This window comes from Shinella sp. S4-D37 (genome assembly GCF_040812195.1).
In the GTDB taxonomy this organism is placed as follows: domain Bacteria; phylum Pseudomonadota; class Alphaproteobacteria; order Rhizobiales; family Rhizobiaceae; genus Shinella.
In genome coordinates this window covers 3,225,153-3,334,994 of the sequence record NZ_JBFNXL010000005.1, presented here as the reverse complement: position 1 = coordinate 3,334,994, position 109,842 = coordinate 3,225,153, and the positions used below count along the sequence as shown (strand labels likewise).

Sequence of the window (109,842 nt, the reverse complement as noted above, 5' to 3'; positions counted from 1 at the left end):
CAAAGTCTAATTAACTTTTAGCGTTTACTTTCCTACCCGAAGGTGAGGTGGGTCAGGCCCTCTTGCCACCCTACCGTTTTCTGGAGTGTGACGTGAAGATACGCGGCAAAATCTATCTCATTGTGGGCGTGATGGGCCTCATCTCCGTCCTCATCGGCGGCATTGCCGTGCATGTGGTTTCCGAATTCAGCGACAAGCTCCGCCAGTACGAGAACGCGGCCGACCGCGCTTTCCTCGGCGAACACCTGAACCGCCAGGTCACCGCCGTCGTCATGGAAGCCCGCGGCATCTACGCCTCCAAGGACATGGAGGGCGCCGGGAAGTTTGCCGAGGGCATCGCCAAGGAACTTGACGGCATCGACAAGACGCTGGACGAATGGCGCCCGATCGTGCCGGAGGCGCAGAAGGCGGCCTTCGAGGCCGTCGTGGCGCGCGCCGCCGAATTCCGTACTTTCCGCGCGGAAACGGCCCGCCTCGGCACCACCGTCTCCATCGACGCGGCCAACGAGCAGGGCAACAACGAGGGCAACCGCGCGAACCGCAAGGCCTTCCAGAAGGAAATCGACGCCGTCGTCCAGACCGACACCGAGAATCTCACCGCGATCAAGGCCGATATCGCCGCCTTCGAGACCCTCATGCTGACGCTCGTGCTCGGCACGGTCGGCGCCGGCCTCGTGCTCGGCGGCGGCGTCGCCTTCTACATCGCGACCAACGAGCTCAGCCGCCCGGTCCAGAAGGTGACAGAGACGATGAACCGCCTTGCCGGCGGCGATCTCGACACGGAAGTGCCCTATGCCGGCCGCAAGGACGAGATCGGCGAAATGGCTGCCGCGGTCGCCATCTTCCGCCAGAACGCCATCACCGTGCGCGACCTCAACGCCCAGGAGGAGATTCTGCGCGAGAAGAGCGCCGACCTGCAGTCCTCCATCGCGACCGTCGTGCATGCCGCTGCTGCGGGCGATTTCTCCTCGCGCATCACCAAGGACTACCAGAACGACGATCTCAACCGCTTCGCCCACAGCGTCAACGCGCTGGTGGCCGGCGTGGAAGAGGGCATTGCCGAAACCCGCCGCGTTATCGGCGCGCTTGCCGAGGGCGACCTGACGCAGACCATGGACGGCGCCTTCCGCGGCGCCTTCGCCGAATTGCAGCAGAACGTCAACGCGACGCTCGCCACCCTCCAGCGCACCATGCGCGAGGTGCGCGCCTCGACGGATGCGATCAACGCCAATTCCGGCGAACTGCGCACGGCCTCCGACGATCTTTCCAAGCGCACCGAGCAGCAGGCCGCCGCGCTGGAGGAAACCTCCGCCGCCCTCGAGGAGATCACCGCCGCCGTCAAGAACTCGACGGAGCGGGCGAACGAGGCGACCTCCATGGTCGGCGAGGCGACGCAGAGCGCCAAGCAGTCGGGTGACATCGTGCGCAATGCGATCGGCGCGATGAGCCGCATCGAGCAGGCCTCGAACGAGATCAGCCAGATCATCTCGGTCATCGACGAGATCGCCTTCCAGACCAACCTCCTGGCGCTGAATGCCGGCGTCGAGGCCGCGCGCGCCGGCGAGGCGGGCAAGGGCTTCGCCGTCGTCGCGCAGGAAGTGCGCGAGCTTGCCCAGCGCGCCGCCAGCGCCGCCAAGGACATCAAGGGCCTTATCACCAAGTCGGGCGATGAAGTCTCCGTCGGCGTCAAATACGTGCAGGAGACCGGTTCGGCCCTCTCCGACATCGAAAGCCGCGTCGTCACCATCAACGACCGCATCCACGCGATCGCCACGGCGGCCCGCGAGCAGGCGACGGGCCTCCAGGAGATCAGCACGGCCATCAACCAGATGGACCAGGTCACCCAGCACAATGCCGCGATGGTCGAGGAGACCTCGGCCGCCACGCACAAGCTGAAGGGCGAGGCCGACAGCCTGGCCGACCTCGTCGCCCGCTTCCGCACCGGCGATGCCGTGCAGCGGGTGGCGGCCGTGCGCGCGGAGACCCGTCCGGTCGAATCGCCCGCCCGCCGCATGATCGGCAATGTCGCCCGTGCCTTCGGCGGTAATCGCGCCGCCGCGAGCGCCGCCGTCGCCCAGGAGAGCTGGGAAGAGTTCTGATGCCCGCCGCTCCCCGTCTTCGGGGATGCTGCGGCATTTCGTAGCCGGATTCCGGCCTTCGGCGCGGCGATCGCAGGATCGCCGCGTTTTTGCCGCCTGGGCGCCGGCGTTGGAAAATTTGCCGCAATCTCCTATGATTGGCTGAAATACGTCGCCGACCCTTGGTCGCGATGCGTTTGCCGCGAGGCGGCCTGCCGGGGAGTTGAGACATGGTGGACAGAGACGGGACGCCGTCCTTGACCGAGACGCCGGTGCCGGCGGTCGGCTTCCTGTCCGGCCTGTCGGGGCGGCTCCTCCTGGTCACGGCCATCTTCGTCCTGATCGCCGAGGTGCTGATCTTCGTGCCGTCGGTCGCCAACATGCGCCTGCAATGGCTGCGCGACCGCCTGAACACGGCCGCTGCCGCCAGCATCGTCATCGAGGGCCTGCCGGACCACGAACTGCCGCGCCCCGTGCAGGAGGAGACGCTGATGGCGACCGGCACCAAGGCGATCATCCTGAAGCGGGAGGACGCCTCGCGCATGGTCGCGGCCGTCGACATGCCGCCGAGCATCGACGCGCAATACGACCTTTCCGACGTCTCGACGCTCACCGCCGTCTACGATGCCTTCGACACGCTGATGTTCGGCGGCGAACGCGTCATCCGCGTCTTCGGCCCGGTCGGCGAGACGAGCACGCGCATCGAGCTCCTGCTCGACGAGCGGGCCCTGCGCCGCGCCATGCTCGGCTACGCCCGCAATGTCTTCATCCTGTCCATGATCATCTCCGTGGTCACGGCGAGCCCCATCTTCTTCGCGCTCAACCGCCTGCTGATCCGCCCGATCCGGCGCATGACCGCGAACATCCAGCAATTCGCCGCCGATCCCTCGAACCCGGCGCGCGTGCTGGAGCCCTCCGGTGGGCGCGACGAAATCGCCGTCGCCGGCATCCATCTTGCGGCCATGCAGCAGACGCTGCAGCGCACGCTGAAGGAGCAGAAGAACCTCGCCGATCTCGGTCTTGCCGTCTCGAAGATCAACCACGACATGCGCAACATCCTCTCCTCGGCCCAACTGATGTCCGACCGCCTGTCGGATGTCGACGACCCCGTGGTCAAGCGCGTCGCGCCGAAGCTCCTGCGCAGCATCGACCGGGCGGTGGGCTATACCAACGAGGTGCTCTCCTACGGCCGCATGCGCGAGCCGGAGCCGCGCCGCCGCTTCGTGGCGCTGCGCCCGCTGGTGCAGGAGGTCTCGGAAGTGCTGGCGCTCGATTCGCGCGGCGATATCGACTTCGTGGCGCAGGTCGAGCCGGGCCTTAAGGTCGATGCCGACAGCGAGCAGCTCTTCCGCGTCATCCACAACCTGTGCCGCAACGCGGTCGAGGCGCTGTCGCAGGACAGCGGCGCGGAGCGGCGCATGGTGCTCGTCACGGGCCTTCGCACCGGCAGCGTCGTGTCCATCGCCATAGACGACAACGGCCCCGGCATGCCCGCCAAGGCGCGCGAGAACCTCTTCGCCGCCTTCCGCGGCTCCGTGCGCTCCGGCGGCACCGGCCTCGGCCTTGCCATTGCCCGCGAGCTTGTGCTCGCCCATGGCGGCACGATCGCGCTGGTGGAGAAGCCGACGCCCGGCACGCTGTTCCGCATCGAGCTGCCGGACCGCCCCGTCCCCCTCGATGCCTTCCGCCACCGCGCCTCCTAATCCGGGGCTCTGCCGTTCCCTGTGTGACGGCGCGATGAAAAAAGTGGATTATTTCTGCGAAAGACGCTTGCAATAGGCCGGAGGACCCTTTAGAGAACCGCCTCGCAGCCGGGCAATACGCCCGCCACTGCCAGCGCACCCGTAGCTCAGCTGGATAGAGCACCAGACTACGAATCTGGGGGTCAGGAGTTCGAATCTCTTCGGGTGCGCCATTCTTTTCCCATTTCCAAAAGATGCCCTGCCGGCCCTCCTGCGGTCGTATATCGCCGTGCTCGGCTCTCGCCCGGCATTGCTGTTCGCGTGACCGATATGCCACGCAGGGACTTTCCGTGGCGGTCCTTGTCTTCGGGCTCTCTTCAAAACCGCCCGCCGCTCGGCTAAGCAGGGATGAGCGGTGCGAGGCATGCACCGGCGAAACCAGAAAGCGGAGGAAGCGGGGCATGACGAACCGCGAAAGGCCGCGCGTATTGCGTCGCGTGATATTCGCCGGGCTGCTGGCGCTGGCAAGTTGCGCCGGGCGGCCGGAAGGCGTGCTCGTGCCGAGCGGCGAGACACCGGCGGGCGTGTCCACGGTCGATCTCCTGGTCGCCACCACCCGCGCGCCCTCGCGGCAGCCGGGCGTCCTGTTTTCCGGCGAGCGCGGCTCCGAACTCGTGATGCGCGACATCAAGGTCTCCATTCCGCCGGAGGACAAGCGCAAGGTCGGCCAGGTGCAATGGCCGGAAAAGCTGCCGGCCGATCCGATGAAGGATTTTTCGACCGTCAGCGTGACGCCGGTCGACAGCGCGCGGAAGGGGCGGGCCTGGCTCGACGGCCACCTGCCGAAGAGCCGGCGCGTGTTGGTCTTCGTCCACGGCTTCAACAACCGCTATGAGGACGCCGTCTACCGCTTCACCCAGATCGTGCACGATTCGAAGACCGATGCGGCGCCCGTGATCTTCACCTGGCCCTCGCGCGCCAGCATCTTCGATTATTCCTACGACAAGGAAAGCACCAACTATTCGCGCGATGCGCTGGAGGAGTTGCTGCGCGCGGCGGTCGATACGCCGGAGGTCGGCGAGATCACCATCATGGCCCATTCCATGGGCACCTGGCTTGCGGTGGAGACGCTGCGCCAGATGGCGATCCGCGACGGGCGCGTGCCGAAGAAGATCCAGCAGGTCATCCTCGCCTCGCCCGACCTTGACGTCGACGTCTTCGGCCAGCAACTGCGCGCCATCGGCCAGGATCGGCCGCAGTTCACGCTCTTCGTCTCGCAGGACGACCGGGCCCTGACGCTGTCGCGCCGCATTTCCGGCAATGTCGACCGGCTCGGCCAGATCGATCCCTCGCAGGAGCCCTATCGCAGCATGCTGGAGAAGCAGGGCATCATCGTGCTCGACCTGACGGCGCTGAAATCCGGCGACAGCCTAAACCACGGGAAATTCGCGGAAAGCCCGGAGGTGGTGCGGCTCATCGGCAACCGGCTGATCGCCGGCCAGACCGTCACGGATTCCGAGGTCGGCCTCGGCGACCGGCTCGGCGCGGTGGCGCTCGGCACCGCCCAGACGGTCGGCAGCGTCGCCAGCATCGCGGTCTCCACGCCCATCGCCGTCTTCGACCCGGTGACGCGCAAGAACTATAACGACCACTGGTTGCGCTTCGGCCAATCCGTCGAGGACACCGCGGTGACCGCGACCGGCCAGTAAAATGAAAAGGCGGCCCCCGCGGGAGCCGCCCTTCCTTCGCAAGTCCCGCGAGGATCAGCGGACCCAGATGACCTCACGGGTATTGCGGTCGACCAGAACGGGGCGCTGGTCGACATAGAGGTAGCCGTAGCTGGGGCTTTCCGGCACCTCGACGATCTGCACGGTGTCGGGGATCAGGGCGCCGGCCTCGACCGGACCTTCCAGCACGACGGGCTCCAGCGGATGGCGCTCGACATAGGTGATCGTCGTTTCCGGAATGTCGGCGGAGATGCTGGCCGTCGTTTCGATCTCCGGTGCGTAGATCACCTGGCGGCTGTCTGTGCGCACGATCACCGGGCGATTGTCGACATAGACATAGGCGAGGTCCGGATGATCGGGGATCGGCGTCAGCGCGACGGTGTCGTCGAAGCGCGTGTCGGCGGTCACCTGGCCTTCCAGGATGACGGGCGGTGTCGGGTTCTCCATCACATAGACGCGGGCATCGTCCGGTACGGCAGCTTCCGCGCCGATCGCCACGCCCACCGCGCCGCCGACGATGGCACCGACCGGACCGCCGACGACGGCGCCGGCGGCAGCGCCTGCCGCGCCGCCGGCCGCACCGCCGAGGACTTCCTTGTCGCCGTCATCCGCATGGGCCGCGGTGGCGCCGATGAGGGCCAGGGCGGCGCCGGCCATGAGAAACTTACGCATGTCATTCTCCTTCGAATATGGGTTTCCCACCCCTTCGACGGAAAGAACGTCACGTCCCTTCTTCGGTTCCCCTCTGGGCGCAGCGGCGCATCACGATGTGTAACGCGCATTAACCTGGGTTTCCCGATCCGGTTTCAGGCGATTTCGGCATCGCGCCGGCATTTCGGGGCGCGCGGACCTGCCGCATGAAAAGCTGTTGGAATGCCCTTCAATCTGATATATCAGGAGGGAGGGAAGCCATGCCTGGCCGAGACGGAGCAGATCGACATGAGATGGAAGCGCACGATCCAGTTGCTGGATGTTCATTGCGAAGGCGAGATCGGCAAGGTGGCGATCGGCGGCGTGCCGAAGATTCCCGGCAACACGATCGCCGAGCAACTCAACCACATCAACACGGTCGATGACAGCCTGCGCCGCTTCCTGTGCCTGGAGCCGCGCGCGGCGGCGACGGGTTCGGTGAACCTCCTCGTCCCCGCCAAGCGGCCGGAAGCCGACGCCGGCTTCATCATCCTGCAGGCCGATCAGGCGCATGCCTCCTCGGGCTCCAACTCGATCTGCGTCACCACGGCTTTGCTCGAATCCGGCATCGTGGAGATGAAGGAGCCGGAGACCGTGGTCGTGCTCGACACGGCCGCCGGCCTCGTCAAGGCGACGGCGACATGCCGCGACGGGCGCTGCGAGAAGGTCAAGCTCACCATGGTGCCGTCTTTCGTCCAGGAGCTGGACGTCGAGATCGACACGCCGCACTGGGGCCGCGTGCGCTTCGACATCTCCTATGGCGGCATTTTCTATGCGCTCGTCGATGTCGACCAGATCGGCACGAAGATCGAGAAGGGCAATGCCCGCGCGCTGGTCGATGCCGGCATGGCGCTGAAGGACCTCATCAACAAGGCGATGACGGTCGTGCATCCGGAAATCCCGGAGATCAACGGCGTCGCCTATGTCATGTTCCGCGATCGCGATCCGGACGGCCTGGTGCGTACCGCCACGACCATGTGGCCCGGCCGTGTCGACCGTTCGCCCTGCGGCACCGGCAATTCCGCCAACCTCGCCACGCTGCATGCCCGCGGCCTCGCCAAGGTGGGCGACACGTTCCGCTCGCGCTCGATCATCGGGTCGGAGTTCGAGGTGGGCCTGGCGGCCGAAACGGTCGTTGCCGGCCGCCCGGCGATCATCCCCACCATCACCGGCCGCGGCTGGACCTTCGGCCTGCATCAGATCGCGCTCGATCCGACCGATCCGCTGGCGAACGGCTTTGCCATGACGGACACCTGGGGTCCGCAGGCCGGCGAGATCGTCTGATCCCGCCCGTCACTTCGCGGCGTAGTGTTTCTCGATGGCGCCGAGAGTGATCGGGTCGATCTCGGCATTCTCGGCGCCGGCGATCAGCTTGCGCTCGGCGAGCACCTGCTTGATGGCGATGCGCGCGTCCGCGCTGAGCTGCTCCGGTGTGTTGCGCAGGATGACTTCGAGGTCGATGTCGCGCATCTCGAAGGCGGCGACGAGGCTGTTCACCGCCTGCTCGACATTCCTGACGATACCTTTGCCGCTCTGCTGCATCAGGCCGAATTTCAGCGTGCCGTAGCTGTCGCCGCGCTCGGCGGCGGCCTTGAAATAGCCGGCGGCGGCGGCAAGATCCTGCGAGATGCCTTCGCCGGATTCCAGCATCAGGCCGAGATTGATCATGGCGTCGACCACGCCGCCCTCGGCGGCCAGGCGATAGAAGGCCGCGGCGCGCGCATTGTCTTCCGCGATCAGGCTGCCGTCGTCGAGGAGCACGCCGAGATTGAAGGCCGCGGTCTCGTCGCCGCTCGCCGCCGCCTTGTCGAACCAGCGGGCGGCCGCCTCGCCGTCGATTTCCGTGCCGATGCCGTCGCGATAGGCGACGCCGAGATTGTAGGCGCCGAGCATGTCGCCCATCTCGGCGGCTCTCCTGTAGTGGTTGAACTCGGCGACCGCATCGCCGCGCTTGCCCAGCATCGCGCCGTAATTGACCATCGCCACGGTGTGGCCGAGCGCGGCCGCCTCCGCATAGAGCTTCATGGCGTCGAGGTCCTGGCCGGCGCGCTCCAGCGCCCGGCCGAGCTGGAAGGCCATGCGCGCGCCGCCGCCGGCATTGTAGGCTTCGCGGCAAGCCGAGAGCGCCGGGCCGATCCGGATGTCCTCGCGAGCGACCGGCGTGAAGGCCATGTTGCGCGTCATGTCGTATCGGCTGCCCGCCGCGGCGTCGCACTGGGCTTCGATGGTGTCGGCCGATGCGCCGCCGGCGACGCCGGACAGGAGGACCGCGAAGAAAAGGGCGCGGCCAGCCGTCTTCATTCCATTGGATCGCATGAACATGATCCGTCTCCCTTCGTTGATGGCTGCACCATAGAGGGCTGGCGGACAAAGGCTGTTTCCGCGGGAACAGAAGGCTTGAGGGGAGCGGAGCATAAGGGATGCAGCTGAGGTGCGTTTGCCGTGCCTTCGTATAATTCCCGCAAGGAACTCGGCGGATTTGCCCGGGAAATTGCGTATAGAGTAGAGGAGAGCGTTCTTGCAGCCGAGGGGCGCAGGGATGCTCAGGGTCAATTCCATTCCGCCGGGTTCGGCCGCGCGTGAAAGGTACGTCAATGCGAACGCTCAACGTTTTTCGTCCGGTCCGTTTCACCCGCCGGCTTTTCATGGCCGGAGGGGCGCTCGCTCTGACCGGCATCGGCATCCGCGCCACCCAGGCGAACGCGGTGATCGGCAAGGCGGTGGAGATCACCGGCGAAGTCAGCCGCAAGCAGGCGAACCTCCTGGAAGGGCTGAAGGCCGGCGCGAGCCTGATGGACCATGATTTCGTCACGACGGGCCGGGAGAGTTTTGCCGCGCTGGAACTCGGCGAGGACACGACGCTCCTCCTCGGCGCCGACACGGAATTGCTGATCGACACCTTCATCGCCGGGCAGGGCGGCACGATCGAGCTCGGCACGGGGCAGATGATCTTCGACCGGCCGGAAGGCCTTACCAAGATCGACCTCACCGTGCGCACCGCCTTCGGCATGATCGGCGTGCGCGGCACGAAGTTCTTCGCCGGTCCCAGCCGCGGTCCCTTCGCCGTCTTCGTCGAGCACGGCTTCGTCGAGGTCTCCGGCGGCGGCTTCACGAAACAGGTCGGCCCCGGCCAGGGCGTGGAGATCGCTGCGCCGGGCGCCGCGCCGGGCGAGGTCACGCAGTGGGGCGAGGCCCGCATCCGCGAGGCCTATGCGAGCGCCGGCGCCCGCTGAGCGCTTGTGGCATCTAGTCCAGCGTGAACAGCGCCATCGTGCCGAAGCCGCGGATCTCGTGTTTGCCGATGGCGCGCAGCGGCCGGCTGGCTTCCTCGGCTGCGCGCGGGCCGACGCAGATCTGCGTTCCGAGGAACTTGTTGGCGTCCTGCAGCCGTGCGGCAAGGTTCACCGCGTCGCCATGGGCGGTATAGTCGAGCTTGCCGCCCACGCCGACCTCGCCCAGCACCGCCATCCCCGTCTCGACGCCGATGCGGGTCCGGCCGAATTCCTTTTCGAGGAAGAGCGGCCGGCGGCGCATCTCCTCCGTCAGCGCGCGGATCTCGTCCGCGCAGGCGAGCGCCTTGTCCACATGCCGGTCGAGATTTTCGGGCGCGTTGAAGAGCGCATGCACGGCATCGCCCACCACCTTGTCGACCATGCCGCCATGGTGCGCAACGAGCGCGTTCACCTCGGTGAAGTAGATGTCGAGCAACTTGACGAGGTCGTGCGGGCCGATCTTCTGCGCCAGCGTCGAAAAGCCCTCGATATCCGTGAAGAGCGCCGTCACCTGCCGCTCCTCGCCGGCCACGCGGCCGAGGTCGGGATTGTCGATGTAGCGCGAGACGACCGATTGCGGCAGGTACTGCGAGAAGCGCTGCCGGGCGGTCGCCTCGGCCCGGCGCACATGGGCGAATTGCAGGAGGCCCGTCACGAGCGCCGCCGTCGCCACGATGAGCGCCACGCCGACCGCATCGGATAGCAGCGCCGTGCGCGCATAGAGCAGCATCGAGGCGCCGAAGCCGAGGCCGACGAGCGCAAGCCCCGAGAGCGCCGCAAAGAGCGGCCGCAGCCGCGCCGCCGCAAGGGCTGCCGCCGCGCCGGCGATGAAGGCGAAGCCCGCCTCGACGGGCAGCAGCCCCACGTCGCGCATCGGGATATGGTCGGTGAGGATGGCGTTGGCGATATCCGCATGGATCTGCACGGACGGTTCGAGCGGCATGGAGGCGCTGGTCCTGAGGCCGCCGAGATTGGGCAGGCTGCTGCCGATCAGGACGACCTTGCCGGCGATCCTTTCCGCCGGCACCGCACCGGCCACCACGTCGCCTGCCGAGACGGTACGCGCGCGGATCGCGTTCGCGTCGCTCGCCACGAAGCGCATGCTGCCGTCCTCGTCGAGCCGCAGGACGCGGGCGTCGTGGCGCAGCCAGGCCGGATCCCCGCCGAGCACCGGCGTGCGCGCGCCAGCCGCCAGCCGCGCCGCCTCCACGCCGAGCGCCGGATAGGCGGCATTGCCGACGATGGCATAGGCTTGCACGCGCCGCACCACGGCATCCTCGTCGCCGACGAGGAAGGCCGCGGCGGCCGCCGCCGAGTGGTCCTGCAGGAAGGCGCAGGAGCTTTCCGTTCCGTCGATGAACCAGAGGTCGGGCACGGCGACCGGCCGTTGCAGCGCGAGCGCCGGCACGGGATGGGGCGCACCGTCGGACGCCTCGCCGATCAGGAAGCCGAGGATCGTCGGCGCCTTGGCGATGGCGCGGGCGAGCGCCGCATTCGCCGGCTCCTCCGGCGCGCAATCGGTGCTGAAGATGAAGTCGAAGGCGATGGCGGTGGGCCTTGCGGCGGCGAGCCGGTCGATCAGCGCTGCCGTCTCGGCCCGTGTCCAGTCCCGGTTCGGCGCGGCGAGGAACGCCTTGCGGTCGATGTCGACAACCACGATCCGGTCGCTTCCGGCAACGGGAACGCCCTGCGTCAGCGCGTCGAAGTAGAATTCGCGCTGGCGCTCCAGCGCCGTCTCGCCGAGCGAAAACAGCGTGAGCGCGCCGGCAAGGCTTGCGGCAAGGCCGGCGAGGAGGGGGCGGTATCGCTTGGCGATCATGACCGGCCGGTCCCGGCAGCGTCAGTCGTCATCCGGCTCGGCGAAGGTTTGCAGCCGACCGATATGGCAATGGATGATGCCGTCGTTGCGGCGGATGGCGCCGGCCTCCTGCAGCGCGAGGATCGAGCGGTTGATCTTCGGCCGGCTGGCGCCGACGATACTGGCGATCTCCGTCTGGCTGAGCGAAAGCTGGAGATTGGCGCTTTCCGGCAGTTCCTCGCCATGGATGTTGCGCAGCGTGGCGAGAAAGAAGCGCGCGACGCGGGCGTCGAGATCGTAGAGCGCGATCGTCTCCAGTTGCTCCGTCGTCTCGCGCAGCTTGGTGCAGAGATAGTGGATGATCGCCTGCGCCGCCGTCGGGTTGCGCAGGAGGATTTCCAGGAAGTCGCGCTTGGAGATGATATAGCCTTCCGTCGCGACGACGGCGGTGGCGTCCGCCGAGCGCGGCTGGCCGTCGAGGATCGCCATCTCGCCGAGCACCGAGCCCGGTTCCAGCTGGCGCAGCGACAGTTCCTTGCCCTGCGGCGTGATGAGCGAAAGCTTGATCCGGCCGGTAACGAGCACGATGAGATAGGTTCCCTCGTCGCCGCGCTGGAAGATCACGGTGCCGGCCGACCACTTGCGATAGGTGGCGATGCCGGCGATCTCGCCGAGCGTTTCCTTGCTGAATCCTTCGAAAATCGGAAAGGACCGCCAGAACGCGGCGCTTTTGTTGATCTCGCTCATACCCGGATTCCCCCGACCGCGCTGACGCAACACGGAACGCGCCGCCTTGTCGAAATCTTCGCCCAGCCGATGGGCGCTTGCAACAGAAAAGAACGGAGAGTTCCGGGCCGGTCCCCGGGGGTACGGTTACTGGCAGATGCGCACGCGTTTGGTGATGGTCTTGCCATGCGGGTCTTCCGAGCGAATGCGCTTGGTGATGCAGGTCTGCTGATAGTGTCCATAGTAGCCTTCTCCATGGGAGGAACCGGCATGGCCGGACGCGGTGGAGACGAGAGAGGCGGCGGCGATGGCGAGGGCGATAAGGTGGGGGCGCATGGGGGCTCCGGAAGGAGAAAGGCGGGGACTGACGACCCCCTTGTCGCATGGCGGGCCGCGCCCTTCTGTTTCGCCGGGAACAGGCATCGTTCACAAAAAGAGAACGACGTGTCCTCTGACTGCCCGGCTAGTTTGACGAATGAAAGCTGATATCTCTTCCTCAACGCAAACGCCAAGCCTCAGGAGCTTCAAATGCAACAGAACGTCGTCGTCCTCGTCGGGCGCATTCTTCTCGCCCTCATGTTCATCACCGCCGGCTATCCCAAGCTGATCGATCCTTCGGGCACCGCGGGCATGATTGCCGGTGCCGGCCTGCCGGCCGCAACCGCACTCGCCTATCTCGCCGGCCTTCTCGAACTCGTCGCGGGCCTTTTCGTGCTGGTCGGCTTCCAGACGCGCATCGCCGCCTATCTGCTCGCCGTCTTCAGTGTGTTTACGGCTCTGGTGTTCCATAGCGGCACGATCGCCATCGAAGGCTTCCCGGACGGCGCGAACGGCCTGCTCACCGTCTTCAACGGCCTGATGATGTGGAAGAACATCACGATCGCCGGCGGCTTCCTCGTGCTCGCCGCCTTCGGCCCGGGCGCCTATTCGATCGACGCCCGCTCCGGCGCCGGCAAGACCGTCGCCGCCTGAACGGAACAGTCCGATCCTCCAGAAGCCCTTCCCGGTCTCCGGGGAGGGTTTTTTGCCGTCCGGTGCCGGTGAAAAGCCCCGAGCCGCTGGAAAGCCGCGGCTCTTGCTGCTATGCGCACGGGCAGACAGCCTTGCGGGAGATGCCGATGTTTTCCAATTCCTTTCCGGACCGAGACGTGATGGCGGAGCTGATGGCCCGCATGCTGTGGGAGATCAAGGCCGTGCATTTCCGGCCGGAAGAGCCCTACAAGCTCGCCTCCGGCATGGCCTCGCCGGTCTATATGGACTGCCGCAAGCTGCTTTCCTATCCGCGCATCCGCTCGGCGATCATGGATTTCGCCGCCGCGACCATCACCCGCGCGGCCGGCTTCGAGCGTTTCGACGTGATCGCCGGCGGCGAGACGGCCGGCATTCCCTTCGCGGCCCTTCTCGCCGACCGCCTCGCTTTGCCGATGGTCTATGTCCGCAAGAAGCCGAAGGGCCACGGCCGCAACGCCCAGATCGAAGGCGTGATGCCGGAAGGCGCGCGCGTGCTCGTCATCGAGGACCTGGTGACGGTCGGCGGCTCCATGTTCACCTTCATCGATGCGATCCGCGCCGCCGGCGGCGTGGTCGATCACGGCATGTCGCTGTTCTACTACGGCATCTTCCAGGAGGCCGAGGCCCGCTATGCCAATGGCGGCGTCACGCTGCACCACATCGCCACCTGGCGGGACGTGCTCGCGGTCGCCCGGGCGGAAAAGCTCTTCGACGAGGCGACGCTCGCCTCCGTCGCCGCGTTCTTCGATGCGCCGCTCGCCTGGTCGGCGGCCCATGGCGGCGTTGCGGAACTGCCGACGTCGTAAAAGCCTCTGGCGCTTTTCAGCGGGATCGTTTAAATCGATTGAAAATCTCTTGGGAGGGCCGATATGATCCTGTGTTGTGGTGAAGCGCTGATCGACATGCTGCCGCGGACGACGACGCTGGGCGAGGATGCCTATGCGCCCTATGCCGGCGGGGCGATCTTCAACACGGCGATCGCGCTCGGCCGGCTCGGCGTGCCGGCGGCTTTCTTCACCGGCCTTTCCGACGACATGATGGGCGACATCCTGCGCAGGACGCTCGCCGAGAGCGGTGTCGACTACAGCTATTGCGCGACGCTCTCGCGCCCGACGACGGTCGCCTTCGTCAAGCTTGTCGACGGCCACGCGACCTACGCCTTCTATGACGAGGGCACGGCCGGCCGCATGATCACCGAGGCCGATCTTCCGGCGCTCGGCGAGGATTGCGAGGCCCTGCATTTCGGCGCCATCAGCCTCATCCCAGAGCCCTGCGGTTCCACCTACGAGGCGCTGCTGCGGCGCGAGCACGAAAAGCGGGTCATCTCGCTCGACCCCAATATCCGCCCCGGCTTCATCAAGGACAAGGATGCCCATATGGGCCGCATCCGCCGGATGGCCGCCATGGCGGATATCGTGAAGTTCTCCGACGAGGACCTCGCCTGGTTCGGGCTCGAGGGCGACGAGGATGCGCTGGCCCGCCACTGGCTGCACCAGGGCGCAAAGCTCGTGGTCGTGACGCGCGGCGCGCAGGGCGCGGTCGGCTATACCGCGAACCGGAAGGTCATGGTGCCGAGCGAGCGGGTGACGGTGATCGATACTGTCGGCGCCGGGGATACGTTCGATGCCGGCGTGCTCGCCGCGCTGAAGATGCAGAACCTCCTGACCAAGCAGCAGGTGGCGAACCTTTCCGAGGACCAGATCGCCAAGGTGCTGGCGCTCGGCGCCAAGGCGGCGGCCGTCACCGTCTCGCGCGCCGGGGCGAACCCGCCCTGGGCGAGGGAAATCGGCCTCTAGCCTTCATTCGCCTGTCATCGCGGCATGGTCAAAGAGGCCATGCTCGACCACACCGCCCCGGATCCCATCGCCCTCGCCCGTTCCGATAGCGGACGGCGTCCCGTCATCCTCGTCGTCACGGATGCCTGGCGACCCCAACTGAACGGTGTCGTGCACACGCTTGAGGAGCTTGCCCGCTCCATGGCCGAGGAGGGCATCGACGTCGTCTTCCTGACGCCGCAGGGATTCACCACCGTGCCGCTGCCGTCCTATCCGGAGATCCGGCTGGCGATCACCTCCAGGCGCCGCGTGCGCGCCGAGATCGAGAAGGTCGCGCCCGATTATATCCACATCGCCACGGAGGGACCGCTCGGCATGGCCGCGCGCGCGGCCTGCCTCGAGCGCCGGCTGCCCTTCACCACGGCCTATCACACGCGCTTTCCCGAATTCATCAGCGCGCGCCTGCCCATTCCCGAAAGCGTCAGCTACTGGTGGCTGCGGCGTTTCCACAATGCCGGCGACGGCATGATGGTGGCGACCACGTCGCTCGCCGCCGAAATGGCCGCCCGCGGCTTCGTGCGCATCAAGCGCTGGTCGCGCGGGGTGGATACGAAACTGTTCGACCCGGCCAGGCGCCGCGATCTCGGCCTGCCGCGGCCGATCTTCCTCAATGTCGGCCGCGTGGCGGTGGAGAAGAACCTGCCCGCCTTCCTCAGCCTCGACCTGCCGGGCAGCAAGGTCGTGGTCGGCGACGGGCCGGACCTGCCAGCGCTGCGCCAGCGCTACCCGGACGTGCATTTCCTCGGCCGCAAGACCGGCGAGGAACTGGCATCCATCTACGCCTCGGCCGACGTCTTCGTCTTCCCGAGCCGCACCGACACGTTCGGCAATGTCATGCTGGAGGCGTTGGCGAGCGGCGTTCCCGTCGCCGCCTTCCCGGTCATCGCGCCGCGCGACGTTCTGGGCGAAGGCGGCGCGCTTTCGGACGATCTCCGGGCGGCGGCGCTCGCCGCCCTCGATATCCCGAAGGACGTCGCCCGCGGCCGCGCCATGACCTATAGCTGGCGCGCCTGCGCCCGCGAGTTCCTCGGCAATCTTGCGCGCGTGCCGCGCGATGCGTTCGCGGCACGCCGCCTCAGCTTGCGTTCCTAGTTTACCTTTTTGAGAAGCGCGGCGACGAGGCCGGCGGTCGAGGAATCGTGGCCGGCGGCGCTCTCCTTGCCTTCCACGACCGGCAGCAGGCCCGTTGCCAGTTCCTTGCCGAGTTCCACGCCCCACTGGTCGAAGGAATTGATGTTGAACAGGGCGCCCTCGACGAAGACGCGGTGTTCGTAGAGGGCGATCAGCCGGCCGAGCGCGAAGGGCGTCAGGCTGTCGTGCACCATGGTGATCGACGGGCGGTTGCCGTCGAAGACGCGGTGCGGCGCGATCCTGTCCGCCTTGGCCTCATCCATGCCCTTCGAAGTCAGCTGCGCCCTGGCCTCCGCCAGCGTGCGGCCCTTCATCAATGCTTCCGACTGGGCGAGGCAATTGGCGATCAGGAGCTGGTGCTGGTGGCGCAGGTCCTTCTCGTGACCGTTCGCCGCGATCATGAATTCGGCCGGGATGATCGCCGTGCCCTGGTGGATGAGCTGGTAGAAGGCGTGCTGGCCGTTGGTGCCGGGCTCGCCCCAGACGACGGGGCCGGTCTGGCCGTCGACGGGCGTCGAATCCATCGTCACCGACTTGCCGTTCGATTCCATGTCGAGCTGCTGGAGATAGGCCGGAAAGCGCGACAGGCGCTGGTCATAGGGCAGGATGGCCCGCGAGGCGTAGTTCAGCACATTGCGGTGGTAGTAGCCGATGAGGCCGAGCAGCATCGGGATGTTTTCCCGGATCGGCGCCTCGCGGAAATGATTGTCGATGGCATGGCCGCCGGCGAGGAATTCGGCAAAATTCTGCCTGCCGATGGCGATCATCAGCGGAAGGCCGATGGCCGACCAGATCGAGTAGCGCCCGCCGACCCAGTCCCAGAAGCCGAAGACGCGTTCCGCCCCGATGCCGAAGGCCGAGACCTTGTCGAGCGCGGTGGAGACCGCGCAGAAATGGTGGCCGACGGCCTTTTCGCCCAGCGCATCGGCGATGAACCTGCGGGCCGTGGCGGCGTTGGTCATGGTCTCGATCGTCGTGAAGGTCTTGGAGGCGACGATGAACAGCGTCGTCTCCGCCTCCAGCAGCTTCAGCGTGTCGGCGATATGCGCGCCGTCGATATTGGAGACGAAGTGCAGCCTGGGGCCATCATGGAAGGGGGCGAGCGCCAGCGTCGCCATGACGGGGCCGAGGTCGGAGCCGCCGATGCCGATATTGACGACGTCGGTGATCTTCCGGCCCGTCGCGCCGGTGAGTTGACCGGTCCGGATGCCGTCCGCGAAGGCGCCCATGGCGTCGAGCACGGCGTTGACGTCGGGCATGACGTCCTTGCCGTCGACGAGGACGGGCGTATTGGCGCGGTTGCGCAGCGCGGTGTGCAGCACGGCGCGCTCTTCCGTGATGTTGATGATTTCGCCGGAGAACATGGCGTCGCGCTTCTTTTCGACGCCGGCGTCCTTCGCCAGCGCCTCCAGCCCGTCCAGCACGGCCTCGTTCACCGCGCATTTGGAATAGTCGAAGAGGAAGTCGCCAAGCGCGAGGCTGTAGCGGGAGAACCGCTGCGGGTCGGCCGCGAAGGCGGCGCGGATGTCTGTGGCGTTGGTGTCGCGGACGATGGATTTCAGCTTTTCGACAAGCGCGTTCATCGGCGTGGTCCCTGGCTTTTGACGATGCCGCTAGCTAGTCGCTTTGGCATGTCCAAATCAAGGCCGCAAACGCGACTTGGCCGAAAAAATTAAATCGGTTTAACTTGGGTTCCCGCAGGCCCGCAGATCCTTGCGCAATATCTTGCCGACATTGGATTTCGGCAGTTCCGTGCGGAATTCGATGAATTTCGGCCGCTTGTAGTTGGTGAGGTTCGCCGCGCAATGGGCCTTCACGTCGGCCTCCGTCAGCGCCGGATCCCTCTTGACGACGAAGAGCTTCACGGCCTCGCCGGAATGGCCGTCCGGCACGCCGACGGCGGCGCATTCCAGGATGCCGGCGAGCGACATGGCCACCTCCTCAACCTCGTTGGGGAAGACGTTGAAGCCGGAGACGAGGATCATGTCCTTCTTGCGGTCGACGATCTTGGTGAAGCCTTCCGGCGTCATGAAGCCGATGTCGCCGGAACGGAAGAAACCGTCCGGCGTCATTGCCTTCGCCGTCTCGTCCGGCCGCTGCCAGTAGCCGGCCATGACCTGCGGGCCGCGGATGCAGATCTCGCCGACCTCCCCCAGCCCCAGCGTCCTGCCGTCGTCGTCGCGGATCTCGATATCGGTCGAGGGGAGCGGCAGGCCGATCGTGCCGGTGAATTCCGGCCTGTCGAAGCGGTTGGCGGTCGCCACCGGCGAGGTTTCCGAGAGGCCGTAGCCCTCGGTGATCGCGCAGCCCGTCATCGCCTGCCAGCGCTCTGCCACCGGCCGCTGCACCGCCATGCCGCCGCCGAGCGTCAGCATCAGCTCGGAAAGGTCCGCCTTCGAGAAATCCGGATTGTTCATCAGCGCGTTGAACAGTGTGTTGAGGCCGGGGAAGATGTGGACGCGCACCTTCGCCAGTTCCTTGATGAAGGCCGGGATATCGCGGGGATTGGCGATCAGCACGTTGTGGCCGCCGAGCGCGATGCCCATCAGCCCGTTCACCGTCAGCGCGAAGATATGATAGAGCGGCAGCGCGCAGACGAAGACGAGCTGCTCCGGCCGCTTCCTGAGGCGGAAGGTCGGCTCGATCCACAGCTTGATCTGCTCCATGTTGGAGAGCAGGTTGGAATGGGTCAGCGTCGCGCCCTTGGAGACGCCCGTCGTGCCGCCGGTATATTGCAGGAAAGCGGTATCGCCGGGCGCGATGTCGACCGGCCGGATGCGGCCACGCGCGCCGTCCGCCATCACCCGGGTGAACGGCACATGACCGGGCAGCGACCAGGCCGGCACCAGCTTCTTCACCCGGCGCACGACGAAGTTGACGATCAGCCCCTTCAGCCCCAGCATGTCGCCCATCGTGGTGACGACGACATGCTCGACCGCCGTGCGCGTGACGACCTGCGCCACGGTGGTCGCGAAATTTTCCAGCACGAACAGCGCCTTGGCGCCGGCATCCTTCAGCTGGTGCTCTAGTTCCCGCGGCGTGTAGAGCGGGTTGACGTTCACCACGACAAGGCCGGCGCGCAAGATGCCGAAGATGATGACCGGGTTCTGCAGGACATTCGGCATCATCACGGCGACGCGGTCGCCCTTCTCCAGCCCGCGCGCCTGAAGCCAGACGGCGATCTTCGCCGAAGCTGCCTCGAAATCCCGGAAGGTCAGCGTCTTGCCCATGCTGGTGAAGGCCGGGCGATCGGCATATTGCGCGCAGCAGCTTTCGACGAGTGCGCCGATCGAGGCGTGGGCGAGCGGTGCGATCTGCCCCGCCATGCCTTCCGGATAGGAGGCCAGCCAGAACCGGCCGGAGGGCTGGGCGGAAGGGGCTTCGATCGTGGCGCTCATGCGTCTCCTCCTCGTTGTGCGCAGGGTATCATCCCGTCCGCCGGCGCCGAACGGTCCTCCAACCATTCGTAGGGACAAGATGATGCTTTTGAAAGGCGCCATCAAGACCGATTGCTATATTACATTGACGTAAACGTTAATAACTCGGCGGTTCCCCGGCGCTTTTCATGGTTCCGCCGCGCCTGCGGCGTCTCAGCGCGCCTTCGCCGAAAAAACCACGTATATGTTTAACATTCGTGCGATACACATTATCTGGATTACCCGGCCCCCGCATGGGCCTCATGGGAGTGGACGCGTTTGCTGCATCAGGACCACCGCAGAAGTGAGCCCCGGTTTCTCGGCGTGGCGCGCGCGAGCAGCGCGGCGCTCATCTCGCCGATTTCGGCGGCGCGCTGGCTCCTCGTGCTCATCGTCTTCGCCGGCATCTATTTCTTCCACGGCTTCGTCGTGCCGGTGCTCGCCGCGCTGGTCATCGCCTTTGCGAGCTGGCCGCTCTATTCGCGCCTGCTCGCCCAGGTGAACGGCAACCGCACGCTCGCCGCCTCCATCGCCATCCTGATGATCCTCGCCTTCATCATCGGGCCGATCATGATCGCCTCGACCTATGCCTTCCACGAGATTCGCGACTGGATCGGCTGGGCCGTCGAGACGAACACGACCGGCGCGCCGACGCCGGACTGGATCGGCGCGCTGCCCGTCGTCGGCGGCTGGCTCGACATGCAGTGGACGCGCTTCCTCGACCATCCCGGCGCGATCGGCGAGCTGACGCAGATCGTCAGCGGCGCCAATATCGGCAATATCTACCGGGTGGCGCTGGCCGCCGGCGGCAAGGCCTTCGGCCTGCTGCTCGCCATGCTGTTCATGCTGATCGCCCTCTTCTTCATCTACCGCGACGGCCAGTCCTTCGCCGGCCAGGTGGACCGGCTCGGCGAGCGCATCCTGCCGATGCGCTGGGAGCGCATTTCCCGCATCGTGCCGGCGACGATCAGCTCTACCGTAACGGGCATGACGCTGATCGCCATCGGCGAGGGCATCGTGCTCGGCATCGCCTATTGGGTCGCCGGCGTGCCCTCGGCGGTCACGCTCGGCGTTTTGACCGGCATCATGGCGCTCTTCCCCGGCGGCGCGCCGCTCTCCTTCACGCTGGTCTCGATCTATCTCGTCTCCAGCGGCTCGCCGGTCGCGGGCCTCGCGCTCCTCACCTGGGGGTCGGTCGAGCTCTTCATCGTCGACAAGACGCTGCGTCCGCGCCTCGTCGGCGGCCCGATCAAGCTGCCGTTCCTGCCCACCTTCTTCGGCCTCATCGGCGGCGTGAAGACCATGGGCTTCCTCGGCCTCTTCATCGGCCCCGTCCTCATGGCGTTGCTCGTCGCCATCTGGCGGGAATGGATCCGCGAGGTCGACGCCACCGAGCCGCCCTCGACGATCATCCTCGATCCGTCGTCCGAGGCCGCCCAGAGGGTCGACCCGGAGCGCCATGCCGGCTGACCGGAAAGGGGTCGTGCGGGCTCATCTTTCCTCGCGCTGTCCCGCGCCGATATGGTAGCCTTGCGGCATGAACACGCTTTCCGGCGAGACATTCTTCAGCACGCTTCCCGTCTTCGTCGATTTCGCCGGCGTCGCGGACGGCCACAACTACCATGCGCTGCCGGCCGACTGGGCGCTGGCGACCGCGGATATCGTCGATTCCTCCGGGGCGATCGAGACGGGCCGCTACAAGGCCGTCAACATGGCCGGCGCCAGCGTCATCTCGGCCGTGCTGAACGCGCTCGGCAACACCGACCTTCCCTTCGTCTTCGGCGGTGACGGCGCCATTGTCGCCGTGCCGCCGTCCGGTGCGGAAAGGGTGCGCGATGCCCTTTCGGCGGTGCAGGGCTGGGTCGGCAGGGAGCTCGGGCTGACGCTGCGCGTCGCACTCGTCCCCGTTGCCGAGGTCATCGCCGCCGGGCTGGAGGTCCGCGTCGCGCGGTTCCAGGTCACCCCCGATGTGTCCTATGCGATGTTCGCCGGCGGCGGATCGAGCTGGGCCGAGGCGCGCATGAAGGAAGGTCGCTTTGCCGTGCCGCCGGCATTGCCGGACGCCCATCCCGACCTGACGGGCCTCTCCTGCCGATGGAACCCGATCCGCTCCCGCCATGGCGACATCGTCTCGATCATCGCGCTCCCCGCAGGGCGGGGCAATACGGACGCTTTCGAGGACCTCGTCCTCGAGATCATCGCGCTGGCCGGCGGCGAGGAGCGGGAGGGGCATCCCATCGCGTCGGAAGGGCCGCAGCTCGGCCTGTCGGGCGCCGGCCTGTCGGTGGAGACGAAGGCGGCAGCCAAGGGACGGCGCCTCAGGCATTGGTTCGTCATCCTGGGCCAGCACGTCCTGACCTCCGGTCTCTACCGTCTCGGCCTGACCCTCGGCCGTTTCGACCCGAAAATATACCGGCAGGACGTCGCCCGGAACACGGATTTCCGCAAGTTCGACGATGGCCTGAAGATGACCGTCGACATGGACCCGACACGGTCTCGGCAGATCGAGGCCCGGCTGGAGCAGGCCGCAAGCGCCGGTATCTGCCATTTCGGCCTTCACCGGCAGGATTCGGCGCTGATGACCTGCATCGTGCCGACGGCGCTGCGGCGCAACCACATGCACTTCATCGACGGCGCCGCCGGCGGCTACGCCATGGCCGCCACCCGCCTGAAGAAGCAGATGTCGAGCGCGTCTGGCGCGCCCTGAAACGGTGGTTCATGGATTTTGGAGAAGAATGGTGCCGCTTAGGTGACTCGAACACCTGACCCCATCATTACGAATGATGTGCTCTACCGACTGAGCTAAAGCGGCCCTTGCCGGGTCCCGATGCGTATCGGGGCCGGAATGGGTGCGCTGATAACCGCAATGGGAAGAGATTTCAAGCGGGGAGTTTCAACTTCCGCATTTTTCCCGCGCAAGGCTGCGAAATAAAGGGTCAGGCGGGGAGGAGGCGGGCTCTGGCCGCGCGGTATTCGCATTCCAGCCGCGTGACGAGGTCTTCGACGGGGGCGATCGCCTTCACCGCGCCGATTCCCTGGCCGCAGCCCCAGATGTCCTTCCAGGCCTTCGCCCCGGTTTCCGCCTTTTCGAAATCCATCTTGGAGGGGTCGGCCTCCGGCAGGCGGTCGGGGTCGAGGCCGGCGGCGGCGATCGAGGGCTTCAGATAGTTGCCGTGGATGCCGGTGAAGAAGTTGGAATAGACGATGTCGGCGCTCGTGCCGTCGACGATCGCCTGCTTGTAGGCATCGCCGGCGCGCGCCTCGTGCGTCGCGATGAAGGGCGAGCCGATATAGGCCATGTCGGCGCCCATCGCCTCGGCCGCGAGGATGGCGCCGCCCGTCGCGATCGCGCCGGAAAGCAGGAGCGGCCCGTCGAACCATTCGCGGATCTCCTGCACCAGCGCGAAGGGCGAGAGCGTGCCGGCATGGCCGCCCGCCCCGGCGGCCACCGCGATCAGCCCGTCCGCGCCCTTGCGGATCGCCGATTGGGCGTGGCGGTTGTTGATCACGTCATGCAGCACGATGCCGCCATAGGAGTGGATCGCAGCGTTCACCTCCGGCACCGCGCCGAGCGAGGAGATGACCACCGGCACCCGGTATTTCACGCACATCGCCAGGTCCTGCTCCAGCCGGGTGTTGGAGCGGTGGACGATCTGGTTGACGGCGAAGGGCGCGGCAGGGCGATCCGGGTTCCGTGCGTCGTGCGCGGAAAGGCCCTCGGTGATTTCCGCCAGCCATTCGTCGAGCTGCGATTGCGGGCGCGCATTCAGCGCGGGAAAGGCGCCGATGACACCGGCCTTGCATTGTGCAAGGGTCAGCGCCGGATGCGAGACGATGAAGAGCGGCGCGCCGACGACGGGCAGGCGAAGCTTGTGCTTGAGGATCGCGGGCAGGGCCATGGCGAGGTTCCTGTATCTTGACGTTTACGGAAACGTCAAAACCATAGCAGGGGTATGCCGCTCTGAAAAGGGGCGCGGCCGAACCTTGCCTGCGGCGGCCGGCCCGGCGAAGGCGGGCATGCGCGCGAGGCGGGCGTGGGCCGCCGGCATCCCGTGCCGCCCTCGCTTTTCCCCGGCGAAGGACAGGCAGTTTCGGCAGGGAGGCTTGCGCAAATTCCCGGCAAACGTTACGCAAAAGCTAACGAAAGCCGGAAAGTAGGGCTCTTTCCACAGGTGTATCTTCGCCGCGTGTTGGCGGTTCCCGCAGAAGGGTCGGATGTGAGCGGACTGGAAACGGCAATCAGAAACGCGCTGGCGCGCTCCGAACGCGCCAATGCCGAGGTTCGGGCGCGCATCTACCAGTCGGCGCGCAACGCGCTCGAGGCGGGCCTGCGCAAGCAGGAAATCAGCGATCCCGAGACGATCGCCGCCCAGCGCCATCGGCTGGAAGCGACCATTCACCAGATCGAGGCGGAAGAGCGCGCCGGGCATGTCGTCCCCCAAAGCCGCGAGGTTCGGGTGGACCCGGCCGTCGAGGCGCGGGCCGAGCCGGCGCTCGACGCCGAGCCGCGTGTCGAGACGGAGCGGCACGTGGAGGCCGAACGGCCGGCGACCGGCGATATCGGCGCCATAAGGCCCGAGCGCGCCGACGGTTTCGGCAAGGGCGGCAAGCCGGCGGCGGGCGCCGCGCAACCCGCGGATTTCCGGCCAGAGCGGGCCGCCAAGCCGCGCAGGCGCCGCGGCCGGCTGTTCTCCTTCCTTCTGGTGGTCGCCACGCTGATCGCCGCCTGCGGGGCGCTGGCCTGGTGGGTGCGGACGAGCGGCCTCCTTGAGGAGTTGCGGAATGGGGCGGGCAGGTCCACGCCGTCCGCGACGGTTTCGGGCGAGGATTTTTCCGGCGAGGACCCGATCAAGCGTGCGCTCGACACGCAGAGCCGCTTCACCGCCGACTGGCGGGCCGTCTTCGCGCCGGCCGACACGGCGAAGCTCTCGGCGGGACCGGCCGGGCGCTTCGAGGCGGTGAGCACCAACGAGGGCCCGGCAGTGCGCGTCACCTCCAGCAATCCCGAGCGCGACGGCGCAGTCGAGATCGCGGTGTCGCCCGAGGTCCTCGGCGAAATGGGCGGCAAGACCTCGACGATCTCCATGGCGCTGCAGGCGGTCGGCGACAAGCCGGTGCAGGTGACCGTCGAATGCGATTTCGGGTCGATGGGCGGCTGCGGGCGCCATCGCTTCACGGTGTCGGCGCGCACCGACATCCTGTTCCAGGTGGAGTTCGGCGGCTCGCTCTCGCCGAGCGAGCCGGGCCATCTCCTGCTCAACAGCGACATCACCGGCGGGGATGCGAGCGTGAACCTCTATGCCGTCCGCATCCTGCCGGGCGAGTGAGCCGGCCGCTGCCTATTTGACGAAGCCGGGCCCCGCGCCGACGATCTTCCTATCGATCTCGCCGATCGCCTTCTCGTCCTTGCCCTCGTAGTCGAGCGTTGTAAGGATGTGGCGGATGAGGTTGAGGCGGGCGCGGCGCTTGTCGTTGCCGCGCACCACGGTCCAGGGTGCCTGGTCCGTGTGGGTCTCCTCCAGCATGCGGTCGCGCTTCTCGGTATAGTCGTCCCATTTCTTCAGCGCGGCGATATCCATCGGCGAGAGCTTCCAGATCTTGAGCGGGTCGTGCCGCCGGTCGTGGAAGCGCTTGAGCTGCATTTCCCGGCCGATATTGAGCCAGAACTTGAAGAGCTGGATACCCTCCGAGACGATCATCTTCTCGAAGCGAGGCGTCGCCTTGAGGAATTTGTCGTATTGCTCGGGCGTGCAGAAGCCCATGACCGGCTCGACGCCGGCGCGGTTGTACCAGGAGCGGTCGAACAGCACGAACTCGCCCGCGGTGGGGAAGGTCGCGACATAGCGCTGGAAATACCATTGGCCGCGCTCGGTTTCGGTCGGCTTGGTCAGTGCGACGATGCGGGCAGAGCGCGGGTTCATGTTGGACATGGTGGCGTGGATCGCGCCGCCCTTGCCGGCGGCATCCCGGCCCTCGAAGACCGCCATGATGCGCTTGCCGGTCTTCTGCTGCCAGAACTGCACCTTGACCAGCTCGATCTGGAGTTCTTCGAGCGTGTCGTCGTATTCGTCGTCGTCGAGCTTCTTCTCATAAGGGTAGTCGTCGGAGCCGAAGGCCTTCTTGTCGATCCAGTCGGGAAGCTTCGGGTCGTCGACATCGAAGACCCGTGTCTTGCCGTCGATATCCAGTTCCACGGCCCGGCTTTCGGCATTTTCCGCCATCGTCCACTCCTTCAAAATCAGGGCGCGGCGCCTGCCGCCGTGCGGAAGGTGGCCACAACCGGATTGCGAATTCAAGCGTGCCGTGAAAAACATGTCATGAAGCCGCGCTATCCATTGAGAATCGATGGAGGTCGCGGAGGACAGGATGCTTGCGAGGGAATGGGTGGCGGTGACGGATCAGCGGACGGGTCTCGGCTGGCTGGCGGCGCAACTGTGGGGCGAGCGGGTGCTGATCGCCTCGGCGGTCTTCGTCGGCTTCATGATGTGGCTGGCGGGCCTGCATCTCGGCTGGGTGTCCTTCGCCGTCCTGCTGCTCGTCATCGCCGGCCTCCTGCGCACGGAGCGGCGCATGGCCGAGTCCGGCGGCAGGACCATGGCGTCGGCCGCCGTTCCTGTGCCGGATATCCAGCCCGCCCCCCCGCCCGCCGACGACCTGTCCGCCATCGCCGCGGTCCTGGGCGCGCTCGATGCGCCCGCCCTCCTCATTTCCGGCCTAGAGACGATCAAGCTGCAGAACCGTGCGGCCGAGGCGATCTTCGGCGCCATCCCGGGGGGCAGCGACCTTGCCGGCCGCATCCGCGCGCCCGGCATCCTCGACATGGTGCGCGATGCGATCGCCAGCGGCCAGCCGCGCGAGACGGAGCACGCCGAGCGCCTGCCCTCGGAGACCGTCTATGTCGTGCGCATCGCCCCGCTTGCGGAAAAGACGAGCGAACCCTTCTGGCTGCTGACCTTCCGCGACGTGTCCCAGGCGCGCCGCATCGATCGCATGCGCTCCGATTTCGTCGCCAATGCCAGCCATGAGCTGCGCACGCCGCTCGCCTCGCTGCGCGGCTTCATCGAAACCCTGCAGGGGCCGGCCAGGAACGATGTGAAGGCGCACGAGCGCTTCCTCGCCATCATGCACGAGCAGGCGACCCGCATGAGCCGCCTCGTCGACGACCTGCTCTCTCTCTCCCGCCTCGAACTGCGCTCCAATCTCACGCCGGACCAGACCGTCGATCTCGTGCCGCTGCTCGGCCATGTGCGCGACAGCCTGCAGCCGCTCGCCGCCGATCTCGGCGTGGACATCGTGCTCGACGTGCCCAGGCACCCAGTCACCGTTCCCGGCGAGCGGGACGAGTTGGTCGAGGTCCTCGAAAACCTCATCGAGAACGCCTGCAAATACGGCCAGGAGGGCAAGCGCGTGGACGTGATGCTCTCCGGCGGCGGAGACGCCCCCGTCGAGCTCTCCGTCACCGACTACGGCCCGGGCATTCCGCCGGAACATGTGCCGCGCATCACCGAGCGTTTCTACCGGGTCAACGTGGAAGCGAGCCGGTCCAAGAAGGGCACAGGCCTGGGGCTGGCCATCGTCAAGCACATCCTCACCCGCCACCGGGCGCGCCTCGTGGTGAAGTCCGAGATGGGCAAGGGCACGGTCTTTACCGTCAAATTCTGACACGAAAGGCGGCGCGTCCGTCGCGATGTTAAAAATAGACAAGCAATTCCAATTGCTTGTCGTGTCACAAATGTTTCGTCAAACTGACATAAAAGAGAGGGCGATCGGGGTTTAGAGAAGGGCCGCCGGTCAACGGCAGACAGCGCGAAACAGCGCACCCCACATGTCCTCTTCGGGAGAACCCAGATGAAATCTCTTAAGCTTACTGTTGCGGCGCTTGTTGCCTCCGCCGCATTCGCGGGCGTTGCCGTTGCGCGCGACCAGGTCCAGATCGCCGGCTCCTCCACCGTTCTTCCCTACGCCAAGATCGTCGCCGAGACGTTCGGCGAGACCTTCCCCGACTTCAAGACCCCGATCGTCGAATCCGGCGGCTCCTCGGGCGGCCTGAAGGAATTCTGCAAGGGCATCGGCCCGAACACCATCGACATCGCCAACTCCTCGCGCCCGATCAAGGACAGCGAAGTGGAAGCCTGCAAGGCTGCCGGCGTGACCGAGATCCAGGAAGTCAAGATCGGCTATGACGGCATCGTGTTCGCGACCGACGCCGGCAATGCGGACCTGAAGCTCGAGCCGAAGGACCTCTACCAGGCGCTCGCCGCCGAAGTCGTCGTAGACGGCAAGCTCGTCGCCAACCCCTACAAGAAGTGGTCGGAAGTCAACAAGGACCTGCCGGACGTCGAGATCGCCGCCTATATCCCGGGCGAAAAGCACGGCACGCGCGAAGTCTTCGAAGAGAAGATCCTCGCTCACGGCTGCAAGGACTCGGGCGCCCAGGACGTCATCAAGGCTGCCGTCGCCGACGAGAAGGAGCAGTTTTCCAAGTGCGTAGCCGTTCGCAAGGACGGCCTGGCCGTCGACATCGACGGTGACTACACCGAGACGCTGGCCCGCATCGCCGCCAACAAGTCCGGTATCGGCGTGTTCGGCCTTTCCTTCTATGAAAACAACGCCGACAAGCTGAAGGTTGCAACCGTCAACGGCATCGTTCCCTCGACCGAGACGATCGCTTCCGGCGAATACCCGGTTTCCCGCCCGCTGTTCTTCTACGTCAAGAAGGCGCATCTCGGCGTCATCCCGGGCCTGAAGGAATATGTCGAGTTCTTCACGAGCGACGACATGATCGGCCCCGACAGCCCGCTGGCCGAATACGGCCTCGTCGCGGCTCCCGATGCCGAGCGCGAAGAGATCCGCAAGACCTTCGTCGACGGCAAGATCATGTAATGAACGTCGGCCGGCACGGCATTCCGCAGGAATGCCGTGCCGGCCGCTCCCTTTGGGCTGTTTCGCCCACGTCATGTTCTTCGACCGGGAATGGGGCGCCTTGTCGAACGGTCGGAGCGGGCACTCGGCACGCTCAGGGCGGATGATCTCGCCGGGAGAATTTTCTCAATGAGTATTTCCCTTCTACTGCTTGTCGTCGCCGTCATCGGCGTGGCGGGCTATCTAGCCGGGAGCTGGCGCGCCAACGCGCTTGCCGGCGGCAAGCTTTCCAGTCTTCATTCCCGGCCGGGCTATTACGGTTCCTTCGTCGCCATCTGGTCGGTGCTGCCGGCCATCGCGATCGTGCTGGTCTGGATCACCGCAAGCCCGATCTATATCAGCTCGGCGGTCCGCGGGGGCTTTCCCGACGAGGTGAAGGCCGAGCCGCAGGCGACGCAGAACCTCAACTACAACATGATCGGCGCCATCGCGCGCGGCTTCAAGCTGCTCTCGGCGGAAGAGCGCGACGCGCTGTTCAAGGATGGCGCCGCCGCCCGTGAGGTGCTGGGCAGCAAGGGCGTGCCGCTCGCCGCCGCCCCGACGCCCTACATGCTGACGGCCGCCGAAGACCTCAACCGCAGGACGACGGCGAGCAACATGTTCGTGTCGATCCTCGCCGTGGTCGCCGCGCTTGCCGGCGGTGTCTTCGCCTATCGGTCGATCGTGCCGAAGTTCCGCGCCCGCAATCGTGTCGAAGGCGTCATGCTGGTCGGCCTCATCGTCGCCTCGTCCATCGCCATCCTCACCACCATCGGCATCGTCGCCTCGATGGCGACGGAAGCGATCAGCTTCTTCAACATGGTCCCGGCCTGGGAGTTCTTCTTCGGCACGACCTGGGACCCGCGCTTCGCCGCCGCCGGCGCGACGGATTCGTCCGGCCAGTTCGGCCTGATCCCGCTGCTCGCCGGCACGCTCTATATCGGCTTCGTCGCCATGCTGGTCGCCGTGCCGGTCGGCCTCTTCGCCGCCATCTACATGTCGGAATATGCCTCGCGCCACGTCCGCTCGGTCGCAAAGCCGCTGCTCGAAGTGCTCGCCGGCATCCCGACCATCGTCTATGGCTTCTTCGCCCTGGTGACGGTCGGCCCGTTCCTGCGCGACATCTCCGCCCAGCTGAGTGGCCTCGTCACCGGCAATTATTCCAGCTTCATCCAGGCGCAGAGCGTCCTGACCGCCGGCTTCGTCATGGGCATCATGCTGATCCCCTACGTCTCCTCGCTGTCGGACGACATCATCACCGCCGTGCCGCGGGCGCTGCGTGACGGTTCGCTCGGCCTCGGCGCCACCCGTTCGGAGACGATCAAGCGCGTCATCCTGCCGGCGGCCCTGCCGGGCATCGTCGGCGCGCTGCTGATGACGGCGTCCCGCGCCGTCGGCGAAACCATGATCGTGGTGCTGGCGGCCGGCGTCGCCGCCCGCATGCAGCTCAATCCCTTCGAACCGATGACGACGGTGACGGTCAAGATCGTCAACCAGCTGACGGGCGACCTCGAGTTCACCTCGCCCCAGACGCTGGTGGCCTTCGCGCTCGGCATCACGCTCTTCGTCATCACGCTTTGCCTCAACATCTACGCCCTCTACATCGTGCGCAAATACCGGGAGCAGTACGAATGAGCCAGGTCACCACGAGCCCCTCGATGGCCGCCCTCGGCGTCGCCGCCAAGCCGGAACGCCGCGATATCGGCCTCGGCCGCCGCTACGCAGCCGAACGCCGCTTCCGCCTCTATGGCATGGCCGCCATCGGTTTCGGCCTCCTCTTCCTGTTCCTCCTGCTGTTCTCGGTCTTCTCCAAGGGCTATACCGCGTTTCAGCAGTCGATGATCACCATTCCGGTCGAGTTCTCCGAACAGGTCATCGACAAGAACAACGAACGCGCCACCAATCCGCAGAAGCTGGTCTCCGCCAACTATCCGGTCGTGGCCCGCAATGCGCTTGCCAAGGTTCTCGGCGTTGCCGAAGACGACCGCGCCGGCCTGAAGGCGGTCAACGGCATGATCTCGGACAGCGTCCGCGTGCAGTTCCGCGACCTCGTCACCGCCGATCCGTCGATCATCGGCACGACGCGCTCCGTCACCTTCCTCGCGCACGGCGACCTCGATTCCGCCTTCAAGGGCCAGATCGACCTCACCGTGCCGGAGACCAACCGCAAGATCTCCGACACCCAGGTCGGCTGGATGAACACGCTCGTCGAAAGCGGCGCGCTCGCCAAGCATTTCAACACCGGTCTCTTCACGAACGGCGCGTCGAGCCGTCCGGAAGCCGCCGGCGTGGGCGTCGCGGCCATCGGCTCGCTCTACATGATGCTGATCGTGCTCGTGCTCTCGCTGCCGATCGGCGTTGCCGCCTCGATCTACCTGGAGGAATTCGCCCCGAAGAACCGCTTCACGGACCTCATCGAGGTGAACATCAACAACCTCGCTGCCGTGCCGTCCATCGTCTACGGTCTCCTCGGCCTCGCCGTCTTCGTCAACTTCGCGGGCTTCCCGCGCTCGGCGGCCCTCGTCGGCGGCCTGGTGCTGACCCTCATGACGTTGCCGACGATCATCATCGCGACCCGCGCCGCACTGAACGCCGTGCCGCCGTCGATCCGCTCGGCCGCTCTCGGCCTTGGCGCATCGAAGATGCAGACGGTGTTCCACCATGTCCTGCCGCTCGCCATGCCGGGCATCCTGACGGGCACGATCATCGGTCTTGCGCATGCGTTGGGCGAAACCGCGCCGCTGCTCCTCATCGGCATGGTCGCCTTCGTCGCCGACATGCCGGCAACGCCGATGGACCCGGCAACGGCCCTGCCGGTGCAGATCTACATGTGGGCGAACGAGGCCGAGCGCGCCTTCGTGGAGCGCACCTCCGGAGCCATCATCGTGCTCCTCATCTTCCTCATCCTCATGAATGTCGGCGCCATCCTGTTGCGCCGCCGTTTCGAACGGCGCTGGTAGAAGGATCGATCCTATGAACATGATGTCAGAAGCAGCAGTCGAGAAAGCGCTGGACAAGAAAATGAACGACATTTCCTACAAGATGATCGGCAAGGACGTGTCGGTCTACTACGGCGACAAGCGCGCCCTCTACGACGTCAACCTGAACGTCCGTGAAAACACCGTGACGGCGCTCATCGGCCCGTCCGGCTGCGGCAAGTCGACGTTCCTGCGCACGCTGAACCGCATGAACGACACGATCGACGGCTGCCGCGTCACCGGCCGCATCACGCTCGACACGGACGATATCTACGATCCGGCGATCGACGTCGTGGAGCTGCGCGCCCGTGTCGGCATGGTCTTCCAGAAGCCGAACCCGTTCCCCAAGTCGATCTACGAGAACGTCGCCTACGGCCCGCGCATCCACGGCCTTGCCAAGACCAAGGCCGAGATGGACGCCATCGTCGAGCAGAGCCTGCAGAAGGCGGGTCTGTGGAACGAGGTGAAGGACCGCCTGCAGGAAGGCGGCACCGGCCTTTCCGGCGGCCAGCAGCAGCGCCTGTGCATCGCCCGCGCCGTGGCGGTCAGCCCGGAAGTCATCCTGATGGACGAGCCCTGCTCGGCGCTCGACCCGATCGCCACCGCCAAGGTCGAGGAGCTGATCCACGAGCTGCGCGCCAACTTCACCATCGTCATCGTGACGCACTCGATGCAGCAGGCGGCCCGCGTTTCGCAGCGCACCGCCATGTTCCACCTCGGCAACCTCGTGGAGGAGAACGACACCGACAAGATGTTCACCAACCCGGACGACCAGCGCACGCAGGACTACATCATGGGCCGCTTCGGCTGACGCCCCGTCTTACCTGAACCCGAGCGCATCAAGGACAAAGCCATGTCATCGACCCATATCGTCTCCATCTACGACGAAGAACTGAAGTACCTCTCCCGCCGCATCTCCGAAATGGGCGGCACCGCCGAGCAGATGGTCGCCGATTCCGTCCGCGCCCTCGTCACGACGGATGCGGCGCTGGCCCAGAAGGTCATCTCCGAGGACGTCATCCTCGACACGGCCGAACGCCAGATCAACGACAAGGCGATCGTCACCATCGCCAAGCGCCAGCCGATGGCCGCGGACCTGCGCGAGATCATGGGCGCGATCCGCATCGCCGCCGAGCTGGAGCGTGTCGGCGACCTCGGCAAGAACACCGCCAAGCGCGTCATCGCCGTGCAGAGCTCGGGCATGCCCCGCAAGCTCACCCGCGGCCTGGAGCATCTTGCCGAACTGGCGCTGATGCAGCTGAAGGAAGTGCTCGACGTCTACGCCACCCGCTCGATCGAGAAGGCGAAAGCCATCCGCGAGCGTGACGATGAGATCGACGCGATCTACACCTCGCTGTTCCGCGAACTCCTGACCTATATGATGGAAGACCCGCGTAACATCACGCCCTGCACGCATCTCCTGTTCTGCGCCAAGAACATCGAGCGTATCGGCGACCACGCGACCAACATCGCCGAAACCATCTACTACATGGCGACCGGCTCGCAGCCGGAGGGCGAGCGTCCGAAGGACGACACCTCGACCTCCGTTGTCGCGGCCGGCGTTGCCGACGCGTCCGAGTAAACAGAGTAGGGTTCAGCTTCATGGTGCCCAGAATTGCCGTCGTGGAAGACGAGGAGGCGCTTAGCGTCCTCCTCCGCTACAATCTGGAAGCGGAAGGTTTCGAGGTCGATACGATCCTCTCCGGTGACGAGGCCGAGATGCGCCTGCAGGAGCGCATGCCGGACCTCCTCATCCTCGACTGGATGCTTCCGGGCGTCTCCGGCATCGAACTGTGCCGGCGCCTGCGCCAGCGCCCGGAAACCGAGCGCCTGCCGATCATCATGCTGACGGCGCGCGGCGAGGAGAGCGAGCGGGTGCGCGGCCTTGCCACCGGCGCGGACGACTATGTCGTAAAGCCCTTCTCGACGCCGGAACTCGTCGCCCGCGTCAGGGCGATGCTGCGCCGGGCCAAGCCCGAGGTGGTTTCGACCGTGCTGCGCTGCGGCGATATCGAACTCGACCGCGAGACCCATCGGGTCCATCGCCGCACCCGCGAGGTCCGCCTCGGTCCGACGGAGTTCCGCCTGCTGGAGTTCCTGATGACTTCGCCTGGCCGCGTCTTCTCGCGCTCGCAGCTTCTCGACGGCGTCTGGGGGCACGACATCTATGTCGACGAGCGCACCGTCGACGTGCATGTCGGGCGCCTGCGCAAGGCGCTCAACTTCGCCAACATGCAGGACGTCATCCGTACGGTCCGCGGCGCCGGTTATTCGCTGGAAGCCTGAGCGAACGGGATTCCTCCCAAGGACGGAAATGGGCCCTCAGGGGCCTGTTTGCGTTCCGGGGTGCCGTCCGCCCCTCATCCCGCGTCCCAAACGAAAACAGGCCCTTCCGGGCCCGCATCGCATGTTCTGCCGTGGAAAACCTACCGCATCCGGCGGCGTTCGGCCGAGGGCTGGTAGGCGAGGCGCTGGTGGTAGGTGCAGTAGGGCGAGTTGTCCGGGGACTCGTTGCCGCAGAAATGGAAGTCGTCGTTGAGCGGGTCGCCGATCGGCCACTTGCAGGTGCGCTCGGTGAGTTGGGTCAGCTCCAGCCGCCGCGACATCGGCACGACCACGTTGTTGCCGTTGGCCGGAACCGGAAGGGTTTCGACCTGGGCTTCGAAATCGACGTCGATCTCTTCCTTGGCAATGGTGTTGCCGGTGGGACGGACGACGGCGCGGGCGGCGACGGGGCGGGCTGCGAAGGTCGACGGGCGCGGCGTCGCCGGGGCCGGACGCTTCGGGCGGGCCGCGGCCTGGGTGCCGCCGGCCTTGGCGCGGCCGGGCAGGTTCAGCCGGTGCACCTTGCCGATGACGGCGTTGCGGCTGACGCCGCCGAGCTGCGCCGCGATCTGGCTCGCGCTCAGGCCCTCGCTCCAGAGCTTCTTGAGTTTCTCAACGCGCTCGTCTGTCCAGTTCATGTTTTCGTCTCCGCTCGGCGCCCAGGATGCGGGAATCCCTCGTCGTGCTCCGGACGGGTCCGGAACCTGAGCGCCCTAACTCTCTTGCTGACTAGTTCCGCCGCATGCAGTCTAGTAATTGGTCCTTAACCTAGAGACCGGGGGACTCTGTGACAAGAGTCGCTGGAATCCGGGCGAATCGATTTCGGAGTTTTCCCCAACTTGCTGGTCGGGTGTGACTCGATAGAGACACCTTCCGTGCGCGCCGTGAATCCTCACCTTGCGGGATGTTCAGCGCCATTTCGGCCGCGATTTTGTTGACATCCCGGTACGAAATGCCGATAGTGCGGCATGCCGCCGAAAGGCGGCTTTTGGTTTTTCTAAAGGCTGGAAAAGTCAAGCCGCATTCCTGTTTTTCCGCATCTCTTTTCGGAGGATCCGCGCATGGCCGATGTCGCGCCGCTCTATGAAACCTACATGCGTGCGCCGCTCAGGTTCACGCGCGGGGAGGGCGTGTGGCTGATCGCCGAAGATGGCGAGCGATATCTCGATTTTGCCGCCGGCGTCGCCGTCAATTCGCTGGGCCATGCGCATCCCCATCTCGTCGCCGCGCTGAAGGACCAGGCCGACAAGGTCTGGCACCTGTCGAACCTCTACGAGGTCCCGGGCCAGGAAAGCCTCGGCCGCCGGCTGACGGAGGCCACCTTCGCCGACAAGGTGTTCTTCACCAATTCGGGCGCCGAGGCGCTGGAATGCGCGATCAAGACGGCCCGGCGCTACCATTTCGCCAAGGGCCATCCCGGCAAGTTCCATATCATCACCTTCGAAGGCGCCTTCCACGGCCGCACGATCGCGACGATCGCCGCCGGCGGACAGGAGAAGTATATCGAGGGCTTCGGTCCCAAGGCGCCGGGTTTCCTCAAGGTTCCCTTCGGCGATATCGCGGCCGTCAAGGATGCGATCACCGAGGAGACGGCCGGCATCCTGATCGAGCCGGTGCAGGGCGAGGGCGGGCTGCGCCCGGTCTCGAAGGAGTTCATGCAGGAGTTGCGCCAGCTCTGCGACGAATACGGCCTGCTGCTCATCCTGGACGAGGTGCAGACCGGCGTCGGCCGCACGGGGCGCCTCTTCGCCCATGAGCTGGCGGGGGTCGCGCCCGACATCATGGCGATCGCCAAGGGCATCGGCGGCGGCTTCCCGCTCGGCGTCTGCCTTGCCACGAACGAGGCGGCGGCCGGCATGGTCGCCGGCACGCACGGCTCCACCTATGGCGGCAATCCGCTCGCCATGGCCGTCGGCAACGCCGTGCTCGACGTGGTGCTGGAGGAGGGGTTCCTTCAACATGTGCGCGACGTCGCGCTCGTCTTCCGCCAGGGCCTTGCCGCGCTGAAGGATCGCTTCCCCGACGTCATCGAGGACGTGCGCGGCGAGGGCCTGATGCTCGGCATCAAGGCGAAGATCCCGGTCGCCGACCTCTTGAAGGGCGTGCGGGCGGAAAACCTGCTCGCCGTGCCGGCAGGCGACAACGTGCTGCGGCTGCTGCCGCCGCTGACCGTGACCGCGGAAGAGGCGCGCGAGGGACTTGCCCGCATCGAGCGCGCGGCGGAAAAACTCACGGCCGCCAAGGCCGCGTAAGCAGCGAACGGACAGACAGGACACATCATGGCCAAGCATTTTCTCGACCTTTCCGCCGTTTCGGAAAGCGATCTGCGCGTCATCATGGACGATGCGCACACGCGCAAGGCCGCCAGCAAGGCCGGCACCGAAGCCAAGCCCCTCGCCGGCAAGATGCTCGCGATGATCTTCGAGAAGCCCTCCACCCGAACCCGCGTCTCCTTCGACGTCGGCATGCGCCAGCTCGGCGGCGAGACGCTGTTCCTGTCGGGCACGGAAATGCAGCTCGGCCGCGCCGAGACGATCGGCGACACGGCCAAGGTGCTGTCGCGCTACGTCGATGCAATCATGATCCGCACGACGGACCATGCCCGCCTGCTGGAGCTTGCCGAGCACGCCACCGTGCCCGTCATCAACGCGCTGACGGATCTCACCCATCCCTGCCAGATCATGGCAGACGTCATGACCTTCGAGGAGCATCGCGGCTCCGCGAAGGGCAAGTCCTTCGCCTGGACGGGCGACGGCAACAACGTGCTGCATTCCTTCGTGGAAGGCTCCGCCCGCTTTGGCTACACGATGAAGATGGCCGTGCCGATGGGCTCCGAGCCCGACGACAAGATCCTGAACTGGGCGCGCGACAATGGCGGCAACATCCTGCTCGGGCATGATGCGGACAGCGTCGTCGACGGCGTCGATCTCGTCGTCACCGACACCTGGGTCTCGATGAACCAGGAGCATCGCGCGCGCGGCCACAACATCTTCCAGCCCTACCAGGTCAACAAGCAGCTGATGGCGCGCGCCGACAAGGATGCGCTCTTCATGCACTGCCTGCCCGCCCACCGCGGCGAGGAAGTGACCGACGAGGTGATCGACGGCCCGCAGTCCGTGGTCTTCGACGAGGCGGAAAACCGCCTTCACGCACAGAAGTCGATCCTCGCCTGGTGCTTCGGCGTCGTCTGATGACGATCTTGAAAAGCGTCGCCGGCGACACGATCTAGGGGCCACCACGGAGCGCCGCCAGGCGCTTTCTCTGGTGCATGCCCGCCCGGTATGGAATGATCAGCAAGGGCGAGCGCGATATCACGATAGACGCCTGTCGGACGCAGGCCGGGCCGATGGCCCCGGCGGCGCCGAAGCGTGCAAGGAGCGGAATGATGATGGCGGAAAATGCCTTGAAACTCGGCGAACCCGGCTTTGCCGGCGATGATCAGGTGCTGCCGTTCCAGGTGGAAGGCCTCGACGTGCGCGGACGCGCCGTCCAGCTCGGCCCGATGCTCGACGGCATTCTCGGCCGGCACGATTATCCCGCGCCCGTCGCGCGGCTGCTCGCCGAGGCGATCACGCTCACCGTGCTGCTCGGCACCTCGCTGAAGTTCGAGGGCAAGCTGATCGTCCAGACCAAGGGCGACGGCCCCGTCGACCTGCTGGTGGCCGATTTCGCCGCCCCGGAAAACGTGCGCGCCTATGCCCGCTTCGACCAGGAAGCGCTCGACGCGGCGGTCGCGGCCGGCGCGACGGAGCCGCACGAGCTTCTGGGCAAGGGCATCCTCGCCTTCACCATCGACCAGGGCGCGTATACCCAGCGCTACCAGGGCATCGTGCCACTCGACGGCCATACGCTGGAAGAGATCGCCGGCGTCTATTTCCGCCAGTCGGAGCAGATCCCGACCAAGGTGCGCCTCGGTGTCGCCGAACTCTACGACCGCGATGCGGCCGGCAAGGCGCGCCATCGCTGGCGGGCGGGCGGCATGGTCGCGCAGTTCCTGCCGCAGGCGCCCGAGCGCATGCGCCAGGCCGATCTTCCGGGCGGCGACGGCGAGGAAGCCGGCCACAAGATCGACGACGACGACAACTGGGCCGAGGCGAAGGCCATGGTCGAGACGATCGACGCCGACGAGCTGACGGATCCCAATGTCGGCACCGAGCGGCTTCTCTTCCGCCTCTTCCACGAGCGGGGCGTGCGCGTCTACCAGCCGCAGCAGGTCTTCGACCGCTGCTCCTGCTCGCGCGAGAAGCTGAAGGGCGTCCTCGCCGGCCTCAGCGCCGAGGAGATCGCGCATACGGCCGACGAGACGGGCGAGATCGCGGTCACCTGCGAATTCTGCTCGACGACCTACCGCTTCGAGACGGCGGAAGTCCTGCCGCAGTAAAGGGCGTCCTCCCTCAGTTCAGCGTGCGCGCTTGCCCGGGCGTGTCCAGCGAGAAGGCCGGGATGGCGACGTCGAAGGCCTCGCCGTTCTCCGCCTCCATGCGGTAGCGGCCGAACATGATGCCCGAGGGCGTTTCGAGCGGGCAGCCGGAGGAATATTCGTAGGTATCGCCGGGGCGCAGAACGGGTTGCTCGCCGATGACGCCCGGGCCGTTCACCTCGTCGACCTGGCCGTTCTGGTCGGTGATGTGCCAGTAGCGCGTCATCAGGCGCACGGCGACATCGGAATGGTTCGCGATGACCACCCGGTATCCCCACACGTAGCGGCTGTCGTCGGGATCGGACTGATCGGCCAGATAATACGGCTCTACGGTCACTTCGATGTCGCGGGTCAGCGCACGATACATGGGCAAGCCTTGAACTGATTAGCTTCTGCTATTGTACACGAATGTGGTTTCGTCAAGGATAAGCAAAGAAAGCACCGGCCTGATCGGCCGGTGCTTCCGTATTTGTCCGTCGGTGGGGCGAAAGGGTCAGGACTTGACCCTGGAAAGCGCCCGCGCGAAATCCTCGATGAGGTCCTCGCCGTCCTCGATGCCGGCCGAAAGGCGCACCGTGCCGGCCGAAATCCCGAGCTCTGCGCGCGCCTCGTCCGTCAGGTTCTTGTGCGTCGTCGTCGCCGGATGGGTGATGAGGCTCTTGGCGTCGCCGAGATTGTTGGAGATCTTCACCACTTCCAGCGCGTCCTGCAGCGCGAAGGCCGCATCCTTGCCGCCCTTCAGCTCGAAGCAGACCAGCGTCGAGCCGCCCGTCATCTGCTTGGCGATGATGTCGGCCTGCGGATGGTCCTTGCGGCCCGGATAGATCACGCGGGCGACCTCCTTCCGCTCGGCGAGGAAGTCGCCGATGCGGCTCGCATTCTCCGTCTGCTGCCTGACGCGCAACGGAAGCGTCTCGATGCCCTTCAGCAGCGTCCAGGCGTTGAACGGCGACATGGCCGGCCCCGTGTGGCGGAAATAGTCGTGCAGGTTCTCGTCGATCCACTGCTTGTCCGAAAGCACCACGCCGCCGAGGCAGCGGCCCTGGCCGTCGATATGCTTGGTGGCCGAATAGACGACGACATGGGCGCCAAGCTCCAGCGGCTTCTGGAAGAGCGGGGTCGCAAAGACGTTGTCGACGACGACCTTGGCGCCGATCTGGTTGGCGAGCTTGGCAACGCCCGCGATGTCGATGACCTCCAGCGTCGGGTTGGTCGGGCTTTCGAGGAAGAACACCTTGGTGTTCTTCTGGATCGCCTTCTCCCAGTTGGAAAGGTCGCGGCCGTCGATCAGCGTGCATTCGATGCCGTACTTCGGCGCGAGCGTCTCGACCACCCAGCGGCAGGAGCCGAAGAGCGCGCGGGCGGCGACGATATGGTCGCCGGCCTTCAGCTGGCAGAGGATCGCGGCGGCGACGGCGGCCATGCCGGAAGCGGTGGCGCGTGCATCCTCGGCGCCTTCCAGCATGCACATGCGCTTTTCGAACATGTCGTTGGTCGGGCTGCCGTAGCGGGCGTAGATGAAGCCGTCCGTCTCGCCCTTGAAGCGGGCCTCGGCGGCGGCCGAGGTGTCGTAGACGAAGCCCTGCGTGAGGAAGATTGCTTCTGCGGTTTCGCCGTGCTGGGAGCGGGTCGTTCCGCCGTGGACGAGTTGGGTGGCCGGGCGCCAGGACTTGCTCATGTGATCGTCGCCTTCAAACAAAAAAACCGGCCGCAAAAGCAGGCCGGTTTTGAACCCGGCCTTTTTAGCTACTTGTTTTACGTGGCTGCAAGCCGGCCGGCCAAATCACCACGGGATAATCTGCTAATACTGTGCGACCGCGCTTGCGTCAATTGGCGGCATTTGGTTTTGTGCGGGCTTTCCGGGTATTGTTACGAAATGTGGGCACCGGTTTTCGGAAGAATCGATGCGAAAAGCGGACGGCCGGACCTCCGGCCCGATGCGCTGACGGGACGGTATGGCGATGGGTGGTTCTGCAACACGCAGCACGGGCATTCTGGCGGACAACGCCATTCGTGGCTTGTTCGATGCCGGCAGGCTGAAGAGCGAGGCCGCGCTCGACGACGACCAGGTCCAGCCGGCAAGCCTCGACCTGCGGCTCGGGGCGAAGGCCTTCCGCGTGCGGGCGAGTTTCCTTCCGGGGCCTGCCCATCTCGTCGCCGACAAGCTCGACCGCCTGCAACTGCACGTCATCGACCTCTCGCAGGGCGCGGTGCTGGAGACGGGCTGCGTCTACATCGTGCCGCTGATGGAAAGCCTCGACCTGCCGGCGGAACTGGCGGCGTCGGCCAATCCGAAAAGCTCCACCGGTCGCCTCGATATCTTCACCCGCGTCATCACCGACCGCGCGCAGGAATTCGACAAGATTCCGGCCGGCTATTGCGGCCCCCTCTATCTCGAAATCTCGCCGCGCACCTTCCCGATCGTCGTGCGCCGCGGCTCGCGCCTGTCGCAGATCCGTTTCCGCAGGGGCAATGCCCTGCTCGGCGAAAGCGAACTGCTCGCCCTCCACGGCACGGACACGCTCGTCGCCAGCGAGACGCCGAACGTCTCGGGCGGCGGCATCGCGCTTTCCATCGACCTCAAGGGCACCGGCCCGGACGGGCTCATCGGCTATCGCGGCAAGCACCACACCGCCGTCGTCGATGTCGACCGCAAGAACCAGCACGATATCTTCGATTTCTGGGAGCCGCTGTTCAGCCGGGGCCGCAACGAACTGATCCTCGATCCCGACGAGTTCTACATCCTCGTCTCGCGCGAGGCCGTGCACGTCCCGCCGCTCTATGCCGCCGAGATGACGCCCTTCGATCCGCTCGTCGGCGAGTTCCGCGTACACTATGCCGGCTTCTTCGATCCCGGCTTCGGCCACGCGCCCGCCGGCGGCTCCGGCAGCCGCGCCGTCCTCGAGGTGCGCAGCCACGAAGTGCCCTTCATCCTCGAGCACGCCCAGATCGTCGGCCGCCTCGTCTACGAGCACATGCTCGGCGCGCCCGAGGGCCTCTACGGCTCCGGCCTCGGCTCCAACTACCAGGCACAGGGACTGAAGCTGTCGAAGCATTTCCGCGCCGGCTAGGCCTTTCCGGTAAATCGCTGCGGCCTTTGCCGGAAAGGCTCCGGAGGTTCTAGAGGATGAAGTCGCCCTTGACGAAGACGAGGGCGTCGTCGAAGCGGATGGAGAAATCCGCCTTGCCGTCTCCGTTCAGGTCGCCGAAGACGAGAGTAGCGCCGCCCTTGGCTTCGAAGCGCAACTCGCCCGCCTTCTTGTGGAAGGCCTCGGTGCCGATGAAGGCGAAGGCCTGGTCGCCGCCGGATTTCGTGCTGGCGTCGATGGCCTTCAGGTCGATCCGGTCGCCGTCTTTCCGGGAGAAGTCGAGGATCGTGTCGCGCCCCGAGGCGGCGACGGTCGAATCCTCGATCGATTTGAAGACGAAGCTGTCGGCGCCGGTGCCGCCCTTGAGCCTGTCGGACCCACCGCCGCCCGCCAGCTTGTCCTTGCCCGCGCCGCCGTAGAGCCAGTCGCCGCCGGCCCGTCCGTCGATCCTGTCATTGCCGCCGAGCCCGTGGATCGTGTCGGAAAGCTTCGAACCGCGCAGGGCATCGGCCTTCTGCGAGGGTTTGATATAGGCCGGGTCGCCGTCATGGGTTCCCACCAGCCGGTCGAGATCCCGGTCGGGCGAAGCGAAGGGAATGAAGCCGTCTTCCAGCGCCAGCGCGTTGAAATCGGCGACCCGCTTGTCGCCGTTGACATAGTCGACGACGAAGACCGGCTTGCCCTTGTCGAGGAAGTCCCGCTTGAGGGTCGCGATGGTCTCCTCGTCCGGATCGAGCCGGTTGTTCTCGTCCTTGTCGCCGCGATAGTAGAGGTCTTCCACCGCGATGCCGCCGATGGCGTCGAGATAGGCCTTCCTGCGCACGGTGTCGGAGCCGAGATCGTCGAGGATCCAGGCGCCGTTCTGCGGGATCACGAAGAAATCCGGATTGGTCTCGCGCGCGTGGTCCGTCAGCGCGACGATGAAATCCACCATGCGCTGTGCCGCCTGCTTGACGGTTTTCGGGTCGCCCGCCTCGCGGTCTTTCGCCGAGACCTCCGCGCCCCAGAAATAGTAGCCGTCGACGATATCGAGATAGGCCGCATCGAAGCCGGCCTTGACGATGGCATCGACTTCGCCGGCCTTCTTGTCGTTGAAGATGATCTTCTGCCAGTCGGAATCCCAGTAACGGACCTTGCGGCTTTCCGGCCAGTCCGGATTGACCGGGCCCAGCCAGTCCGGCGCCTTGCCGGTCAGCTTGCCCGTCGCGATGCCCGTGGTCGTCCAGTCGTCGTGCCAGTAGTCGCGGAAATCCGAGGCCTCGCCGATCGAGGTATAGGAGACGACGACGGAGCGCCCGCCCATGCCGTCCTTCATGCGGGCGATCTCGCCGGCGGAAAACCGCCCGGCCACGGTCCCGTCGCGCGATACTTCGATCACCAGCAGGTCGTGCGTTGCCGAGGCGAGCAGCGACGGGTCGAGGCCACCGCCCTTCAGCCCTTGCAGTTCGTAGCCCCAATTGTCGACGGAGACGGCTCCGGTGGAGGTCTTGAATTTGATCATCGTGCCCTGTCTTGTCGGTATGGTCGCCGGCCGCATCCTAAAGCACGCCGCGTAGAAGTGTGCAGCGGTTTCGTGACAGCGGCATGGGAAAAATCAAAGGCCGAAAGCGCCGGGCGCGCGACCCTGAAAGATCGCGCCACGCTTTCGCAGCGCTCGCTTGACATGCCCGGCGAACTGTTGAATGACTGCGCCGTCGCGCTGCCTTGCGGGTATGATGTAATGGTAGCCTGTCAGCTTCCCAAGCTGAACGCGCGGGTTCGATTCCCGCTACCCGCTCCAATCTCCAGGATTATCCGGCTTGCGTTCCCGCCTGCGGCGGCGCCGGCCGATGGGCCGTCTTGTTCCAGAAGAAGGGGTTGTGGCGCAGTTCGCCCACGGCGCGCCAGGCGGCGACCGATAGCAGCAGCCAGTAGACGGGCGTCATCATCCAGTGCCGGCCGATGGCCGCCTGCTCGCGCTCGGTCATGCCGCCGCGCCCGAGCGCGATGAAGATGGCATAGCTGCCGAAGATGTTGACCATGTCGATGACGAAGAGGGTGAATTCGAGCGGCCCGACCAGGTAGGCGGACTGGAAGAACAACGACCAGGTGACGAGGCCGAGATAGGCGACGATCAGCGGGTGGGCGAGCGAGGAGAGGATGAGCCCGCCGATCAGCACCTGGAAGACGAGGCTGGGCCAGAGGCCCATTTCCGAGACGAGGCGCGAGGGATGGCGCATCAGCACGAGCCAGGTCTGCAGCCAGCCCTTGAACCAGCGGGTGCGCTGGCCCAGCCAGGCGCCGCGCCCGACGGGCGCTTCCTCGTAGGTCGGCCGGGTGAGCGTGCCGCAGCGATAGCCGAGCCGGTAGAGCCGCAGCCCGAGATCGGCATCCTCCGTGACATTGTAGGGATCCCATCCGCCCGCCTGCTGGAGAACGCGCGTGCGAAAATGCGGCCTTATGTAGCAAACGCACCAAGCTGCTCGGCCGACCGGAAAGGTTGGAGAAATGATTGAGAGACTAGGTGGTTGGCTGGCGAAAGCAGCCGTCGTCAGCGCCGTTGTGTTTACTGCATGTGGAGTTTTCAACGGCGACGCCCTTGCGGGCCAACTCGACGCAAAACTCTGTGCGATGCCTCTTTGTGTCGGGAAAGACGTCGTCGTAATCGACGTATCCGAAGAGGGTTATAGGAAGCCTCTCCTTGTCGAACTCATCGAGGCCAGTCCTATCCATCAAATGGGAGACGTCGTACGATGTTCTCCCCGCTCCGATTGTCGAGGTTCCGTGCGTCGCCGTTTCGGACATGACAAAGGCGAAGTTGTCGGGGAGCAGCCCGAGGTGATGGTCAATCGCCCACACGAGATTTCGCGTGGGGCTTTGCCCGGTGTTGATCCAGTTGACAAAAGAGCGGATAGCAGCCCGTTCGCCGGAGCGCTGCTCGTAACTCGTTTTGATGTCATCGATTTCGACATAGGCTCGGACCTGCGCCTCGCCAATCTCGCGAGTGACTTTGACGGCGGAATGGGCGCCTTGATTGGCCCGGTGAGTCAGGTAGAGAGTGAGGAAAAGCAAGGCAGTACCAATGCCGACGAAAGCCGTAGACCAATAAGCGTATGCAGCCATCGCTTGTGTAGCGGCATTGATTTCCTTCGTCGCCGCGTTCATGCCTTCTTGGGCGACAAGGTCTCTTTTTTCGCGTTCACGAGCTTCGGCCTCATGCCTCTCGCGGGCCTTGGTGGCGGCCTCTTTCTCGACAACGTCAACCCCGATCGTAAAAGGAAGCTTATAGGCTTGATCGCTTTCTTGGTCTGCTTCCCTATTGGTTTGATCGGAATGTTGTTGTGCCTGCCCTAAATAGGGAGAGACAATCAGTCCAAACGCAACGACGATGATCCAATAGCCTCTAGACATTGTAATAAAAACGCCGCTGTGAATTTGCCCCTGGAAAGCTTATTCCGCACGTTCACCTCTTTCTCGTCAATGCCAATCGCGGCCAACCTCTCAACAAGTTGTGCGTAAGTAACTCCCTTACGTTTCAACTCAGCCTTGAGAAGGTTGGCCGCTTTCATTTCCCAGTCAGTTTTCTCGATCATGTATCACCCGTGATGCTTACGTATCGCATATGATGATATAAGCACTTGCAATGCGTCGGTCAACGTACTATAAACGTTACATAGGTAACGGAAACAGTACGTCATGGCGCAGCATTTTCTCCTCTCGGCAGCAGCCCGCACCCGCACCCTCTCCCTCAAGGAAGTCTACAAGGGCGGCGAAGACAAGGCTTATGAGACGTTCCGCAAGCTGCGCTGGTCGCAGACGGACGGCGAGCCGGTTTGCCCGAAGTGCGGCTGCCTCGACCATTACGAAATCAGCACCCGCCGCAAGTTCAAGTGCGCTGCCTGCCATGCGCAGTTTTCGGTCACGTCCGGCACCATCTTTGCCAGCCGCAAGCTTGGCTTTTGCGACCTGCTCGCAGCCATCTGCCTTTTCGCAAATGCCGTGAAGGGCGTTTCGGCCCTGCAATTCTCCCGCGATCTGGACGTCCAGTACAAGACGGCATGGGTTCTCGCTCACAAGCTTCGCGAGGCTATGGCGCTCGAAACCGTCAATGAAGTTCTGGACGGTGAAGTTGAAATCGATGGCGCGTACTTCGGTGGTCACGTTCGCCCCGAGAACCGTAAGGAAGACCGCAAGGACCGCCGCCTCAAGGCAAACCAGTCAGACCGTCGCCGCGTTGTAATCGCTCTCCGCGAACGTCAGGGGCGCACCCTTGCCTTCGTCCGCAGGGCGGAAGCCGAAGGCGTGGAAATCGCCCGCGAGCGCGTTGTCGCCGATGCCATGATGTTTGCTGATGAGGCAACACATTGGGATGCGCTGGACATGGAATTTGAAACTGGCCGCATCAACCACAGCGAAATCTACAGCGAGCGCAACGGCAAGCACACCAATTGGGTAGAGAGCTACTTCTCGCGCCTTCGTCGCATGGTTGGCGGCCAACATCACCACGTATCGGCCAAGTACCTTTACCAGTACGCAAACCATGCCGCATGGATGGAAGACCATCGCGAACGCTCAAATGGCGGCAACGCCTTCGCCATCGTTGGCGGCGCTCTCAAACACCCCGTTAGCCGGAACTGGAAGGGCTATTGGCAGCGGGCGGCTGCGTAAGCCGCCGCTCCCAACTCAAGTTCCCCTTAGCGTCTACTGCGCTCCGCACATATCCTTCGGCCTTCATCTGGCGTAGCGCCTTGCTCACGCGCTTGGTAAGATCGGACAGATAGTTGCGGTCCCTCGCATCCTCACCTCTCATGGTGACGATCTCGCGAGCGATGTCACGGCTGGACAGCGGCCCGTCCGCGTGCCGCAGTTCGCCCATGATGGCCTTGGACAGTTCTCCTCTACCAAAGATAACTTCCCGCTTCTGGCGCGGCATGGCGGCGTCCAGATCGCCAGAGTAGCCAAGCACGCTCAACGTGCGATCCACCGCACCTATGTCATTCTTGATCTCGGCAAGCCTGTCTCGGATGCGCTCCGCTTCGTTAAAAAGCTCCGCGCGCTTCTTCAGCAGGCCAGTGATTGTGTGATCGAAGGTTTCCGTGCGGGCTTGTCTCATGTCGACATTATAGAAACTCCCTTGCCGCTATTCGCTCGGAATGTTGGTGCGCTTGCTACATAAGGCCGCGAAAATGGTTGGACGTGCCGCCGAGCGGCATGGGCAGGCGCGCGGCGGCAAGGCGCGGCAGCAGCACGCGGAAGAGCCCGGCATATTCGAGTGCGAACAGCGCGCTCAGCCAGCTTTCCCCGGCATTGGTGACGACGAGCGGCGCCTGGAGGCAGGCGACGTCCGGCGGCCCGGCCTCGAAGGTGCGCCAGGCCTCTTCGAGCTGCATGGGATCGACGCGATCCTCGGCGTCGTAGATGACGAGGTAGTCGCCGCGCGCCGCGCCGAGCGCATAGGTGAGCGCCTTCGGCTTGGTGCGCGGCCGGCCGGGCGGCACCGCGACGATCTCGTATTGCCGGCCGAGGCGGGTGAGGGCGAGCGCATCGAGCGTTTCCTGGTCGTCCGCCTCGCAGATCAGCTTGATGTCGAGGCGGGCGGGCGGCCATTCGATGCGGTTGAGGGTGTCGATGAGTTGCGGCACCACCTCCGCTTCCCGGTAGAGCGCGACGAAGATGGAATAGGTCGGCCGCGGCCGGGCCGGCGGCGACGGCGGCCGGCGCTCCCGCCGGTATTTGGCGATGAGGGCGGCCAGGCGGATCAGGACGGTGCCGAGGAAGAGCAGGCTCAGCACGATATGCAATGCCAGCGTGGCCAGCACGGGGGCGAGGGCGGCGAGCACGAGGAGGAGGGTGACGGTGACGCCGGTATAAAAACCCTGCCGCCCGCGCAGCGTGATGCGGGCGCTCGCCTCCGGCATGGTGGCGTGGAGGTCGTCCACCGTATCGCGCAGCCGCCGATACTGGCCGGCCTGCCAGAGCGCGGTCCTCAGGGCGGAGGGCGTGGTCGCCGCCATCATGGTGCGCAGGGCCGGCGAATGCGCCAGCCGCTCGCCGAGATAGGCGAGCCGCTCGGCACTCGGCACGATCGCCGTCGTCGGCGCACGCGAGGCATGGCGCAAGCGCACCACGGTCGGATCGATGAGCTGGGTATCGGCACCGGGAAGGTCTTCGACCTCGGCCGGATCCAGCCGGTCGAGGAAGGGGATGTCGAGGATCTCGGCCAGCGCTTCATAGTAGATCTGTTCCGAGACCGAGCCGCTTGCCAGAAGTTCCGTTTCCAGCGACGTGCCGTGCTGGCTGGCGCGCACCAGCATCGTCGAGATGAGGGGCTTGGGCAGGCCGAGGCGCCGGAAGAGCCGGGCTTCCGTCATCAGCCGGGAGGGCACGGTGTCGTCGGGTAAGGGCGCCAGCGGCGCCGGCAGGACGCCGATTGCGGTGGCGAAACCGATATCGTCGGGATATTCTGCCAGTCGCATGCAGCCCCGCAGCCGCGCAGGCGGCTACGCCCCCTTTAAACCCCAGGTTGATTGTAATGCGGCAGAAAAAAATTGCACCCCTGAGAATCTACGGGCTCCTTGCCTGCTGCCTTCTGCTGGCGGCGGTGCGGCCCCAGGATGCCGTGGCGCAGGAGCCCGCCTCGGTGGACCTGCCAATCCTGTTCGATACGCGCGAACGCATCGCGCGGCCGGATCTGTCCGGCATCGTGCGGCTGCGCTTCCTGACTACGGTGGATTTCCCGCCGTTCAACTTCATCGACCAGACCGGCAAGCTTGCCGGCTTCCATGTCGATCTCGTTCGGGAAATCTGCCGGGAACTGGCGCTCACCGAGAAATGCCAGATCCAGGCCGTGACCTTCCCGGAACTGGAAAAGGCGCTCGTTGACGGCAATGGCGAGGCGGTTGTCGCGGGCGTTGCCGTCACCGCTGAGTTGCGCACGCGCTTTCTCTTCTCGCGCCCCTTCATGCGCCTGCCGGCCCGCTTCGCCGTGGCGAAGCGGGCCTCGCCCGCCGGCGAGAGTGCGGCGGCGCTCGACGGCAAGCGGGTCGGCGTCGTCGCGGCGAGCGCACACGAGGCGATGCTGAAGGCCTTTTTCCCGCGCGTGCGGGCAGAGGCCTTTCCCGATCGCGCCGCCCTGCTTTCAAGCCTCAAGGAGGGCAAGGTGGATGCGGTCTTTAGCGACGGCATGCAACTCGCGTTCTGGACGAGCGGCTCGGAATCGGCCGACTGCTGCCGCCTGTTCGACGGACCCTACCTGTCGGAGCGTTTCCTCGGCGAGGGGTTGACCGTCATGCTCCGCAAGGAGGACGCGACGATCGCGGGTGCGATCGACCATGCGCTGCTGGCGCTCTCGCGCAGCGGCCGCCTGCAGGAGATCTACCTGCGCTATTTCCCGATCAATCTCTACGGCGGCTGACGCGCTACTGGCTGGCCCAGATGATCCGGGCGATCCAGTCGACGTCGTCGATGTCGAAATTGCGGTTGGGATGTTCGGGATTGAGCGAGACGAGTTCGATCGTGCGCGGCGTCTGGCGATGCAGCACCTTCGCCATGACCTCGCCCTCGCGCGTCTTGACGACGACGCGGTCGCCGCGGCGCACCTGCGCGCCCGGCTCGACGATCAGGACGTCGCCGTCCCGGTAGAGCGGCAGCATGCTGTCGCCCTGCACCTCCAGCGCATAGACGCCGGGCTTTCGATCCGGCGAGGCGGGAAACTCCACCACATCCCAGCCCTGGCCGGCGGGAAAGCCACCGTCGTCGAAGAAGCCGCCCGCGCCCGCCTGGGCAAAGCCGAGCAGGGGAATGGTGCCGGCCTGCGGCGGAAAGGCGCCCTGCGGCAGGGCGATGTCGCGCGCCGGGTCGGCCAGCATGAAGAACTCGTCGATCGAGGCGCCGGTGGCGTCGAGCACCTTGGCGATCGATTCCGTCGAGGGCCAGCGCTGGCGGCCGTCGGCGCCCTGCCGCTTGGACTTGTTGAAGGACGTGGGATCGAGACCGGCGCGGCGGGCAAGGCCGGACGGCGAGAGCCGGTTGCGCTCGGCAAGGGCGTCGATCGCTGCCCAGATCCGGTCGTGGGAGAACATGCTGAAAAACCCTGCCAAGGCAACGGACCGGCAAAGGCCGGTCCGAATGATCGGAAGCATATCCAAGGCCGGCGGCCGAGTAAAGGAAAAAGGATTATTTTCCTGTATTCTTTCGGAGCCGCTGTTTCGATGCCGAGAGGGACCCTGAGCTCGGCCGCCAGGCAGGGGAGCGATCGCGCGGCGGCCCTGCGCGGCCGGAGGCAGACCAGTGGGAAAAATTTCCTTCATCCAGTGATTTTCCGCCTCTTTCGCCGGATCGAGCGGCGCGCTATCAAGGCGGAGCGCGGCGCTTCCGCGTCTTTGAGGCCCATTCTCGTGCAAAAGACCGTCTCTTCCGGCATTCTGCTGACGTCCTTCGCCTATTTCATGTTCTCCTTGCAGGATGCGACCGTCAAATGGCTGGTCGCGGCCTTGCCGGTCTGGCAGATTCTGTTCGTGCGCAGCGTGACGATCTTCGTGCTCTGTCTTGCCTTCGGCCGGGGGCGGCTCCTGCAAAGCGCGCGCCGCTCGCCGGTGCTGAAGCCGCTCTTCCTGCGCAGCCTTCTGCTGCTCGCGGCCTGGCTGTCCTACTATACCGCCGCGCGCGACCTCGGCCTGGCCGAACTCACCACGCTCTACTACGCCTCCCCGGTCGTCATGACGATCCTCTCGGTGCCGCTCCTCGGCGAGAAGGTGCCGGGATACCGGTGGTTCGCGGTGGTGATCGGCTTCGTCGGGGTGGTCGTCGCCTGCGGCGTTGCGACGAGGGGCCTGCAGCTTTCGCTGCCCGTCTGCCTTGCCCTGCAGGCGGCCATCTTCTGGGCGATCTCGACGGTGCTCCTGCGCAAGACGGCGCTGCATGAGCGCACCGAGGTGCAGGTGACCATATCGAGCGGCTTCTTCCTGCTCTTCACCGCCGTCGCGCTGCCTTTCGTCTGGCAGCCGGTCGCGTTGCCCGACCTGGCGCTGATGGCGGGAACGGGGGTAATTGCCGGCATCGGGCAATTCGCGCTGTTCGAGGGCATGCGCCGGGCGCCGGTTTCCGTGCTCGCTCCCTTCGAATATTCCTCGCTCGTCTGGGCTTTCGCGCTCGGCTACCTCATCTGGAGCGACGTGCCGGGCGCCAATGTCTTCGTCGGCGCCGCGCTGATCTTCTCCGCCGGCATGGTCATCATCGCCAGCGAAAGGCTCGGCGGGCGTTTGCGAGCCCGGATTCGACCCGTTAAGTGACGACACAACCAAAAGAATTCGGCTTTCATGACAATGGTTGGTTGCAAGCGGTCATGACAACGATATTGTCGCCGTCCTGTGGACGGACTGAACCGGGGGATGAGATGCCGATTTCGAACGCCGCCTTCGTGCGCTCGACGGTTGTTCTGTTGATTGCAGGCATGCTGGCTTTGCTCGGCATCGTCGGCACGTCGCTTTGGCTCGTCGGCAAGGTCCAGGGCTATTTCACCGGCTTCATCGAGGTGCGCGAGACGCGCAGCGCCGCCGCCGATCTGCTGTCGCTCCTCAAGGACGCGGAAACCGGCCAGCGGGGTTTCATCATAACGGGCGACAGCGCGTTCCGAGGGCCCTATGATGCCGCGCTGCGGGGCGTCGCCGAGCAGGAGAAGGTCTTCCTCGAAAAGACGATGCGCCTGCCCGAATATGCCGAGCGGGCATCGCGGGTCGGCGCGCTCGTCGAGCAGAAGCTGGCGGAACTGGCCGGAACCGTCGACCTCATGGAGCAGGGCCGCCAGACGGAAGCGGTCGAGGAAGTCAAGACCGACCGCGGGCGCGTCCTCATGGACGCCCTGCGCGGCGAAATCGGCTCCATCCTCGCCGATGCGGACCGGCACCTGGAGGAGAGTGTCGTCGATACGCTCCGCTCCGCCGATGCGCTGCAATGGACAACGGTGATCGGCGCCATCGCCATCATCGGTGTGCTCGGCGGCGCGGCGGTCGTCATCATCCAGTATACCCGCGACATCGTCGCCGCCCGCCGCGAGGTCGAGACGCTGAACGCCACGCTGGAAAAGCGGGTGGACGAGCGCACGGAGGAGTTGATCCGCGCCAACCAGGAGGTGCAGCGCTTCGCCTATATCGTGACGCACGACCTGCGCGCGCCGCTCGTCAACATCATGGGCTTCACCAGCGAGCTGCAGGCCTCGCTCGCTTCCATCCAGGGCTATGTGCTGGCCGACGGCAAGGCGCCGAGCGAGGGCGACATCCTGGAGGCGCGCCGTGCGGCTTCGGAGGACCTGCCCGAGGCGATCGGCTTCATCCGCTCCTCCACCAAGAAGATGGACGGCCTCATCAACGCCATCCTGAAGATCTCGCGCGACGGGCGGCGGGAGTTGCGCATCGAGCGCGTGGACGTCAAGGCGCTCGTCGAGACGAGCGCGGCGGCCGTGGGGCATCAGGTCAGCGAATCCGACGGAACGGTTGCCATCGACGACACGCTCCCGACCGTCATTTCTGACCGGCTGTCGCTGGAGCAGGTGTTCGGCAACCTCTTCGACAATGCGATCAAGTACCAGTCGCCGGGCCGGCCGCTGCGCATCTCCGTCACCGCCAGGAATGGCGGTCGGGCCGGCTTCGTCATAGAATTCACCGACAATGGCCGCGGAATTGCGCCCGAGGACCACGAGCGGGTCTTCGAACTGTTCCGTCGCTCCGGCGCCCAGGACAAGCCCGGCGAAGGCATCGGCCTTGCGCATGTGCGTTCACTGATGCGCAATCTCGGCGGTGATATCGTCGTGCGATCCGAACTCGGCCAGGGGACGACATTCGTGCTGCGTCTTCCGGCCGACCTCAGCAAAGTAGTCAGGAGTATGCAGGCATGAACGGACTGGGCAAGGAAGTCACCATCGTCATGATCGAGGACGACGAGGGCCATGCGCGCCTCATCGAGAAGAACATCCGCCGCGCCGGCGTGCACAACGAGGTCGTGCCCTTCACCAACGGCACGGAGGCGCTCGATTTCGTGCTCGGCAAGGACCGCTCGGGCCTCGCCAGCGCCGGCAAGTTCCTGCTGATCCTGCTCGATCTCAATCTGCCGGACATGTCCGGCATCGATATCCTCCAGCGCATCAAGACCAATACCCACACCAAGCGCCTGCCGGTCGTCATCCTGACGACGACGGACGACGAGCGGGAAATCCAGCGCTGCTACGATCTCGGCGCGAATGTCTACATCACCAAGCCGGTGGAATACGAGAGCTTCGCCCATGCGATCCGCCAGCTCGGCCTGTTCTTCTCCGTGATCCAGATTCCCGAGACCCAGTAAATGAAGGAAGGCGCCGTCCGCATCCTCTATATCGACGACGACCCGATCCTCGCGCGGCTCGCCCAGCGCGCGCTCGGCCGCCTCGGCTACGAGGTGCTGCCTGCCGAGGACGTGGAGCACGGCCGCGTGCTTTTCGCCGACGGCGGTTTCGATGCCGTGGTGCTCGACCATTTCCTGAAATCCGGCACGGGCCTTTCCTTCCTGAAGGAACTCGTCGATGCGCCGGGCGCGGTGCCCGTCGTCTACGTCACGGGGTCCAACGACGCCCAGGTCGCCGTCGAGGCGCTGAAGGCGGGCGCGGCGGATTACGTCATCAAGTCGGTCGGCGACGATTTCATGCCGCTCCTGGCCAACGCGCTCGGCCAGGCGCTGGAAAATGCCGAGCTGAAGCGCGCGAAGCTCAGGGCCGAGCAGGAGATCCGCGCCGCCAAGGAACGGGCCGAGGTGCTGCTCGCCGAGGTGAACCACCGCGTCGGCAATTCGCTGGCACTCGCCGCCGCCCTCATCCGCCTCCAGATGTCGAGCGCATCCGACGAGGCGGTGAAGGAGGCCCTGTCGGAGACGCAGGCCCGCATCACCGCGATCGCCGGCATCCACCGCCGGCTCTACACGTCGGAAGACGTGCGCAATGTCGATATGGGTGCCTATCTCTCGACGCTGCTCTCCGAACTCGACACCTCGATGAAGGGCCAGGGCCGCAATGTGCGGCTCAACCGCACGCTGGAGCCGCTGCATGTGCCGACCGACCGGGCCGTCTCGCTCGGCGTCATCGTCACGGAACTCGTCACCAACGCCTTCAAATACGCCTATGGCGAGACCGGCGGCGAGGTGCGCGTCGGCTTCACCCGCCTCGACCCGGGGACCGCGCTGCTCTTCGTCGAGGATGACGGCATCGGCTGGCGCGGCGACGGCCCGGTGCGCGGCACCGGCCTCGGCTCCAAGATCATCGGCGCGATGGCCGCAAGCCTCGGCGCCAAGCTCGCCTATGCCAGCCGCAGCGTCGGCACCCGCGCGGAACTGCTGGTGCACATGGCCGACGCCGCGCGCCAGGCATAAGACCTCTCCTCCGAACGGCAAAGGACCCGGATGCAGGGACATCCGGGCCTTCGGGGAGGTCAGCGGGAAGGTTGCTTACTTGCAGACCTTGATCTTCTTGATGATCACATTGCCGTAGTAGTCGTAGGCCTTGACCTTCTTGATGAAGCAGTGCGGCTTGTAGCCGTAGCTGTAATAGCCGGCCTGCGAGGGGGCGGCGAAGGAGATGGCCGCAACGGCGGCGATGGCGGCGGAAACGATGATCTTGCGCATGGAGTCTCTCCTGATCGGTTAGGGATGAGCCTCTCTCATCCGGTGATCAGAAGATCGCACATCGCCCCGCCGCCCGCTGTTCCGCAGGAAACATGCGCCCATAGGCCGATCGAAGGCGGCCTATGCCGCCTTCTTCGTTTGCGGCGCGAAGCGGCCGTAGAAGGTCTCGCCCTTGGCGGCCATGTCCTTCAAGAGCGGCGTCGGCTGGAAGTGGCTGCCATATTTGGCAGCAAGCGTCTCGCACAGCGTCACGAAATTCTGCACGCCCATGCCGTCGATGTAGGACAGCGTGCCGCCGGTATAGGGAGCGAAGCCGAAGCCGAGGATGGAGCCGACATCGGCCTCGCGCGGATCGGTGACGATGCCCTCTTCCATGGTGCGGGCGGCTTCCAGCGCGATGGTGACGAGCAGGCGCTGCTTCAGTACCGTGACGTCCACATCTTCGGGCTTGCGCTGCGGATACAGGTCCTTCAGGCCCGGCCACAGCTTCTTTTTCGCCGGCTTCGGCGGGTAGTCGTAGAAACCCTTGCCGGCCTTGCGGCCGAGGCGGCCTTCGCCCTCCACCAGCTTCGTCACCAGGTCCATATGGCGCGGATCGACCGATTGCGGGCCGAGATCGGCAATGGAGGCCTTGAAGATCTTGTAGGAGAGGTCGACGGCGACCTCGTCGTTCAGCGAAAGGGGCCCGACCGGCATGCCGGCCATCTTGGCGGCATTCTCGATCATCGCGGCCGGCACGCCCTCGATCAGCATGTCGTAGGCCTCGGCCATGTAGCGGAAGACGCAGCGGTTGACGTAGAAGCCGCGCGTGTCGTTGACGACGATCGGCGTCTTCCGGATGGCCGCGACATAGTCGAGCGCGGTGGCGAGCGCCTTGTCGCCCGTCTCCTTGCCGAGAATGACCTCCACCAGCATCATCTTGTCGACCGGCGAGAAGAAGTGGATGCCGATGAACTGTTCCGGCCGCCTGGAATTCTTCGCAAGCCCCGTGATCGGCAGGGTCGAGGTGTTGGAAGCGAAGATCGCGCCCTCGCGCAGCACGGCCTCGATCTTCTCGGTCACGTCCTTCTTGACGGTGCGGTCCTCGAACACGGCCTCGATGACGAGGTCGGCATCGGCGAGGGCGGCATAGTCGGGCGTCGGGGTGATGAGGGAAAGCAGTTTCTCGCCGTCCTCCTTCGACATGCGGCCCTTGCCGACCGCGCCGGTGACGAGCCCCTGGGAGACGCCCTTGCCCTTGTCTGCGGCCTCCTGGTCGCGGTCGATCAGCACGACGGGGATGCCGGCGGCGGCCGTGACATAGGCGATGGAGGCGCCCATGAAGCCGGCGCCGACGACGGCAACCTTCCTGAACTCCGCCTTGGGAAGGCCGGCCGGGCGGCGGGCGCCCTTGCCGAGTTCCTGCATGGAGATGAAGAGCGACCGGATCATGGAGAAGGCTTCGGTCGTCTGGAGGATATGGGTGAAGTAGCGCTGCTCGATCCTCAGCCCGGTCTCGAAGGGCACCTGCAGGCCCTCATAGACGCATTTGAGGATGGCGAGCGCGCCCGGATAATTGCCGGCGGTCTCGCGGCGCAGGATGGCGGGTGCGGCGGGCCAGAGCTGGGCCGCGGCCGGCGTCCAGATGCCGCCGCCCGGTGCCTTGAAGCCCTTCTCGTCCCAGGGCTGGACGGGCTTCAGGCCGTCCTTGATCATCTGCTTTGCCGCGGGGACGAGCTCACCCGGCTCCACGACCTGGTGCACGAGGTTCATCGCCTTTGCGCGCGCCGCGGTCAGCGAGGAGCCGGTGGTCATCATCTGCAGTGCGTCCTGCGCATTGGCAAGGCGCGGCACGCGCTGGGTGCCGCCGGCGCCCGGGAAGATGCCCACCTTGACCTCGGGCAGCGCGATCTTGACCGACTTGGCATTCGAGGCGATGCGGCCGTGGCAGGCGAGCGACATTTCGAAGGCGCCGCCCATGCAGGTGCCGTTGATGGCCGAGACCCAGGGCTTGCCGCAGGTTTCCAGCTTGCGGAACAGCCAGGTCATGCGGCCGGTCGCCTCGAAGAGCTTTTCGACGGCGGTGGCCGGATCCTTCGCCTGGGCATCCTTCAGGAGGTCGAAGCTCGCCTTGATCATCGAAAGATCGGCGCCGCCGGAGAAGGAGGACTTGCCGGAGGTGATGACGACGCCCTTGACGGCGGCATCGGCGACGACCTCATCGATGATATTGTCCAACTCGTCCATCACCTCGACGGTGAAGACGTTCATCGACTTGTCCGGCATGTCCCAGGTGACCAGCGCAATGCCGTCGGCGTCGGTCTCGATGGAGAAGTTCTTGTAGCTCATGATGGGATTCCTCTTCCCTGAAATCTTTAGCTTCACACGCTGTCCTCCCCTCCGTCATGGTCGGGCTTTACCCGACCATCCAACTCCGGGCGGTGGATCCTCGGGTCAAGCCCGAGGATGACGACCAGAGAGGGCGTGGCTTACCTTCTCAAACCCGCTCGACGATCGTCGCCGTGCCCATGCCGGCGCCGATGCAGAGCGTGACGAGGGCGGTGTTGAGGTCGCGGCGCTCCAGTTCGTCGAGCACCGTGCCGAGGATCATCGCGCCGGTCGCGCCGAGCGGGTGGCCCATGGCGATCGCCCCGCCGTTGACGTTGATCCGGTCGTGCGGGATGTCGAAGGCCTGGCAGTAGCGCAGCACCACCGCGGCGAAGGCTTCGTTGAGTTCGAAGAGGTCGATGTCGGAAACCCGCAGGCCGGTGCGGGCGAGCAGCTTTTCCGTGACGTCGACCGGGCCGGTGAGCATCAGCGCGGGATCGGAGCCGATATTGGCGAAGGCCTTGATGCGGCCGCGCGCCTTCTTTCCGAGGATCGCGCCGCCTTCCTTCGAGCCGAGGAGGACGGCCGCGGCGCCGTCGACGATGCCGGAGGAATTGCCGGCATGGTGGACGTAGTTGATGGCCTCGATCTCCGGATGGGCCTGGATGGCGACGGCCTCGAAGCCGCCCATCTCGCCGGGCATCTGGAAGGAGGGCTGGAGCTGGGCCAGCGCCTGCATGTCGGTGCCGGGGCGCATGTGCTCGTCACGGTCGAGGATGGTGAGGCCATTGATGTCCTTAACCGGGATGACGGAATTCTTGAAATAGCCGTTCTGCCAGGCGTGCGCCGCGCGCTTCTGGCTCTCGACGGCATAGGCGTCGACATCGTCGCGGGAAAAGCCGTATTTCGTGGCGATGAGGTCTGCCGAGACGCCCTGCGGCATGAAATAGGCCGGGAAATTGACCGAGGGGTCCATGAACCAGGAGCCGCCCGACATGCCGAGGCCGATGCGCGACATCGACTCGACGCCGCCGGCGATGACGAGGTCGTCCGCCCCTTGCGCGATCTTCGCCGCGCCGAAATTCACGGCGTCGAGGCCGGAGGCGCAGAAGCGGGAAATCTGCATTCCCGGCGCGCGGGTCGAATATCCGGCCTCGAAGGCGGCGGCCTTGGGGATCACCGCGCCGGCGTCCATCACCGGATCGACGCAGCCCATGACGATGTCGTCGACCTTTGATGTGTCGAGCCCGTTGCGGTCGCGCACCGCCTCCAGCACCTTGGCGGCAAGGCGCACGGACGGCACTTCGTGCAGCGATCCGTCCTTCTTGCCGCGCCCGCGCGGGGTGCGCACATGATCGTAGATGAAGACGTCGGTCATTCTCTTCTCCCTGGCGGCGCGGTGGCGCCCTAGAATTCCTGCAATTGCCTGCCGTGGATGAGGGACAAGGCGTCAGAACGCCTCGGCGGCCAGTTCCATCGTCGTGTCGGCCCCGGCCTCGATGCGCGTCTTGCGCAGCGCCGTTTCCGGCATCAGGCGTTCCATGAAGAACCGTGCCGTCACCAGCTTGTTCTTCAGGAAGTCTTCCCGCTCGCCCGCGCCGCCCGCAAGGCCTTCCTCGGCGGCTTTCGCGATTTTCGCCCACATGTAGCCGACGACGACGAGGCCGAAGAGATGCATGTAGTCGGTCGAGCCGGCGCCTGCATTGTCGGGCTTGGCCATGGCATTCTGCATGAACCACATGGTTCCGGCCTGCAGGTCGTTCAAGCCCTTCTTCAGGTGCTTGGTGAAGAAGGCGAGCTTCTCGTCGCCCCGGTTCTCCTCGCAGAAATCGCCGATCTCCTTGAAGAGCGCCATGATGGCGCGCCCGCCGTTCATGCCGAGCTTGCGGCCGACGAGGTCGAGCGCCTGGATGCCGTTGGCGCCCTCGTAGATCATGGCGATGCGCGCGTCGCGCACATACTGGCTCATGCCGTGCTCTTCGACATAGCCGTGGCCGCCGAAGACCTGCTGGGCCATGACGGCGTGGTCGAAGCCCTTGTCGGTGAGCACGCCCTTGAGGATCGGCGTCATCAGGCCGAGGATGTCGTCGGCGGCCTGGCGCTCCTTCTCGTCGGTTGCGCGATGGGCGATATCGGATTTCAGCGCGGTCCAGAGCGTGAAGGCGCGCCCGCCCTCCGTCCAGGCCCGGATGGTCATCAGCGCGCGGCGGATATCGGGGTGGACGATGAGCGGGTCGGCCTTGCCGTCCGGGTTCTTCACGCCCGAGAGCGAGCGGCCCTGCAGGCGCTCGCGGGCGTAGTCGGCGGCGTTCTGGTAGGCGATCTCGGCGATCGACAGGCCCTGCAGGCCGACGCCGAGGCGGGCCTCGTTCATCATCACGAACATGGCGTTGAGGCCCTTGTTCTCCGCGCCGATGAGGAAGCCGGTCGCCTCGTCGTAGTTCATGACGCAGGTGGCGTTGCCGTGGATGCCCATCTTGTGCTCGATCGCGCCGCAGGAGACCGCGTTGCGCGTCCCCGGCGTGCCGTCGTCCTCAAGCAGGAATTTCGGCACGATGAAGAGCGAGATGCCCTTGGTGCCCTCCGGCGCGCCCTCGATGCGGGCAAGCACGAGGTGCACGATATTGTCGGACATGTCGTGCTCGCCGGCGGAGATGAAGATCTTCTGGCCGGAAATCCTGTAGGAGCCGTCGGTCTGCGGCACGGCGCGGGTGCGTAACAGGCCGAGGTCGGTGCCGCAATGGGGCTCCGTCAGGTTCATCGTGCCGGTCCAGGTGCCTTCCACCATCTTCGGCAGGTAGGCGGCCTTCTGCTCGTCGGAACCGTGCACGAGGATCGCGGCGATCGCGCCCTGCGTCAGGCCGGGATACATGGTGAGCGCCATGTTGGCCGAGGACATGTATTCGCCGACGGCGGTGTGCAGCACGTAGGGCAGGCCCTGGCCGCCGAATTCCTCCGGAACGGCGAGGCCGATCCAGCCGCCCTGGCGGTAGTGGTCGAACGCTTCCCTGAACCCCTTCGGGGTCGTCACCGTGGCGTCCTCGTGACGCTTGCAGCCTTCCTGGTCGCCGGAAAGATTGACCGGAAAGAGCACTTCCTCCGCCAGCTTGGCCGCCTCGCCGGCGATCGCCTCCAGCATGTCCCCCGTCGCGTCGGCAAAGCCGGGCAGGTTGTTGTAGCGCTCGAGCGCCAGGACGTCGTTCAGGATGAAAAGCGTGTCATTCACGGGGGCCTTGTAGATCGGCATGCTCGATGTCCTCACCTGTCCCGCGGACGCAGGTCCGCTCCTTGAGATCGGATACTATAAAATTTTGACGTTTGCGTAAACGTCAAAACTCGGCGGCGGCGAAATTTCCGCCGGGCGGGAAGGAACGGCGGGCCTGCGGCTGTGCCGCCAAGGGTCGTCCTTCCTCCCGGGGCCTATTCTATGAGCAAATCGTTAAAAAATTTTCGGGGCGATTAACCCCTTGTTTACCATGTTTCATGAATTGTGACGCCTGAGGGCATGGGATCGGGAATCATTTCGACTTCCCTTCGCAACGGCCGGACGGGCGGTCCGGCACGGGCGGGGGCGATACGTTTCCCATGGCGCATGCGGTGTTTGACGGCGGGGGATCCGCCGGCGTGGAAAGGGCGGAGCCGCACGGCAGCGCCTTGAAGAGTATCTCCCGGCTGGCCGTCCGGCCGCCAAAGCGAGGCGAAAGATGAACGGATCGCGAAACCCGCAGCGTCACGGCGAAAGATCCTCGCTCGATGCGCTCAATCGCACCATCGAAGGGCTGGAAGCCCGCATCGAGGGCCTGATGGCGGGCGGGCGCGAGGCGCGGGGACGCGGCGAACAGGCGCAGGCGCGCTACGAGCCGTCGCGCGCGATACCGCTGCGCGAGGACCCGGTTTCCGAGATCATGCAGCGCCAGCGCGCCATCGACGGCGGTCGCGAACGCGTCGCCCCGCGCCTGGAGCGCCGTCCGCTTTCGGCCGATCACCAGGCCGCCGCCCAGCACGCCCATGCCGCCTTCGGCGGCCAGCAGGCCAGCGCCGCCCATGGCAGCCGGGACGCATATCCGGCCTACGGCTATCATCAGCCCGCGCCCGCCCGCGCGGACAATTCCGTGGAGGATATCGCCAAGGCGCTCGTTTCCCTGCGCCAGGACCTTAAGAAGGACATCGCCGACGGGCTGGAGCGCGAGATGCAGTCGCTGCGCTCGGAAATCCGCGGCATCCGCCAGGTGGCCGAGGGCCGGGGCAACAATGACGACCTGCGCGAGGAACTGCTGCGGCTCTCCACGGGCATCAACCAGCTCGGCCACCAGTCGGGTCAGGCGGCCGGCCAGACGGAAGGCCTGCGCGTCGAATTCGACGCGCTGCGTTCCGTGCTCGACGGGCTCGCCCGCGAGGATTCCATGCGCCGCATGGAGGATCGCTGGAGCGGCGTGGAGAACAAACTCTCCGTCTTCGACCAGACGCGCGACGACGAGCTGGTGGCGCTCGCCTACCGGCTGGACGAACTGAAGGGCCAGATCGGCGCGGTCAGCGCCACGCCGGCCATCCACGCGCTGGAAGGCAAGATCGAGACCATCGCCCGCGCCATCGACATGCTCGCCCGCCAGGCGCAGCCCGATGACGGCCGCTTCGTGTCCGCCGTCACCTCGCAGTTCGAGGGGCTGGATGCCCGCCTCGACGAGATCAGCCGGGCGATCGCCGCGGCCGGCCGCATGCAGCAGTCGTCCCTTGCCGACAACGGCATGATGCAGCGCCTCGAAGGCCGCATCGCCGATCTCGCCGACCAGCTCGATTTCATCGCCCAGCGCCCGGCGCCCGCGCCGGACCAAGGCCTTGCCCTGCGCATCGAGGCCCTGGCGAGCCGCATCGAGGACCTGTCCAACGAGCGCACCGCGCTTCGTCTCGAAGAGCGCATCGAGCAGCTCTCGCAGATGCTGGAGCAAAGCCAGCAGGCCGCCCCCGCCCCGGCCGGCGACGAGCTCGCCTACTACCTCTCCGATATTTCCCGCAAGATCGACGCGCTCGACCAGGGCAGCGTCAACGACCAGCTCGCCGAGCGGCTGGATGCGCTCGCCCGCCGCATCGAGGGGCTCGACGCGCCCACCGGCGGCCCGTTCCAGGACGACCGCTTCGCCCATATCGAGGGCCGCCTTTCGGCGATCGCCGACCGGCTCGATGCGACCAGCACCGCCCCGGCGGGCGACCATGAGGCCCTGCGCGGACTGGAGGCGCAGATCGCGCATCTCTCCACGCTGATCAGCATGCCGTCCGCCGCCGTCGCGCAGGTCCCCTCCGAGTTCGAGGGCCGCCTTGCGACGATCGAGGACTATATGGCGACCAACGACGACTATATCGTCGAGGCCGCCCGCCAGGCGGCGGAAGCCGTCATGGAGGCCTACCGCCATGCCGGCCCGGCCACGGCCGCCGGCGCCGACATGGAGGCGATCGCCGGCCTTGCCGACAATCTGCGCGCCCTGGAGGAACTGACCCGGTCGAGCGAGGAGCGTACCGCGCACACCTTCGACGCGCTGCACGACACGCTGGTCCAGATCGCCGGCCGCCTCGAACAGCTCGACGCCCCGCGCGAAACCTTCGGCCGACGCGAGGCCGCCATGCCGCGCGCCGAAATGCCGGCCATGGACATGGAGCGCGAGACGGCCCCGGCCTCCAGCATCTACGGTAACGACTACCCTTTTGACGATGACGGCTTCGGCGCCCGCGAGACCCGCAGGACCGAAGCCGAGGCGCCGCGGGAGGAAAGCCGCTTCGCCGAGATCGAGGTCGAGACCATCCCCGTCCCCGAGCGTCCCGTGTTGGAAGAGGCGCTTGCGGACGAACCCGTGGCGCTCGCCGTTGGCCAGCCGGCCGAGGTCCAGCCCAAGGGCGGCCTGCTCGCCGGTCTGAAGCGTCGCTTCGCGCCCGGCCGCAAGGAAGCCGCGCCGCCGGCCGAACGCCAGCAGATCGACCCGACACCCTCGATCGACCCGATCGACGAACTCGCCCCGGAAGAGGCGAACCAGTTGCTGGAGCCGGGCTCCGGCGTGCCGGACGTTCGCCGTATCCTCGAGCGCGTCCGCGCCGGCCAGGCGGCGGGCGGCCGTCCGGTAGCCGGCGGCGAGGGCGAGAAGGCCGATTTCATCGCCGCCGCCCGCCGCGCCGCCAAGCTCGCGGCCGAGGAGACCGACACGCTTTCCCGCGTCGCGCCCGCGAAGAAAGCGGAGAAGCTGGCGAAGGGCGAGAAGCCCGCTTCGGCGCTATCGCGTCATCGCCGGCCGATCCTTCTGGCCGTCGGCGCCGTGTTGCTGGCCATCATGTCCTATCCGCTCGTCAGCACGCTGGTGGCGGGCGACGAGGCGCCTGTCGTCGTCGAGCAGACCGCCGTCGCCACGAGCGACACGGCAGCAGCCGAAACCACGGCGGGCGCGGCGAAGGCCGTGACCGCCGACAGCGCCGCGGCGCCGGTCGCCGGTGAGGAGATCGCGACGAATCCGGCTCCCGTCGAGGACGGCGATGCGGCCGAGCCCGGCGACACGCAAACGCATGCCGGCGCCGAGCCGACGCCGACCCGGATCTCCGCCACCGGCAGCGAAGCCCTGGCGGCTCCGGCCGAGACGACCGACAGCGCCGCGACCGCCGGCTTCGAGCCGGTGACGGAGCCGCAAACCGCTATCACCGAGGAGGTCCAGCCGGTCGACCGGACGCAGACCGCGGCGATCGTCGTTCCGGAAGCGATCACCCCGGCCTCTCTGTCCAAGGCGGCGGGCGAGGGCGATCCGCTGGCGCTGTTCGAGATCGGCGCACGCTATACGGAAGGCCGCGGCATTGCGACCGATCTTTCGGAGGCTGCCCGCTGGTACGAGCTTTCCGCGGCCCGCGGTTTCGCGCCCGCCGAATACCGCCTCGCCAACCTCTACGAGAAAGGCCAGGGCGTCGAACGTGACCTGCCGCGTGCCCGCGAACTCTATGAGACCGCGGCCAGCAAGGGCAATGCCAGCGCCATGCACAACCTAGCGGTCCTGCTGGCGACGGGCGTCGGCACCGAGAAGCCGGATTTCGAAGGCGCGGCCAAGTGGTTCCAGAAGGCCTCCGAGTTCGGCGTGCGCGACAGCCAGTTCAACCTTGCCATCCTCTATGCGCGCGGCAACGGCGTGAAGCAGGACCTGGAGGAATCCTACAAGTGGTTCGCCATCGCCGCTCGCGACGGCGATGGCGACGCCGCGCAGAAGCGCGACGAAGTGGCCAACGCCATGCGCCCCGAGCAGCTTTCCAGCGCCAAGGCGAAGGTGGAGTTGTGGAAGCCGCAGCCGCTCGACGAGAAGACCAACGCGGCGGACCTTCCTGACGAATGGGTCGGCAAGCCGACGAAGACCGCCAGCGTCGACATGAAGAAGGCGATCCGCAACATCCAGGCGATCCTCAACAACAACGGCTTCAACGCCGGCACGCCCGACGGCGCGATGGGCAAGAAGACGGTCGCCGCGATCAAGGCCTTCCAGAAGTCCGTCGGCCAGACGGAAACCGGCGAGATCGACGATGCGCTGGTGACCGAACTCCTGAAGCGCAACAAGCAGCCGAGCTGATCGGCGGATCGCCGGAGAGGCCCGAAAGCGACTTCTCCGGTTGACTTGTCTACACCCCACGGGCATGACGCTCACCACGGCGCGCACAGTGTTCACGATGTGCAACGGGCGCTGTGGTATTTTGTATTTGCCGTATATTTTAATCCTTAAATCGGCCCCGATTTAAGGAATGATGCGGTAGAAATTTCATGTCGCCCCAAGATGATACACGCTCGACAAACGTTATCGTCAGGAAAGGTGGCAATATAGTTCCGGCAGGCGGGCCGAATGCGGTCCTGCGGGCGGAATTGTAATAGGAGCGGGGCGTGCCGCAAGGCCGCGCCCCGGGATCGATCCTTGCGCGATGCAAGGCGCAACCGGCTGCCGGAGAGGCCTCTTCTTCCTGCGGCGGGGCGCTTCCGTGCATGCGCAGCCTGCCGAGGGAGAGCCGCGACGGCAGGCGGAACGGACAGCGGTCGCCGGATGTCTTGAAACCGCGCAAGCGGAAATTTTGCCGATCGGGGTATTGTTGTGACTGTCTATCTGCCCATCGCAGAGCTCTCGGTGAACATCTTCATCATTCTGGGCATGGGCGCGGCCGTCGGCTTCCTTTCGGGCATGTTCGGCGTCGGCGGCGGCTTCCTCATCACGCCGCTCCTCATCTTCTACAACATCCCGCCGATCGTCGCCGTGGCGACGGGCGCCAACCAGGTCGTCGCCTCCTCGATATCGGGCGCGCTCTCGCATTTCCGGCGCGGCACGCTCGACGTGAAGCTCGGCACGGTGCTGCTTTTCGGCGGCCTTGCGGGCGCGACCCTCGGCATCTGGATCTTCTCGCTGCTGCGCAGCGTCGGCCAGCTCGATCTCGTCATCTCGCTGCTCTATGTCGTGCTGCTCGGCACCGTCGGCACCCTGATGCTGCTGGAAAGCATAAGGGCGCTGCGCCGCGCGGCAAAAAACCAGCCGGTTTCGCCGCGCCGGCCCGGCCAGCACAGCTGGGTGCATCGCCTGCCGCTGAAGATGCGCTTCAAGAAGTCGAAGATCTACCTCTCCATCATCCCGGTCGTCGGCCTCGGCTTCGGCATCGGCATCCTCACCTCCATCATGGGCGTCGGTGGCGGCTTTATCATGGTGCCGGCGATGATCTATCTCCTGCGCATCCCGACCAATGTCGTCGTCGGCACCTCGCTGTTCCAGATCATCTTCGTCACGGCCTATACGACGATCGTGCAGGCGACCACGAACTATTCGGTCGATATCGTGCTCGCCTTCATCCTGATGGTGGCGGGCGTCATCGGCGCGCAGTACGGCGTGCGCGTCGGCCAGAAGCTGCGCGGCGAGCAGTTGCGCGCGCTGCTGGCGCTGCTCGTCCTTGCCGTCGGCGCCCGCCTTGCCGTCGATCTCGTCGCCGCGCCGGCCGATATCTATTCCGTCGTCAGCGAGGGGGTCTATCGATGAGGTCCGCCGCCGCCCTGCTTCTCGGCCTGCTGCTTGCCCTTCCCGCCGCCGCCCAGGTGCTGGAGGACAGGCCGGTCGAATTTCCCGAAAAGCTCGAAATCGGCATTTCCACGGACGAGATCGCGATCTCGTCGGATTTCCGCGGCGCGGACCTGACGATCTTCGGCGCCATCGAGGGCTACGATCCGTCCCTGCTCGCCCAGCGCAAATACGATATCGTCGTGGCGCTGGAAGGGCCGAAGGACAACAACACGGTGCGCGTGAAGGAGCGGGTCTTCGGCATCTGGGTCAACCGCCGCTCGATGACCTTCGAACTCGTACCGGAATCCTACTCGCTGTCGAGCACGCGGGACGTGGAGACGATCGCCGAGCCGGCCATGCTCAACGGCGTAGGCGTCGGCATCCAGCACATCCGTCTGTCGCCGATCGGCTATGTCGGCGACGGCAGCACCATCACGGAGTTCCGCGAGGCCTTCCGTCGGCTCAAGGAAAGCGGCGGCTTCTACCAGCGCGATCCCGGCGGCGTGCAGTTCATCAGCGCGAGCCTCTTCAAGGCCACGGTGAAGCTGCCCGCAAGCGTGCCGAACGGCACCCATGTCGTGCGCGCGCATCTCTTCCGCGACGGCGTCTTCATCGCCGAGAAGGCGCTGCCGCTGCGCGTGATGAAGACCGGCATCGAGCAGATGATCTCCAATGCCGCCTATGACAATTCGTTCGCCTACGGCACCTTCTCCGTCCTGCTCGCGGTGCTGACCGGATGGCTGGCCAGCATCGTCTTCCGCAAGGACTGAGGCCCGGCGCCCCGCCTTACGCCATGTGGATGAGCTGGAGGCGCGCGTCGGTGTTCTGGTTGTCGGACGACCAGAGATAGAGCGATTTCCGCGTATTGTTGTGGGTGTAGAACTCCACGCCCGGACGGGTGCGCGGGATCTGCGGGCCGAACTTGAACCTGTACTGCGCCGAATTGGTCGGATAGGCCGTGACGAAGTGCAGGTAGGGCTTGCCGTTGTGCCAGCCGTTGTTGTCGAGCACCAGCACCACATGCTGGACATTGCCCGAACTGTCGACGGTGCCGGTCGGCGTGGCGACGCGCATCTTCATGTGCTGGTTCATCGGCGCCTTCATCGGATTGGCGTGGATCGTCATGCGGGCATTGATACCGACATTGAGGAGCCTGAGCGCCTGCTGGCCGAAATGGGAATTGAGGATCGCCGCCACCATGAAGGGTTGATCGGAAATCGTCTTGATGCGGATTTTCGTCGTCTGCCCGATCTGCGCCGGATCGAGCGTGTCGACATAGTAGGACATGTCGTAGCCGATGATGAAGGCGGACTTGTTCTTGGTGATGAGCTCGGCGTCGCTGATGCCATGGTGATCGCGGAAGGCGTGGCCGGACGTGGCGCCGTTATACGGATGGTTCTTCGTCTCGGAAAGCGCGATCATCTGCTTGATCTCGACCACCGAGTAGTCACGGTCGTACCTCGGCATGAATTCCCCCGCTGTGTGATATGGTCGGCGCTCTGTCGCCCGGGCTCGATATTAGCGAAGCCCGGGCTGCTTGCAATCAGGAATACGCCTCGTTCTATGATCGGTAGACGAGGACAGGCACCCTGGCATGGCTGAGCACCTTCGTCGTGACGCTGCCCATCAGGAAGGCGCTGACGCCGCGCCGGCCGTGCGAGGCCATGGCGATCAGGTCGCAGCCCCTTGCCTTCGCGGTATCGACGATCGCCTGCCAGGCATCGCCCGCCGTCACCTGCAGCGTCTCGACCGGCACGCCCGCCGCATTCGCCTTCGCCTCGGCCGCGCCGAGGATGCGGATGCCGTCCTCCTTCACATGGGCTTCGTAGTCCGTCCTGAGGCTGACGGTCGCACCGGGGGTCACGGGCAGGAAATGCAAGGGCTCGGCCACCGTCATCACCGTCACCTTCGCGCCGAGCGTCCTGGCGAGCCGGAGCGCCTGGTCGAGGGCGGCGGAGGACAGGTCGGAACCGTCCGTGGGAACGAGGATATGCGTGTACATGGTGCGGCCTCCTTTTTGCCCGGACCGGGACCGGCGCCCGGCGCTGCCCTGATGGAAATCGACCGCGGCGCTTTCGTCAAGCACCCGCTTTCGCCGCATGCCGGGCAACGGTCGCCTCATAGGCGGCCTGCAACTCGCCGAAGACCGAGCGCAGAGGGCGCGGCGCGCCGAGATGGATCGCGCGCAGCTCTTCCATGAAAGCCTCCCACAGGGGCGGGCCGCCCTCTTCCAGGAGTTCGGCGCGGATCGACAGGTCCTCGGTCACCGGCAGGAAGCGCCGGCCCCAGGCCCCCATCATGGCGAAGACCGGCACCAGCGCAATGCCCATTTCAGTGAGGCTGTACAGCGCCTTCTGCTTGTGGCTCGGATCGTCCGCCTTGCTGATAAGCCCCTCGTCGACGAGGCGGCGTAGCCGGTCCGCCAGGATGTTGGAGGCAATGCCCTCCTCCGATTTCGTCAGAAGCTCGCGGAAATGGCGGCGGTTGCCGAACATCATGTCGCGCAGCACGATCAGGCTCCAGCGGTCGCCGAGGATTTCGAGCGTCAGGTTGATCGGGCAACCGGAGCGGCGGGTGTCTTTCATCGCATTCTCCAAAAACTGCTTGCACATTACAATCGGTTTCGCTATCCATCAACCAGTTGCAAATCGCAATCGGTTTAAAGTGCGCGGCAGACCGCCCGCAACGAAGGACAGGACGATGGCAAAGATAATCATCTGGAACCTCGTGACGCTCGACGGCCTCTTCGAGGGCGAGAAGAAATGGGACCTCGACTTTCACAGGCGGGCCTGGGGTCCGGAACTGGAGAGGCTCAGCACCGATTTCGGCACGTCGGCAAGCCTCCTCGTCTTCGGCCGCGTGACCTATGAGGGCATGAAGGCCTATTGGACGACGACCGAGGACGAGGGGGCCGTGAAGGCCTTCATGAACGCCCTGCCGAAGCTGGTCGCCTCGCGCACCATCACCGCCTCCGACTGGAACAATACCGAGGTGACGGCCGATATCGTCGCGGCGCTTTCGGCCCGCAAGGAGGCGCTCGACAAGACGATCTACGTCTTCGGCAGCGCCGAGCTATCGGATGGGCTGCTGGAGGCCGGGCTTGTCGACGAAGTGATGCTGGCGGTGGTGCCGGTGCAGCTCGGCAAGGGCACGCCCTTCTTCAAGGAGGGCGCGCGACGCGATTTCACGCTGCTGGAGGCAAGGCCGCTCGAAAACGGCACGGTGCTGGTGCGCTATGCGCCAGAGACGGTCAGCCGATAAGGTTGGCGAAGCGCACCGAATAGATGCGGTCGCGGCCAAGCATATGTGCGACGAGGCTTTGGCGCTCGAAAAGGCCGGTCATCGCCTTGTGGCGCAGGTCCAGACCACCCGTCATCAGGCCGAAGGCGGGCATCAGCAGGCGCCGCCCGTCGGTCGCGAAACAGGGCCGGCGCACGGCCTTCTCGCGGCGGATGACGGTGGCGGCCGGGTGGAGGTGGCCGGAGATCTCGCCGGCCGGCGAAATCAGCGACGGCTCGTGCCGGAAGGCGAGGCCCGCATAGTGCAATTCGTCCGCCGACTGGCCGGGCAGGTCCACGGTCCCGTCGGGATCGTGGTTGCCGTTGATCCAGATCCAGTCGCGCCCGCGCGCCAGCTCCGTGATCTTCGCGCGAAACATGTCCGGCAGGTGGGCCGAGCCGACGCGATCGTGGAAATTGTCGCCGAGGCTGACGACGATCGCCGGATCGTGCCGGGCGATGACGGCTTCGAGTACCTTGAGCGTGGCGAGCGTGTCGTAGGGCGGCAGCATCATGCCGCGCCGCGCGAAGGCCGCGCCCTTTTCCAGATGCAGGTCCGAGACGACGAGAAGGCGGGTTTCCGGCAGGTAGAGCGCGCCGAGCGGATCGCACACCGCTTCCACGCCTGCCACCACGGTGCGGGCCGAAACGGCGCCGAAATCCTCGATCTTCGCCGATGCCAGCGCGAGCCTCTGCATGCCTGTCGTTCAATCCTCTCGATGGCCCTTCAGACAGGGGCCGTGCTCATCGCCTCGGCGATCAGGTCCTCCGCCGCTTCCGCCAGCAGAGAATCCTGCGCCTCGCCCGCCACCGGCTCCCTGCCGATTTCCAGCATGATCGGCACGGCGAGCGGCGATATACGGTCGAGCCGCCGGTGGGTGATGTGGCCTTTGATTCGCGCCAGCATATCGCCCAATCGCTGAATATCCAAAAGCCCCGCCGCCGCATCGTGGCGTGTGGCCTCGAGCAGGATGTGGTCCGGCTCGTGGCTTCTCAGCACGTCGTAGATCAGGTCGGCGGAAACGGTGACCTGCCGCCCGGTCTTTTCCTTGCCCGGATGGCGCTGCTCGATAAGCCCGGCAATCACGGCGCAATTGCGGAAGGTGCGCTTCAGCATGAAACTCTCGTCGAGCCAGGCCTCCAGGTCGTCGCCCAGCATGTCCTCGTCGAAGAGGTTTGCCAGCGACGGGCGCTCCACGGCAAAGCTGTAGCCGAGGTCGTCGAGCGCCCAGACGGCGAGCGAATAGTCCGTGGCGACGAAGCCGAGCGGGCGGCGGCCGGCGCGCTCCAGCCGACGTGTCAGCAGCATGCCGAGCGTCTGGTGCGCCAGCCGCCCCTCGAAAGGATAGGCGACCATGTAGTACCGGCTGCCGCGCGGAAAGGTCTCGATGAGCAGTTCGTCGCGCTTGGGCAGGGCGGAGACGTCGCGCTGCAGGGCCAGCCAGTCGCGCACCTGTTCTGGTAGCCCGCCCCAGCGGTCGGGATCGTCCAGCATGCTGCGCACCTGGTCGGCGAGATAGGTGGAGAGCGGGAACTTGCCGCCGGCATAGGCCGGCACCTTCGGATCGAGCGAGAAGGCCTGGGAGACGAGGCATTCGTTCTCGCGGATACCCTCGAAGCGCAGCACCTTGCCGGAGAACAGGAATGTGTCGCCGGGCGCCAGCATTTCGAGGAAATATTCCTCCACCTTGCCGAGCGAGGCCCCGCCGCGGCCGATCGCGCCCTTGGCACCGCGCCTGACCATGCGCACGTTCAGCATCGGCATCTCGACGATCGTGCCGAGGTTCAGCCGATATTGCTGGGCGACCTGCGGGTTGGAGACGCGCCACAGCCCGCCCTGTGTCTTGCGGATGCGGGCATAGCGTTCATAGGTCTTCAACGCATAGCCACCGGTCGCGACGAACTGCACGATGCGGCCGAATTTTTCCCGCGGCAGGCCGGTATAGGGCGCGGCGGCGGTGATCTCGGCAAAGAGCGCATCCTCGTCGAAGGGCGCAGCGCAGGCCATGCCGAGGACATGCTGGGCGAGCACGTCGAGCGCGCCGTCGCCCACCGGCGGCGTATCCTGCGCGCCGAGATAGTTGGCGTCGAGCGCCGCCTGGCACTCCATCACCTCGAAGCGGTTGGCGGGCACCAGGATCGCCCGGCTCGGCTCGTCCATCCGGTGGTTGGCGCGGCCGATACGCTGGGCAAGCCGCGAGGCGCCCTTCGGCGCCCCGACATGGATGACGAGGTCGACGTCGCCCCAGTCGATGCCGAGGTCGAGCGTCGAGGTGGCGACGACGGCGCGCAGGCGGTTCTCCGCCATGGCGGCCTCCACCTTGCGGCGCTGGCCGACATCGAGCGAGCCGTGATGCAGCGCGATCGGCAGCGTGTCCTCGTTGATGTTCCAGAGTGCCTGGAAGAGGATTTCCGCCTGGCTGCGCGTGTTGACGAAGAGCAGCGCCGTCTTGTGGTCGCGGATCGCCTCGTAGACCTCGGGCATCGCGTATTTCGCCGAATGCCCGGACCAGGGCACGCGCTCCTTGCTCTTCAGGATGGTGATGATCGGCCGCGCGCCGCCGGGCGCCGTGACGAGGCCGGCATGCCGCGCCTCGCCCGGTTGTTGCGCGACCAGCCAGCGGCGCAGGTCCATCGGCTCGGCGACGGTGGCCGACAGGCCGATGGTGCGAAGGCCGGGCGCAAGGCGGCGCAGCCGCGCGAGCCCCAGCGACAGGAGATGGCCGCGCTTGGAGGTGACGAGCGAATGCAGCTCGTCGAAGATCACGTATTTCAGGTCCTTGAAGAAGCGCGGCGCCTCACCGTTGGCGATGAGCAGGGCGACCTGCTCGGGCGTCGTCAGCAGGATGTCGGGCGGATTGAGGCGCTGGCGCTGGCGCTTGGCCTGCGGCGTGTCGCCGGTGCGCGTCTCGATGGTGATGGGCAGGCCCATCTCCTCGACCGGCTTCATCAGGTTGCGTTCGATATCGACGGCCAGCGCCTTCAGCGGCGAGATGTAGAGCGTGTGGATGCTGGTGAAGGCGCTGCCGGGCGGAATCCTGCCGCGGCGCGCAAGGTCGGTGAGGGCCGGCAGGAAGCCGGCGAGCGTCTTGCCGGCGCCGGTCGGTGCGATGAGCAGCAGGCTTTCGCCCGCCGTCGCCCGCGCCAGAAGCTCCATCTGGTGCGCACGCGGCTGCCATCCCCTGGCCGAGAACCAGGCGGTGAAGGCGGCGGGCAGGAGGCTGGGGCCGGTGGTGGAATCGCTAGTGCTCACCAGCCTAAGCTAGTGAGCGTCGGACGAATGTGAAGCGGTGCCCGGAAAAATAGCCTCACATGGCGATGTAGCGGTCGGCGCGGTGGTTGACCGTCAGGAAGAGGTTGAGCACCAGTGCACCGACCACCGAGCAGAGCACGATGAAGGGTGCGGCCACCGAGAAGGCGGCGATGAGCACCACGACGTCGAACGCAAGCTGCACGAGGCCGGCACGGATGCCGAAACGCTCCTGCATGTAGACCGCGAGCACGCCGATGCCGCCGAGGCTGGCGCGGTGGCGGTAGAGGCCGAGCAGGCCGAAACCGAGCAGGATGCCGGCCAGCACCGCCGTCCACATCGGATCGATGCTCTCGATCGTCACGAAATGCGGCTGCAGCTCGGTGATCAGCGAGGTCATCGTCACCGCCAGCACGGTCTTGATCGTAAAGGCCCAGCCCAGGCGGTTCAGCGCCAGGATGTAGAAGGGGATGTTCACGACGGTGTAGTAGAGGCCGAAGCTCACGCCCGTCAGGTAGTGCAGCACGAAGGCGACGCCGGCGGTGCCGCTCGCCACCAGCCCGGCGCTGCCCATCAGGGCAAGGCCGAGCGCGGCGATCATGCTGCTGGCGAACACGCCCTGTGCGTCTTCCAGCGGCGTATGACGGGTGGGGGTGGGGTTCCAGAAGCCGAAACGCCGCTTGTCGCCGTCCATGCCAGATCTCCGAGGGTTTTTGTTGTTGTATAGGGCGCGGTGGCCGGTGCAAGCGCTGCCTTCGGCTAGGTCTCGCGTTTTGCGAGGAAGAGCAGCCCGTGCACCGGCTGGCCGGCATCCTGGCGGATCACGCTCGTCTCCATGGCGAGGATGGCAAGGCCGTTCTCCTCGGCCCTTTTGCGGATGAAGCGTTCCGGATGGGCATAGCGCAGCGAGGGACGCAGCAGCGGCGCATCGCCCGCCCCGCCGTGCTCGACGGAAAAGGCGAAGAGGCCGCCGGGCTTCAAAAGGCGTGCGGCGCTCGGGAAGACTTCGGCGAGGTCGCCGAGATACATCAGCACGTCGGCCGCGCCGACGAGGTCGGCCCGTGCCTCCGGCGCAGCGTTGAAAAGCCCGCTCTCTCCGGCCGGCAGCGACAGGTCGGCCTGCGCGAGATGGTCGTAGACCCCTTTCTCCGCTGCTTTGGCCAGCATGCCGGCGGAAAGGTCGAAGCCTTCGAGCCGGCCGGCATGGCCACGCAGTTCCACGCCGAAGAGGCCGGTGCCGCAGCCGATATCCGCGACGAGGCCGAAACGCGCATCCTCGCCCGCATGCCGGCGCACCAGCCGGGCGAGCGTTTGCGGCACGGTATAGTCGAGCCGTTGCACGAGGGCGGTGTCGAAGCGGTCGGCATAGTCGTCGAAGAGCCGCTCGACATAGGCTGTCGAGGGCGCGGGGGGCGCTTCGGCGGCGCCCAGCACGGCGAGTTTCAGGCCGGCGCCGAAGATATCGGCCGGGTCGAGGGCGACGACCTTTTGAAGGGCGGCCGTCGCCGCCTCCTTCCGGCCCGATTTCTCCGCATATTCGGCAAGCCGGAACCAGCCGGCAGCCCAGAAGGGCACCTGTTCGAGCGCCTGTTCCATGAGTTCCGCAGCCTCCGCGAACTCGCCCGATTCCGCGAACATGCGGGCATAGTCGGCGCGGCGGTCGGCGATGAGATCGCCGGAAGAGAAGTGCGGGCTCGTCATGGGGGCTCGAAAACGGGAAAACGGACGGCGCTACATGGCAGGGCCGCGGCAAAAGGCAAGCGAATTCTCGCGAGAACCCCTTGCTTGCGGCGGGAGCGGTGACGGCTTATCTGGGACGAACACGAGTTTTTGGAGAATCAACCGATGTCGAATGGCGTGAACGGGTTCCTCGGCGATACACCGATCCGCGTGATCATCAAGCTCCTGATCCTGTCGGTGGCCGTGGGCTTCCTGATGTCGATCTTCGGGCTCTATCCGGACGATATCCTCTTTGCCGTGCGCGATTTCATCGTCGATCTCTGGAACACCGGCTTCAAGACGCTCGGCCGCCTGGGCGATTACCTCCTGCTCGGCGCCGTCATCGTCGTGCCCGTCTTCATCCTCATCCGCGTCCTGAGCTACCGCCGCTGACCATGATGTCCCGTCGCGCCTTCCTTGCCGCCTCCGCGGCCTCCGTCGCCGTGCTGGCGGCGGGCTGTTCCACCACCGGCGTGCTGACGCCTTCGGCCGGCACCGGCAGCGACCAGACGGCGGCCTCGCTCGCCTTCGTCAACAAGATCAGGGCCCAGCGTGGCCTGGCGCCGCTTTCCTCCGACACGGCAGCGCAACGCGCGGCCATGGACCAGGCGAGCCGCATGGCGAGCGCCGGCAGGATGGAGCACAATATCGGCTTCGGCGCGAATTTCCTGAAGCGCATGAAGGGCATGGAAGTGCCGCTGCCGGCCGCCGAGAACATCGCGGCCGGGCAGGACAGTGCGGCGGAGGCCTTCGCGGCCTGGTATCGTTCGCCGAAGCACCTGGAAAACATGCTTGGGACAAGCTACCGCGGCCTCGGCGTCGCGGTCGTCTCCAATCCCGCGTCGGGTAACCGGCCCTATTGGGCGATGGTCCTGTCGAGCTGAAAGCCGGCGGAAGGAGAGGGGGCAGGGCCGTGAGCGCAGCGACCGCAGGCGAGAACGAGGGCGCAGGCCCCTTCGAGGTGACGCACCGGCTGGTGCTGGCGATCGCCATCCCCATGACGCTCGGCTTCCTGACGACGCCGCTGATGGGGCTGACCGACACGGCGGTCGCCGGCCGGCTCGGTTCGGCGGATGCGCTGGCGGGCCTTGCCATCGGCGCGGTGCTGTTCGACCTCCTGCTCGGCAGCTTCAACTTTTTGCGCGCCTCCACCACCGGCCTCGTCGCCCAGGCCTTCGGGCGCGGCGATCGGCGGGAAGAGCAGGCGGTCTACTGGCGCTCGCTTGCCATCGCGCTCTGTTGCGGGCTCGCGGTCGCGCTGCTGTCGCCGCTCCTCTTGTCCGCCGGCCTGTTCCTCATGGCGCCGTCGGCCGGCGTCGCCGCGGTGACCTCCACCTATTTCATGATCCGCGTGCTGGCCGCCCCCATGGCGCTCGCCAATTATGCCGTGCTCGGCTTCGTGCTCGGCCGCGGGCAGGGCGTGATGGGGCTGGTGCTGCAGGCGATCATCAACGGCATCAACATCGTGCTGTCGATCGTGCTCGGCCTGTGGTTCGGCTGGGGCATTGCCGGGATCGCCTGGGGCACCTTCGCCGGCGAGGCGATCGGCATGCTGGCCGGCTTCCTCATCGTCGTCTCGCGCTTCGACCGGTCGCACCGGCCTTCGCGCGCCGAGGTCTTAGCCCGGGACCGGCTGCGGGCGCTGTTCTCGCTCAACCGCGACATCATGATCCGCACCTTCGTGCTGATCGGCGCCTTCGCCATCATGACGCGCATCGGCGCCTCGCTCGGCCCGCTGGCGCTGGCGGCCAATGCGGTGTTGATGAATATCTTTCTCGTCGCCGGCTACTATCTCGACGGGCTTGCCAATGCCGCCGAACAGCTCGTCGGCCGGGCCTTCGGCGCGCATTTCCGCCCCGCCTTCGACCGGGCGGTGAAGCTCACCATGCTCTGGTCCCTCGGCCTCGGCCTCGTCACCACGCTGCTCTTCCTCGTCTTCGGCACGGATGTGATCGGCCTCCTGACGACGACGACCAGCGTCAGGGCGGAGGCGGCGCAATACCTGCCCTGGGCTGCCCTGACGGCGGTCACCGGCGCCCTCGCCTTCCAGATGGACGGGGTCTATATCGGCGCGACCTGGTCGAATGCCATGCGCAACATGATGCTCCTGGCCTTTGTCGGCTATCTTGCGGCGCTCGCCGTCTTCGTGCCGCTCCTCGGCAATCACGGCCTCTGGCTGTCGCTCAACCTGTTCCTGGCCCTTCGCGGGATCTTTCTCGCGCTGCGCCTGCCGGGGCTGGCGCAGCGGCAGTTTTCCGGACCGGACCGGGGCTGATCCCCGACCCGGATGCTTTGCCGTCAGACCGGCTGGATGAGGCCTGCTATCGTCCAGGGCCGTTCCGGTCGGGTCGGACCGTCGCCGTCCTCTGCGCGGATTTCGGCCCGCGCGCGCAGCCAATGGGAATATTCACGGCCTTCCGGACGGCCTTCTTCTTCCCAGATTTCGTGGGCCCTTTGCCGGATACGTTCGTCGTGATCGTTCATGGTGTCGTCCCTTCCTGGCCTTTTCGGCCGTTATAGGCGGGATCGGTGCAGGCTACCGTCGATGCGAATCGGCTTTTGCCGAACACTCCACCCGCAGGACCGAAACCCTTCAGGACGACTATGGTTCCCGTGTGGCGCTCACAGGGCGCGATCGGCCCAATGGGAAGTGCGCGTGCCGCGAAGCGCGCAAATCGAGGCGATCTGCTCGGTATCACAAATGCGCGAGAGGCCGTTCACGATCTCGCCGGGCAGCGTCGGCCCGGCATAGACCATGCAGGAATAGAGCTGCACGAGGTGCGCGCCGGCGCGGATCTTCTCCGCCGCCGTCTCGGCGCTGGAGACGCCGCCGACGCCGATGATCGGCAGGGTCTCGCCGACGCGCCGGCGCATCTTGGCGAGCACCACGGTCGATTTTTCGAAGAGCGGCTTGCCGGAAAGCCCGCCCGCCTCGCCGGCCTGCCGCGTGTCGCGGAGGCCGTCGCGCGACAGCGTCGTGTTGGAGACGATGAGCCCGTCGAGCGGATGGGCGAGCGCTACCTCGGCGATGTCGTCGAGGCCCTCCTCGGTGAGATCGGGCGCAATCTTCAGGAAGACCGGCACCTGGCGGCCAGTTCGCGCCGCCTCCTCGCTGCGCGCGGCGAGCACGGCGGACAAGAGCGCATGCAGGCTTTCCTTCGCCTGCAGGTCGCGCAGCCCCGGCGTGTTGGGCGAGGAGATGTTGGCGGTGAAGTAGCGCGCGACGTCGTAGAAGGTGCGGATGCCGGCGACATAGTCGGCGATGCGGTCGGCGCTGTCCTTGTTGGCGCCGATATTGACGCCGATCAGCGCATCGCGCCGGCAGGCCTTCAGCCGGGTCAGCGCCGCCGCATGGCCGGCATTGTTGAAGCCGAGGCGGTTGATGACGGCGTCGTCCTGCACGAGGCGGAAGATGCGCGGCTTGGGGTTGCCCTCCTGCGGGCGGGGGGTAACGGTGCCGATCTCGGTGAAGCCGAAGCCGAGGCGCAGGAGGGCCTCCGGCACCTCGGCATTCTTGTCATAGCCCGCGGCAAGGCCCAGCGGGTTGGGGAAGGCAAGGCCGGCGACGGTCTGCGCGAGGCGCGGATCGGCCCTGGCCGGGCAGGTGGGCACGACGCCGGCCTTCAGCGCGGCGATCGACAGGCCGTGCGCGATTTCGGGATCGAGGAGGAAGAGGCCCTTGCGGCCGAGGGTGGACAGGAGCGACATCAGAGCGGCATCTCCGGAAACTGGTGGGCGCCCTCGGGCCCGAGCGGCAGGGGCTTTTCCCAGAGCACGGCGGAGAGCGGAAGGGCGGCGTAGAGATGGGGGAAGAGATCGCCGCCGCGCGAGGGTTCGTAGACGAGTTTGTCGCCAAGCGCCTCGCCGTCGACGGCGACGAGGAGGAGGTCGTCCTGGCCGGCGAAATGGCGGGCGGCCGTCTCCTTGGCCTGCGTGGCGGTGGAGAAGTGGATGAAGCCGTCCGAAAGGTCGATGGCCGCGCCAGCGAAAATTCCGGCCGCCTTGGCCGCCTGCCACAGACTTGCCGGAACGATCTTGTAGATTGTTTTGGCCATCTCGTCCGTTCCTCCACTGGCTGCTGTTTTTCAACGGTAGCGCTTGCCGCAAAGAACGGCGAATGTCTACCGGCATAGGCCCGCAAACCGGCTCCTGGAGGATTTTGCATGCGAATTCACGCTCTGCCTTTCATCTTCGTCGCTGCCCTCGCGGCCGGTTCCGCCCAGGCCGAGGGCGAGGGACGCTACCGCATGGAGAAGACGGACGGCGGCTTCGTCCGCCTCGACACCGCGACGGGCGAGGTCTCGCTGTGCCGGGAAAAGGAGGGCCAGATCGTCTGCCGCATGGCGGCGGACGAGCGCGCGGCCTTCGAAAAGGAGCTCGACCTCCTCACCAAGCGCGTCGAGGCGCTGGAAAAAGGCGGCGTGACGGGCGAGACGGCCGCAAAACCGTCCTTGCCCACGGATGAAGAGATTGACCGGACCATGACCATCATGGAAAAGATGATGCAAAGGTTCATGGGCATCGTGAAAAACCTGGAGGAGGGTGAGGAGGAAACCACCCCCGGGAAAGACGCGATCCCGCAGAAGACCTGACGGACATCCTTCGCCGACCAAGGCTGTGCTGTGTCCGTCGCGGGTCCGTCTACTCCGGGGAGGGAGCGCATGGCATCGGCACTCACGATCATCATCGCGGACGATCATCCGCTGTTCCGCGGCGCGCTGAAACAGGCGCTGACCGGAATGGCGGGCGATCCCGACATCGTCGAGGCGGGCGATTTCGAGGCGGCGCGCAAGGCGGCCGCCGGAAATCCGAACGCCGACCTCATGCTCCTCGACCTCGCCATGCCGGGCGTCAGCGGCCTGTCCGGCCTGATCTCGCTGCGTGCCGAGTTCCAGAGCCTTCCCGTCGTCATCGTCTCGGCGAGCGACGATCCGGCCACCATCCGCCGGGCGCTCGATCTCGGCGCCTCCGGCTTCATCTCCAAATCCGCCTCCATCGAGGATATCCGCGAGGGCATCGCCTCGGTGATCGAGGGCAACATCTATACGCCCGGCTTCTACGTGCGCGGGCCGGAGCAGGACAGCGAGGTGGCGGACCTCATCGCACGGCTGCGCACGCTGACGCCGCAGCAGTCGCGCGTGCTCTCCATGCTCGCCGAAGGCCTGCTCAACAAGCAGATCGCCTATGAACTCGGCGTCTCCGAGGCGACCATCAAGGCGCACGTCTCGGCGATCCTCCTGAAGCTCAACGTCGACAGCCGCACCCAGGCGGTCATCCAGCTCGGCAAGATCGGCAGCGCCCAGGCCGCCGCCTGACACCTATTCCGCCGCCTCGCGCTGCGTCGTGGAAAGCTGCGTCAGCCAGGCCCGCATGGAGGCGGGGCGGACGGGCTTGTTCTGCACGAGGATATTGTCGCGCTCGGCCTCGGCGCGCACGTCCGGCGTGCGGTCGGCGGTGACGAGCAGGGCCGGGACCTCGCGGGCGAGCGCCGCCCGGAGCTTCCCGATCGCGGCAATGCCGGTGCCGTCGTCGAGATGGTAGTCGGCGATGACCGCATCGAAGGCGGGAGGGCCGCTCGCAACCAGCGCCTCGACGGTGGCCACCGATTCGGCGAGCGTCACCGTGCAGCCCCAGCCGGAGAGCAGGAGCCGCATGCCGTCGAGGATTTTCGGCTCGTTGTCGACGCACAGGACGCGCAGGCCCTTGAGCGGCTCGTCGCCTGCCGGCACGGCGGCGGGCTTGTCGGCGATATGGCGGCTCGCGGCGGCCTCGATCGGCACGCGCACCTTGAAGCTGGTGCCGCGCCCCGGCGTCGACTGCAGCTCGACGGGATGCGACAGCACGCGCGAGATGCGGTCGACGATGGAAAGGCCGAGGCCGAGGCCCGGCGCCGTGCGGGCGCCCTCGTCGAGACGGGCGAACTCCTTGAAGACCGTGCGGAATTTCGAGGCGGGAATGCCGATGCCCGAATCGAGCACCTGGATGTGGGCGTGTGCCCCCTTGCGCCGGACGCCGACGAGAACCGTGCCCGCATTGGTGTATTTGATGGCGTTCGACACGAGGTTCTGCACGACGCGGCGCAGGAGGTTCGGGTCGGTGCGGATGGCGAGCGAGGAGGGGACAACGGTGAATTTCAGGTTCTTCGCCCGCGCCATCGGCGCAAAATCGGTCTCGATGCGCTTCAGGAGGTCCTTCAGCAATACCGTCTGCAAGCGCGGCTTCATCGCCCCGGTGTCGAGGCGGGAAATGTCGAGCACGGCGCCGAGGATCGCCTCCACCGATTCCAGCGAGGAATCGATGTTGTGGATCATCTCGCGATTCTCCGTCTCGCCCAGCCGTTCGACGAGGGAGGAGGAATAGAGCCGCGCGGCGTTCAGCGGCTGGAGGATGTCGTGGCCGGCGGCGGCGAAGAAGCGCGTCTTGCTGATATTGGCCTCTTCGGCAGCCGCGCGCGCCTCGGCGAGTTCCGTGTTGACCCGGGTGAGTTCGACGGTGCGCTGGGCGACGCGCTGCTCCAGCGTCTCGTTGACCTGTTTCAGCGCCCGGTCGGCCGCCACGCGGTCGGTGATGTCGGTATAGGTGGAGACGAACCCCTTTTCCGGCATGGCATTGGTGCGTACCTCGATGATGCGCTCGCCGCCGGCAAGCACCAGTGCGAAGGGCTCGTCATAGGTCATGGTGCGCGTGACGGCCGCTTCGCGGTCGTCTTGCGCGATGTCGCCGCGCTCGACGAGGATGTCGACGATGTCGGAGAGCGGGAAGCCGACCTGGCCGACATATTCCGGCAGGTCGAGCAACTGGCGGAAGCGGCGGTTCCAGACGGTGAGGTTGCCGGCGCTGTCGAAGACGGCGATGCCCTGGTCCATCTGGCCGAGCGCGGTCTGCAGCATGTCCTGGTTGTATTGCAGGGCCTCGCTTGCCTGGTCAAGCAGCCAGTCCGTGTCCGTCGGCGTGTCGTCGATGCGCTGGAGCACGAGCGAGAGCACGAGGCGGGCGGAGGAGGAGCCGATGGCGCTGCCGAGAAGCTGCTCCGAAAAATGCACGATGGCGGCATCGGCCGGCGAATTGTCCTCCAGCCAGCGGCCGACCTGCCGTTCATAGGTGTGGAAGGAGCGCTGCATGCGCTCCTCGCCGAGATACTTTGCGATGGTGGTCTTGAGGTCCCTGACCGTCACCTTGGTGCGCCGGCCGCGGAAGGCCCGTTCGAGGCGCGGCTTGGAGCGGATGAAGGTGCCGGCCTGGAGCCGTTCCAGCGAGGTGGGGTTGCGGGTGAGCGAACCGACGATATAGGCGCCGACATTCACCATCATGGCGAGCAGCGTGGCGTTGACCAGCGGGTCGGCGTTCTCGCCGGTGAAGAGGGTGGCGCCCGGAAACAGGAAGCCGAGCACGGTTTCGGCGATATAGGCGTTGTCGGCGACGCCGATGCTCGGCAGGAACAGCAGGTAGGCCCAGATGACGAGGCCCGAGATCATGCCCGCCATGGCGCCGCGGGCATTGGCGTTGCGCCAGAAGAGACCGCCGAGCAGCGCCGGGGCCACCTGCGCGGCCGCCGCGAAGGCGAGCAGGCCCATCGAGGCGAGGCCGGAATTGGCGGTGGCGGCGCGATAATAGGCATAGCCCATCAGCAGCACGAAGAAGATCGCGAGCCGCCGGATGCGCAGCAGCATGCGCGACAGGTCGTCCTGCTGCTCGACCCCGCCGATGAGGCTACGCCTGAGCACGACCGGGATGACGATGTCGTTCGACACCATGATGGACAGCGCCACCGAGGCGACGATGACCATGGCGGTGGCGGCGGAGAACCCGCCGATGAAGGCGATGAGCGTGAGGACCGGCTGGTCGAGCGCGAAGGGCAGGGTCAGAACGTAGAGGTCGGCATCGCCCTGGCCGCCGAAGGTGAGCACGCCGCCGATGGCGACCGGCAGCACGAAGAGATTGATGGCGACGAGGTAGAGCGGGAAAAGGATGCCCGCCATGCGCAGCTCGCCCGCCGTGCGGTTCTCCACGACCGTGACGTGGAACTGGCGCGGCAGCATGACGATGGCGAAGGCGGAAAGCACGATGAGCAGGATCCAGCGCGCGACCGGCGTCTCGTGGGTCAGCGCCTGCATGACGCGTCCGTTCTCCGCCGCCTGCCGCCAGAGGTCGCCCGGCCCGTCGAACATGAAGTAGATGACATAGATGCCGACAGAGGCCATGGCGATGAGCTTGACCAGCGATTCCATGGATATGGCGAGGATGAGGCCGTCCTGGTGCTCGGTGGCGTCCGTGTGGCGCGTGCCGAAGACGATGGCGAAGCAGGCGAGGAACAGCGTGACGACCAGCGGCAGGTCGATGAGGCCGCCGGAGGCGGCAATGCCGAAGCCGGTCGTGTCGACCAGGGCGGAAACGGAACTGGAGACCGCCTTCAACTGGAGCGCGATATAGGGGATGTAGCCGATCAGCGAGATGAGGGCGACGACGGCGGCGACGCCCGGATTCTTGCCGTAGCGCGCGGCCACGAAGTCGGCGATCGAGGTGAGGCGTTCGGATTTGGCTAGCGTCACGATGCGGCGGATGAGCGGCATGCCGAGCGTGAACATCAGGATCGGGCCGATATAGATGCCGGCGAATTCGAGGCCGTGGGTCGTGGCAAGGCCGACGCCGCCGAAATAGGTCCAGGAGGTGCAGTAGATCGCAAGGCTCAGCGCATAGACCAGCGGCCGGCCCTTCGATGTGCGGCCGGTGCGCTTTGCCTTCCGGTCGCCGTAACTTGCAACCGCGAAGAGCAGGAGCAGATAGGCGAGCGCGAGGGCGAATATCAGCGAGCCCGGCATGGTTCCTCCCGCAGTCCTTCGGCCTTCGCCGCGAGAATAGGCCAAAGCGGGCGGGAAGGAAATTGCGTCGAAGGTCGGGTGTGAAAGGGAGCGGTGCGTAACCCCCGGATATTGACGGAGCGGAGTTCCATCAAGGCGAAAACTAAACTAGGTTGCCTTTGCTTTACAGCAACAGGAGACCCTCATGCTCAATGAGTTCAAGGCGTTTATCGCCCGCGGCAATGTCATGGACCTTGCCGTCGGCGTCATTATCGGTGCAGCCTTCAACAAGATCGTCGAATCTGTCGTCAACGACCTGGTCATGCCGATCGTCGGTGCATTGACCGGGGGTGGTTTCGACTTCTCCAACTACTTCATCGCATTGTCCAGCAACGTGACGGCGACGTCGCTCGCAGCCGCCCGCGAGCAGGGCGCGGTCTTTGCCTACGGCAGCTTCATCACCGTGTTCATCAACTTCCTCATCCTCGCCTGGATCATCTTCCTGATGATCAAGGGCGTGAACCGCATGCGCGCGTCGCTGGAGAAGGAGAAGGCCGCCGGTGCCGCCGAGCCCGCGCCGCCGCCGGAAGACGTGCTGCTGCTCACCGAGATCCGCGACCTCCTCAAGAGCCGTCCGGTCGCCTGAAGCATTTTACAGCGGATTGTTACACGAAAGGCCCGGTTCGCCGGGCCTTTTCACGTCGAGGGCCAGCCCGTCATGCGGGCCTCTTCCAGCGTGGCGAGGAGGGCGTCGGCCGGAGAAAGGCCGAGCCGTTCGCCCTGGCGCGAGAGCCAGCCGGCATGCACCAGGCGGATCTCGACGGGAATGCGCTCGATGCCGAGCGCAAGGGCCGCTGCCGTGCGGTGCTTGCCGTTGGTGTGGCGGACGAGGCGGCCCTCGGCATCGATCGCCACGCCGATGTCGCGCTCGGCAAGGTCCTGCCAGAGCGTGCGCGTCCAGCGGTGGCGCCGGCCGGTCTGGCCGAGCAGGCCGAGATCGGAATGCGGCACGATACCGTTCTTCTCGATGTCGGCGATCAGCGCCAGGTAATATTCGAAGAAATTGTCGAGCTTCTCGGTCGTGTCGATGGCGATGCGGTTGCGCTTGACCGTCGCCCCGTCCGCGATGCGTTTCGCATAGGCCCGGTAGCGCGTGCCGGCGCGAAAATCCTGCCGCGTCTCGACGAGTTCGGCGATCTCCGCATGGGAGGAGGATTTTTCCAGCGGTTCGACGATGCGGCTCCAGTCGCTGCCGTCGAGGAAATGCGTGCCGATCCAGCGCAGCAGCCCGCGATCGGAGATATTGTCGCGCAGCCGGCTGGTCAGGTGGCGGGTCGCGACGGGGATGACCAGACGTTCGCCGAAATGGAAATGCGCCTGGGCGGCGAGGATGGCGGGCCCGCCTTCGCGGTCGAGCCGTCGCGCCGCCCGATTGAACCGCCCGGTGAACCCGATATGCGCAGCGGCGAAGTCGCGCATCGGCACCAGGTCGAGCGCCCGCTGGAGAAGCGTGGGCGCAGCGGGCCGCGCGCGGGGCGGGGCCCGTTCATAGACCGGTCGTGAAGATGTCTGGTGGTCGGCCAACCTGTACGCGAGTCCGTTCCCGATGGCCGTCGGCGCGAAGGGTGGTCGACGGCGGCGTCATCCATGACAAATAAACGACGGTTTGCAAAGCCGTGAGGATCTGGCGCGCCGTCGCCACGCGGACGATCGTGTGGCGATCCCGCGCTGCGGCGAATCAGGCCGTGGCGCCGGCCGTCTTCGTCTGGTGAATCTCGATCAGGCTCGGGCCGTTGCGGGCGCCGGCCTTTTCCAGCGCGGCCGGTAGGTCCCGCACGTCGGCGAGGCGTTCGGAGGGCACGCCATAGGCGGTGCCGATGGCGATGAAGTCCGGCGCGGAGGGTTTCACTCCTTCCGGGGTGATACCGGCCTCCACCATGAAGTTCTCGATCTCCTGGTAGCCGTCATTGTTCCAGACGAGGAAGATCACGCGCGCTTGCGCATCCGCCGCCGAGCCGATCTCCGACAGGGAGAACTGCAGGCCGCCGTCGCCGACAAGGCAGACGATCGACGCATCCGGCTCGGCGAGCGCCGCGCCGACGGCGGCGGGCGGGGCAAAACCGAGCGCGCCGTAGCCGGTTGCGGCGTTGAACCAGCTGCGCGGGCGCGGCGCATCGCAATAGTAGTTGCCGGCATAGACGGCCTGGGTGGAATCCCCGACGATGATCGCCTTCGGCAGCGTGCGCCAGATGGCGTCGATGACGCCGATTTCCGCCCGCATCTTCGCCGTCAGCTCGTTCCAGGCGCCCTTGCGGGCGGTTTCGGCGCGTGTAGCGCCGTTGCCGATCGCCTTGTGGCCTTCGAGGAAGCCGAGCATGCCGGCCGCCGCCGTCTTGGCACTGGAGAAGATCGACAGTCCCGATTGCGGCGTGCGGGCAAGCTGGGCGGCGTCGATATCGATGCGGATCAGCGATTTCAGCCGCGGGAAGCCGTTGTCGACATTGATGTCATAGTCCGTCGGGCCGAATTCCGTGCCGAAGGCGACGACGAGGTCGGCATCGGCAAGCAGCCGGCGCACGGCCTTGAGGCTGGGACTGGCCGGCACGCGCAGGGCATGGCCGGCGAGCATGCCGCGGCCATTGACGGTGGTGACGACGGGGGCGCCGATCCGCTCGGCGAGCGTGCGGATCTCCTCGTCCGCCGTCACCGCGCCGCCCCCGGCGAGGATGACGGGGCGCGAGGCATTGGTGCACAGGATGGCGGCGCGCTGCAGGGTCTCCGCATCGGCGCGCGGGCGCGTGGCGACCGCAGCGGGAAAGCGGCCGGCCTCGATTTGTTTCGCCATCACGTCGGTCGGGATCTCGATATGCACCGGGCCGGGGCGGCCGGAGAGCAATACGGCGAAGGCGCGTTCCATGACGAGTGGCAGGTCGGCGGGATTGAGCAGCGTGTGCGAATAGAGGGCGAGCGTCTTCATCATGCCCTGCTGGTCCGGCAGTTCGTGCAGCAGGCCGCGGCCGTGGCCGAGCGAATCGCGCCGGTTGACGCCGGAAATGACCAGCATGGGCACGGAATCCTGCCGCGCCTGTGCCATCGCCGTGATGGTGTTGGTGAGGCCCGGGCCGGTAATGACGAGGGCGACGCCCGGCTTGCCGGAAACGCGGGCATATCCATCCGCCATGAAGCCGGCGCCCTGTTCGTGGCGCGGCGTGATGTGGCGGATCTTCGCGGCGGCAAGGCCGCGATAGAGCTCGACCGTGTGCACGCCGGGAATGCCGAACACGACCTCCACGCCGTTCGCCTCCAGGAGGTCGATCAGGACCTCGCCGACGGTTTTCGTGCTCATGCGCGGCGCTCCTTCGGCGGGGCGGAACGGGCGGCGAGCGCGGCGATGCGCCGGCAGGCCTCGTCGATATGGGCGTCGGGCACGGTGAGGCTGAGGCGGATGAAGCCTTCCGCCTCCTCGCCGAAGGAGGACCCCGGCATGACCGCGACCCGTTCCTCGCGCAAGAGCGTCCAGGCGAAATCCTCGCCGCTCATGCCCGTCCCGGAAACGTCGACGACGATGAACATGCCGGCTTCCGGCGGCAGCGGCGCCAGGCCGGGCGCGCGCGCCAGGGCATCGGCGAAACGGGCGGCGCGTCCCTTGTAGCTCTCGCGCATCGTGGCGGCGGTCGAGATCGGGTTGTCGAGCGCATAGGCCGTCATGTCGGCGATGAAGGGCTGGCCGCCGAACAGCATCGTCTCGGAGACCGAGAGCAGCCGCGTGCAGAAATCCGCCGGACCGATCGCCCAGCCGCTGCGAAAGCCCGGCGCGGCGTGGGACTTCGAGATGGAGGAGACGACGACGGTGCGCTCGGCAAGGTCGGGATTGTCGAAGGGCGAGGCGAAGGCCGCGCCGAAGACGAGCTGTTCATAGACCTCGTCGCAGACGATCCAGAGATCGTGCCTGCGGCAGACGGCGCCGATCTCGGCGATCTCCGCGGCGCTCAGCACCGCGCCGGTCGGGTTGTGCGGCGTGTTGAGCAGCAGCACCCGGCAGGCCGGCGTGATGGCGGCCTCGAGGTCGGCCGCCTTCATGTGGAAGCTGTTTTCCGGGCGCAGCGGCACGGCGATGCGCTCGGCGCCGGTGGCGCGGATGACGCCCTCGTACGTGGCATAGAGCGGGTCGCCGACGAGCACGGCATCGCCGGCCTCCACGAGGCCGAGCATGACGGCGAAGAGCGCGGTCTGGGTGCCGGGGAAGCACAGCACGTTGGCAGCGGTGACGTCGTCGCGGCGCTTGCGGTACTTGCGCACCAGCGCCTCGACCACGGAGGGCTCGCCACGGCCGTTGGAATAGCGGTAGCGGCCGGCATGCATGGTGCGCACGGCCTCGGCCAATAGCGCGGGATCCGGCGGCACGTCCGGCTCGCCGATCGTCAGTTCGATGATGTCCTGGCCTTCGGCCTTCATGCGCCGCGCTTCGGCATGGATGGCCCATTTCTCAGAGCCGAGACTGGCGAGCCGATCTGTGATGGATGCATAGCGCATGGCCGTCCTCCGCATTTCCTTGAGTGTCGTTTATCGGCCGGGGCCGTTGGCGCCGAGCGGTCGCAAGCGCAGCCCGAGCAGGGTTTCGATCGAGGTCAGCGCGATCTCGACGAGTTCGCTTTCCTCGAAAAGCTCGCCGGCGAGGCAGCCTTCGAGCCAGAGTCCGTCGAGCAGGCCGTTGATCGCGATGGCGAGCCTGCGGCAGCGTTCCGGCGAGGCATCCTCGCCGCGGGCGGCAAGGAAATCGCCGAGCAGGCCCTCCAGCGCGTTGCGAAAGCTCAGATAGCCCTCGCGGTGGATGGCGGCGAGTTCCGGGTCGACGCTGACGCGGCTGATGAACGAGGCCCAGAGCGAGAGGCTGCGGCTGTTGGCGACCGGCTCCGTCAGGTTGATGACGATGAAGTCACGCAGCCGGGTTTCGGGGTCGCCCGTCACCCGCTCGGCCTTTTCGGTGAGGCGGGCGATGACGATCCGGTAGGCTTCCTGCAGGATATGCTCCTTGGACTGGAAGTAGTGCCGGATGAGGCCCGCCGTCACGCCCGCCTTGATGGCGATCTGCCGGACCGTCGCGCCCTCCAGGCCGTATTCCGCGATGCAGTCGAGCGTCGCCTCGATCAGGTCGTGGCGGCGTTCGGCCTCGGGGGCGCGATGGAAGGTCCGGCGGGCCATGGTCTCCTCGTCAGGCGGCGCGGCGCAGCACCGGCCGCGTCAGGCAGGTTGGCCCGCCCTCGCAGGCGATGCACAGCGCGTCGGCCTCGAAGGTCTGAACCGTGCAGCCGGCCGCTTCCATCGCCGCCTTGGTGGCCGGAAAGCCCTCGACCATGATCACCTCGTGGGGCCGCGTCGGCAGCACGTTGAGCGACAGGCCGTTGCTGGCGTGGAATTCGTCGGCCGGCGCCTCGATCAGGCGAATGCCGCGCTTCCTGAGCAACTGGTAGAAGGCGGCCGGCAGCAGCGGGGCGAAGACGAGGGCAAGGTCGTCCGCCAGCGGGCTCATCACGCTCATCAGGTGGAGGCAGGCTTCCTCGCCCTGCCAGAGCGGCAGGTCGTAGGCAAGCACCGTGACGCCGTGGGGAGCGAGAATCCTCGTGATCTGGTCGATGCCCTCCTGGTTGGTGCGCACGCCGCGGCCGATGACCAGGGTCTTGGCGTCGAGCCAGATGCAGTCGCCGCCTTCCACGGTGCCCTCGCCCTCGATGCGGCCGAGGATCGGGATCTGGCGTTCGGCATAGGCCTTCTCGTGCAGCGCCGTTTCGGCGACGCGCAGCGGCTTGCCCATGCGCAAGAGGATCGCGCCGTGGTCCGACATCAAGGAGGGATCATGGGTGAACATGGCGTCGGCAAGCCCGTCGCCCTCGTCCTCCAGCCAGATGATCTCGGTGCCGGATCTTTCCACGAGGTCGGCGAAGGCCTTGTACTGATGGACCGCGCGGGCGCCGTCGAAGGTCGGGCCGTAATGCCACTTGGCGGCATCGGCGCCCTTCAGGCTGGCGCCGGGGCGGCGCATCAGAACACGCATCAGGGGGGCCGACATTTCCTGCGAACCGTAGGCGGTCATTCCATACTCCCGGGAGAAAATCATCTTGGACGGTCGCTGCCAGAAAAGTCAGCGATGCGCCTATTATACGCTTGAATAATTTCTTAACAAGTGCCACGATGCATTTCATAAGAGGACGCGACGGGCCGAAGATGCCCGCGGGAACGCTGAAAAACAGGGGAATTTGGCATGGTTCATGCATCGATTTTCCGTGCGCCGGAGACCGCTCCGCGATGACGGAGCGCGCCGAGGCAATCGCGGTCAGGGACCTGCACAAGCGCTTCGGGCCGCTTGATGTTCTGAAAGGTGTTTCGCTGAGCGCGCACGAGGGCGACGTCATCGCCATCATCGGCGGTTCGGGCTCTGGCAAGTCCACCTTCCTTCGCTGCATCAACATGCTGGAACTGCCGAGCGCCGGATCGGTGACCATCCATGGCGAGACGATCGCCATGAAGAACGACGGCCACGGCGGCATGATGCCGGCCGATCGCAAGCAGGTGCAGCGCCTGCGCTCGCGCCTCGGCATGGTGTTCCAGAGCTTCAATCTCTGGCAGCACATGACCATCCTGGAAAACGTCATCGAGGCACCCGTCCATGTGCTCGGCGTGAAGAAGGACGAGGCGGTCGCCCGGGCGGAGACGCTGTTGCGCCGCGTCGGGCTCTACGAGAAGCGCGACGCCTATCCGGCCTTCCTCTCCGGCGGCCAGCAGCAGCGCGCGGCCATCGCCCGGGCGCTCGCCATCCAGCCCCATGTCATGCTGTTCGACGAACCCACCTCCGCGCTCGACCCGGAACTGGTCGGCGAGGTGCTCTCCGTCATCGGCGACCTTGCCAAGGAGCAGCGCACCATGATCCTCGTCACGCACGAGATGAAGTTCGCACGCAACGTCGCAAGCCACGTCGTCTTCCTGGCGAACGGCGTGATCGAGGAACAGGGCCCGCCGGACGAACTGTTCGGATCGCCGAAATCGGAGCGGCTGAAGAAGTTCATCAGCTCCATCCACTGAGAAGCAAAAAACCAACAGAGGGAAGATCATGAAGAGTGCCGTAAAGACAATCGCCCTTGCCGCCGCGATCGGCCTTGCCGCCATTTCGGGCGCTGCGGCCCAGCAGGTCCGTGTCGGCTTTGCCGCCGAGCCCTATCCGCCCTTCACCTCGCCGGATGCCTCCGGCAACTGGGAAGGCTGGGAAGTGGACTTCATGAAGGCGATCTGCGCCGAGGCCAAGCTCGATTGCGTCGTCACGCCCGTCGCCTGGGACGGCATCATCCCGGCGCTGACCTCCAACAAGATCGACATGATCATCGGCTCCATGTCGATCACGCCGGAGCGCCAGCAGACAATCGACTTCTCCGACAAGTACTACAACTCCCTGCCGGGCGTCATCGGCCCGAAGGACGCCAAGTTCGAGCCGACGCCGGAAGGCCTTGCCGACAAGACGCTCGGCGTGCAGGTGGCGACCATCCACCAGGTCTACGCCAACAAGTATTTCGCGCCCGCCGGTACGACGGTGAAGGAATACCAGACGCAGGACGAGGCCAACAACGATCTCGCCGCCGGCCGCATCGATGCGGTGCAGGCCGATTCCGTCGCGATGCTGGAATTCCTCAAGTCCGAGCAGGGCGCCGCCTGCTGCGACATGAAGGGCATGGTCAAGGACGATCCCGAGGTGCTCGGGCTTGGCGTCGGCGTCGGCCTGCGCAAGGGCGAGACGGAGCTGAAGGACAAGATCAACGCCGCCATCAAGGCGATCCGCGAGAACGGCACCTACGACACCTTCTCGAAGAAATACTTCGACTTCGACATCTACGGCGGCTGACCGTCCGTCCATGCCTGATGCCGGCGGCTCCTGCCGCCGGCTGATCTCCTCGAACGGACACGAGACCCCATGGCCGATGCCGGATCGCTGATCAACTGGAGCCTGCTTGCGCTCGAACCGCCCGGCTGGGGCGGGGTGCTCCTGGCGGGATTATGGAACTCCATCCAGATCGCCGTCGGTGGCTATGGGCTCGGCCTCGTCCTCGGCACCGGCGGTGCCATGGGCAAGCTCTACGGCGGCCCGATCGTAAAGGACTTGCTGGAGGTCTACACCACGCTGGTGCGCGCGGTGCCGGAACTCGTGCTGATCCTCATCCTCTATTATGCCGGCACGGACGTGCTGAACCAGATTTCCGCCGCCCTCGGCTGGGGCCAGATGGATATCAGCGGCCTTGCGGCGGGCATCTTCGTCATCGGCGTCGTGCAGGGCGCCTATTCCACCGAGGTCATCCGCGGCGCGATCAAGGCGGTGCCGGCGGGGCAGATCGAGGCGGCGCGGGCCTATGGCATGTCGCCGGTGCAGATCATGCGCCGTGTCACGCTGCCCGCCATGCTGCCGCATGCCATTCCGGGTCTCTCCAACCTCTGGCTCATCGCCACCAAGGATACAGCGCTGCTCGCCGTGGTCGGCTTCTCCGAACTGACGCTGGTGACGCGCCAGGCGGCGGGCAGCACCAAGTCCTACCTGCTGTTCTTCTGCGCGGCCGGGGTTCTCTATCTCATGATCACGCTGGTCTCCAACGTGCTGATCGGCCTCATCGAGCGCCACTACCGGCGCGGCATGGCGAGGACCGCGTGATGGCTGACGAGACCGTTTCCGCCACCGCGCTCACCGACCTGCCGAGCAGGCAGAGCTTCTTCAAGCCGCATCGCATCGTGCTGATGGCGATCGCCGCGGTCTTCGTCTTCTGCGTCGTCTGGTTCATGCGCTGGGAATGGGTGCCGAAATATTCCGGGGCGCTCGCCTATGGCGTCGGCGTCACGCTCCTCATGCTGTTTACGACCTCGATCCTCGGCTTCTTCCTCGCCGTGCCGATCGGCCTCGTGCAGGTGACAGGCCCCTGGCCCTTGAAGTTTCTGGCGAAAGGCTTCTGCACGATCATTCGCGGCACGCCGCTGCTGCTGCAGCTCTGGCTGCTTTACTACGGCCTCGGCTCGCTCTTTCCGCAGTTCCCGGAAATCCGCAATTCCTTCCTCTGGCCCTATCTGCGCGAATCCTGGCCCTATGGCGTTGCCGCGCTGACGATTTCCTTCGCCGCCTACGAGGGCGAGGTGATGCGCGGCGCCTTCGCCGGTGTGCCGCCCGGTGAGCTGGAGGCCGCGCGCGCCTACGGCATGAGCCGCTTCACCCTGTTCCGCCGCATCTGGCTGCCGCGCGCCGTCTACCGCGCGCTGCCGACGCTGAACGGCGAAACCGTGCTGCAACTGAAATCGACGCCGTTGGTCGCGACCATCACCGTGATCGACGCCTATGCCGTCATCTCCAAGGTGCGGCAGGCGACCTATCTCACCTATGAGCCGCTCCTGCTGCTGGCGCTCATCTATCTTTGCCTCACCGCCATCCTGGTGGTGGCCTTCCGCTATTTCGAAAGCAAGATCCCTTCGCGTGGTGCCTGACATGACGATCCATACGACCCTGCAAAACGCCATGCCGGAAATGGTGGCCATCCGCCGCGACCTGCACGAGCATCCGGAACTGGGCCTCGAAGAGGTGCGCACCTCCGATGTCGTGGCGCGCCATCTCGAAAGCTATGGCTACACGGTCACGCGCGGCCTTGCGAAAACCGGTCTCGTGGCGACGCTCACGAACGGCACCGGTCGGAAGGCGATCGGCATCCGCGCCGATATCGACGCCCTGCCGATCGTCGAGGAGACCGGGCTTGCCTATGCCAGCAAGACCCCCGGCAAGATGCATGCCTGCGGCCATGACGGGCACACGACCATGCTGCTGGGAGCGGCCAGGGCCATCGCGGAGCGGCGCAATTTCGACGGCACCGTGCACCTCATCTTCCAGCCGGCGGAAGAGAATTTCGGCGGCGCGAAGATCATGGTGGAGGAGGGGCTGTTCGACAGGTTCCCCTGCGATGCCGTCTTCGCCCTGCACAACGAGCCGGGCCTGCCCTTCGGCCAGTTCGCGCTGCGCGAAGGGCCGATCATGGCGGCGGTCGACGAGGCGCGCATCACGGTGAACGGCGTCGGCGGCCACGGCGCGGAGCCGCAGGAGACGCTGGACCCGATCGTCTGCGGCGCCTCGATCGTCATGGCGCTGCAGACCATCGTCTCGCGCAACATGCACCCGCTCGATCCGACGGTGGTGACCGTCGGCTCGTTCCATTCGGGTTCGGCGAGCAACATCATTCCGAGCCGCGCCGAGATCATCGTCGGTATCCGCTCCTTCGATGCCGCCGTGCGCGACGAGCTGGAACGCCGCATCCGCCTTGTCGCCGGGCGTCAGGCCGAAAGCTACGGCATGAGCGCCACCGTGGACTACCAGCGCTTCTACGATGCGACGGTCAACCACAAGGCCGAGACGGATCTTGTGCGGGACCTCGCCATCCGCTTCGCCGGTGCCGACAAGGTGGTCGATCTCGCCCGTCCCTTCATGGGCAGCGAGGATTTCGCCTATATGCTGAAGGAGCGGCCGGGCACCTATTTCTTCCTCGGCGGCAAGGGCGGCGAAAACGACAAGTCGCTTCACCATCCCGGCTACAATTTCAACGACGATCTCCTGCCGGTCGGCGCCGCCTTCTGGACGGAGCTGGCCGAGCACTATTTGCGCGTCGGCTAGGCCGTTCCGACACGATTTCGACACAATTCAGCGCGCGCCGAAAGCGATTTCGGCGCGTTTTTTCGGCCTTCACACATTCGTGAAGCTCTTGAAACAGGCGCTGCGGCTTTCCACGCCACAATTGGGAACACCGCCTTCTTCTTGTGCATCCCTCGCGTGCGCCCCTCGTCCTTCGGAATGAGAAGGATGATTATTTCCCATATTATTCAGATGCTTGGTTGTTGAGGTTTTCCTTTCATAAAACCGTCCATTTGGACGGTTTTGCCGATTTCCGGCCGTCCGGTTGTGCGCCGCCGCTGCCCTTTTCATTGTTCAAGAAACGTTGACGCCCGTTTCCAATTTGAAACCCTTCCATCCCGCAAATTGAGGGACCATCTTTATTTCACGGAAGCGGCGAAGGGTCGCTTCCGGAAGGCGAAGGGGAATGACGATGCCGGATCCTATCGAAGGCAAGAGACCTGCGGGCGCCGCCATCCGGCGCTTCCCGGCGACATGCCGGACCATCCCCGTCGCCCTCGCCGGCAGGCGCGCCGCGCCGCCGCGGCAAGCCCGTTTCAAGATGCATATATGGAAGGAACAGACAATGACCAAGACCTTGAGCACGACCTTCGTGACCGCCCTCCTCGCCGCCTCCGTCTACGGCAGCACCGCAGCGCTGGCCGGTGGTGACGGCGAATACTATCGCGGCATCGACCGCGGCCAGACCCAGAGCCAGACCGTCGACCGCGTGACTACGCACAGCATCGGCAGGAGCGAGGTTGCCTCCACGACGGTCGCGGCAGCCGTCGGCCCCGCCAATGGCGACTATTACAGGGGTCTCGACAGGGACGATCGCTGACCGCCCGCCGCATGACCACTCCCAAGACTGACCAAAGGAACGGAACGATGAGAAAGTCCCTCAACGCCACTTTCGCCGCCACCCTGCTTGCAGCCTCGCTGCTCGGCGGCTCGGCGGCCTTTGCCGGCGGCAGCTACTACGAAGGCATCTGGCCCAGCGCGAAGCAGGACCGGATGATCGAAATCAAGCGGCAGGCCCGCATGGCGAACGGCTATATCCATCCCCCCGTGGAGCGCCGGTCGCAACGGATCGGCCCCGCCCACGGTGATTATTATCCGGGTCTCGATCGCACGGTGGTCGCCGACTGAGAGCATACTGCCTCTCTCGTCTCCGAAGCGCCCGGCTCGCCGGGCGTTTCTCGTGCCCGCAGGGCCGTTCTCTCCTGCTGTTTGTCGAGGCGCGCCGTAGCCTTGCGAAGCGGCCTCACGTTACGTGAAAGCATCCAGCCTCGCGCCAGCTTGCTTGCCTAGGTTCCGCTTCGGCCAGCATGCAGGCCCGCAAGTGGAAGACAGGACCGCACCCTCCTTCCGCTTAACCCCCGGGCCTGCATGTGGCCTTGCGTCTCAGGCGAGGCGCGTGCCTTCCCCCCAAAACGTTCCTCTGCTATCGGGGTCCCGACAAGGGAGACCGCAATGGCGAAGACGGCTGCAGACTGCACGACGATGGCGGACATCCGGGAGAACATCGACCGGATCGACCGCGCGCTGATGGCGCTCTTCGCCGAGCGCTGGAGCTTCATCGGCCGGGCGGCCGAGATCAAGGCCGGCCTCGACATCCCCGCGGACGTGCCGGAACGCGTTAAGGAAGTGCGCGACAATGCGCGCCGCAATGCCGGGGCCCTCGGCCTCGACGGCGCCTTCTACGAAGAGATCTGGGCACGGCTCATCAACCATGCCATCGTCCACGAGAAGACGCTGCTCGGCGAGAAATAAGCGTCAGATCTGGTTGCGCTTGCCGAGGTGCTCTTCCCAGTCGAGCGCCGTGCGCACGATGAAGCCGAGGTCGTCATGTTCCGGCTTCCAGTCGAGCTCCCGCATCGCGACGGAGGGGTTGGCGACGATCAGCACCGCATCGCCCGGCCGGCGCGGAGCGAAGCGCACCGGAAAGTCCTTGCCGGAGACGGCCTTCACCTGTTCCAGCACCTCCAGCACGGAGAAGCCGCGGCCGTAGCCGCAATTGGCGACGATCGAGCCGCCGCCCGCCCGCATGCGCTGCAGGGCCTTCAGATGCGCATTGGCCAGGTCGGTGACGTGGATATAATCGCGCACGCAGGTGCCGTCGGGCGTCGGGTAGTCCGTGCCGAACACGTCCATGCCCGCGCGCTTGCCGAGCGCCGCCTCGCTTGCCACCTTGATGAGATGCGTGGCGCCCGCCGTCGACTGCCCGGTGCGCCCGCGCGGATCGGCGCCGGCGACGTTGAAGTAGCGCAGCGCCGTATAGGTGAAGTCATGCGCGGCGGCGGCGTCGCGCAACATGATCTCGGTCATCAGCTTGGACGAGCCGTAGGGCGATTCCGGCCGCAGCGCCGCGCTTTCCAGCACCGGTTCCGGGCCGTCCGGCGTGCCGTAGACGGCGGCGGTGGAGGAGAAGACGAAATGCGGGATCTTTGTCGCGATGGCCGCGGCGATCAGCGCCCGTGACTTGACCGTGTTGTTGTCGTAATAGGAGAGGGGATCGGCGACCGATTCCGGCACGATGATCGACCCGGCGAAATGGATGATCGCGTCGATGGCGTTTTCGGAGAAGATGCGCGCCAGCAGCGCCGCATCGGCAAGGTCGCCCTCGTAGAAGCGCGCCTCGGGCGCCACGGCCCAGCGGAAGCCGGTCGAGAGCCGGTCGAGCACCACGACCTCCTCGCCGGCATCGATGAGCGCCCAGACCATGTGGCTGCCGATATACCCCGCGCCGCCCGTAACCAGAACCGCCATGTCATTCCCCGAATCGACTGAATTGCCGGCATATCACCCTGCCGGCCGACAAGACGCAACCGCAATTGCGGCGCATTTGCGGACCCCTCCCGCCGAACACAAGGAAGACCGCCATGTCCGATCGTTTCATCCTCATCTCCGGCTGCTCCGGCGGAGGGAAATCGACCCTTCTGGAGGCGCTTCGCCGGCGTGGCCACGCCGTCGTCGAGGAGCCCGGCCGGCGCATCGTGCGGGCGGAACTGGCGAGCGGCGGCACGGCCTTGCCGTGGCTCGATCTTGCCGCCTTCGCCCGGCGCGCCATAGCGATGGCGCTCGCCGACCGGGCGGCGATGCAGCATCATCCCGGCCCCGTCTTCTTCGACCGCGGCCTGATCGACGCGGCCGTTGCCCTCGATGCCGAAGGTGGCGCGCCGGTCCTGCCCGCGCTGGCCGCGGCGCATCGCTACAACCGGCAGGTCTTTCTGACGCCGCCCTGGCCCGAGATTCGTGCTGACGATCCGGAGCGCCGGCACGATCATGCGGCTGCGCTTGCCGAATACGAGCGGCTGGAAAAGGCCTATCCTGCGCTCGGCTACGCGGTGGTGGTCGTGCCGAGAATGCCGGTGGCCGCGCGCGCCGATTTCGTGCTCGGCCGCCTCTGATCCCTTCACCGCGCCGCGATGTAGCGGGCAAGCCGGTCGGCCGCCTCGGCGACCTGCCCGGGATCGCGCAGGAAGCAGGCGCGCATGAACAGTTCGCCGCCAGGCCCGAAGGCCGTGCCGGGCGCAAGGCCGACATTGGTACGGTCGACGATATCGATCGCGGCAAGGCGCGAATCCGTCACGCCGTCGATCTTCAGGAAGGCATAGAGCGCGCCGTCCGGCTTCAGCGTCTCGACCCGGTTGGTGGCGATCAGCGCGTCGCAGAAGACGTCGCGGTTCTTCGCTGCCTTGTCGATGTTCGCCCGCACGAAGGCATCGCCCTCGTCGAGCGCCGCGATGGCGCCTTGCTGAAGGAATTGCGGCACGCCGGAAGTGGAATATTGGATGAGGTTTTCCAGCACCTGGCCGATTTCCGGCGGCGCGACGATCCAGCCGACACGCCAGCCGGTCATCGACCAGTTCTTCGAGAAGGAATTGACGAAGACCACCCTGTCGCCCTCTTCCATCACGTCGAGGAAGGAAGGCGCGCGGCCGCCGGCATAGTGATAGAGCGCATAGATTTCGTCGGCCATGATCCACAGGCCATGGCGCCGCGCGATGGCCAATAGGCTGGCAAGGTCTTCGCGCGTCGCCGTCCAGCCGGTCGGGTTGGAGGGCGTGTTGACGAAGAGCACGCGGGTCCTCGGTGTGATCGCCGCCTCCACCCGCGCAAGGTCGACCTGCCAGCGTCCGCCGGCAAAGGCGAGTGGCACGGCAATGGGGTTGGCGCCCGAAAGCTCGGCGGCCGCCGCGAAATTCGGCCAGGCCGGCGTCAGATAGACCATGTCGTCGCCCGGCGAGACGAGCGCCTCGATCGTCAGCTTGATCGCCTGCATGCCGGAGCCGACGACATAGAAATGCTCGGCCGGAAGCGCAGCGCCGAAACGGCGGCCATAGTAGCGCGAAAGGGCGGCGCGCAGTTCGGGAATGCCGCGCTGCCAGGTATAGAAGGTCTCGCCGCGCAGGAGCGCCTCGGCCGCGGGCCGCGCAATGAAGTCCGGCGTCGGCAGGTCCCCCTCGCCGACCCAGAGCGGGATCAGCCCTTCGCGTCCGCGCGCATAGTTGACCACCTCGACGATCCCGCTTTCCGGGGCGCGGAGCGAGCGCGGGCTGAGACTTTCGATGAGGGTCATGGCAGATCACTCCGGCAGGGTTGGACCACGCTTCGTGGCGGCGAAGCGGCCCAAGACCTAGCCGGTTTCGCGCCGCCATTCACGCCAGTTTCGCTGACGGACCCATCGAAATCGGTGATGGAAGGGCGCGGCCGCTATCCTCCGGGGCCGACATTCAGGCTCCTGTCAGACGCACGCCCGCTCGATGGCGGCGGCCTCCGGCTGCAAAGGCAGACGGGGGAGGCAAGTGGGTCTTCCGGTTCACGATCTATGGCAGGCGCCCAGTCGCTGAAATCGACCAAACCACCATTCGAGACGTGATAGCACCTATCTGGCACGCGAAGGGGAGACGGTGAAAGGCGCTTAGCTGCTCCGCCTGGTGGAGAACGAATAGCAGGAACCCGTAGGGATAGGCCGGCCAACCGACGAGCCAGGATGTACCGCCTGGTTTCCCTACGGCCCACGGTGCTTCGCAAGGTGCTGCGATGGCGGATTTTGACGACAAGCACTTCTGGATCGGTAAACGGGGTTGGCCCGCTGATGCGTACGACTACGTGTTCCCCGGCCGCGCCGTGCTAGCAATCGGCCGAAGCCTGTTCCCCTCCGAGTGGACGGGGCAGAGATGGCAGCACGGGATTGCCGTGCTGGCGCTGCACCACGCCAAGAGGGCCGCTAGATGCCGGTGGTACCGTTGGAGAGTGTAAGACGCCGCCCCTCACTGCCTGACCGGCTATCCGCCAGCCGTTCTCTGACGGACCTGCTTCTCTTTTCGTTTCCGTTGTGGCGCAGGGACAGGCGCAGTAGCGGCCTCTTTCGCCAAACGAAGCGCGCGGAGCTTTTCGGTTTTGATCTCGCGCACCTTTGCTTCCTGCGCGATAATTCCTTTTGCAATGGAATTGGTCGCTTCCGACTTCTGCCCGGCGCTTGCCTTCGTCGGTTTGAAAAACTGCTGTTTTGTCGCTGTCATTCGTCACCTCCTTCGGAGTGGCATCGCTCTGGGGCTAGCGTTGACCCACGGCCGGCTTCTTCTTTGGCGCGGCGATCAATCCTTCACGCTGGGCTTTCTTGCGCGCCAGCTTGCGGGCGCGCCGCACGGCTTCCGCCTTCTCGCGCACTCTTTTTTCCGACGGCTTCTCAAAAGCGCTGCGCGCCTTCATTTCGCGAAAGAGGCCTTCCCGCTGCATCTTCTTCTTCAGAACCCGAAGAGCCTGATCGACATTGTTGTCTCGTACAAGAACCTGCAAGATATTTCCTTTCAAAAGTCGGCTGAAACCGCTTCTATGATCCGATTATTTACTGATCCGGATGCTGGAAGCTTTGAACCAAGGCTCTTTGTTGCTTTCAGAACGTCGCGGAGCAGGCGACGGCCGCGCTGCTGCGCTTTCCTGTTCCTCGATATCGCTCGCAAGGATGCGGCGTTCGAACTTCTCGTTGCCAAGGTGGACCCGGTACTGGATCTCTCCGTGGTCTGACGGCAGGACGCCGACAATTCGGCAGGGTCGGTTGCCTTCCGCGCGGCGGAATAGATCGGGCTTGAGCTTGACCATGTCGCCGACGGCATAAACTGTCTGGCTCATGACCAGGCCCCCGCGTAGCGTGTGGTTGGAAACAAAAAGGCCGGGCATTACCCCGACCTCTTCCTGTCGTTCGTCATCGACGCTGCCAGTACATCCGTGGTCAGCGGAGAGAGACGACAATTCCTTATGCTGCGCGCAGATTGTCAGCCGAGTTCTTGCCGGACTTGCGGTCCTGCACGACATCGTAGCTTACCTTCTGGCCCTCAACGAGAGAGTTGAGGCCCGCGCGTTCGATGGCGGAAATGTGCACGAAAACGTCTGTTGCACCGTTGTCGGGTGCGATAAAGCCAAAGCCCTTGGTGCTGTTGAACCACTTTACAGTGCCTGTGTTCATAACGATTTCCTTTCAATCGTTGTTGATGTCGCCGGATTGGCGAACCATGTAGATCGACGATGAGAGGAGATCTGACCGGGCCACTGGGGCGATAGACAAAAGGTCGCAAGCAAAGTTCGATAGGCTTAAGATAGGTGTTTCCGCGGCGCTAGCAAGTTTTTATTTTTGCCAATTCCCCGAGGTAGTGGTTTTCTGTTCGATAAACTCATTTGTTTTCAAAGCGGTAGCTCGTTTTTATTTTTTTGGTGGCGCATTTGGATTTCGCCTTTATTTGCCTGAGCAGGCGTCAATGTGCGGCAGGGTGATGTGCAAGGCATCCCTCCGGCGCATGGAGCCGGGCGAGTCGCGCAGCTTGCGGCCGATGGCATTTCCTTTTTGCGCTTCGACGGCAACGAGGTGACGCTGCAAATTCTGGTGGCTCTTCGACACGATCGACGAGTGGGGAAAATGGATCGAGTGGCTGGACGCGCCGTCGAAGCCGAGAGGGGTTTCGCTTATGAAGCCCGGGAAACAGCCTCCGTCGTCGGAAAATGTGGAACTTTGTGCGCTTAGCCGACTTGGCGCCTTGCGGCCGGCTCACTGCGCTGCCTTCGCATCGCGTCCGCCGCAAAGGAAGAGCCGAGATGAACGACATCTCAATGCAGCAGGTCGGCGAGATTGCCGCCATCACTCTGGTGGTCAGGCAATTGCTGGCCCGCCTCCCACAGGAAGAGCAAGATCAAATCCGTGCATTTGCAAACGGCCGGCTAAGTATACCCGAGGGGCGCGGCGTGGAAATCGACAGGGTCGCGTCTGCCGCGAAAAGAGAACTGGACATTCTGTTCACGGCGGCCATCCCCGAATAGTCAGTGATTGCGAGCCATAAATGACCTTATTTGATTGCTTGCTAAGACGGCAGTGAAGGCGCAAGGTCAAATCTTCAGTAGCCACGAAAAGGGCGCTGCTGTTTGAGGGCTGGCTACCCTGGCCCCAACGAGAGGAGGACGCGATGTCTTCCCTGTTTCCCCGCCGGCAAAACCGATACCTCGTCACTGCGATTTCGTCTGACTGCGCGGTCGCCGCCAGCCTGGCTACGGTCGTCTACATCCTGACAGAGGGATGGTTATGGTGATTCTGAAATTGCAAGGCCCCAAGTCATTCGCGCGACTCAAGAGAGAGAGAGAGAGAGAGAGAGAGAGAGAGAGAAGGGTTCCTATTCCTTTCACTCCACAGCCAACGCGACCCGCATATGTGGCGTTGCCTTAGAACAGCAGGCGAACGTGACAGATGCTCAAGGTGAGCTTTCGATGAGAACCACAGAAACCGAAATTACATTCACCCAGCCGTTCCAACTCGACGCGCTCGTAGAGGCGCAAGAAGCTGGAACATATCGGCTTCTGGTCGATGAAGAGCTTATCGAAGGCCTGAGTTTCCCCGCCTACAAGCGGGTGGCTGCACATCTCGAAATTCCGCCTATTTCTGCGGCGACGGGCAAGCGTCAATATCTTCAGGTTTCTTACGATGAAATCTATCGCGCCCTCGCCTTGGATGCGAAACGAGCACGGCAAACTGATACGCGACCGCCTTCGGGCTGGGTCGGGCCTTAATTCCTGAAGAAAGGAGAATAAGATGTCTTCCGCCATTCGGAACGTTGATTTCAACCCGGCAAGCAATCGCATTCTCAACCAGATGCTCCACAAGGCGGGATATGTAACCGGGAGAATGACCCCGCTCTCAGGCCCGCTGGCGGAACAGTCCCGCGCGGTGCTGCGCCGTTTTATGGTCGCGGTGGTCGACCGTAGCGGAGAAAGAACTCCTCCTGGGCCAAAAACAGGTGTGGCATACGGACAGTCGTAGGATCTCTGCGGTTGCGTTGCATTCCGCCGATGGGACCGGCTTTCTCGCTTCGCTCCACATCCAGAATAGTTGCCTTTGTCGTCGCCTCTGCAAACGAAAACTTGTCGATTGCGCGGCCCTGCTTCGCTTCCGCCCCCGCGATTCCGGCCGCTTTCTCGGGGTGAAGCTCCAGATAGATTGCCTTCCGCCTCGCCGTCTGCGAGGCTGGCCCAGTCGAGACGGGCGGTCCTTTCCGCCATGCCGGCGCGGCGCATCACGGCGGAACATCGCGTCTCAATCTTAGTTTCCAATAAATATCGAAAACAATGGAGGCTGAGATGTTTCAGGCATCTCTTGGCGGCGGCTTCGGCGCGCAGGGGTACGGCCTGCGCGCTTCGATCCGTGCCGCAGTCGCGTACGATGAGCTCTGCTCACAATACAAAATCGAACTTACCTTCGAGCCCCAGGCAATCATCGTCGAGGGACGGGTTCCGCCCGCGGTCGCGCGAAGGGTTCGCCAGATCATCACCGAGGTTGCTGGTGCAGTTCCGGTATGGGACCGGACGTTCTGGGTAGGATGAGCACGCCCCGGCGGTCGGGCTACGAACCTATTTGCGCTGCAGAACAATTTTGCTGGTGGTGACAGATTTGCCTGATTTCGGATCCCTGTCTGCGGTCGTCAGGATGAGACCACCAGACGCGGCCTTGGCTACGGAGAGTTGGGCGCTGCGGTCGCCTTCCCGTTGCGCTTATGCGAGACTTCTCGACCTTGAGAAGGAGTTCGCTGAGCGTGTAATCGATCACCGCCAGTTCGAGCATCCCTCACGGTCGATGCTCGACCGCGATCCAGACGTAGCAGTGTTTCTTATCCAGCGGTTCGGCAAATCTGCGATGGCAGGTATTCTAAAGGCATGTCGAAGGCAGTTCGGTAAGGCGCGAACACCTTCTCAATCCGCCGCCTCGCCTATTGGAAAAGGGTACGAGACGAGGCGCATGCAGCGTCAAATTCTGCTGCCATCTGAACTTGCGCGCCGCGCCAAGCGAAATTGCGCGCTACATTAACGCGTGACCGTGGGAAAGAGCAATTTTGCGGGGTGTGCTAGCTTAGTTCCAGCACAAGCAGGCTTAAAGAGTTTTTCAAAAAATCAATGATTTCAATGGTTTGATGGTGCCCGGAGGCGGATTTGAACCACCGACACGCGGATTTTCAATCCGCTGCTCTACCAACTGAGCTATCCGGGCATCCGGGTGGATTTCACATGGAAATCAGTGGGGCGTTTGGTTTCGCCCCGGAAGCGAGCGGGTTATAGCATCTTGCAAAAATGTGTCCAGCCCTCGCGGGCGTTTTTTGCGGGAAAAATGGCTGGTTTTGCAAGTGGCGGAAAACGTTGGGTTTTTGGCGTGTGACAGGGGCGTCACATATCGTCTTCGTCGGCTTTCGTCTCGTCGTCGGCGACGGGGATGGCGTAGGAGCCGGAGAACCAGCGGTTGAGATCGACGTCGCGGCAGCGGTTCGAGCAGAAGGGATAGTGCTCGCGCGCCGAGGGACGCTTGCAGATCGGGCAGGGCACGGCCTTGCGCAGCGGGGCCACGGTGGCCGCCGGCTTTTCGCTTTCCTTCGTCATGTCAGGCATCCGTCCAGCCGGCATGCACGTCGAAGCCTTCGCCCGAAAGCAGGGCGAGGGTTTCGTAGAGCGGCAGGCCGACCACGTTGGTGTAGGAGCCGACCAGCTTGACGACGAAGCTGCCGGCAATGCCCTGGATGGCATAGCCGCCCGCCTTGCCACGCCATTGGCCGGAGGAAAGATAGGCCTCGATGTCGGTGGTCAAAAGCCGCTTGAAGCGCACCTTCGTGTCGATGACCTTCTGGCGCACCGTGCGGTCCGGCGTGATGAGGCAGACGCCGGTGAAGACGCGATGGCTGCGGCCGGAGAGCAGGTGCAGGGCGCTGGAGGCCTCGTCGATCATCTCGGTCTTGGGCAGGATGCGCCGGCCGACCGAGACGACCGTGTCGGCGGCCAGGATATAGCTGCCGGAAAAGGACGGGTCGCCCTTGACGGCGGCGAGCGCCGCCTGGGCCTTGCCCGTGGAGAGCCGGCGCGCCAGCGAGCGGGGATGCTCGGAGCGCTTCGGCGTCTCGTCGATATCCATGGGCATCAGGCGTGCGGGCGCAATGCCCGCCTGCGCGAGCAGTTCGACGCGGCGGGGCGAGCCGGATGCCAGGATGAGCGTGTCGGTCTGCGCCATGGGGTCTCCGGGGTGCGCCGGTTTCAGCTCTCGGGCCGCGGGCCGGGCAAGGGCGCGGCCGCTCGTCCCGCTGGGAGGAGCTTACTTGAAACGGTAGGTGATGCGACCCTTGGTAAGGTCGTAGGGCGTCATCTCGACCAGCACCTTGTCGCCGGCGAGAACGCGGATGCGGTTCTTGCGCATGCGGCCCGCGGTGTGCGCGATGATCTCGTGCTCGTTTTCGAGCTTGACGCGGAAAGTGGCGTTCGGGAGCAGTTCCGTCACGACGCCGGGAAATTCGAGGACTTCTTCTTTTGCCATCTTTGAGCGATATTCCTGTAGGGTGGATTCGGGGAGGCCGGATGCCCGCCTCGAAAAGTTGCCGGAAACTACACAATCCCCAGGGCTTTGTGAACACCGAAGCGCCGGCTTTCTGCATTTGCCGGAAACAGGGTTGTACTCGACCTAGCCCAGGGCCTTCAAACGCTTCTCTATCAGCATCTTCAGGAACTCGCGAACCTCGCGGTACGCGCTGAGGATCTGCTCGCGCGTGCCGGTCGCCACCGTTGGATCGGGCGTCGGCCAGTACATGACGTCGACCGCCATGGAGCGGGTGAGCTCAAGCGCGGCGTGGTGCGCTTCCGGGGCGAGCGTCACGATGAGATCGAAATAATCGTCCTCCAGCTCGTCGAGCGAATGGGGCGCATGGCGGCCGAGCGACAGGCCCACCTCGCCGAGCACGGCATCGACGAAGGGATCGCGTTCGCCGGGCCGCACGCCGGCCGAGGCGACATAGGTGCCGGGCAGCACGCTGCGGGCGATCGTCTCGGCCATCGGCGAGCGCACCGCATTCATGCGGCACATGAAGAGTATCGAACGGGGCGTTCGCGACCGGGCTTCCTGCGGTGCCGGGAAGACGCCCTCCATCCACTCACCCGCGCCAGTAGAGAACGCAGACGAGGGTGAAAAGCCGCCGGGCCGTGTCGAAATCGAAGCGGATCTTCCCCGACAGCCGGTCCATCAGCGTCTGCGAGCCCTCGTTGTGGATGCCGCGCCGGCCCATGTCGATCGCCTCGATCTGGCTGGGCGTTGCCGAGCGGATCGCCTGGTAATAGCTCTCGCAGATCAGGAAATAGTCCTTCACGATGCGCCGGAAGGGCGTCAGCGAGAGGATATGGGTGGCGACCTCCTCGCCCGCTTCCGTGCGGATGGCGAAGACCAGCTTGGAATCAAGCAGCGAGATGTTGAGGCGATAGGGGCCGCCGGCATGGCCGATCGGCTCGAACGAGTTCTCCTCGATCAGGTCGAAGATGGCAACGGCACGCTCGTGCTCCACATCCGGCGTGGCGCGGCCGATCGTGTCGTCCAGCACCACGTCGCAGAGGCGGAAGCTGCCCTTCTTGCCCATGCCTATGGCTCCAGGTTGAGCCGGATGGCGACGGAGCGGGCATGCGCGCCGAGACCCTCGGCCTCGGCAAGCGTGATGGCAGCGGGGCCGAGGGCGCGAAGCTGGTCGGCGCCGAGCCGGAGGATCGAGGTACGCTTCATGTAGTCGAGCACCGAAAGGCCGGAGGAGAAGCGGGCGGATCGCGCGGTCGGCAGCACATGGTTCGAGCCGCCGACATAATCGCCGATGACCTCGGGCGTGTGGCGGCCGACGAAGATGGCGCCGGCATTGCGGATTTTGGACATCAGCGCGTCGGGATCGGCCGTGGCGATCTCCAGATGCTCGGCGGCGATGCGGTTGGCAAGCGGCACGGCCTTGGCAAGGTCGGGTACGAGGATGATGGCGCCGAAATCGCGCCAGCTGGCGGCGGCGGTCTCGGCTCGCTCCAGCGTCCTGAGCTGCCGTTCGACGGCGGCTTCGACGGCATCGGCCAGCGAAGGACTGTCGGTGACGAGGATCGACTGGGCGCCGACATCGTGCTCGGCCTGGGCGAGAAGGTCGGCGGCGAGCCAGTCCGGGTCGTTGTCGGCATCGGCAATGACGAGCACTTCGGAGGGACCGGCGATCATGTCGATGCCGACCGTGCCGAAGACCTGGCGTTTTGCCGCGGCGACATAGGCGTTGCCGGGGCCGGTGATCTTGGCGACGGGCGTGATCGTCTGCGTGCCGTAGGCAAGCGCCGCGACGGCCTGCGCGCCGCCGATGCGGTAGATCTCGTCGACGCCGGCAATGCGCGCTGCGGCAAGCACCGCCGGGTTGATCTCGCCATCCTTCGCCGGCACGACCATGACGAGGCGTGGCACGCCGGCGACCTTGGCCGGCACGGCATTCATCAGCACGGAGCTCGGATAGCTCGCGGTGCCGCCGGGAACGTAGAGGCCGACGGCGTCGATCGCCGTCCAGCGCGAGCCGAGGCCGACGCCGATGTCGTCCTCGTAGATGTCGTCCTTCGGCCGCTGGCGGGCATGGTGCTTCTCGATGCGCTGGGCGGCAAGCTCGAGCGCGGCGATGATCTTCGGATCGACCGTGTCATAGGCCGTTTCGATCTCCTCCAGCGAGACGCGCATGGAGGTGACGGAAAAATCGAGGCCGTCGAACTTCTTCGAATAGTCGGCCAGCGCCGCGTCGCCGCGGGCGCGCACATCGTCGATGATCGTGCGCACGACGGTATTGACGTCTTCGGAGACCTCGCGCTTGGTGGTCAGGAAGGCAGCGAACCGGCTTTCGAAATCGCTGCTCTGGTAGTCAAGTCTGATCGCCAAGTCGTCCGTCCTGTCGTCTTCCGGCCAAGGCGCCGGCGAAATCCCTCAAACCGCCGGATGGCGGGGCTTCAAGCTGGTTTCCCATGCCCCGCCGGTATCTGCAAGCTGAACTTCGACGCATTCCACATCCAGCGCGATGGAGGCGCTGCCGGAGAGCACGAGTTCCAGCGTGCCGTCCGGGCCTTCGCCCTTCTGCGCGAAATTCACGGCGAGCAGGGAGAACACCGCGTCCTGGTCCTTGCGGTCGATGCCGAGCGAGCGCACGGCGCCGACGCGCTTGAAGGCGACGATCGCGCGGCGGCGTTCGAAGGCCTTGCCGCGGCCGACCGCCTTTTCCCAGACGAAGCGGTTGATGACGACGGAAAAGATCTTGTGGCGGGCATCATAGGAAAGGCCGTCGGTCTTGAAGACGGCGTCCTGCAGATGGGCGGAAACGACGGAGAGGTCTTCCGTGTCGAGGGCGAGCAGTTTCAGGCTGTCCATGGTGCGTCCTTCGGGGGCAAGCCGGCAAGGGAGCGGGAACGCGCCTTCGCAAGCGGCATTGCGGGAAAATGCTTGGGGACGCCGCCGTTTGCGGCATCCCGGTCTTTTCCACGAGATAGGACGGCGCGCGGCAGACTGCAACGCCCGCCGGGCAAGGAAGATCAGTCGCTGACGCGTTCGACGACGGCGCCGCAGCGGGTGAGCTTCTCCTCCAGCCGCTCGAAGCCGCGGTCGAGATGATAGACGCGCGACACCATGGTCTCGCCCTCGGCGGCAAGGCCGGCGATGACCAGCGAGACCGAGGCGCGCAGGTCCGTCGCCATGACGGGGGCGCCACGCAGCCGCTCGACGCCCTCGATCTTGGCCGTCTGACCGGAGAGCGAGATCTTCGCGCCGAGGCGAGCCAATTCCTGCACATGCATGAAGCGGTTCTCGAAGATCGTCTCGGTGATGTGCGAAATGCCGCTCGACTTGGTCATCAGGCCCATGAACTGCGCCTGCAGGTCGGTCGGGAAACCGGGGAAGGGATCGGTGACCACGTCGACCGGCTTGATGCCGCCGCCGTTGCGCACGATGCGGATGCCGCTTTCCGTCGCGGTGATCTCGGCGCCGGAGCGGCGGATCGCTTCGAGCGCGGTATCGAGCAGCGCTGCATCCGTGCCTTCGAGCGTCACGTCGCCGCCGGTCATGGCGACGGCCATGGCATAGGTGCCGGTCTCAATGCGGTCGGGCAGCACGCGGTGGCGCGCGCCGGAAAGCTGGGTGACGCCCTCGATGGTGATCGTCGCGGTGCCCGCGCCGGTGATCTTCGCGCCCATGGCGTTGAGGCACTTGGCGAGGTCCCGCACTTCCGGCTCGCGGGCGGCATTGCCGATGACCGTCGTGCCCCTGGCGAGCGTCGCAGCCATCATCAGTACATGCGTCGCGCCGACGGAGACCTTCGGGAAGGTGTAGCGCGCACCGATGAGGCCGCCTTCCGGCGCCGTCGCCTCGATATAGCCGCCGTCGATCTCGATCTTCGCGCCGAGCGCGGCGAGCGCCTCGATGAAGAGGTCGACCGGGCGCGTGCCGATGGCGCAGCCGCCCGGCAGCGAGACGCGGGCCTTGCCTTCCCGGGCGAGCAGCGGGCCGATGACCCAGAAGGAGGCGCGCATCTTCGAGACGAGCTCGTAGGGCGCCGTCGTGTCGACGATGTTGCGCGAGGTGAAATGGATCGTGCGGGAATAGCCCTCGCCCTGGCGCTCGCGGCGGCCGTTGACGGAAATGTCGGCGCCGTGGTTGCCGAGGATGCGGATGAGCTGCTCGACGTCTGCGAGATGCGGCACGTTTTCCAGCGTCAGCGTGTCGTCGGTGAGAAGCGAGGCGATCATCAGCGGCAGCGCGGCATTCTTGGCGCCGGAAATCGGGATGGTGCCCCTGAGTTCGTTGCCGCCTACAATTCGGATACGATCCATGTGCGATTACGGGCCGGGCCCGCCTTTCCTAGAATGTCGGCTTTCGGAGATGGCGGCCTCTTTAGAGCATCGCGATCGAAAAATGAAGACCTGCCGCCCGACCGCCTCTTTGCGCGTGCCGGCCGGAAAACCACCCCCGTCGTCTTCGGGTGAAGACAGGGCTTCGACTAACCGTCCGATTCGTCTTTTTTTGCGGCAGGATTGCCCCCGGGAAGCCCGGTCGTCTCGTCCGCCGCACCGGCCCGCCGGGCGCGCGCCTGCTGCTTGCGGCGCTGGAGATTGTCGCGCAGCGTCTTGGCCAGCCGCTCGGCGCGAATCTCCGCCTCGGTCCTGATTTTCCCGCTCTTCGTCTCGTCCTTGCCGCCCATGCCCGTCCTCTTATCGGAAACCGTCCCGGCAAAAAAGCACTCCCATCACCAGATTTGTTGCGATAATCGCAAAATCGCCGCTTGCACTGCCCGGTGACCTATGGCAATAGGCCCTCGCTCACGCGGAACAGACCTTCGTTTCGCCGGATGCTGCTATAGCTCAGGGGTAGAGCACTCCCTTGGTAAGGGAGAGGCCGAGAGTTCAAATCTCTCTAGCAGCACCATTTCTCCTCGTTTTATTTCCATTTTCCGCACCCGCTGCCGCCTTCCTGCGTATCTGGCCGGGCGGTTCGCCGACGATGCGTTTGAAGGCGCGGGCGAAGGCGGCCTGGGAGCCGAAGCCGAGGCGGCGGGCGGCGGTGTCGATCGAGAGCTTGTCGCGGCGGAACCATTGTTCGGCAAGGCGCATGCGCAGGGCAAGCACGTAGCGCTGCGGCGTCACGCCCGTCACCTCGACGAAGCGTTTTGCGAAGACCGAGCGGGAACTGCCCATTTCCTCGGCCATGTCGGCGAGCGTCCAGGTGCGACCCGGCTCGCGGTGGAGGGCGGCGATGACGCGGCCGAGGCGCGGGTCGCGCAGCGCCTCGATCCAGCCTGTCGCATCGCCACAGCCGCATTCCACCCAGCCGCGCACGATGGAGGCGGCGACCACGTCCGCAAGGCGTGCCAGGATGCCGGCCGAGCCGACGCGCTCCTCTCCCATCTCCCGTTCCATCGCGTCGAGCAGCGGCATCAGTTCGGGCTGGCGGCCGATCAGCGCGCCGACCGACATGATCTGCGGCATGAGGCCGACGAGCGGATGCAGCGTGTCGAGCTCGAATTCCATGCGGCCGGTGAAGATCAGCGTGTCGTTTTCCCGGCCGGCGGCCTTGATGCAGGCCTCCACCGCCGCCACATCGGCGCAGAGCGGCTTTCGCGCATAGCTTTCGTAGTCGCGAATCTGGACATGCGGCCCGGTGACGATCTCATGGGCCTCGCCGCGCGGCAGAAGCACCGCATCGCCGCAGCCAAGTTCGCGCGCCGTCTCGCCCGGGGCCTGCAGCAGGACCTTGCCGCGGGCGACGAAATGGAAGCGGGCTTCCGGCCCCGCCGGAAAGCGGATGCCGAAGGGCGGGCTGAGTTGGAGCCGGCCGTAGCTGGCGCCGCGCAGGCGCATGCCCATCAGGAGTTCGCTGACGGGATCATGCTGGTTTTTGACAGGGTCGGACGATGGATCAAACATTGCGGATAAAATGACATTGTGCGTCCTGCATTTCAACCCACCTCTTGGAGCACGCACTGCAACAGGAAAGGGATGGCAGATGACGGATGCAACAATCGCGGCGCCGCAGAGCGAAGCGGATACGCGACCGGCCTGGGGGGCCGTGATATCGATGACGTTCGGCGTGTTCGGGCTGGTCGGCGCGGAATTCCTGCCCGCAAGCCTCTTGACGCCGATGGCAGCCGATCTTCGGATCTCCGAGGGCATGGCCGGCCAGGCGGTGACGGCGACGGCGGCGGTGGCGCTGGCGACGAGCCTGCTGGTCACGGTGGTGACGCGCAGGATCGAC

108 protein-coding genes, 5 tRNA genes, 1 pseudogene and 1 riboswitch (1 of these 115 cut by a window edge) are annotated in these 109,842 nt (G+C 65.7%); of the genes and pseudogenes, 57 read left to right on the top strand and 57 right to left on the bottom strand.

From position 1 onward, the window contains the following. Window positions 1–92 precede the first annotated feature (92 nt). The 4 genes from AB3G45_RS23830 to AB3G45_RS23815 all read left to right on the top strand — a co-directional run bounded on the left by AB3G45_RS23830 (window position 93) and on the right by AB3G45_RS23815 (window position 5,469). Complete coding sequence (locus AB3G45_RS23830; protein WP_367832895.1) at window positions 93–2,099, top strand: methyl-accepting chemotaxis protein; 2,007 nt, start codon at window positions 93–95, stop codon at window positions 2,097–2,099. 209 nt (window positions 2,100–2,308) lie between these two features. Then, the gene (locus tag AB3G45_RS23825; protein WP_367832894.1) at window positions 2,309–3,781 is read left to right on the top strand and encodes a sensor histidine kinase; all 1,473 of its coding nucleotides are present in this window, start codon (window positions 2,309–2,311) and stop codon (window positions 3,779–3,781) included. A gap of 135 nt (window positions 3,782–3,916) precedes the next feature. After that, a tRNA-Arg gene (locus AB3G45_RS23820) sits at window positions 3,917–3,993 on the top strand. Window positions 3,994–4,221: 228 nt separating this feature from the next. Further along, on the top strand, window positions 4,222–5,469 hold the full coding sequence (locus tag AB3G45_RS23815) for an alpha/beta hydrolase (protein WP_367832893.1): 1,248 nt from the start codon (window positions 4,222–4,224) through the stop codon (window positions 5,467–5,469). 54 nt (window positions 5,470–5,523) lie between these two features. Here the strand turns inward: AB3G45_RS23815 and AB3G45_RS23810 are convergent, their stop codons facing one another. After that, window positions 5,524–6,159 (bottom strand): DUF1236 domain-containing protein, encoded by a 636-nt coding sequence (locus AB3G45_RS23810; protein ID WP_367832892.1) that lies wholly within the window; start codon window positions 6,157–6,159, stop codon window positions 5,524–5,526. A 267-nt stretch (window positions 6,160–6,426) separates the two neighbouring features. Here AB3G45_RS23810 and AB3G45_RS23805 point away from each other — a divergent pair, with 267 nt between their 5' ends. Beyond that, window positions 6,427–7,461: a proline racemase family protein gene (locus AB3G45_RS23805; protein ID WP_367832891.1), complete on the top strand. Its 1,035-nt coding sequence runs from the start codon at window positions 6,427–6,429 to the stop codon at window positions 7,459–7,461. A gap of 9 nt (window positions 7,462–7,470) precedes the next feature. Here the strand turns inward: AB3G45_RS23805 and AB3G45_RS23800 are convergent, their stop codons facing one another. Next, entirely contained in the window at window positions 7,471–8,499 is a 1,029-nt protein-coding gene (locus tag AB3G45_RS23800; RefSeq protein WP_367832890.1) for a tetratricopeptide repeat protein, read from the bottom strand. Window positions 8,500–8,771: 272 nt separating this feature from the next. Here AB3G45_RS23800 and AB3G45_RS23795 point away from each other — a divergent pair, with 272 nt between their 5' ends. Continuing rightward, the gene (locus tag AB3G45_RS23795) at window positions 8,772–9,410 is read left to right on the top strand and encodes a FecR domain-containing protein (protein WP_367832889.1); all 639 of its coding nucleotides are present in this window, start codon (window positions 8,772–8,774) and stop codon (window positions 9,408–9,410) included. 13 nt (window positions 9,411–9,423) lie between these two features. Here the strand turns inward: AB3G45_RS23795 and AB3G45_RS23790 are convergent, their stop codons facing one another. From AB3G45_RS23790 to AB3G45_RS23780, 3 genes are all read right to left on the bottom strand, one after another. After that, on the bottom strand, window positions 9,424–11,268 hold the full coding sequence (locus AB3G45_RS23790) for a CHASE2 domain-containing protein (protein WP_367832888.1): 1,845 nt from the start codon (window positions 11,266–11,268) through the stop codon (window positions 9,424–9,426). 21 nt (window positions 11,269–11,289) lie between these two features. Further along, on the bottom strand, window positions 11,290–11,994 hold the full coding sequence (locus AB3G45_RS23785; protein ID WP_367832887.1) for a Crp/Fnr family transcriptional regulator: 705 nt from the start codon (window positions 11,992–11,994) through the stop codon (window positions 11,290–11,292). Between the two features lie 126 nt (window positions 11,995–12,120). Next, window positions 12,121–12,309 carry a hypothetical protein gene (locus tag AB3G45_RS23780; RefSeq protein ID WP_367832886.1) on the bottom strand — a complete coding sequence of 63 codons (189 nt, stop codon included), beginning with the start codon at window positions 12,307–12,309 and terminating at the stop codon, window positions 12,121–12,123. 192 nt (window positions 12,310–12,501) lie between these two features. Here AB3G45_RS23780 and AB3G45_RS23775 point away from each other — a divergent pair, with 192 nt between their 5' ends. The 4 genes from AB3G45_RS23775 to AB3G45_RS23760 all read left to right on the top strand — a co-directional run bounded on the left by AB3G45_RS23775 (window position 12,502) and on the right by AB3G45_RS23760 (window position 15,911). Beyond that, a complete protein-coding gene (locus AB3G45_RS23775) occupies window positions 12,502–12,945 on the top strand; it encodes a DoxX family protein (protein WP_367832885.1) in 444 nt (147 codons plus the stop codon). A gap of 146 nt (window positions 12,946–13,091) precedes the next feature. Continuing rightward, window positions 13,092–13,790, top strand: a complete 699-nt coding sequence (locus AB3G45_RS23770; protein ID WP_367832884.1) for an orotate phosphoribosyltransferase — start codon at window positions 13,092–13,094, stop codon at window positions 13,788–13,790. A gap of 63 nt (window positions 13,791–13,853) precedes the next feature. Beyond that, window positions 13,854–14,780 carry a carbohydrate kinase gene (locus tag AB3G45_RS23765; protein WP_367832883.1) on the top strand — a complete coding sequence of 309 codons (927 nt, stop codon included), beginning with the start codon at window positions 13,854–13,856 and terminating at the stop codon, window positions 14,778–14,780. 39 nt (window positions 14,781–14,819) lie between these two features. Further along, window positions 14,820–15,911, top strand: coding sequence for a glycosyltransferase family 4 protein (locus tag AB3G45_RS23760; RefSeq protein WP_367832882.1), 1,092 nt, complete (start codon window positions 14,820–14,822; stop codon window positions 15,909–15,911). Here the strand turns inward: AB3G45_RS23760 and pgi are convergent. Further along, window positions 15,908–17,533, bottom strand: a complete 1,626-nt coding sequence (gene pgi, locus AB3G45_RS23755) for a glucose-6-phosphate isomerase (protein ID WP_367832881.1) — start codon at window positions 17,531–17,533, stop codon at window positions 15,908–15,910. The two genes, AB3G45_RS23760 and pgi, sit on opposite strands and share 4 nt — an antisense overlap. A gap of 99 nt (window positions 17,534–17,632) precedes the next feature. Then, a complete protein-coding gene (locus tag AB3G45_RS23750) occupies window positions 17,633–19,348 on the bottom strand; it encodes a long-chain-fatty-acid--CoA ligase (protein WP_367832880.1) in 1,716 nt (571 codons plus the stop codon). A gap of 342 nt (window positions 19,349–19,690) precedes the next feature. On the opposite strand from AB3G45_RS23750, the gene AB3G45_RS23745 reads away from it, so the two are divergent. Then, on the top strand, window positions 19,691–20,836 hold the full coding sequence (locus AB3G45_RS23745) for an AI-2E family transporter (protein ID WP_367832879.1): 1,146 nt from the start codon (window positions 19,691–19,693) through the stop codon (window positions 20,834–20,836). Between the two features lie 67 nt (window positions 20,837–20,903). Then, the gene (locus tag AB3G45_RS23740; protein WP_367832878.1) at window positions 20,904–22,073 is read left to right on the top strand and encodes a DUF3095 domain-containing protein; all 1,170 of its coding nucleotides are present in this window, start codon (window positions 20,904–20,906) and stop codon (window positions 22,071–22,073) included. Window positions 22,074–22,102: 29 nt separating this feature from the next. Here AB3G45_RS23740 and AB3G45_RS23735 read toward each other — a convergent pair. Both AB3G45_RS23735 and AB3G45_RS23730 read right to left on the bottom strand, forming a co-directional pair. Further along, window positions 22,103–22,178, bottom strand: a tRNA-Thr gene (locus AB3G45_RS23735). A gap of 124 nt (window positions 22,179–22,302) precedes the next feature. Continuing rightward, window positions 22,303–23,265 carry an NAD(P)H-dependent flavin oxidoreductase gene (locus tag AB3G45_RS23730; protein ID WP_367832877.1) on the bottom strand — a complete coding sequence of 321 codons (963 nt, stop codon included), beginning with the start codon at window positions 23,263–23,265 and terminating at the stop codon, window positions 22,303–22,305. A 318-nt stretch (window positions 23,266–23,583) separates the two neighbouring features. Here AB3G45_RS23730 and AB3G45_RS23725 point away from each other — a divergent pair, with 318 nt between their 5' ends. Then, entirely contained in the window at window positions 23,584–24,693 is a 1,110-nt protein-coding gene (locus AB3G45_RS23725; protein WP_367832876.1) for a biotin transporter BioY, read from the top strand. Between the two features lie 12 nt (window positions 24,694–24,705). Here AB3G45_RS23725 and ppk2 read toward each other — a convergent pair whose 3' ends face one another. Further along, a complete protein-coding gene (gene ppk2, locus AB3G45_RS23720; RefSeq protein WP_367832875.1) occupies window positions 24,706–25,587 on the bottom strand; it encodes a polyphosphate kinase 2 in 882 nt (293 codons plus the stop codon). 145 nt (window positions 25,588–25,732) lie between these two features. On the opposite strand from ppk2, the gene phoR reads away from it, so the two are divergent. The 7 genes from phoR to phoB all read left to right on the top strand — a co-directional run bounded on the left by phoR (window position 25,733) and on the right by phoB (window position 33,531). After that, window positions 25,733–27,028: a phosphate regulon sensor histidine kinase PhoR gene (gene phoR, locus AB3G45_RS23715; protein ID WP_367832874.1), complete on the top strand. Its 1,296-nt coding sequence runs from the start codon at window positions 25,733–25,735 to the stop codon at window positions 27,026–27,028. Window positions 27,029–27,214: 186 nt separating this feature from the next. Further along, window positions 27,215–28,249: a substrate-binding domain-containing protein gene (locus tag AB3G45_RS23710; RefSeq protein ID WP_367832873.1), complete on the top strand. Its 1,035-nt coding sequence runs from the start codon at window positions 27,215–27,217 to the stop codon at window positions 28,247–28,249. A gap of 168 nt (window positions 28,250–28,417) precedes the next feature. After that, window positions 28,418–29,902, top strand: coding sequence for a phosphate ABC transporter permease subunit PstC (gene pstC / locus AB3G45_RS23705; RefSeq protein WP_367832872.1), 1,485 nt, complete (start codon window positions 28,418–28,420; stop codon window positions 29,900–29,902). Further along, window positions 29,899–31,227 (top strand): phosphate ABC transporter permease PstA, encoded by a 1,329-nt coding sequence (gene pstA, locus AB3G45_RS23700; RefSeq protein ID WP_367832871.1) that lies wholly within the window; start codon window positions 29,899–29,901, stop codon window positions 31,225–31,227. Before pstC ends, pstA begins: the two co-directional genes overlap by 4 nt. A gap of 13 nt (window positions 31,228–31,240) precedes the next feature. Further along, window positions 31,241–32,056: a phosphate ABC transporter ATP-binding protein PstB gene (gene pstB / locus AB3G45_RS23695; RefSeq protein WP_367832870.1), complete on the top strand. Its 816-nt coding sequence runs from the start codon at window positions 31,241–31,243 to the stop codon at window positions 32,054–32,056. Window positions 32,057–32,098: 42 nt separating this feature from the next. After that, window positions 32,099–32,827, top strand: coding sequence for a phosphate signaling complex protein PhoU (gene phoU, locus AB3G45_RS23690; RefSeq protein ID WP_367832869.1), 729 nt, complete (start codon window positions 32,099–32,101; stop codon window positions 32,825–32,827). A gap of 20 nt (window positions 32,828–32,847) precedes the next feature. Then, window positions 32,848–33,531, top strand: coding sequence for a phosphate regulon transcriptional regulator PhoB (gene phoB, locus AB3G45_RS23685; RefSeq protein WP_244767332.1), 684 nt, complete (start codon window positions 32,848–32,850; stop codon window positions 33,529–33,531). Between the two features lie 140 nt (window positions 33,532–33,671). On the opposite strand, the gene AB3G45_RS23680 is transcribed toward phoB, so the two are convergent. Then, window positions 33,672–34,208, bottom strand: a complete 537-nt coding sequence (locus AB3G45_RS23680) for a GcrA family cell cycle regulator (RefSeq protein ID WP_367832868.1) — start codon at window positions 34,206–34,208, stop codon at window positions 33,672–33,674. A 423-nt stretch (window positions 34,209–34,631) separates the two neighbouring features. Between AB3G45_RS23680 and AB3G45_RS23675 the strand changes: the two genes are divergently transcribed. The 3 genes from AB3G45_RS23675 (at window position 34,632) to AB3G45_RS23665 (ending at window position 37,951) form a co-directional block, all read left to right on the top strand. Then, window positions 34,632–35,822, top strand: a complete 1,191-nt coding sequence (locus AB3G45_RS23675; RefSeq protein WP_367832867.1) for an aspartate aminotransferase family protein — start codon at window positions 34,632–34,634, stop codon at window positions 35,820–35,822. A 27-nt stretch (window positions 35,823–35,849) separates the two neighbouring features. Then, window positions 35,850–36,761, top strand: coding sequence for an ornithine carbamoyltransferase (gene argF, locus AB3G45_RS23670; RefSeq protein WP_367832866.1), 912 nt, complete (start codon window positions 35,850–35,852; stop codon window positions 36,759–36,761). 197 nt (window positions 36,762–36,958) lie between these two features. Then, entirely contained in the window at window positions 36,959–37,951 is a 993-nt protein-coding gene (locus tag AB3G45_RS23665; protein ID WP_367833661.1) for an Hsp33 family molecular chaperone, read from the top strand. Window positions 37,952–37,964: 13 nt separating this feature from the next. Here AB3G45_RS23665 and apaG read toward each other — a convergent pair whose 3' ends face one another. Beyond that, window positions 37,965–38,357 (bottom strand): Co2+/Mg2+ efflux protein ApaG, encoded by a 393-nt coding sequence (apaG, locus tag AB3G45_RS23660; protein ID WP_023516605.1) that lies wholly within the window; start codon window positions 38,355–38,357, stop codon window positions 37,965–37,967. 126 nt (window positions 38,358–38,483) lie between these two features. Next, window positions 38,484–39,668 (bottom strand): O-succinylhomoserine sulfhydrylase, encoded by a 1,185-nt coding sequence (locus AB3G45_RS23655; protein ID WP_367832865.1) that lies wholly within the window; start codon window positions 39,666–39,668, stop codon window positions 38,484–38,486. Between the two features lie 43 nt (window positions 39,669–39,711). After that, window positions 39,712–39,790, bottom strand: a riboswitch (SAM riboswitch). A gap of 161 nt (window positions 39,791–39,951) precedes the next feature. Here AB3G45_RS23655 and AB3G45_RS23650 point away from each other — a divergent pair. Continuing rightward, the gene (locus tag AB3G45_RS23650; protein ID WP_367832864.1) at window positions 39,952–41,061 is read left to right on the top strand and encodes a 2'-deoxycytidine 5'-triphosphate deaminase; all 1,110 of its coding nucleotides are present in this window, start codon (window positions 39,952–39,954) and stop codon (window positions 41,059–41,061) included. Between the two features lie 49 nt (window positions 41,062–41,110). Here AB3G45_RS23650 and AB3G45_RS23645 read toward each other — a convergent pair whose 3' ends face one another. Next, window positions 41,111–42,580 (bottom strand): MJ1477/TM1410 family putative glycoside hydrolase, encoded by a 1,470-nt coding sequence (locus AB3G45_RS23645; protein WP_367832863.1) that lies wholly within the window; start codon window positions 42,578–42,580, stop codon window positions 41,111–41,113. A 205-nt stretch (window positions 42,581–42,785) separates the two neighbouring features. Here AB3G45_RS23645 and AB3G45_RS23640 point away from each other — a divergent pair. Next, window positions 42,786–42,859 (top strand) — tRNA-Gly (locus tag AB3G45_RS23640). A 10-nt stretch (window positions 42,860–42,869) separates the two neighbouring features. On the opposite strand, the gene AB3G45_RS23635 is transcribed toward AB3G45_RS23640, so the two are convergent. From AB3G45_RS23635 to AB3G45_RS23625, 3 genes are read right to left on the bottom strand one after another with little or no spacing between them, the layout of a single operon-like run. Continuing rightward, window positions 42,870–43,646: a glycosyltransferase family 2 protein gene (locus tag AB3G45_RS23635; RefSeq protein WP_367832862.1), complete on the bottom strand. Its 777-nt coding sequence runs from the start codon at window positions 43,644–43,646 to the stop codon at window positions 42,870–42,872. Beyond that, window positions 43,579–44,469 carry a hypothetical protein gene (locus AB3G45_RS23630; RefSeq protein ID WP_367832861.1) on the bottom strand — a complete coding sequence of 297 codons (891 nt, stop codon included), beginning with the start codon at window positions 44,467–44,469 and terminating at the stop codon, window positions 43,579–43,581. Before AB3G45_RS23630 ends, AB3G45_RS23635 begins: the two co-directional genes overlap by 68 nt. Beyond that, complete coding sequence (locus AB3G45_RS23625; RefSeq protein ID WP_367832860.1) at window positions 44,427–44,651, bottom strand: DUF6471 domain-containing protein; 225 nt, start codon at window positions 44,649–44,651, stop codon at window positions 44,427–44,429. The genes AB3G45_RS23630 and AB3G45_RS23625 overlap by 43 nt, the downstream gene beginning before the upstream one ends. 103 nt (window positions 44,652–44,754) lie before the next feature. On the opposite strand from AB3G45_RS23625, the gene AB3G45_RS23620 reads away from it, so the two are divergent. Continuing rightward, complete coding sequence (locus tag AB3G45_RS23620) at window positions 44,755–45,726, top strand: IS1595 family transposase (protein ID WP_367832859.1); 972 nt, start codon at window positions 44,755–44,757, stop codon at window positions 45,724–45,726. Here the strand turns inward: AB3G45_RS23620 and AB3G45_RS23615 are convergent. Next, the gene (locus AB3G45_RS23615; protein ID WP_367832858.1) at window positions 45,683–46,171 is read right to left on the bottom strand and encodes a hypothetical protein; all 489 of its coding nucleotides are present in this window, start codon (window positions 46,169–46,171) and stop codon (window positions 45,683–45,685) included. The genes AB3G45_RS23620 and AB3G45_RS23615 overlap by 44 nt on opposite strands. 55 nt (window positions 46,172–46,226) lie before the next feature. Beyond that, a complete protein-coding gene (locus tag AB3G45_RS23610; RefSeq protein ID WP_367832857.1) occupies window positions 46,227–47,534 on the bottom strand; it encodes a glycosyltransferase in 1,308 nt (435 codons plus the stop codon). A gap of 56 nt (window positions 47,535–47,590) precedes the next feature. Between AB3G45_RS23610 and AB3G45_RS23605 the strand changes: the two genes are divergently transcribed. Beyond that, window positions 47,591–48,472 (top strand): transporter substrate-binding domain-containing protein, encoded by an 882-nt coding sequence (locus AB3G45_RS23605; protein WP_367832856.1) that lies wholly within the window; start codon window positions 47,591–47,593, stop codon window positions 48,470–48,472. Window positions 48,473–48,476: 4 nt separating this feature from the next. Here AB3G45_RS23605 and AB3G45_RS23600 read toward each other — a convergent pair whose 3' ends face one another. After that, window positions 48,477–49,139: a helix-turn-helix transcriptional regulator gene (locus AB3G45_RS23600; protein WP_367832855.1), complete on the bottom strand. Its 663-nt coding sequence runs from the start codon at window positions 49,137–49,139 to the stop codon at window positions 48,477–48,479. A gap of 315 nt (window positions 49,140–49,454) precedes the next feature. Between AB3G45_RS23600 and AB3G45_RS23595 the strand changes: the two genes are divergently transcribed. The 4 genes from AB3G45_RS23595 (at window position 49,455) to AB3G45_RS23580 (ending at window position 53,448) form a co-directional block, all read left to right on the top strand. Next, complete coding sequence (locus AB3G45_RS23595) at window positions 49,455–50,348, top strand: DMT family transporter (RefSeq protein WP_367832854.1); 894 nt, start codon at window positions 49,455–49,457, stop codon at window positions 50,346–50,348. A 104-nt stretch (window positions 50,349–50,452) separates the two neighbouring features. Beyond that, on the top strand, window positions 50,453–51,949 hold the full coding sequence (locus AB3G45_RS23590; RefSeq protein ID WP_367832853.1) for an ATP-binding protein: 1,497 nt from the start codon (window positions 50,453–50,455) through the stop codon (window positions 51,947–51,949). Further along, entirely contained in the window at window positions 51,946–52,392 is a 447-nt protein-coding gene (locus AB3G45_RS23585; protein ID WP_367832852.1) for a response regulator, read from the top strand. The genes AB3G45_RS23590 and AB3G45_RS23585 overlap by 4 nt, the downstream gene beginning before the upstream one ends. Further along, entirely contained in the window at window positions 52,393–53,448 is a 1,056-nt protein-coding gene (locus AB3G45_RS23580; protein ID WP_367832851.1) for a sensor histidine kinase, read from the top strand. A 75-nt stretch (window positions 53,449–53,523) separates the two neighbouring features. Here AB3G45_RS23580 and AB3G45_RS23575 read toward each other — a convergent pair whose 3' ends face one another. The 4 genes from AB3G45_RS23575 to AB3G45_RS23560 all read right to left on the bottom strand — a co-directional run bounded on the left by AB3G45_RS23575 (window position 53,524) and on the right by AB3G45_RS23560 (window position 59,254). Beyond that, window positions 53,524–53,700 carry a hypothetical protein gene (locus AB3G45_RS23575; protein WP_367832850.1) on the bottom strand — a complete coding sequence of 59 codons (177 nt, stop codon included), beginning with the start codon at window positions 53,698–53,700 and terminating at the stop codon, window positions 53,524–53,526. 120 nt (window positions 53,701–53,820) lie between these two features. Beyond that, window positions 53,821–56,031 (bottom strand): FAD-dependent oxidoreductase, encoded by a 2,211-nt coding sequence (locus AB3G45_RS23570; RefSeq protein ID WP_367833660.1) that lies wholly within the window; start codon window positions 56,029–56,031, stop codon window positions 53,821–53,823. A gap of 145 nt (window positions 56,032–56,176) precedes the next feature. Continuing rightward, entirely contained in the window at window positions 56,177–57,385 is a 1,209-nt protein-coding gene (locus AB3G45_RS23565; protein WP_367832849.1) for an acetyl-CoA C-acetyltransferase, read from the bottom strand. Between the two features lie 72 nt (window positions 57,386–57,457). Beyond that, on the bottom strand, window positions 57,458–59,254 hold the full coding sequence (locus AB3G45_RS23560; protein WP_367832848.1) for an acyl-CoA dehydrogenase C-terminal domain-containing protein: 1,797 nt from the start codon (window positions 59,252–59,254) through the stop codon (window positions 57,458–57,460). Between the two features lie 457 nt (window positions 59,255–59,711). Here AB3G45_RS23560 and AB3G45_RS23555 point away from each other — a divergent pair, with 457 nt between their 5' ends. The 3 genes from AB3G45_RS23555 to AB3G45_RS23545 all read left to right on the top strand — a co-directional run bounded on the left by AB3G45_RS23555 (window position 59,712) and on the right by AB3G45_RS23545 (window position 65,818). Next, the gene (locus AB3G45_RS23555; RefSeq protein WP_367832847.1) at window positions 59,712–63,590 is read left to right on the top strand and encodes a peptidoglycan-binding protein; all 3,879 of its coding nucleotides are present in this window, start codon (window positions 59,712–59,714) and stop codon (window positions 63,588–63,590) included. A 510-nt stretch (window positions 63,591–64,100) separates the two neighbouring features. Further along, window positions 64,101–65,027: a sulfite exporter TauE/SafE family protein gene (locus AB3G45_RS23550; protein ID WP_367832846.1), complete on the top strand. Its 927-nt coding sequence runs from the start codon at window positions 64,101–64,103 to the stop codon at window positions 65,025–65,027. Continuing rightward, window positions 65,024–65,818 (top strand): TIGR02186 family protein, encoded by a 795-nt coding sequence (locus AB3G45_RS23545; RefSeq protein ID WP_367832845.1) that lies wholly within the window; start codon window positions 65,024–65,026, stop codon window positions 65,816–65,818. Before AB3G45_RS23550 ends, AB3G45_RS23545 begins: the two co-directional genes overlap by 4 nt. 16 nt (window positions 65,819–65,834) lie before the next feature. On the opposite strand, the gene AB3G45_RS23540 is transcribed toward AB3G45_RS23545, so the two are convergent. The 3 genes from AB3G45_RS23540 to AB3G45_RS23530 form a co-directional block, all read right to left on the bottom strand. Beyond that, on the bottom strand, window positions 65,835–66,515 hold the full coding sequence (locus AB3G45_RS23540) for a hypothetical protein (RefSeq protein WP_367832844.1): 681 nt from the start codon (window positions 66,513–66,515) through the stop codon (window positions 65,835–65,837). A gap of 94 nt (window positions 66,516–66,609) precedes the next feature. Continuing rightward, window positions 66,610–67,050: a universal stress protein gene (locus AB3G45_RS23535; RefSeq protein WP_367832843.1), complete on the bottom strand. Its 441-nt coding sequence runs from the start codon at window positions 67,048–67,050 to the stop codon at window positions 66,610–66,612. Between the two features lie 76 nt (window positions 67,051–67,126). After that, window positions 67,127–67,633, bottom strand: coding sequence for a winged helix-turn-helix transcriptional regulator (locus AB3G45_RS23530; RefSeq protein ID WP_367832842.1), 507 nt, complete (start codon window positions 67,631–67,633; stop codon window positions 67,127–67,129). 115 nt (window positions 67,634–67,748) lie between these two features. Between AB3G45_RS23530 and AB3G45_RS23525 the strand changes: the two genes are divergently transcribed. Beyond that, window positions 67,749–68,309: a dihydrofolate reductase family protein gene (locus AB3G45_RS23525; protein ID WP_367832841.1), complete on the top strand. Its 561-nt coding sequence runs from the start codon at window positions 67,749–67,751 to the stop codon at window positions 68,307–68,309. Here AB3G45_RS23525 and pdeM read toward each other — a convergent pair. The 4 genes from pdeM to AB3G45_RS23505 all read right to left on the bottom strand — a co-directional run bounded on the left by pdeM (window position 68,299) and on the right by AB3G45_RS23505 (window position 73,277). Continuing rightward, window positions 68,299–69,024: a ligase-associated DNA damage response endonuclease PdeM gene (pdeM, locus tag AB3G45_RS23520; RefSeq protein ID WP_367832840.1), complete on the bottom strand. Its 726-nt coding sequence runs from the start codon at window positions 69,022–69,024 to the stop codon at window positions 68,299–68,301. The two genes, AB3G45_RS23525 and pdeM, sit on opposite strands and share 11 nt — an antisense overlap. A 29-nt stretch (window positions 69,025–69,053) precedes the next feature. Continuing rightward, the gene (locus AB3G45_RS23515) at window positions 69,054–71,579 is read right to left on the bottom strand and encodes a ligase-associated DNA damage response DEXH box helicase (RefSeq protein WP_367832839.1); all 2,526 of its coding nucleotides are present in this window, start codon (window positions 71,577–71,579) and stop codon (window positions 69,054–69,056) included. Window positions 71,580–71,634: 55 nt separating this feature from the next. Next, on the bottom strand, window positions 71,635–72,270 hold the full coding sequence (locus AB3G45_RS23510; protein WP_367832838.1) for a YitT family protein: 636 nt from the start codon (window positions 72,268–72,270) through the stop codon (window positions 71,635–71,637). Between the two features lie 65 nt (window positions 72,271–72,335). Next, the gene (locus AB3G45_RS23505; RefSeq protein WP_367832837.1) at window positions 72,336–73,277 is read right to left on the bottom strand and encodes a methyltransferase domain-containing protein; all 942 of its coding nucleotides are present in this window, start codon (window positions 73,275–73,277) and stop codon (window positions 72,336–72,338) included. A gap of 144 nt (window positions 73,278–73,421) precedes the next feature. On the opposite strand from AB3G45_RS23505, the gene AB3G45_RS23500 reads away from it, so the two are divergent. Genes AB3G45_RS23500 through AB3G45_RS23490 form a run of 3 tightly spaced genes read left to right on the top strand, consistent with a single transcriptional unit; the run spans window position 73,422 to window position 75,570 of the window. Beyond that, on the top strand, window positions 73,422–73,688 hold the full coding sequence (locus AB3G45_RS23500; RefSeq protein WP_023512405.1) for a DUF6460 domain-containing protein: 267 nt from the start codon (window positions 73,422–73,424) through the stop codon (window positions 73,686–73,688). A 2-nt stretch (window positions 73,689–73,690) separates the two neighbouring features. Continuing rightward, window positions 73,691–74,179 (top strand): CAP domain-containing protein, encoded by a 489-nt coding sequence (locus AB3G45_RS23495; protein WP_367832836.1) that lies wholly within the window; start codon window positions 73,691–73,693, stop codon window positions 74,177–74,179. A gap of 29 nt (window positions 74,180–74,208) precedes the next feature. Next, window positions 74,209–75,570, top strand: a complete 1,362-nt coding sequence (locus AB3G45_RS23490; RefSeq protein ID WP_367832835.1) for an MATE family efflux transporter — start codon at window positions 74,209–74,211, stop codon at window positions 75,568–75,570. 23 nt (window positions 75,571–75,593) lie between these two features. Here AB3G45_RS23490 and AB3G45_RS23485 read toward each other — a convergent pair whose 3' ends face one another. The 3 genes from AB3G45_RS23485 to AB3G45_RS23475 form a co-directional block, all read right to left on the bottom strand. Next, window positions 75,594–75,779: a DUF2934 domain-containing protein gene (locus AB3G45_RS23485; protein WP_367832834.1), complete on the bottom strand. Its 186-nt coding sequence runs from the start codon at window positions 75,777–75,779 to the stop codon at window positions 75,594–75,596. A gap of 138 nt (window positions 75,780–75,917) precedes the next feature. Further along, window positions 75,918–77,003 carry a quinone-dependent dihydroorotate dehydrogenase gene (locus AB3G45_RS23480; RefSeq protein WP_367832833.1) on the bottom strand — a complete coding sequence of 362 codons (1,086 nt, stop codon included), beginning with the start codon at window positions 77,001–77,003 and terminating at the stop codon, window positions 75,918–75,920. After that, complete coding sequence (locus AB3G45_RS23475; protein WP_367832832.1) at window positions 77,003–77,350, bottom strand: DUF952 domain-containing protein; 348 nt, start codon at window positions 77,348–77,350, stop codon at window positions 77,003–77,005. The genes AB3G45_RS23480 and AB3G45_RS23475 overlap by 1 nt, the downstream gene beginning before the upstream one ends. Window positions 77,351–77,458: 108 nt before the next feature. Between AB3G45_RS23475 and AB3G45_RS23470 the strand changes: the two genes are divergently transcribed. Then, window positions 77,459–77,887, top strand: coding sequence for a hypothetical protein (locus AB3G45_RS23470; RefSeq protein WP_367832831.1), 429 nt, complete (start codon window positions 77,459–77,461; stop codon window positions 77,885–77,887). Window positions 77,888–77,956: 69 nt separating this feature from the next. Next, window positions 77,957–78,610 carry a response regulator gene (locus tag AB3G45_RS23465; protein ID WP_367832830.1) on the top strand — a complete coding sequence of 218 codons (654 nt, stop codon included), beginning with the start codon at window positions 77,957–77,959 and terminating at the stop codon, window positions 78,608–78,610. Window positions 78,611–78,613: 3 nt separating this feature from the next. Here the strand turns inward: AB3G45_RS23465 and AB3G45_RS23460 are convergent, their stop codons facing one another. Beyond that, a complete protein-coding gene (locus AB3G45_RS23460) occupies window positions 78,614–82,114 on the bottom strand; it encodes a NahK/ErcS family hybrid sensor histidine kinase/response regulator (RefSeq protein ID WP_367832829.1) in 3,501 nt (1,166 codons plus the stop codon). A 184-nt stretch (window positions 82,115–82,298) separates the two neighbouring features. On the opposite strand from AB3G45_RS23460, the gene mscL reads away from it, so the two are divergent. Further along, a complete protein-coding gene (gene mscL, locus AB3G45_RS23455) occupies window positions 82,299–82,739 on the top strand; it encodes a large conductance mechanosensitive channel protein MscL (protein WP_367832828.1) in 441 nt (146 codons plus the stop codon). Between the two features lie 50 nt (window positions 82,740–82,789). Here the strand turns inward: mscL and AB3G45_RS23450 are convergent, their stop codons facing one another. The 5 genes from AB3G45_RS23450 to AB3G45_RS23430 form a co-directional block, all read right to left on the bottom strand. Next, window positions 82,790–83,677 carry a hypothetical protein gene (locus AB3G45_RS23450; protein WP_367832827.1) on the bottom strand — a complete coding sequence of 296 codons (888 nt, stop codon included), beginning with the start codon at window positions 83,675–83,677 and terminating at the stop codon, window positions 82,790–82,792. A gap of 154 nt (window positions 83,678–83,831) precedes the next feature. Continuing rightward, window positions 83,832–85,439, bottom strand: coding sequence for a 5-guanidino-2-oxopentanoate decarboxylase (locus AB3G45_RS23445; RefSeq protein WP_367832826.1), 1,608 nt, complete (start codon window positions 85,437–85,439; stop codon window positions 83,832–83,834). After that, window positions 85,436–86,626: a pyridoxal phosphate-dependent aminotransferase gene (locus AB3G45_RS23440; protein WP_367832825.1), complete on the bottom strand. Its 1,191-nt coding sequence runs from the start codon at window positions 86,624–86,626 to the stop codon at window positions 85,436–85,438. Before AB3G45_RS23440 ends, AB3G45_RS23445 begins: the two co-directional genes overlap by 4 nt. Window positions 86,627–86,656: 30 nt before the next feature. Next, a complete protein-coding gene (locus AB3G45_RS23435) occupies window positions 86,657–87,295 on the bottom strand; it encodes a TetR family transcriptional regulator C-terminal domain-containing protein (RefSeq protein ID WP_367832824.1) in 639 nt (212 codons plus the stop codon). A gap of 10 nt (window positions 87,296–87,305) precedes the next feature. Further along, window positions 87,306–88,184 (bottom strand): dimethylarginine dimethylaminohydrolase family protein, encoded by an 879-nt coding sequence (locus tag AB3G45_RS23430; protein ID WP_367832823.1) that lies wholly within the window; start codon window positions 88,182–88,184, stop codon window positions 87,306–87,308. 212 nt (window positions 88,185–88,396) lie between these two features. Between AB3G45_RS23430 and AB3G45_RS23425 the strand changes: the two genes are divergently transcribed. The 8 genes from AB3G45_RS23425 to AB3G45_RS23390 all read left to right on the top strand — a co-directional run bounded on the left by AB3G45_RS23425 (window position 88,397) and on the right by AB3G45_RS23390 (window position 94,538). Then, entirely contained in the window at window positions 88,397–89,170 is a 774-nt protein-coding gene (locus AB3G45_RS23425) for an ABC transporter ATP-binding protein (protein WP_367832822.1), read from the top strand. Between the two features lie 28 nt (window positions 89,171–89,198). Then, the gene (locus AB3G45_RS23420; RefSeq protein WP_367832821.1) at window positions 89,199–89,981 is read left to right on the top strand and encodes a transporter substrate-binding domain-containing protein; all 783 of its coding nucleotides are present in this window, start codon (window positions 89,199–89,201) and stop codon (window positions 89,979–89,981) included. A 69-nt stretch (window positions 89,982–90,050) separates the two neighbouring features. Further along, window positions 90,051–90,779 (top strand): ABC transporter permease, encoded by a 729-nt coding sequence (locus tag AB3G45_RS23415; RefSeq protein WP_367832820.1) that lies wholly within the window; start codon window positions 90,051–90,053, stop codon window positions 90,777–90,779. Continuing rightward, complete coding sequence (locus AB3G45_RS23410; protein WP_367832819.1) at window positions 90,779–91,597, top strand: ABC transporter permease subunit; 819 nt, start codon at window positions 90,779–90,781, stop codon at window positions 91,595–91,597. The genes AB3G45_RS23415 and AB3G45_RS23410 overlap by 1 nt, the downstream gene beginning before the upstream one ends. A gap of 1 nt (window position 91,598) precedes the next feature. Beyond that, on the top strand, window positions 91,599–92,768 hold the full coding sequence (locus tag AB3G45_RS23405) for a M20 aminoacylase family protein (RefSeq protein WP_367832818.1): 1,170 nt from the start codon (window positions 91,599–91,601) through the stop codon (window positions 92,766–92,768). Between the two features lie 583 nt (window positions 92,769–93,351). Continuing rightward, window positions 93,352–93,606 (top strand): hypothetical protein, encoded by a 255-nt coding sequence (locus AB3G45_RS23400; protein WP_367832817.1) that lies wholly within the window; start codon window positions 93,352–93,354, stop codon window positions 93,604–93,606. A gap of 47 nt (window positions 93,607–93,653) precedes the next feature. Beyond that, complete coding sequence (locus AB3G45_RS23395) at window positions 93,654–93,914, top strand: hypothetical protein (RefSeq protein WP_367832816.1); 261 nt, start codon at window positions 93,654–93,656, stop codon at window positions 93,912–93,914. 324 nt (window positions 93,915–94,238) lie between these two features. Next, window positions 94,239–94,538 (top strand): chorismate mutase family protein, encoded by a 300-nt coding sequence (locus AB3G45_RS23390; protein WP_367832815.1) that lies wholly within the window; start codon window positions 94,239–94,241, stop codon window positions 94,536–94,538. Between the two features lie 3 nt (window positions 94,539–94,541). On the opposite strand, the gene galE is transcribed toward AB3G45_RS23390, so the two are convergent. Further along, on the bottom strand, window positions 94,542–95,534 hold the full coding sequence (galE, locus tag AB3G45_RS23385; RefSeq protein ID WP_367832814.1) for a UDP-glucose 4-epimerase GalE: 993 nt from the start codon (window positions 95,532–95,534) through the stop codon (window positions 94,542–94,544). A gap of 113 nt (window positions 95,535–95,647) precedes the next feature. Between galE and AB3G45_RS23380 the strand changes: the two genes are divergently transcribed. Next, window positions 95,648–96,175: an AAA family ATPase gene (locus AB3G45_RS23380; RefSeq protein WP_367832813.1), complete on the top strand. Its 528-nt coding sequence runs from the start codon at window positions 95,648–95,650 to the stop codon at window positions 96,173–96,175. Between the two features lie 5 nt (window positions 96,176–96,180). Here the strand turns inward: AB3G45_RS23380 and AB3G45_RS23375 are convergent, their stop codons facing one another. The 5 genes from AB3G45_RS23375 to AB3G45_RS23355 form a co-directional block, all read right to left on the bottom strand. Further along, complete coding sequence (locus AB3G45_RS23375; protein ID WP_367832812.1) at window positions 96,181–97,347, bottom strand: pyridoxal phosphate-dependent aminotransferase; 1,167 nt, start codon at window positions 97,345–97,347, stop codon at window positions 96,181–96,183. A 709-nt stretch (window positions 97,348–98,056) separates the two neighbouring features. After that, the gene (locus AB3G45_RS23370) at window positions 98,057–98,293 is read right to left on the bottom strand and encodes a hypothetical protein (protein ID WP_367832811.1); all 237 of its coding nucleotides are present in this window, start codon (window positions 98,291–98,293) and stop codon (window positions 98,057–98,059) included. A gap of 34 nt (window positions 98,294–98,327) precedes the next feature. Then, window positions 98,328–98,570 (bottom strand): 30S ribosomal protein S21, encoded by a 243-nt coding sequence (rpsU, locus tag AB3G45_RS23365; protein WP_367832810.1) that lies wholly within the window; start codon window positions 98,568–98,570, stop codon window positions 98,328–98,330. A 45-nt stretch (window positions 98,571–98,615) separates the two neighbouring features. After that, entirely contained in the window at window positions 98,616–98,903 is a 288-nt protein-coding gene (locus AB3G45_RS23360) for a cold-shock protein (protein WP_367832809.1), read from the bottom strand. Between the two features lie 124 nt (window positions 98,904–99,027). Then, on the bottom strand, window positions 99,028–99,237 hold the full coding sequence (locus AB3G45_RS23355; protein ID WP_367832808.1) for a cold-shock protein: 210 nt from the start codon (window positions 99,235–99,237) through the stop codon (window positions 99,028–99,030). A gap of 291 nt (window positions 99,238–99,528) precedes the next feature. Between AB3G45_RS23355 and AB3G45_RS23350 the strand changes: the two are divergent. The 5 genes and pseudogenes from AB3G45_RS23350 to AB3G45_RS23330 form a co-directional block, all read left to right on the top strand. Then, window positions 99,529–99,748: pseudogene (locus AB3G45_RS23350) on the top strand (hypothetical protein); the annotation flags it as partial. A gap of 112 nt (window positions 99,749–99,860) precedes the next feature. Beyond that, entirely contained in the window at window positions 99,861–100,082 is a 222-nt protein-coding gene (locus AB3G45_RS23345) for a hypothetical protein (protein ID WP_367833695.1), read from the top strand. Between the two features lie 441 nt (window positions 100,083–100,523). Beyond that, on the top strand, window positions 100,524–100,823 hold the full coding sequence (locus tag AB3G45_RS23340) for a hypothetical protein (protein WP_367833659.1): 300 nt from the start codon (window positions 100,524–100,526) through the stop codon (window positions 100,821–100,823). A 22-nt stretch (window positions 100,824–100,845) separates the two neighbouring features. Beyond that, the gene (locus AB3G45_RS23335; RefSeq protein ID WP_367832807.1) at window positions 100,846–101,073 is read left to right on the top strand and encodes a hypothetical protein; all 228 of its coding nucleotides are present in this window, start codon (window positions 100,846–100,848) and stop codon (window positions 101,071–101,073) included. 317 nt (window positions 101,074–101,390) lie between these two features. Continuing rightward, window positions 101,391–101,633, top strand: a complete 243-nt coding sequence (locus AB3G45_RS23330) for a hypothetical protein (RefSeq protein ID WP_367832806.1) — start codon at window positions 101,391–101,393, stop codon at window positions 101,631–101,633. A gap of 585 nt (window positions 101,634–102,218) precedes the next feature. Here the strand turns inward: AB3G45_RS23330 and AB3G45_RS23325 are convergent. The 10 genes from AB3G45_RS23325 to AB3G45_RS23280 all read right to left on the bottom strand — a co-directional run bounded on the left by AB3G45_RS23325 (window position 102,219) and on the right by AB3G45_RS23280 (window position 108,292). Further along, window positions 102,219–102,294: transfer RNA gene (locus AB3G45_RS23325), tRNA-Phe, on the bottom strand. A gap of 173 nt (window positions 102,295–102,467) precedes the next feature. Further along, on the bottom strand, window positions 102,468–102,677 hold the full coding sequence (gene yacG, locus AB3G45_RS23320) for a DNA gyrase inhibitor YacG (RefSeq protein WP_367832805.1): 210 nt from the start codon (window positions 102,675–102,677) through the stop codon (window positions 102,468–102,470). Between the two features lies 1 nt (window position 102,678). Further along, window positions 102,679–103,299: a Maf-like protein gene (locus AB3G45_RS23315; protein WP_367832804.1), complete on the bottom strand. Its 621-nt coding sequence runs from the start codon at window positions 103,297–103,299 to the stop codon at window positions 102,679–102,681. 81 nt (window positions 103,300–103,380) lie between these two features. Continuing rightward, entirely contained in the window at window positions 103,381–103,599 is a 219-nt protein-coding gene (gene infA, locus AB3G45_RS23310; protein ID WP_004435948.1) for a translation initiation factor IF-1, read from the bottom strand. A 144-nt stretch (window positions 103,600–103,743) separates the two neighbouring features. Beyond that, window positions 103,744–104,205, bottom strand: coding sequence for a low molecular weight phosphatase family protein (locus tag AB3G45_RS23305; RefSeq protein WP_367832803.1), 462 nt, complete (start codon window positions 104,203–104,205; stop codon window positions 103,744–103,746). A 4-nt stretch (window positions 104,206–104,209) separates the two neighbouring features. Further along, entirely contained in the window at window positions 104,210–104,686 is a 477-nt protein-coding gene (locus tag AB3G45_RS23300) for a UPF0262 family protein (protein WP_367832802.1), read from the bottom strand. Between the two features lie 2 nt (window positions 104,687–104,688). After that, a complete protein-coding gene (gene hisD, locus AB3G45_RS23295; protein ID WP_367832801.1) occupies window positions 104,689–105,987 on the bottom strand; it encodes a histidinol dehydrogenase in 1,299 nt (432 codons plus the stop codon). Between the two features lie 45 nt (window positions 105,988–106,032). After that, window positions 106,033–106,470 carry a DUF2948 family protein gene (locus AB3G45_RS23290; protein ID WP_367832800.1) on the bottom strand — a complete coding sequence of 146 codons (438 nt, stop codon included), beginning with the start codon at window positions 106,468–106,470 and terminating at the stop codon, window positions 106,033–106,035. Between the two features lie 161 nt (window positions 106,471–106,631). After that, on the bottom strand, window positions 106,632–107,924 hold the full coding sequence (murA, locus tag AB3G45_RS23285) for a UDP-N-acetylglucosamine 1-carboxyvinyltransferase (protein ID WP_367832799.1): 1,293 nt from the start codon (window positions 107,922–107,924) through the stop codon (window positions 106,632–106,634). A gap of 167 nt (window positions 107,925–108,091) precedes the next feature. Then, entirely contained in the window at window positions 108,092–108,292 is a 201-nt protein-coding gene (locus AB3G45_RS23280; RefSeq protein WP_367832798.1) for a hypothetical protein, read from the bottom strand. Between the two features lie 149 nt (window positions 108,293–108,441). On the opposite strand from AB3G45_RS23280, the gene AB3G45_RS23275 reads away from it, so the two are divergent. Continuing rightward, window positions 108,442–108,516, top strand: a tRNA-Thr gene (locus AB3G45_RS23275). Here AB3G45_RS23275 and AB3G45_RS23270 read toward each other — a convergent pair. Continuing rightward, on the bottom strand, window positions 108,495–109,514 hold the full coding sequence (locus AB3G45_RS23270; protein WP_367832797.1) for an AraC family transcriptional regulator: 1,020 nt from the start codon (window positions 109,512–109,514) through the stop codon (window positions 108,495–108,497). The genes AB3G45_RS23275 and AB3G45_RS23270 overlap by 22 nt on opposite strands. 79 nt (window positions 109,515–109,593) lie before the next feature. On the opposite strand from AB3G45_RS23270, the gene AB3G45_RS23265 reads away from it, so the two are divergent. Beyond that, window positions 109,594–109,842, top strand: the 5' portion of a protein-coding gene (locus AB3G45_RS23265; protein WP_367832796.1) for an MFS transporter. 942 nt of this gene lie beyond the right edge of the window; the window shows 249 of its 1,191 coding nt (coding positions 1–249); it begins with the start codon at window positions 109,594–109,596; the stop codon falls past the right edge of the window.

Coding starts and splice junctions, on each gene's coding strand:
- AB3G45_RS23390 (WP_367832815.1), top strand. CDS start 94,239: ATGGCGAAGACGGCTGCAGACTGCACGACGATGGCGGACATCCGGGAG.
- AB3G45_RS23765 (WP_367832883.1), top strand. CDS start 13,854: ATGATCCTGTGTTGTGGTGAAGCGCTGATCGACATGCTGCCGCGGACG.
- AB3G45_RS23545 (WP_367832845.1), top strand. CDS start 65,024: ATGAGGTCCGCCGCCGCCCTGCTTCTCGGCCTGCTGCTTGCCCTTCCC.
- AB3G45_RS23270 (WP_367832797.1), bottom strand. CDS start 109,514: ATGTTTGATCCATCGTCCGACCCTGTCAAAAACCAGCATGATCCCGTC.
- AB3G45_RS23620 (WP_367832859.1), top strand. CDS start 44,755: ATGGCGCAGCATTTTCTCCTCTCGGCAGCAGCCCGCACCCGCACCCTC.
- AB3G45_RS23610 (WP_367832857.1), bottom strand. CDS start 47,534: ATGCGACTGGCAGAATATCCCGACGATATCGGTTTCGCCACCGCAATC.
- AB3G45_RS23440 (WP_367832825.1), bottom strand. CDS start 86,626: ATGCGCTATGCATCCATCACAGATCGGCTCGCCAGTCTCGGCTCTGAG.
- AB3G45_RS23675 (WP_367832867.1), top strand. CDS start 34,632: ATGGCCGATGTCGCGCCGCTCTATGAAACCTACATGCGTGCGCCGCTC.
- AB3G45_RS23740 (WP_367832878.1), top strand. CDS start 20,904: ATGAACACGCTTTCCGGCGAGACATTCTTCAGCACGCTTCCCGTCTTC.
- AB3G45_RS23475 (WP_367832832.1), bottom strand. CDS start 77,350: ATGGCCAAAACAATCTACAAGATCGTTCCGGCAAGTCTGTGGCAGGCG.
- AB3G45_RS23585 (WP_367832852.1), top strand. CDS start 51,946: ATGAACGGACTGGGCAAGGAAGTCACCATCGTCATGATCGAGGACGAC.
- AB3G45_RS23280 (WP_367832798.1), bottom strand. CDS start 108,292: ATGGGCGGCAAGGACGAGACGAAGAGCGGGAAAATCAGGACCGAGGCG.
- AB3G45_RS23290 (WP_367832800.1), bottom strand. CDS start 106,470: ATGGACAGCCTGAAACTGCTCGCCCTCGACACGGAAGACCTCTCCGTC.
- AB3G45_RS23750 (WP_367832880.1), bottom strand. CDS start 19,348: ATGAGCGCCACGATCGAAGCCCCTTCCGCCCAGCCCTCCGGCCGGTTC.
- AB3G45_RS23470 (WP_367832831.1), top strand. CDS start 77,459: ATGCGAATTCACGCTCTGCCTTTCATCTTCGTCGCTGCCCTCGCGGCC.
- AB3G45_RS23815 (WP_367832893.1), top strand. CDS start 4,222: ATGACGAACCGCGAAAGGCCGCGCGTATTGCGTCGCGTGATATTCGCC.
- AB3G45_RS23790 (WP_367832888.1), bottom strand. CDS start 11,268: ATGATCGCCAAGCGATACCGCCCCCTCCTCGCCGGCCTTGCCGCAAGC.
- AB3G45_RS23655 (WP_367832865.1), bottom strand. CDS start 39,668: ATGAGCAAGTCCTGGCGCCCGGCCACCCAACTCGTCCACGGCGGAACG.
- AB3G45_RS23480 (WP_367832833.1), bottom strand. CDS start 77,003: ATGTCGCTCCTGTCCACCCTCGGCCGCAAGGGCCTCTTCCTCCTCGAT.
- AB3G45_RS23375 (WP_367832812.1), bottom strand. CDS start 97,347: ATGACCCTCATCGAAAGTCTCAGCCCGCGCTCGCTCCGCGCCCCGGAA.
- AB3G45_RS23335 (WP_367832807.1), top strand. CDS start 100,846: ATGTCTTCCGCCATTCGGAACGTTGATTTCAACCCGGCAAGCAATCGC.
- AB3G45_RS23730 (WP_367832877.1), bottom strand. CDS start 23,265: ATGGCCCTGCCCGCGATCCTCAAGCACAAGCTTCGCCTGCCCGTCGTC.
- AB3G45_RS23560 (WP_367832848.1), bottom strand. CDS start 59,254: ATGCCGATCTACAAGGCCCCCGTGAATGACACGCTTTTCATCCTGAAC.
- AB3G45_RS23630 (WP_367832861.1), bottom strand. CDS start 44,469: ATGTCTAGAGGCTATTGGATCATCGTCGTTGCGTTTGGACTGATTGTC.
- infA (WP_004435948.1), bottom strand. CDS start 103,599: ATGGCAAAAGAAGAAGTCCTCGAATTTCCCGGCGTCGTGACGGAACTG.
- AB3G45_RS23380 (WP_367832813.1), top strand. CDS start 95,648: ATGTCCGATCGTTTCATCCTCATCTCCGGCTGCTCCGGCGGAGGGAAA.
- AB3G45_RS23400 (WP_367832817.1), top strand. CDS start 93,352: ATGACCAAGACCTTGAGCACGACCTTCGTGACCGCCCTCCTCGCCGCC.
- AB3G45_RS23760 (WP_367832882.1), top strand. CDS start 14,820: ATGCTCGACCACACCGCCCCGGATCCCATCGCCCTCGCCCGTTCCGAT.
- AB3G45_RS23505 (WP_367832837.1), bottom strand. CDS start 73,277: ATGACGAGCCCGCACTTCTCTTCCGGCGATCTCATCGCCGACCGCCGC.
- ppk2 (WP_367832875.1), bottom strand. CDS start 25,587: ATGGCGGAAAATGCCGAAAGCCGGGCCGTGGAACTGGATATCGACGGC.
- AB3G45_RS23360 (WP_367832809.1), bottom strand. CDS start 98,903: ATGAGCCAGACAGTTTATGCCGTCGGCGACATGGTCAAGCTCAAGCCC.
- AB3G45_RS23500 (WP_023512405.1), top strand. CDS start 73,422: ATGTCGAATGGCGTGAACGGGTTCCTCGGCGATACACCGATCCGCGTG.
- AB3G45_RS23345 (WP_367833695.1), top strand. CDS start 99,861: ATGAACGACATCTCAATGCAGCAGGTCGGCGAGATTGCCGCCATCACT.
- AB3G45_RS23395 (WP_367832816.1), top strand. CDS start 93,654: ATGAGAAAGTCCCTCAACGCCACTTTCGCCGCCACCCTGCTTGCAGCC.
- pgi (WP_367832881.1), bottom strand. CDS start 17,533: ATGAACGCGCTTGTCGAAAAGCTGAAATCCATCGTCCGCGACACCAAC.
- argF (WP_367832866.1), top strand. CDS start 35,850: ATGGCCAAGCATTTTCTCGACCTTTCCGCCGTTTCGGAAAGCGATCTG.
- AB3G45_RS23605 (WP_367832856.1), top strand. CDS start 47,591: ATGCGGCAGAAAAAAATTGCACCCCTGAGAATCTACGGGCTCCTTGCC.
- murA (WP_367832799.1), bottom strand. CDS start 107,924: ATGGATCGTATCCGAATTGTAGGCGGCAACGAACTCAGGGGCACCATC.
- AB3G45_RS23780 (WP_367832886.1), bottom strand. CDS start 12,309: ATGCGCCCCCACCTTATCGCCCTCGCCATCGCCGCCGCCTCTCTCGTC.
- phoU (WP_367832869.1), top strand. CDS start 32,099: ATGTCATCGACCCATATCGTCTCCATCTACGACGAAGAACTGAAGTAC.
- AB3G45_RS23785 (WP_367832887.1), bottom strand. CDS start 11,994: ATGAGCGAGATCAACAAAAGCGCCGCGTTCTGGCGGTCCTTTCCGATT.
- AB3G45_RS23415 (WP_367832820.1), top strand. CDS start 90,051: ATGGCCGATGCCGGATCGCTGATCAACTGGAGCCTGCTTGCGCTCGAA.
- AB3G45_RS23340 (WP_367833659.1), top strand. CDS start 100,524: ATGAGAACCACAGAAACCGAAATTACATTCACCCAGCCGTTCCAACTC.
- AB3G45_RS23540 (WP_367832844.1), bottom strand. CDS start 66,515: ATGCCGAGGTACGACCGTGACTACTCGGTGGTCGAGATCAAGCAGATG.
- AB3G45_RS23510 (WP_367832838.1), bottom strand. CDS start 72,270: ATGGACGGCGACAAGCGGCGTTTCGGCTTCTGGAACCCCACCCCCACC.
- AB3G45_RS23485 (WP_367832834.1), bottom strand. CDS start 75,779: ATGAACGATCACGACGAACGTATCCGGCAAAGGGCCCACGAAATCTGG.
- AB3G45_RS23645 (WP_367832863.1), bottom strand. CDS start 42,580: ATGATCAAATTCAAGACCTCCACCGGAGCCGTCTCCGTCGACAATTGG.
- AB3G45_RS23615 (WP_367832858.1), bottom strand. CDS start 46,171: ATGAGACAAGCCCGCACGGAAACCTTCGATCACACAATCACTGGCCTG.
- AB3G45_RS23600 (WP_367832855.1), bottom strand. CDS start 49,139: ATGTTCTCCCACGACCGGATCTGGGCAGCGATCGACGCCCTTGCCGAG.
- AB3G45_RS23430 (WP_367832823.1), bottom strand. CDS start 88,184: ATGACCGCCTACGGTTCGCAGGAAATGTCGGCCCCCCTGATGCGTGTT.
- AB3G45_RS23405 (WP_367832818.1), top strand. CDS start 91,599: ATGACGATCCATACGACCCTGCAAAACGCCATGCCGGAAATGGTGGCC.
- AB3G45_RS23355 (WP_367832808.1), bottom strand. CDS start 99,237: ATGAACACAGGCACTGTAAAGTGGTTCAACAGCACCAAGGGCTTTGGC.
- AB3G45_RS23410 (WP_367832819.1), top strand. CDS start 90,779: ATGGCTGACGAGACCGTTTCCGCCACCGCGCTCACCGACCTGCCGAGC.
- pdeM (WP_367832840.1), bottom strand. CDS start 69,024: ATGCAGAGGCTCGCGCTGGCATCGGCGAAGATCGAGGATTTCGGCGCC.
- apaG (WP_023516605.1), bottom strand. CDS start 38,357: ATGTATCGTGCGCTGACCCGCGACATCGAAGTGACCGTAGAGCCGTAT.
- pstA (WP_367832871.1), top strand. CDS start 29,899: ATGAGCCAGGTCACCACGAGCCCCTCGATGGCCGCCCTCGGCGTCGCC.
- pstC (WP_367832872.1), top strand. CDS start 28,418: ATGAGTATTTCCCTTCTACTGCTTGTCGTCGCCGTCATCGGCGTGGCG.
- AB3G45_RS23330 (WP_367832806.1), top strand. CDS start 101,391: ATGTTTCAGGCATCTCTTGGCGGCGGCTTCGGCGCGCAGGGGTACGGC.
- AB3G45_RS23580 (WP_367832851.1), top strand. CDS start 52,393: ATGAAGGAAGGCGCCGTCCGCATCCTCTATATCGACGACGACCCGATC.
- AB3G45_RS23300 (WP_367832802.1), bottom strand. CDS start 104,686: ATGGGCAAGAAGGGCAGCTTCCGCCTCTGCGACGTGGTGCTGGACGAC.
- AB3G45_RS23435 (WP_367832824.1), bottom strand. CDS start 87,295: ATGGCCCGCCGGACCTTCCATCGCGCCCCCGAGGCCGAACGCCGCCAC.
- AB3G45_RS23800 (WP_367832890.1), bottom strand. CDS start 8,499: ATGTTCATGCGATCCAATGGAATGAAGACGGCTGGCCGCGCCCTTTTC.
- AB3G45_RS23315 (WP_367832804.1), bottom strand. CDS start 103,299: ATGGCGCAGACCGACACGCTCATCCTGGCATCCGGCTCGCCCCGCCGC.
- pstB (WP_367832870.1), top strand. CDS start 31,241: ATGAACATGATGTCAGAAGCAGCAGTCGAGAAAGCGCTGGACAAGAAA.
- AB3G45_RS23525 (WP_367832841.1), top strand. CDS start 67,749: ATGGCAAAGATAATCATCTGGAACCTCGTGACGCTCGACGGCCTCTTC.
- mscL (WP_367832828.1), top strand. CDS start 82,299: ATGCTCAATGAGTTCAAGGCGTTTATCGCCCGCGGCAATGTCATGGAC.
- AB3G45_RS23465 (WP_367832830.1), top strand. CDS start 77,957: ATGGCATCGGCACTCACGATCATCATCGCGGACGATCATCCGCTGTTC.
- AB3G45_RS23665 (WP_367833661.1), top strand. CDS start 36,959: ATGGCGGAAAATGCCTTGAAACTCGGCGAACCCGGCTTTGCCGGCGAT.
- AB3G45_RS23795 (WP_367832889.1), top strand. CDS start 8,772: ATGCGAACGCTCAACGTTTTTCGTCCGGTCCGTTTCACCCGCCGGCTT.
- AB3G45_RS23805 (WP_367832891.1), top strand. CDS start 6,427: ATGAGATGGAAGCGCACGATCCAGTTGCTGGATGTTCATTGCGAAGGC.
- AB3G45_RS23445 (WP_367832826.1), bottom strand. CDS start 85,439: ATGAGCACGAAAACCGTCGGCGAGGTCCTGATCGACCTCCTGGAGGCG.
- AB3G45_RS23575 (WP_367832850.1), bottom strand. CDS start 53,700: ATGCGCAAGATCATCGTTTCCGCCGCCATCGCCGCCGTTGCGGCCATC.
- AB3G45_RS23825 (WP_367832894.1), top strand. CDS start 2,309: ATGGTGGACAGAGACGGGACGCCGTCCTTGACCGAGACGCCGGTGCCG.
- AB3G45_RS23625 (WP_367832860.1), bottom strand. CDS start 44,651: ATGATCGAGAAAACTGACTGGGAAATGAAAGCGGCCAACCTTCTCAAG.
- phoR (WP_367832874.1), top strand. CDS start 25,733: ATGCTTGCGAGGGAATGGGTGGCGGTGACGGATCAGCGGACGGGTCTC.
- AB3G45_RS23770 (WP_367832884.1), top strand. CDS start 13,092: ATGTTTTCCAATTCCTTTCCGGACCGAGACGTGATGGCGGAGCTGATG.
- phoB (WP_244767332.1), top strand. CDS start 32,848: ATGGTGCCCAGAATTGCCGTCGTGGAAGACGAGGAGGCGCTTAGCGTC.
- AB3G45_RS23710 (WP_367832873.1), top strand. CDS start 27,215: ATGAAATCTCTTAAGCTTACTGTTGCGGCGCTTGTTGCCTCCGCCGCA.
- AB3G45_RS23530 (WP_367832842.1), bottom strand. CDS start 67,633: ATGAAAGACACCCGCCGCTCCGGTTGCCCGATCAACCTGACGCTCGAA.
- AB3G45_RS23305 (WP_367832803.1), bottom strand. CDS start 104,205: ATGGAGGGCGTCTTCCCGGCACCGCAGGAAGCCCGGTCGCGAACGCCC.
- AB3G45_RS23810 (WP_367832892.1), bottom strand. CDS start 6,159: ATGCGTAAGTTTCTCATGGCCGGCGCCGCCCTGGCCCTCATCGGCGCC.
- AB3G45_RS23775 (WP_367832885.1), top strand. CDS start 12,502: ATGCAACAGAACGTCGTCGTCCTCGTCGGGCGCATTCTTCTCGCCCTC.
- AB3G45_RS23590 (WP_367832853.1), top strand. CDS start 50,453: ATGCCGATTTCGAACGCCGCCTTCGTGCGCTCGACGGTTGTTCTGTTG.
- AB3G45_RS23680 (WP_367832868.1), bottom strand. CDS start 34,208: ATGAACTGGACAGACGAGCGCGTTGAGAAACTCAAGAAGCTCTGGAGC.
- AB3G45_RS23370 (WP_367832811.1), bottom strand. CDS start 98,293: ATGACAGCGACAAAACAGCAGTTTTTCAAACCGACGAAGGCAAGCGCC.
- AB3G45_RS23555 (WP_367832847.1), top strand. CDS start 59,712: ATGAACGGATCGCGAAACCCGCAGCGTCACGGCGAAAGATCCTCGCTC.
- AB3G45_RS23425 (WP_367832822.1), top strand. CDS start 88,397: ATGACGGAGCGCGCCGAGGCAATCGCGGTCAGGGACCTGCACAAGCGC.
- AB3G45_RS23565 (WP_367832849.1), bottom strand. CDS start 57,385: ATGACCGACGTCTTCATCTACGATCATGTGCGCACCCCGCGCGGGCGC.
- galE (WP_367832814.1), bottom strand. CDS start 95,534: ATGGCGGTTCTGGTTACGGGCGGCGCGGGGTATATCGGCAGCCACATG.
- AB3G45_RS23650 (WP_367832864.1), top strand. CDS start 39,952: ATGGGTGGTTCTGCAACACGCAGCACGGGCATTCTGGCGGACAACGCC.
- yacG (WP_367832805.1), bottom strand. CDS start 102,677: ATGACGAAGGAAAGCGAAAAGCCGGCGGCCACCGTGGCCCCGCTGCGC.
- AB3G45_RS23420 (WP_367832821.1), top strand. CDS start 89,199: ATGAAGAGTGCCGTAAAGACAATCGCCCTTGCCGCCGCGATCGGCCTT.
- AB3G45_RS23535 (WP_367832843.1), bottom strand. CDS start 67,050: ATGTACACGCATATCCTCGTTCCCACGGACGGTTCCGACCTGTCCTCC.
- AB3G45_RS23495 (WP_367832836.1), top strand. CDS start 73,691: ATGATGTCCCGTCGCGCCTTCCTTGCCGCCTCCGCGGCCTCCGTCGCC.
- AB3G45_RS23460 (WP_367832829.1), bottom strand. CDS start 82,114: ATGCCGGGCTCGCTGATATTCGCCCTCGCGCTCGCCTATCTGCTCCTG.